The sequence below is a fragment of the Streptomyces sp. NPDC042336 genome, assembly GCF_055581985.1.
In genome coordinates this window covers 437223-548643 of sequence record NZ_JBVJEA010000002.1, presented here as the reverse complement: position 1 = coordinate 548643, position 111421 = coordinate 437223, and the positions used below count along the sequence as shown (strand labels likewise).

Here is a 111421-nt window from a genome sequence, read left to right as displayed (position 1 = left end):
ACGGCGCTCACATGCGACTTCACCGTCTCGGTGCCGACCACCAGCCGGGCGGCGATCTCCGCGTTCGACAGCCCGCGCGCCATCAGCCGCAGCACCTCGCCCTCCCGCTCGGTCAGCCGGGCGCGTTCCAACTCGGCGCGGGCCGCGCGGTTGTGGGCGCCGTCGCCGTACTCGGCGGCCAGTCGCCGCACCGAGGCGGGGAACAGCAGGGACTCGCCCTCGGCGATCAGCCGTACCGCGTGCACGATCTCGGCCGGGCGGGCGCGCTTGAGCAGGAACCCGTCGGCGCCCGCGCGCAACGCCTCGTACACGTACTCGTCGTTCTCGAAGGTCGTCACCACGAGGATCCTGGGCGGGTCGGCCACCGTCCGCAGCAACGCGCGGGTGGCCTCGATGCCGTCCAGCAACGGCATACGGACGTCCATGGCGACCACGTCCGGCCGCGTCTGCCGCACCAGCGGAATGACCGCCGCCCCGTCGGCCGCCTCGCCGACCACCTCGATGTCCGGCTGCGCTTCCAGCACCGCCCGCAGCCCGGCGCGCACCAGCGGTTCGTCGTCGACGAGGAGCACTCTGACCGGCATCCGGCCAGCCTAGATCAGCCCGGCGGCAGCTCGACGCGCACCTTCCACTCACCGGCGCCGTCCGGCCCCGCGTGCGCCCGGCCGCCCAGCAGCGCGGCCCGCTCGCGTATGCCGCGCAGCCCCGCGCCGCGCCCCGGCGCGGCTCTCGCGTCCCGCAGCGGATTGCGCACGTCCAGGGTGAGCACCCCGTCCGCCACCTCGACGCGGACCCGCGTCGGCACGGCACCCGCGTGCCGCAGCACGTTGGTCAGCGACTCCTGCAGGATGCGGTAGCCCTCGCGGGAGACGTGGCCCGGCAGCGTCTCCAGCGGGCCCGCGACCTCGGCGTCGACCTTCGCCCCCGAGGCCCGGGCGGACTCCAGGAGGCGGTCGGCGTCCGCGAGCGTCGGTCTGCCGCTCGCCGGCCGCTCCGACTCCCGCAGCACACCGAGCACTCGCTCCAGATCCTCCAGGGCCGCCCTGCCGGTCTCCTCGATGGCGGTCAGGGCCCGGTCGGTGAACTCCGCGCTGTTCGCCGCCCGAGCGGCCCCCGCCTGGACGACGGCGACGGTCAGCGCGTGGCCGATGGAGTCGTGCAATTCGCGCGCGATGCGGTTGCGTTCCAGGAGTTGCTCGGTGCGTTCCTCCAGGGCGGAGAGCCGTTCGGCGGCGGACGGTCCCAGCAGGCGGCGGGCGAGCCGGGTGATCAGCTCCCCGGAGCCGACGACGACCGCGGCGAGCAGCAGGACCGGCAGCGGCGCGAGCGGGCCGTACCACCAGTGGTCGCCCGCGAGGCGGACGTACGAACCGTCCCCCTGCCGCCCGCCCCGTGCCACGTGCACCAGGTCGACGGCCAGGACGGGCAGCTGCACCGTGAGCATCGCGACGCAGGAGCCGATGAGCAGGCGGGCCTCCAGCCACAGGACCGTTCGTCCGCGGTCGGCCCAGGTCGCGGACGGCGCGACGACGATGTCCGTGCTCGCGTCGTCCGGGCGGTGGCCGGTCAGCAGCAGTCTGGCCTGCACACCCTCGACCACCCGCATCCCGGGCACCAGCCCGGCGGCCGCCAGCGGCACCACCGACACGAACGCCCACGCCTCGTCGACGAAGATCCACATGGCCGGCCACACCACGGCCATGAACAGGTGCAGCCATCGTGTGTACGTCACCGCCCGGCCGAACGGACGCAGCATGCGGAGCATCCGCTCATCCTCCCAGCCGCCACCGGCACCGGACCTCCCCCGCACGGGGGAGCCGGTCTCCACCGGCGGGGGAGGCCCCGCCCCGTCCCGACCGGCAGGCTGCTGCCATGACCAGCATCGACGTCCAGAACCTCACCAAGGAGTACGGCACCCGACGAGCCGTCGACGACCTCACCTTCACCGTGCGCCCCGGCCGCGTCACCGGCTTCCTCGGCCCCAACGGCGCCGGCAAGTCCACCACCATGCGGCTCGTCCTCGGCCTGGACCGGCCCACCTCCGGTACCGCGACCGTCGGCGGACGCGCCTACCCCACCCTGCACGAGCCGCTGCGCCACGTCGGTGCCCTGCTCGACGCGGACGCCGCCCACGGTTCGCGCACCGCCAGGAACCACCTGCGAGTCCTGGCGGCGAGCAACCGCGTCCCCGCGCGGCGGGTCGACGAGGTGCTGGAGGAGACCGGCATCGCGGCCGTGGCCCGCCGCCGGGTGAGGACGTACTCCCTGGGCATGCGCCAGCGGCTGGGCATCGCCGCCGCGCTGCTGGGCGATCCCGAAGTGGTGATGCTGGACGAGCCGTCCAACGGGCTGGATCCCGAGGGCATCATCTGGATCCGCGAACTGCTGCGCGGGCTCGCGGCCGAGGGACGCACGGTCCTGGTCTCCAGCCACCTGATGAACGAGACCGCGTCCTTCGCCGACCACCTCGTCGTCCTCGGCCGGGGCCGTCTGCTCGCCGACACGCCGATGCGGGAGTTCATCGACGCGCGCGTGCGGCCACGGGTCCGCGTGCGGACGTCGGACGCGACCGCTCTGCAAGCCGCGCTCGCCCGGCACGGGCACGACGCCGAGGAACACGACGACGGCCACTGGACCGTGCACCACGCGCGTGTGGACGACATCGGCCGGATCGTGTCCGGCGCGGGCGTGCCCGTCCTCGAACTGGCCGCGGACGAGGGCACGCTGGAGCAGGCCTACCTCGATCTGACCGCCGTCGAGACCGAGTTCACCGCACGGCCCCAGGAGGCCTGACCATGAACCTCACGCCCGTCCTCCGCGCGGAGGCGCTCAAGGTGCTCACCCTGCGTTCGCTGTGCGGCACGCTGCTGGGCCTGTTCGCCGCCACCACGGCGTTCTCCGCGCTGGCCGGGGTGTCCGACACCTCCGACCCGGACTTCGACCCGCTGTTCATGGCCCTGTCCGGGGTCATGCCGGGCCAGATCGCGGCCGTCGCCTTCGGCGCCGTCGTCGTCTCCAGCGAGTACCAGGGCAACGGGATCCGGCTCACCCTGACCGCCGTGCCGCGGCGCGGGCGGTGGTTCGCGGCGAAGCTGGCGGTCGTCGCCGTACCGGTCCTCGCGGTGGGTCTGGTCACGGCACTCGCCGCCCTGCTCGCCGCACGTGCGGGCCTTGGCGCGGCGGCGGACGGGCTCACCCTCGGCCAGCAGGTCCGCGGCGTCGTGGGCTGCGGTGTCTACCTCATGCTCATGGCCCTGTTCGCGGCCGGGCTCACCACCCTGTTCCGCAGCGGCGTGGCCACCCTGTCCACCCTGGTCCCGCTCATCCTCGTCGTCTCCTTCGTGATCGGTGACGCGGCGGGCACCGCCGCCGACTTCCTGCCGGACAGGGCAGGGCAGATCGCTCTCTACCGGACGTACGACGGGACCCTGGGGCCCTGGACGGGGCTCGAGGTGACCGCGCTGTGGGCGGCGGTCGCGCTCCTCGCCGGGTTCTGGCGGCTGCGCCGCCGTGACGCCTGACCCCGGACGGGCGCGGGGCTCGCTGACGCCCCGCCAATTGTCAGTGGCGGCGGGTTTACTGGACACATGAACATCGCGCGGCACCTCGCCCTCTTCGACGAGCTGTGCTTCCGGCCCTTCCCGGCGGAGCACGGCCCGTCGGACGAGGGCACCGCGGCTCCCGGGTACTTCACGGTGGTGCTGGAGGGCAGCCACGGCCTGGGCGGCCGGGACCCGGGGGAGCGGGCGGCGACGGTCGAGCAGTACGAGAAGGACAGGGACGCTCTCTACGAGCGACTGGCCCGGCGCTGGGGCGAGACGGACCCGTACAACCTGCAGACGGTCCTGCTGCGGACCGAGCGGGAGGAGATACCCGAGCCGTGGGCCGCCCTGAGCGCCCGTGCACGGGTGGCACATCTCTGGGAGGCCGAGGGCACCGGCCGCTGGGTCGCGGTGGCCGTCGCCGACCGCGACGAGACGGACGAGGTGCGGCTGCTGGCGGTGGTCACGCAGGAGGCACCACCATGACCGTCCCGCCTACGCCTGCGAGGGTGCCTCCGCCGCGACCCGCAGCCGGGCGAACTCCTCCGCCATCGTCTGCGCCGTCCAGTGCGCGTTGAGCCCGCTCGGGTTGGGCAGCACCCACACCCGGGTACTGCCGAACATCCGCTCCTGCGGCCCCACTCGTGCCTTCCGCTCGTCGAACGCGGTCCGGTACGCGGTGACACCGACCACGGCCAGCCAGCGGGGACGCAGCCGCGCCACCTTCGCGACCAGCAGCCGACCGCCCTCCCGGTACTCCTCGGCGGTCAACTCGTCCGCCCGCGCGCTGGCCCGCGCCACGACGTTCGTGATGCCGAGCCCGTACGAGGGCAACTCATCCTGCTCCGACGGCTTCAGCAGCCGCGGTGTGAACCCGGACAAGTGCAGGACGGGCCAGAAGCGGTTGCCGGGACGGGCGAAGTGGTGGCCCGTCGCCGCCGACAGCAGGCCCGGGTTGATGCCGCAGAACAGCACGCGGAGGCCGTCCCCGACGACGTCCGGCAGCAGACGGTCGCGGGCGGCCTCCAGCTCGGCCCGGGTGAAGCGGCTCAGAGGATGGCTCCGGGGGTGTAGCCCGCGGCCCCCGGGTACCGCTTGACGATCTCCTCGATCCGGCCGACGACGACACCGACCTGGTCGGCCGCGGCGCCGGTGAAGGAGAGCTTGTCGGCCATCAGGGCGTCCAGGGCGGCACGGTCCAGCGGAATGCGGTCGTCGGCGGCCAGCTTGTCCAGCAGCTCGTTGCGCTCGGCACCCTGCTCGCGCATGGCCAGCGCGGAGGCGACCGCGTTCTCCTTGATGGCCTCGTGCGCGACCTCGCGGCCGACACCGGCGCGCACCGCGCCCATCAGCACCTTGGTGGTGGCCAGGAAGGGGAGGTAGCGGTCCAGCTCCCGGGCCACGACGGCCGGGAAGGCACCGAACTCGTCGAGCACGGTCAGGAAGGTCTCCAGCAGCCCGTCGAGGGCGAAGAACGCGTCCGGCAGCGCGACCCGGCGCACCACCGAGCAGGACACGTCGCCCTCGTTCCACTGGTCTCCCGCCAGCTCGCCGGTCATCGAGGCGTAGCCGCGCAGGATCACCATCAGGCCGTTGACGCGCTCGCAGGAGCGGGTGTTCATCTTGTGCGGCATCGCGGACGAGCCGACCTGGCCCGGCTTGAAGCCCTCGGTGACCAGCTCGTGCCCGGCCATCAGCCGGATCGTCTTGGCCAGCGAGGACGGCGCCGCCGCCAGCTGCACCAGCGCGGTGACGACCTCGTAGTCCAGGGAGCGCGGGTAGACCTGGCCGACCGAGGTGAAGGCCTGCGAGAAGCCGAGGTGCCCGGCGATCCGCTGCTCCAGCTCCGCGAGCTTGCCGGCGTCGCCGCCGAGCAGGTCCAGCATGTCCTGGGCGGTGCCGACCGGGCCCTTGATGCCGCGCAGCGGATAGCGGCCGAGCAGCTCCTCCACCCGGCCGTGGGCGACCAGCAGCTCGTCGGCGGCGGTGGCGAACCGCTTGCCCAGCGTCGTGGCCTGCGCGGCCACGTTGTGCGAGCGGCCGGCCATCACCAGCTCGGCGTACTCGCCCGCCAACTTGCCCAGGCGGGCGAGGACGGCCACCGAACGGTCGCGGATCAGCTCCAGCGACAGCCGGATCTGCAGCTGCTCGACGTTCTCCGTGAGGTCACGGGAGGTCATGCCCTTGTGCACGTGCTCGTGCCCGGCGAGATCGTTGAACTCCTCGATCCTCGCCTTCACGTCGTGCCGCGTGACCTTCTCGCGCTCGGCGACGGAGGCCAGGTCGACCTGGTCGAGGACGCGCTCGTAGTCGGCGATAGCGGCGTCGGGCACCTCGATGCCCAGGTCCTTCTGGGCCCGCAGCACGGCGAGCCAGAGCTGCCGCTCCAGCTTCACCTTCTGCTCGGGCGACCAGAGCGTGGCGAGCTCGGCGGAGGCGTAGCGTCCGGCGAGGACGTTCGGGATGCGGGGCTTGGCGGGAGCGGAAGTCACGTGGACGGATTCTACTGGCGATTCGTGCAGGTCGGCGCCGCGGGGCGGTTCGTCGGAACCTACGAAGGGCGCCAGGGGCCGGGGATCAACGCGCCGGGTCCTCGTAGGGGAGCAGGTCCGGGCGCTTGGGCGGCAGGCCGTCCCCGGACGAGCGGCCGGTCAGCCGGCGGCCTATCCAGGGCAGCAGGTGCTGCCGGGCGAACCGGACGTCCGCGGTCCTGCGCGCCGTCCAGCCCGGCGGCGGTGTCGCCGGGACCGGCGCGTGCCACTCGGGATCCTCGGGTTCGTGACCCAGCGACTGCCACACCGCCTCCGCGACCCGGCGGTGGCCCTCGGCGGTCAGGTGCAGCCGGTCCACGTCCCACATCCGGGGATCGGCCAGCGACCGGGCGGAGTACAGGTCGACGACCACGGCGCCGTGCAGCTTCGCGAGGTCGTCGATGACGGCGAACAGCGCCTCCATGCGCGGCCGGAACCGTTCGAGCACCGGGCCCTGGCGGCCCGGACTGCGCATCAGTACCAGCTGCTCGCAGTGCGGGGCCAGCCGTTCCACCGCCTGCGTGAGCAGGTCCCGCACCCGTGCCATGTCGCACTTGGGCCGCAGCGTGTCGTTGAGCCCCCCGACCAGCGTGATCACGTCGGCGCCCATGGCCGCGGCCACGTCCACCTGCTCGTCGACAATCTGTCCGATCAGCTTTCCGCGCACCGCCAGGTTGGCGTAGCGGAAGCCGGGGGAGCGGGCCGCCATCCGGGCGGCGAGGAGGTCGGCCCAGCCCCGGTAGGAGCCGTCGGGCAGCCGGTCCGACATGCCTTCGGTGAAGGAGTCGCCGACGGCGACCAGGCTGGTGTACGTGGGGTTCGTCTGCATGGCGACGGAAATGATATCGCCCGCACATACCCGCCGGTCGGTCGCCCTTCTCGGCTCCGGCCCCCTCGGCTCCGCTCCCACGACTTGGGCACGTCGGCTCGGGGCGCGGCGGGCTCACGCCCGCTGCCCGAACAGCTCCCGCAGCACGTCCTCCATGGTCACCAGACCCGCCAGCCGTCCGTCGGAGCCGAGTACCGCCGCCAGGTGCGTACGGCTGCGCCGCATGGCGGTGAGTACGTCGTCCAGCGGGGTGCGCTCGCGCACGCGGGCGATGGGGCGCATGTCCCGCAGGCGGAACGGCAGGTCCCGCGGCGAGGCGTCCAGGGCGTCCTTCACGTGCAGGTAGCCGACGATCCGCCGCCCGTCGTCCACCACGGGGAACCGGGAGAACCCCGACCGCGCCGACAGCCGCTCCAGCTGCTCCGGGGTGATGCCCACGCGCGCGTGGACGACCCGTTCCAGCGGCAGCACCACGTCCCGCACCGGGCGGCGGCCCAGCTCCAGGGCGTCGTACAGCCGCTCCCTGGCCCGGTCGTCGATCAGCCCCGCCTCACCGGCGTCCTTGACGATCTCCGCCAGCTCCGCGTCCGTGAACGTCGCCGCCACCTCGTCCTTGGCCTCGACCCTGAGCAGCTTGAGCAGCCCGTTGGCGAAGGCGTTGACCGTGAAGATCACCGGACGCAGGGCCCGGGACAGCGCCACCAGCGGCGGCCCGAGGACCAGCGCGCTGCGCACCGGCTCGGCCAGGGCGATGTTCTTCGGCACCATCTCGCCGAGCAGCATGTGCAGATACGTCGCCAGCGCGAGGGCGATCACGAAGGACACCGCGTGCCCGGCGCCCGACGGCACGCCCACCGCGTGGAACACCGGCTCCAGCAGATGCGCGATGGCCGGTTCCGCGACCACGCCGAGGACCAGCGTGCACAGCGTGATGCCCAGCTGCGCCGCCGCCATCAGCGCCGACACGTGCTCCAGTCCCCACAGCACGCGCGCGGCCCGGGCGTCGCCCTCCTCGGCGTACGGTTCCACCTGGCTGCGGCGCACGGAGATCAGCGCGAACTCGGCGGCCACGAAGAACGCGTTGACGACCAGGGTCGCCAGACCGATCAGCAGCTGTACGGCGGTCACCGGCCGGCCTCCCCTTCGTCCTTGTCTGCTTCGAAACCGGCCGCGTCGCCCGTGTCGTCGTCCAGAGGGGCGTGCATCAGCACCCGGGCCGCCCTGCGCCCCGTGGCGTCCACGACGTCCAGCCGCCAGCCGGCGACATCGAGGCTGTCGCCGACGGCGGGGATGTGCCCGAGACCGGCCGCGACCAGCCCCGCGACCGTCTCGTAGGGGCCCTCGGGCACCCGCAGCCCCAGCCGCTCCAGCCGGTCCACGCGCGCCGAGCCGTCGGCCCAGTACAGCGCGTGCCCCTCCTCGTCCGTGCCGGCCGGGTCGAGATCGGGGGTCTCGTGCGGGTCGTGCTCGTCCCGCACCTGGCCGACCACCTCCTCGACGATGTCCTCCAGCGTGGCCACGCCCGCCGTCCCCCCGTACTCGTCGATCACCACGGCCATCGTGCGCCGCCCGGAGAGCCGGTCCAGGAGCCGGTCCACGGTCAGTGACTCGGGGACGAGCAGCGGCTCGCGCATCAGGTCGGCCACCGGCATCCCGGGCCGCCGCTCGGCGGGCACCGCCAGGACGTCCTTGACGTGCGCCGTCCCGACCACGGCGTCGAGGCTGTCCTGGTAGACCGGGAACCGGGACAGTCCTGTCGCCCGCGTCGCGTTCGCCACGTCCTCGCACGTCGCCCGGGCGTCGAGGGCCACGACCTGGACGCGCGGGGTCATCACCTGCTGCGCCGTCAGGTCGGCCAGGTTCAGGGTGCGCACGAACAGCTCGGCGGTGTCGGCCTCCAGCGCGCCCTCCTTGGCGGAGTGCCGGGCGAGCGCCGCGAGCTCCTGCGGCCCGCGTGCGGACGCCAGCTCCTCGGCGGGCTCCACACCGAAGCGGCGCACGACGCGGTTGGCGGTGTTGTTCAGATGGGTGATGAAGGGCCGGAAGGCGGAGCTGAACCAGCGCTGCGGGCCGCCCACCCGCTTGGCCACGGCCAGCGGCGAGGAGATCGCCCAGTTCTTCGGCACCAGCTCACCGACGATCATGAGGAACACCGTCGACAGGGCCGTGCCCAGCACCAGCGCCAGTGAGGAAGCCGTCGAACGCGACACCCCCAGGCCCTCCAGCGGCCCCGCGATCAGCGCCGCGACCGACGGCTCGGCGAGCATGCCGACCACCAGGTTGGTGACCGTGATGCCGAGCTGCGCGCCGGAGAGCTGGAAGGTCAGGTTCCGGACGCCCTTGAGGGCGCTCGCCGCACCCCGCTCACCCCGCGCCGCGGCCCGCTCCAGTTCACCCCGTTCGACGGTGGTCAGCGAGAACTCGGCCGCGACGAAGGCGCCGCACGCGAGCGAGAGCAGGATCGCCACCAGCAGCAGGAGCACTTCGGTCATCGGGTCACCTCGGATCCATGATCGGCCAGGACCCGGAGGTTCGCCCGATGTTCAAGCCTTCAACCTTTCGTCCCGCGGTCGCTCAGCCGGTGAGGTGCTTCACCCAGCGCCGCCACTGCTCCTGCGGCTCGTACCCGGCGGCCCGCCAGGCATGCTGGGCCCGCTCGTTGCGCACCAGCACCATCGCGTCCCCGCGGCGCCCGCCGAGCCGGACGAACCGCTCGTCGGCGGCGGTGAGCAGGGCCGTCCCGATGCCCCGGCGCCGGTGGTCCGGGTGCACCGCCAGCCGGTAGAGATGGCAGCGCCAGCCGTCGAAGCCCGCGATCACCGTGCCCACCAGCTCCCCGTCGCGCTCGGCCAGCAGCAGTGCCTCCGGATCGCACGCCACCAGCCGCTCCACGCCCTCCCGGTCGTCGCTGATGCTCGTCCCCTCGGCGGCCGTCTTCCAGAAGGCCAGCACGGCGTCCAGGTCCTCGGGCCCGGCGGGCCGTATGCGCAGATCAGTCATGCCGCGATCCCACCACGCGCGCCGGGCCCCCGTGCGGTGATTCCGGCATGCGGACCGGCAGGGCGCGCGCGGGGCTCACTCCTCGCGCAGGACCCGCATCACCGGCGCGAAGGCCTCCATGAACGGCTCCAGCACCGTCAGGTAGGTGAAGCCGTACCGCTCGCGCTGCGCCCGCACCTGCGCGGTGATCTGCTCCAGGGTCCCGGCCAGGAGGATGGGCAGTTCCAGCACCTGCTCCGCGGTGAGGTGGGGGATGCGCTCCAGGTAGGGGCGGACGGCGGACTCACGGTCCTGCGTGACGGCGACCATCTGGACGAGCAGGTTCAGCTCCGCGGGTTCCTCGCGGCCGGCGGCAAGCTCCCGGTACCGGGCGACGCGCTCGTCGAGCTCCTCGGCGGTGATCGGCGCGAGCCGTCCCGTCGTGCTTCCCGGCACGGTGCGTCCGCCGGTGAACGCGGCGATGTCGGCGTGCCCGGCGGTCAGCTCCAGCATCCGGTCGCCGTTCGCGCCGATCAGCAGCGGAACCCCGGGCCGCTGCACGGGCCGGGGCAGGTACTCCTCGTCGCCCAGCAGCCGCTCCAGCTCCTCGACGGTGCGCCGCAGGTGGTCCACCCGCTCGCCCGGTGAGCCGAAGGCCAGTCCGGCGGTGTCGTGCTCCGCGCGTACGTAGCCGGTGCCGAGCCCGAGTTCCAGACGTCCGCCGGTCAGGGCGTCGGTGGTCGCCACCTCCCGGGCCAGCAGCGCGGGGTTCCAGAAGCCCGCGTTGAGCACGAAGGTGCCCAGCCGGGGCCGTTCGGTGGCCCGGGCCGCGGCGACCAGGGCCGGGAACGGCGCCGGCATGCCGAGGTGGTCCGGCACCAGGATCACGTCGTACCCGAGCTCCTCGGCCCGCCGGCACTTGGCGTCCCACCCGTCGGCGGGAGCGGCGCTCATCAGGTTGACGCCGAAGCGGAAGGGGCGCGGCATGAACTCTCCTCACACACAAGGGGCTTCCCGTCGCGGTGAGTCAACCACTCCCGGACTCGGGGCCGGAAGACGACGGCCGGCCTTGCCGCCGCTAGCGTCCCGGCGCTAGCTTCAAGGTATGGCGAAGACCCGGAAGGCCCAGCTGAACGTGCGGGTGGACGAGGGCACCGCCCGGGCTGCCCGGGAGAAGGCCCTGGCCCGGGGGCTGAGCGTGAACCGCTACATCGAGGAGCTGGTCCGGCAGGACACCGGCGAGGCCGGCCACACCTTCGTGGAGGCCGCCGCCGACTTCATGCGGCAGTACGAGAAGGTGTTCGCCGAGGAGATCGGCGAGGGCCGTCGCTGAGCCGTCGCGCACCTAGCGGATGAACGACCTCACCATCGATCTCGCCTGGCTCCTGATGCTCGCCGAGCAGCGCACTCCCGGTGATCCGCAGGTCACCGACTGGGGCGCGCTCGTCGCCGCCGTGGCCCGCCACCGGGCCGAGATATTCGGCACGCCCGTCTACGACACCCCGCACGCCCGGGCCGCCGCGCTGCTCCAGCTGCTGATCCACGTCCCGGCGCTGGAGCGCTCCAACGCGCTCTTCGCCTCCGCGGTCGCCTACGCCTATCTGGTCGCCAGTGGTGTGGAGGTCGCCACCACGCCCGAGCGGGTGCGGGACCTCGCGCTGCTGGTGAAGAAGGGCGAGGCGTCGGTCGAGGAGATCGCGGAGGAACTGCGCGCCTGGAACGGGTGACCGCGCCGCGGCTCAGGACGGGCGCCAGGCCGTGCCCAGGACGCAGTACGAACTCGGCAGCGCCGGCCCGTTCTCCGGCATCATCACCTGACGGTAGGGACCGAGCGCGAACCCCGCCTCCCGCAGCGCGGCCACCGGTTCGCGGGAGAGGTGGCAGCCGCCGGACAGAGGAGGCCAGAGCGTCCGGTCCAGCGCGCGCTGGGCGAAGGTCATCGCCCGTCCGCCGCCCCGGCCGTGCTCGAAGAACCGCACCTGCCCGCCCGGCCGCAGGACCCGCCGCAGCTCCGCGAGCGCCCGCGGCACGTCCCGGACGCTGCACAGCACCAGCGAGACCACGGCCGCGTCGAAGGCCTCGCTCTTGACCGGCAGGGCCTCCGCCGCGCCCGGCGCCACGTCCACCGGCACCTCGGCGCGCATTGCCGCCTCCACCGCCAACTGCCGCAGTACGCGCTCCGGTTCGATGGCCACGACCTCGGAGACGGTGCCCGGATAGTGCGAGAAGTTCAGCCCGTTGCCCGCACCCACCTCGATGACCCGCCCGGACAGCCCGGCGAGCAGCCGTTCGCGGACGCGGGCCATGCCCATCCGGGTCTCGGCGCTCACACTGAACCGGGCGTAGTAGCGGGCGAACAGCGGATGGTGCACGGCGTCGCGCGGCACCCCGCGGGCACGGTCGGATCGCAGCGGCATGGGACCTCCCTCACGAGGCGGCGCCTCACCGCGATTCTCCCCCGGCCCGCCGCTTCGCACCCACCGCACGGCCGACTCCACCGGAGGCCTCCTGATGTGTCCCGGCGACAGGGGCGGGAGCCCGAGACGGCCGCGCTCACGGGCGAACGCGTCCGCGCCCCGGCCGTCGGCGGGGTCGGCGAGGGGGAACCGCGTTCCGGGCAGCGGGGCAGGAGCCGAAACCCGCCCCGGTCAGGGTGCCTCCCGGCTGCGGAACGCGTCCGCGTCCCAGGTGCCGTCCAGCGGCGGCGCCAGCCAGTGGGGCGCCGTCGAGCGGAAGGCGGCCGGGGAGAGGGCCCCCGCTCCGGCGGGCACGGCGCCGAGGAGGGGGGCGCCGGACACGTCCGGGAGGTCCGCCAGGTTGCAGCGGGCGGCGAGGTCCGGGGCCTGGGGCCAGCTGCCGATCACCAGCCCCGGCAGCTCCAGTCCCCGGGACCGCAGCTCGCGCGCCGTCAGCTCCGTGGTGTTCAGCGTGCCGAGCCCCGCCGACGTCACCACCAGCACCGGTGCGCCCAGGAGACCGGCGACGTCCGCCAGCGTTCCGCCGGAGGCATCGAAGCGTACGAGGAGTCCGCCCGCGCCCTCGACCAGGACCAGATCGTGCTCGGTGGCCAGCTTGGCCGCCGCCTCGGCGACCTCGCCGGGGCGCACCGGTGCCCGCCCGGCCCGGCGCGCGGCCGTGCCCGGCGCCAGCGGTTCGGGGAACCTCGCCACCTCGGCGGCCGTCACGTCACCCGCGAGCCGCGCCACCTCCTGGGCGTCCCCGGCCTCGTCCGGCCCCACGCCGGTCTGCGCCGCCTTCAGCACGGCCACCGACCGGCCGCCCGCCAGGGCCGCCGCGGCGACGGCGGCGGTCACGACCGTCTTGCCGACCTCCGTGCCCGTGCCCGTGATCACCAGTACCGGCATGTCATCCCTCCCGTGCCGCCGCGCACACCGCGCGGGCGATGCGTGCCACGTCCGTGTCGCCCGTGACGTAGGGCGGCATGGTGTAGACCAGATCGCGGAACGGGCGCAGCCACACGCCCTCGCGCACCGCCGCCTCCGTCGCCGCCCGCATGTCGACGGCGTGGTCGAGCTGCACCACGCCGATCGCGCCGAGCACCCGTACGTCGCGCACACCGGGCAGCTCGGCGGCGGGCGCGAGCCCCTCGGCCAGGCCCGTCTCGATCCGCTTGACCTCCGCGCGCCAGTCCTGGCCGAGCAGCAGCCCGATCGACGCGCACGCCACGGCCGCCGCCAGCGGATTGCCCATGAACGTGGGCCCGTGGGCCAGCACCGGCACCTCGCCCCGCGAGATGCCCTCGGCCACCCGCGCGGTGCACAGCGTGGCCGCCATCGTCAGATAACCGCCGGTCAGCGCCTTGCCCACACACATCACGTCCGGCGTCACCGCCGCGTGCTCCGCCGCGAACAAGGCGCCCGTGCGCCCGAACCCGGTGGCGATCTCGTCGAACACCAGCAGCACGCCCTGCGCGTCGCACGCCTCGCGCAGCACGCGCAGATAGGCGGGGGAGTGGAAGCGCATCCCGCCCGCGCCCTGCACCACCGGCTCGACGATCACCGCGGCCAGATCGTCGGCGTGCCGCTCGATCAGCGACCGCAGGTGGTCGGCGTACGCCTCCTCGTACTCCGACGGCGGGGCGTCCGCGAAGACCTGGCGCGGCAGGACGCCCGACCACAGCTCGTGCATTCCGCCCTCCGGGTCGCACACCGACATGGGCTGCCAGGTGTCGCCGTGGTAGCCGCCGCGCCAGGTGAGCAGACGGCGCTTGCCGGGGCGGCCGAGCGAACGCCAGTACTGCAGACACATCTTCACGGCGACCTCGACCGACACCGACCCGGAGTCGGCAAGGAACACGTGCTCCAGGCCCTCGGGCGACATGTCGACAAGGAGCTTCGCCAGGCGCACGGCGGGCTCGTGGGTGAGCCCGCCGAACATCACGTGGCTCATCCGCCCCAACTGCTCGCGCGCGGCCTCGTTCAGCACCGGGTGGTTGTAGCCGTGGATCGCCGACCACCAGGACGACATCCCGTCGACCAGCTCCCCGGAGCCGTCGGCCGGCCGCAGCCGGACCCCGCTCGCCGACTCCACGACGAGCGGGTCCTGCCGGCCGGGCACGGGCCCGTACGGGTGCCATACGTGCCGCCGGTCCAGCGCCAGCAGCTCGGCGACGTTCAACGCGGGCTCAGGCATTGGGCGCGAGGTCCGTCCCGGCGCCGCGGCGGCGCACCGCCACCAGGTCCGTGCGGGGCTCCTCGGCGGGGCGCGGCGTCGTCGGCGCGGCGGCGGCCGCGGGGGCGCACACCCCGCCGCCCGCGTGCGAGCCGCAGCCGCCGTCGCCCGCGTGCGAGCCGCAGCCGCCGCCGTCCCCGTGCGAGCCGTAGCCGCCGCCCCGGGCGGCCGCGCGGTGCTCCGGCAGGGTGACCTCCCCGGCGCCCTCCACCTCGAAGCCGGCGTCCGCGATCATCTCCAGGTCGGCGTGGCCCGCCTGGCCCTCGCTGGTGAGGTAGTCGCCGAGGAAGATCGAGTTGGCCAGGTGCAGGGCGAGCGGCTGCATCGTGCGCAGGTGCACCTCGCGCCCGCCCGCGATGCGCACCTCGACGTCCGGGCAGACGAACCGCGTCATCGCCAGGATGCGCAGGCACCGCTGCGGCGTGAGGTGCCACTCCGTAGCCAGCGGCGTGCCCTCCATCGGGATCAGGAAGTTGACCGGCACCGAGTCCGGGTCCAGCTCGCGCAGCGAGAAGACCACGTCGACCAGGTCCTCGTCGCTCTCGCCCATGCCCGCGATGAGACCCGAGCAGGCGGACAGCCCGGCCGCGTGCGCCTTGTTCACCGTGTCCACCCGGTCGGCGTACGTGTGCGTGGTCGTGATGTCCCCGTACGTCGACTCGGAGGTGTTGAGGTTGTGGTTGTAGGCGTCGGCTCCGGCCTCCCGCAGGCGCTCCGCCTGGCCGTCCGAGAGCAGCCCCAGGCAGGCGCACACCTCGACCGACTCGTTCTGCTCCTTGATGGCCTTGATGGTGTCCGAGACCCGGTCCACGTCCCGGTCGGTCGGACCGCGTCCGCTGGCCACCAGGCACACCCGCTTGGCGCCCCCGGACACCCCCGCCGCGGCGGCCGCGGAGGCCTGGTCGGGCTTGAGCCAGGTGTACTTGAGGATCTCCGCCTTGGAGCCCAGTCGCTGCGAGCAGTAGGAGCAGTCCTCGGGGCACAGTCCCGACTTGAGGTTGACGAGGTAGTTGAGTTTCACCCGCCGGCCGAACCAGTGGCGGCGCACCTTTCCGGCCGCGGCCACCACGTCGAGCACGTCGTCGTCGGAAGTGGCGAGGACGGCGAGCGCCTCCTCGCGGGTCGGCGGCTCGCGCCGAAGCCCCTTGTCCACCAGCGTGTTCAGCAGGTCCATGAGAGCCGATCCTGTCCTAAGGGGCCGTTCGAGGCCAAGGAGACTTCGCACAACACTGACAGATCGACGTGTGGGTATTGCCACACCTCGCGGGGGTGTCCGGACCGCTAATGTCTGTTCATTGCCTACAAAACCCCGGAGGACCGCCCCATGGCGTTCGGCTGGATCGAGGAGCAGGACCGGGCGCGCCGCGAGGCCGGCCTCGTACGGGTGCTGCGCCCCCGTCCGGCGGCGTCGGAGCTGCTGGACCTGGCGAGCAACGACTACCTGGGACTGGCCCGGCACCCGGCGGTCGTCGAAGGGGCGGTCGCGGCCGCCCGGACCTGGGGCGGCGGCGCGACCGGCTCCCGGCTGGTGACCGGCACGACCACGCTGCACGCCGAACTCGAGCGCGAACTGGCCGAGTTCTGCGGATTCGAGGCCGCGCTCGTCTTCTCCTCCGGCTACGCGGCCAACCTCGCCGCGGTCACCGCGCTGGCCCCGCACGGCAGCCTCGTCGTCTCCGACGCGGGCAACCACGCCTCTCTGATCGACGGTTGCCGGCTCGCTCGCGGCACCACCCAGGTCGTGGGGCACGCCGATCCGGACGCCGTGCGCAAGGCACTGGCGACGCACGACGGACCCGCCGTGGCCGTCTCCGACACGGTCTTCTCGGTCGACGGCGACGCCGCGCCGCTGGCCGCACTCGCCGACGCGTGCCGGGCGCACGGGGCCGGACTGGTCGTCGACGACGCCCACGGTCTCGGCGTCCTCGGCGAGGGCGGCCGGGGCGCCCCGCAGGGCGCGGGCCTGGCGGGACGGGACGACGTCGTCGTGACCGTCACGCTGTCCAAGTCGCTCGGTGCCCAGGGAGGCGCCGTGCTGGGCCCCGCCCGGGTGATCGACCACCTGGTCAACGCGGCCCGTACGTTCATCTTCGACACGGGACTCGCCCCCGCCGCGGCGGGGGCGGCCCTGGCGGCGCTCAGGCTGCTCGGCCGTGAGCCGGAGCGTGCCGCGCGGGCCCGCGCCGTCGCGGCCGAACTGCACGCGCGCCTGACCGCCGCGGGTCTGGACGCGGTACGTCCGGACGCCGCGGTCGTCTCGGTGCGCGCATCCTCCCCGGAGGGGGCCGTGCGGTGGGCGGCCGACTGCCGGGCGGCCGGCCTGTCCGTGGGCTGCTTCCGCCCTCCTTCGGTGCCCGACGGCATCTCACGGCTCAGGCTGACCGCACGTGGGGACCTCTCCGGGGAACAGATCGAACGCGCTGTACGGGTGATCGGCGACACGCGGCCATGAGTCGGCGGGACACGGCCGTGCGCCGTCCGCAGTCCGGCGGGGTCAGTCGCGGTGGACGCCGGCGGTGAACGCCGTCCAGCTCCCGGGGGAGAAGAGCAGGGCGGGTCCGGCCGGGTTCTTGGAGTCGCGCACGGCGAGCAGCCCGGCCCAGGGACCGGCCGACGGACGGGCCGTCTCCACACAGTTGTTCGCGCCGGTGCTGTAACTGCTGCGCAGCCACCGCACACCGGTCATATCGGTGCTGACAGGGATGTTCCGGGGACGTTCGGACAGGGAGCCTGACATGGTGCCTCCTTACGCGCCTGCCGCGGTCGCGGCGATGAAGTCCAACGAGTCCTCGGGCGAAAGGGCATGGATCAGAAGGGCGTTGAAGGCCTCGGTATAGGCCTCTAGGTCTTCTTTCCGTTCGAGGTGCAAGCTACTCGTCAAGTGGTCGAGAACAACCACGTCCAGATCAGAAGTGCTCGAAAAGGAGAAGATTACGAAAGGGCCGGTGACACCGATGTGCGCCCCGGCGGCAAACGGCAGGACCTGGAGGCGGACGTGCGGGAGCCGCGCGGCCTCGACCAGCCGGGCCAGTTGACGGGCCATCACCCCCGGACCGCCCACCTCCCGGCGCAGCACGGCCTCGTCCAGGACCGCGCTCAGCTCCAGGGGCGGCTCGCCGCGCAGCACGTCCTGGCGGGCCAGCCGGACCTCCACCAGCGTGTCCAGCCGTTCCGCCGGCATGCCGTCCACCGCGGCCCGCGTCACCGCGCGGGCGTACTCCGGTGTCTGGAGCAGGCCGGGCACCACCGTGGTCTCCAGTGTGCGCATCGCGCTGGCCTGCGACTCCAGGCTGATGAAGTCGCGGTAGGTCGGTGGCAGCACCCCGCGGTACGCGTGCCACCAGTGGTGGCGTCCCCCCGCGTCCTCGGAGCGCGCCAGCATCACCAGCAGTCCCCGCAGCTGCTCGTCGTCCACGCCGTAGACGTCCAGCAGTAACCGCACGTCGGCCGGTTTCACCCCGCTCGTCCCCGTCTCGATCCGGCTGACCTTCGACTGGTGCCAGCCCACGAGCCGGGCCGCCTCGCCGCTGGTGATGCCCGCCGACGTGCGCAGGGCGCGCAGTTCCGCGCCCAGCTTGCGGCGGCGCACCACGGGACCGTGCTGCATGGGCCAACTCCCTTACTCCTTGTGCGCCGCCCGAATACGCTCTGCCGTCGCAGAGTTCACCGCTTCGAGCGACAGATATATGCATATCTTGGTGGATCGCCGCCCTTCACGGGTCCGGTGATGGCAGTCTGGCGACGAAGCACCAGTCCGGGACCGTACTCGAACCATCCCGCTCCGTGTCGGGCCTGCGGTCCCGTGAGAAAGGGACGACATCGCCATGGCAGACCATCTGGAAGCATCCGTCACTCTGCCGAGCGATCCCGCCTCGGTGGCCGCCGCGCGGACCTATGCGGTCGGCACCCTGGCGGAATGGGGGCTGCCGGGAGATGCCGACCTGGCCGAGACCGTGCGGCTCATCGTCTCCGAACTGGCGACCAACGCGGTCCAGCACACGTTCGGGCAGTCGCCCACCTTCACGGTGGACCTCGTTCTCGATCGCGACGAGCGGCTGCGTCTGGGTGTCACCGACAGCCATCCGCGCTTCCCCAAGCGGCTGCCCGCCGCCGTCCAGCAGGACAACGGGCGGGGCATGGTGATCATTCGCTGGCTGACCGCCGAGTGCGGCGGCAGGCTGAGGGTCCGGCCCACGCGCGAGGGCGGCAAGACCGTCTCCATCGAACTGCCCTGGACGCCCCCCGGCGGGCCGGCGGCACCCGCGGGAGTGACGGCGGGGCAGAACGCCGTCACTCCCGCGGGCGGGCTACTTGACCCGGCCGTACCAGACGCTTGAGGTCCAGATCTTCTGCAGCCGCACCACGTCCCCGGTCTTCGGAGCGTGCCAGAGCCTGCCCTTCCCGGCGTAGATGCCTACGTGGTAGACGCTCCGGCCGGAGTGGAAGAACACGAGGTCGCCGACCTTGCGGCTGTGGGCCGAGATGTGGCGGGTCTTGTTGTACTGCTGCGCCGCGGTGCGCGGGAGCTTCTTGCCGGCCTTCTTGAACGAGTACAGCGTCAGGCCGGAACAGTCGAACCGGTGGGGGCCGGTGGCGCCCCAGCGGTACGGGGATCCTTTCTTGGAAGCCGCGATGGTGAGGGCTTTCGTCGCATGGCTCGCCGCGGCCGCCTCGGAGGCGACACCGGGGACCACGACGGAGCCGCCCACGGCGGCGAGGGTGAGGGCCGAGGCCGTACCGGCACGAGCCATCAGGGACGGGACACGATTGAGCGCGGACATGCGCAACCCTTCGTCAGCCGCCTGTGAAGGATGACCTGTCGGATTCGGGCTGGCGAAGTTGCCCGGCCGCAGCGTGCGGCTTCACCCCAAGGACCGCTCGGTTTGGCACCTCTCACGGAGGCGGCCGTCCCGGCGACCCGTCGTGCTCGGGTCCTCCACTCCTGCCGATCCACTTCCTGTCGACCTGGCGTCCGGACGGCGGCAGGACTCGGCGTCCGCCCGGACCGCCCCGCCGCTGCGGCGGGGGCTTGTCGTCAGTCACGGATCTTGTCCCGCCCACGGGGAAAATCCCAACGGAACGCGTCCTTTGTGTTGTTACGTCCCACTCGCCCGTTCGGGTCGCCACCCCGTGTTCGAAGTGCCGCCGAGCGCGGTGACGGGCCCGGGACCAGCGGCGGAGCGGGAGTTCGCACCCGCGGGGCGCGGGGCGCCGCAACTTCGACCGGTCACGAAACGGAGGTGTCCCTACGCCGAAAGGGGGTACGCCGTTTGGTCCGTTTCGGCCAGGCGTCGGGCCGGCCCCGACCCCCTCAACTCCCGGAGTGCGGCGGAAGGCCGACCCGCGCGGTCCGGCGCTCGCCGTCCAGCACCCGCAGCGCCCGGGCCAGGGTCGCGGCGTGCAGCTCCGTCTCGCCGCGCCGGTGCATCAGCGCCAGCGCGTCACGCAGCGCCGCCGCCTTGCCGACCAGCGCCTGGGCGGCCCGCAGGCCGCCGTAGGTGTCGCCGACGCGCCCGGGGTTGATGCGCCCGAGCAGGTCGACGACGTCCAGATAGCGGTCGATGACCTCGGCCTCGGCGCGGGTCAGGGCGGGCAGCGGGGGCAACTCGGGTGGCAGCACGGGCGGATCACCTCGCGCCGGGCGAGGCGGGCGGGGTCCTGCGGCCGGGCACGATCCGGTCCACCAGGCCGTACTCCAGCGCCTGCCGGGCGTCGAGGACCGTCTCCCGCTCGATGTCCGCGTGCACCTGCTCGCGACCGCGGCCCGTGTGCCGTACGAGGATCTCCTCCAGGAGGGCGCGGACGCGGACCAGTTCGCCGGCGTGGACGGCCAGGTCGCTCGCCTGCCCCTCCACCGGTTCGGTGAGCGCCGGCTGGTGGATCACCACCCGGGCGCCCGGCAGGACCGCGCGCTTGCCGGGGGTGCCCGCCGCGAGCAGCACCGCGGCGGACGAACCGGCCTGCCCGAGGCAGGTCGTCGCCACGTCGCAGGCGACGTAGCGCATCGTGTCGTAGATCGCCGTCATGGCGGTGAAGGAGCCGCCGGGCGAGTTGACGTAGAGCTCGATGTCCCGGTCCGGTGCCTGGTGCTCCAGGTACATGAACTGTGCCGTCACGTCGTTCGCGGAGGTCTCGTCGATCGGTGTCCCGAGGAAGACGATCCGCTCCTGGAGCAGCTTGGAGTACGGGTCCGACGTCCGGGCCCCGGAACTCGTGCGTTCGGTGAACTCGGGCAGGACACGGCGGGCGGACGGTCGGATCATGACGAACCCCTCCTCGTGGCAAAAAACCGTCTTCGGCGGCACTGGCTCTGTTGAAAATGTACAGGACGTACATTCCCCGGGAGTGGATTCCGGCGAAACCGTAAGCTGGGGTCATGGCCTACGAGATTCCGGTGACGCAAGCCAGGGCTGAGCTGGCCGACCTGATCAACCGGGTGGTGTACGGCGGCGAGCGCGTCGTCGTGACGCGGCACGGCAAGCCTCTCGTCGCCCTCGTCTCCGCCTCCGACCTGCAGCGGCTGGAGGAGGCCCAGGAGTCCCCGGACGGTCAGGTGATCACCTCGGTCGCCGCGGTCCACGACCCGGCCGCCGCGGCGCCTCGCGAGCACCACCGCTTCGGCATCGCCGCGGAACACCGGGGGTCGGACCCGTCCTAGGGGTGCCGGGGGGCCGGGGGGCGGACCCGTCCTGGGGATGCCGTGCGTCCGGGCGCGGGCATGCGGGAGGGCGCCGGCGGCATCGGTAATCAATCGGTCAAAACCGGGTGACGTGGTCGTAACACTCTAGCCCTAGTCTGCACCCCGATCCACCTGCGGTTTTCCACACACCGGTAGGTGAATTCCGGCCTGCACCCGTGTGTTACATCTAGAGCCGCCGCGGTGGCCGCGGCAGCCGGACCGTCCGGTCCCGGCGTCATGCCCTGTGAGGTGGTAAATGCAACTGACCCCGCACGAGCAGGAGAGACTGCTCATCCATGTGGCGGCGGACGTGGCGGAGAAGCGCCGCGCACGAGGCGTCAAGCTCAATCACCCCGAGGTCGTCGCGCTGATCAGCGCGCACATCCTCGAAGGCGCCCGGGACGGGCGCAGCGTCGGCGAACTCATGGCCTCCGGACGCAAGCTGATCCAGCGCGACGAGGTCATGGAGGGCATCCCCGAGATGATCCACGACGTGCAGGTCGAAGCCACCTTCCCCGACGGCACCAAGCTGGTCACCGTCCACGAACCGATCGTCTGACGGGGGCGTCGGTCGTGATCCCCGGAGAGATCTTCTTCGCCGACGAGCCGGTCGCCTTCAACGAAGGACGCGAAGCCACCCGCCTGACCGTGCTCAACACCGCCGACCGGCCCGTCCAGGTCGGTTCCCACTACCACTTCGCCGAGGCCAACCCCGGCCTCGAGTTCGACCGCGCCGCGGCGCACGGCAGGCGGCTGGACATCGCCGCCGGCACCGCCGTCCGGTTCGAGCCCGGCATCCCCGTCGACGTACGGCTGATCCCCCTCGCGGGCGCCCGTGTCGTCGTCGGTCTGCGCGGCGCGACCGGAGGTGCCCTCGATGCCTGAACTGTCCCGCACCGCCTACGCCGACCTGTTCGGCCCGACCACCGGCGACCGCGTCCGCCTCGCCGACACCGACCTCCTCGTCGAGATCGAGGAGGACCGCTCCGGCGGCCCCGGCCGCTCCGGCGACGAAGCCGTCTTCGGCGGCGGCAAGGTGCTGCGCGAGTCCATGGGGCAGTCCCGCACCACCCGCGCCGAAGGCGCACCCGACACCGTGATCACCGGGGTCCTGATCATCGACCACTGGGGCGTCGTCAAGGCCGACGTCGGCATCCGCGACGGACGGATCACCGGCATCGGCAAGGCCGGCAACCCCGACACCATGGACGGCGTCCACCCCGACCTGGTCATCGGCCCCGACACGGAGATCATCGCGGGCAACGGCAAGATCGTCACCGCGGGCGGCATCGACACCCACGTCCACTTCATCGCGCCCGGCGCCGTCGACGAGGCCCTGGCGTCCGGCATCACCACCCTCATCGGCGGCGGCACGGGCCCGGCCGAGGGCAGCAAGGCGACCACCGTCACGCCCGGCGCCTGGCACCTCGCGCGGATGTTCGCCGCCCTGGAGTCGAGCCCCGTCAACATCGGCTTCCTCGGCAAGGGCAGCACCATGTCGAAGGAGTCCATGCGCGACCAACTGCGCGCCGGTGTCCTCGGCTTCAAGATCCACGAGGACTGGGGAGCGACCCCCGCCGTCATCTCCGCCTGCCTGGACGTGTGCGAGGAGTCCGGAGTCCAGCTCGCCGTCCACTCCGACACCCTCAACGAGGCCGGTTTCGTCGGCGACACCTTCGACGCGGTCGCGGGCCGCACCCTGCACGCCTTCCACGTGGAGGGCGCCGGCGGCGGCCACGCACCCGACATGATCACGGCGGTGTCGCTGCCCAACATGCTGCCGGCGTCCACCAATCCGACCCGGCCGCACACCGTCAACACCGTCGAGGAGCACCTCGACATGTTGATGGTCTGCCACCACCTCAACCCGGCCGTCCCCGAGGACCTCGCCTTCGCCGAGTCCCGGATCCGGCCCAGCACCATCGCGGCCGAGGACATCCTGCACGACATGGGCGCGATCTCCATCATGTCGTCGGACGCCCAGGCCATGGGCCGCATCGGCGAGGTGATCCTGCGGACCTGGCAGACCGCGCACGTGATGAAGCTGAGGCGCGGCTTCCTGCCCGGCGACACCCGGGCCGACAACCTGCGCGCCCGTCGCTATGTCGCCAAGTACACCATCAACCCCGCCGTCGCCCAGGGCATCGAGCACGAGGTCGGTTCCGTCGAGACCGGCAAGCTCGCCGACCTGGTGCTCTGGGACCCACGCTTCTTCGGCGTGAAGCCGCAGCTCGTGATCAAGGGCGGCCAGATCGCCTACGCGCAGGTGGGCGACGCGAACGCCTCCATCCCCACGCCGCAGCCGGTCCTGCCGCGCCCGATGTTCGGGGCGCTGGGGACGGCCCCCGCCGCCAACTCGGTCAACTTCGTCTCCGAGCAGGCCGTCGAGGACGGTCTGCCGGAACGGCTCGGGCTCGGGCGGGACTTCGTGCCCATCCGCTCCACACGCGGCCGGACCAAGGCCGACATGCGGCAGAACGACGCGCTGCCCCGTGTGGAGGTGGCCGCGGACTCCTTCGCGGTGACCATCGACGGCGAACTCGTCGAACCCGCCCCCGTCGCCGAACTGCCGCTGGCCCAGCGGTACTTCCTCTTCTGAGCGCCGAGATGAGCCGCGCCGCACTGCTCGTCCTCGCGGACGGCCGCTTTCCCGCCGGAGGGCATGCCCACTCCGGCGGGGCGGAGGCCGCCGTCCGGGCGGGACGTATCACGGATGCCGCGAGCCTGGAGGCGTTCTGCCGGGGGCGGCTGCACACCAGCGGAGTCGTCGCGGCGTGCGTCGCGGCGGCCGCCGCCCTCGGTGCCGACCCGGGGGAGCTCGACCGGGCCGCCGACGCCCGCACTGCGTCGCCCGCCCTGCGGGTGACGGCGCGCAGACTCGGACGGCAGCTGATGCGGGCCGCACGGGCGACCTGGCCGAGCCCTGAACTCGACGCCCTGGCCGCGTCGTTCCCCAAGGGGGCCCATCAGCCCGTCGTGCTGGGACTGGCCGCGCGTGCAGCCGCTCTCGGGGCGCTCGACGCGGCGTACTGCTCCCTCTACGAGGGGGTGAGCGGGCCCGCTACGGCCGTCGTGCGGCTGCTCGGCCTCGACCCGTTCGACGCGACCGGGGTACTGGCGCGGCTCGCGGGTGACCTGGACCGGGTGGCGCAGGACGCCGTGGAGGTGGCGGAGCGGGTGATGACCGACGGAGTCGGTGTACTGCCCGCCCGGTCCGCGCCGTTGCTGGAGATCGGGGCGGAGGCCCATGCCGCTTGGGCGGTGCGGTTGTTCGCCTCGTAGGCGGGTTCGCCCCCGCCACCCCTCCCCGTCCCGAACCCAGGGGCTCAGCCCCCTTCGGCCCCGCCGGGGGCTGTGCCGCCCTGGTCCCCCCTGTCGGCCTGAACGGCCTCGTCCTCAAGCGCCGGACGGGCCGGAAGGCCGGCCCCAACTTCGACAGGAGCCGTTCATGCATCTCGGCCATCACCACGAATCCCCCGCCGCCGTCTCCGCCGATGCCCGTCGGCCCGACGGGAGTCGCCGTGCGCTGCGGATCGGGCTCGGCGGGCCCGTCGGGTCGGGGAAGACCGCCACCGTCGCCGCGCTGTGCCGGGCGCTGCGGGCGGAGTTGTCCCTCGCCGTGGTGACCAACGACATCTACACCCGCGAGGACGCCGAGTTCCTGCTCCGGGAGGCGGTGCTGCCGCCCGAGCGGATCACCGCCGTGGAGACCGGCGCCTGCCCGCACACCGCCATCAGGGACGACATCTCCGCCAACCTGGAGGCCGTCGAGGACCTGGAGGACGAGGTCGGCCCGCTCGATCTGGTCCTGGTGGAGTCCGGTGGGGACAACCTCACCGCCACCTTCTCCCGGGGACTCGTCGACGCGCAGGTGTTCGTGATCGACGTGGCGGGCGGCGACGACATCCCGCGCAAGGGCGGGCCCGGTGTCGCCACCGCCGACCTGCTGATCGTCAACAAGACCGACCTCGCGCCGTACGTCGGCTCCGACCTCGCGCGCATGGCCGCCGACGCCAAGGCGGCGCGTGGCGAACTGCCGGTCGTCCTCCAGTCGCTGCGCGGCGAGGACGGGGTCCGGGAGGTCGCCGACTGGGTGCGGGAGCGGATCGCCGCGTGGACCGCGTGACCACCACCGCGGGCGGCGTCCGGGCGAGCGCCCGCGTCCTCGCCCGCGGTGACGGGCGCGGCGGCACCGTGCTGCCGGTGCTGGAGGGCGAGGGGCCGCTTGCCGTGCGGAGGACGAGGGGGAGCGGTGGCGAGGCCCGGGTGATGCTGGTCGGCGCGATGAGCGGGCCCCTCGGCGGCGACCACTTCACGGTGGCGGCCCACGTGGAGAGCGGTGCCCGCCTGAGGGTCGGCTCGGCCGCCGCCACCCTCGCGCTGCCGGGACAGGACAAGGCCGGGGCCCGCTACGACGTCCGGCTCACCGTCGACGACGACGCCGAGCTGAGCTGGCTGCCGGAGCAGCTGATCTCCGCCGGGGGCAGCGACCTGAGCGTCACCACCCGTGTCGACCTCGCCGCCGGGGCGCGGCTGCTGCTGCGCGAGGAGCAGGTGCTCGGGCGGGCCGGGGAGGAACCCGGGTCCCTCACCAGCCGTCTGACCGTACGCATCGACGGGCGGTGCGTCCTCGACCAGGAGCTGGCCTGCGGTCCCGGGGCGCCGGGCGGCTGGGACGGGCCCGCCGGGCTGGCGGGACACCGTGCGGTCGGCCAGCTGGTCGTCGTACGGCCCGGGTTCGCCACCGAGCCACCGGCGGCGCGCGCCTTCGAGGAGGGCGCGGCCGTCCTGCCGCTCGCCGGACCCGCCGCGCTGGTGACCGCCGTGGCACCGGACGCGCTACGGCTGCGGCGGCTGCTGGACGGCGCGCTGGCCTCGCTGGACTGAGGTTTCCGCCGACGCGCCGACCGGGCGGGTCCGCCGATCGAACGCCTTTCTCCGTTTATCGGATTGGCAAAGAAGTGGCACTGGCTCTGTTCTCAGGAATCCCACAGCCGCGAGGATCCCCGTACTTGTCGCGAACACGTACGGGGAGGGTCACTTGAGGAAGAGCAGCATGCGGCGGAGGACGACCGCGTTCGGCACGGCCGGAGCGCTGGTCACCGCCACGCTGATAGCCGGCGCCGTCTCGGCGCCCGCCGCGAGCGCCGCACCGGCCGACGGCGCAGGGCACGCGCGGGGCTGGGACAAGGAGGCCCGCGGTGCCGCCATCGCCGCCGCCCGCGCCTCCCGGGCCGGTGTCGACTGGCAGGACTGCGCCGCCGACTGGAACCTGCCGAAGCCCATCCAGTGCGGCTACGTCACGGTGCCGCTGGACTACGCCAAGCCGTTCGGCAAGCAGATCAAGCTCGCCGTCGACCGCATCGGCAACACCGGGGGCAAGGGCGAGCGCCAGGGCGCGCTCGTCTACAACCCCGGCGGTCCCGGCGGCTCCGGCCTGCGCTTCCCGGCCCGCGTCACGAGCAAGAGCGCGGTGTGGGCCAAGACGGCCAAGGCCTACGACTTCGTCGGCTTCGACCCGCGCGGCGTGGGCCACTCCGCGCCCATCTCCTGCGCCGACCCGCAGGAGTTCGTCAAGGCGCCCAAGGCCGACCCCGTGCCCGGCTCCGAGGCGGACAAGCTGGCCCAGCGCAAGCTCGCCCGCGAGTACGCCGAGGGCTGCCTCGAACGCAGCGGCGAGATGCTGCCGCACATGACCACGCCGAACACCGCGCGCGACCTCGACGTCATCCGCGCCGCGCTCGGCGAGCGGAAGCTCAACTACCTCGGCGTCTCCTACGGCACCTACCTCGGCGCGGTCTACGGCACCCTCTTCCCGGACCACGTGCGCCGCATGGTCGTCGACAGCGTCGTCAACCCGTCCCGCGACAAGATCTGGTACCAGGCCAACCTGGACCAGGACGTCGCCTTCGAGGGCCGCTGGAAGGACTGGCAGGACTGGGTCGCCGCGAACGACGCCACCTATCACCTCGGTGACACCCGCGCCGAGGTCCAGGACCAGTGGCTGAAGCTGCGCGCCACCGCCGCGAAGCAGCCGCTGGGCGGAGTCGTCGGACCGGCCGAGCTGATCTCCTTCTTCCAGAGCGCCCCGTACTACGACTCCGCCTGGGCACCGACCGCCGAGATCTTCGGCAAGTACGTCGCCGGTGACACCCAGGCCCTCGTCGACGCGGCGGCCCCCGACCTGTCCGACACCGCGGGCAACGCCTCCGCGGAGAACGGCAACGCCGTCTACACGGCCGTCGAGTGCACCGACGCGAAGTGGCCCACCGACTGGAACACCTGGGACCGGGACAACACCCGGCTGCACCGCGACCACCCGTTCATGACCTGGGCCAACGCCTGGATGAACCTGCCCTGCGCGACCTGGCCGGTCAAGCAGCAGACCCCGCTGAACGCCAAGACCGGCAAGGGACTTCCGCCGGTGCTGATCGTCCAGTCCGAGCGCGACGCGGCCACCCCGTACGAGGGCGCCGTCGAACTGCACCGGCGGTTCGAGGGCTCCCGCCTCGTCACCGAGCGGGACGCCGGCTCGCACGGCGTCACCGGACTGGTCAACCCGTGCGTCAACGACCGGGTCGACGCCTACCTGCTCACCGGCACACTGGACAGCCGCGACGTGACCTGCGCACCGCACGCCACGCCCAAGCCGTAATCCGGCGGCGGGCACGCAGGGAGGGGGCGACCGGTCCGGCCGGTCGCCCCCTTCCCGGCGTTCCGCTACCGTCCCCCGGCCCAGGCGTCCTCCGCCGCGTAGTCGAAGAGGTCGCCGTACGCCTGGAACATCTTCGGGTACGCCTCCCGCCAGTCCCGCCCCGCCAGCCGCTCCTCGATGAAGGCCACCGTCTCCGGCAGGGTGTCGGCGTACCGGGCCACCGGGCGGTAGCCCAACTCCTCCCGCGCCGCGCTCATGTCGCACACCACCGGCACGGGCACGCTCCACGGGGTGTCGCCGACGCCGTCCACCGGCGGGCCGTCCATCAGCACGTCCCGCGTCTCGACGCCCATCACCGCGTCGATCGCCGCCGCGATCTGAGCCACCGTCGGGGCGTCCGGGTCCACGGCGTTCAGGACGCGGGTGCCCGGCCGCGGGGCTGCCAGCCGGATCAGCTCGGCGATGTTGCGCACGCCCGCCGGGTGGAAGCGGCTCGCACCGCCGTACGCGAGCACGCGCCGGCGCCTGCCGTCCAGGTTGCGCTTGACGAAGTACAGCTCGCGCGGAGTGCGGCAGTACGGGCCGTGGATCGCGCCCGCCCGCAGCACCGTCACCGGCAACAGGTCGCCCGCCGCGAGGAGTTCCCGCTCCAGCGCCGCCTTGCCGGTGCTGTACGAGCCGTCGCCCGGGCGGACGGTGCGCTGCGTCTCCGGGATCGGCACCGGGTACTCGGGGAAGCCGTCGGGCTCGGTCTGCGTGTCGAAGTTGCGGCCCCTGTCGTCCTCGTAGACCGAGACGCTGGAGATCACCACCGCCGAGCCGACCCGCCCGGCCAGCGACACCAACTGCCGCGCCTCCCGCTCCCCGTAGGCCACCATGTCCACCAGGACGTCGCAGCCCTCGCCCACCGCCGCCGACAGCGCGGCGTCGTCCTCCCGGTCGGCCCGCGCCACCCGTACGTCCCCCGGCCACCGCGCGTCCCGGTCGCCGCCGCGCGAGACGGCCGTCACCTCCCAGCCGTCCCGGGCCAGCGCGTCGACCGCCGCCCGTCCGATCTGTCCCGTCGCCCCGATCACCACTGCACGTGTCATACGGCGACGGTAGGCGCACCACCGGCGCCCGGCCACGCCCTTCTGCCGACGGCAGACGACGGAACCCGCCCGGGGCCTGTCGGACAGGCCCTAGCGGTGCGGCAGCCGGGGGAACCTCCGGCCCTGGGCCGCCCGCTCGGCCTCCTCGGCCTTCACGTCCGCCGCGTACCGGTCGACGTACTCCTGACCGGAGAGGGCGAGGACCGCGTAGACGATCTCGTCGGTGACGGCGCGCAGCACGGCCTTCTCGCCCTCCATGCCCGCGTAGCGGGAGAAGTCGAGGGGTTCGCCGAAGCGGATGACCACCGGGTGCAGCCGCGGGATCTTCCGGCCCGGCGGCTGCGCCTCGAAGGTGCCGATCATCGCGCAGGGCACGACCGGCACCCCGGCCCTGAGCGCCATCACCGCGACGCCGACCTTGCCCTTGTACAGCCGGCCGTCGTGCGAGCGGGTGCCCTCCGGATAGATGCCGAGCAACTCGCCCCTGCCCAGCACGCCGAGCCCCTCGCGGATCGCGGCCTGCCCCGCCTCCTTGCCGGAGCGGTCCACCGGGATCTGCCCCGCGCTGCGGAAGAAGAACGCGGTCAGCCTGCCCTTGAGGCCGGGACCGGTGAAGTACTCCGCCTTGGCGAGGAAGGTGATGCGGCGCTTGAGCACCGCGGGCATGAGGAAGTGGTCCGAGAAGGAGAGGTGGTTGCCCGCGACGATGGCCGCCCCCGACCCGGGTACATGGTCCAGGCCCTCGATCCGGGGGCGGAAGACGACCCTCAGCAGGGGGCCCAGCAGTACGTACTTGAGCACGTAGTAGAACACGGTGTCTCTCCCAGTTCTCCGGGCTCTCGGCCGGTCGTCCGCGACCGGTGATCGATCGTAGCCCGACCGCGCCGAAACCGGACGGGGCCGGTTCGGCCGCTCTTCGGTCAACTCGATTGACGCGGCCTGCCGCCTCCTCTGTGCTGTCCGGTAGCGGAAGGCGCGAAGCCCGGGTGGCGCACGGCCCGCGGCGGGGGCGCGACCCGGGGGAGGGCGGATGACCGGTGGACGGGCACGGGCCGGCGGACCGGATCGGGCGGCCGGGCCGGAAGGGGCGGCCGGGGCCCCGTGGGCGGAGTTCGGGCGGCAGTTGCGCTCCCTGCGCAGGGCGGCCGGGCTCACCCAGTTGCAACTCGGCCTGCGGGTGGGCTACCACCACTCCGCCGTGAGCAAGCTCGAGGCGGGCCTGCGCGAGCCGCCCGTGGGGCTGGTGCGGCGCCTCGACGCGGTGCTGGAGACGGGCGGAGAGCTGGCCGCGATCGTCGCCGCGCCGCGCGAGGTGCCGGGCCGGCCGGGCCGCTTCCCGGCCGACCCGGCGCTGTTCGCGCCGCTGCCCGGCGCGGACGCCCCCGCCGCGCCGGGCGCGCCGGACGCCCGGATGTGGCCCGCGCGGCTGCCCGCCGAGGGGCTGGCGTGCCCGCTGCACGGCACCGCGGGATGCGCGGTGCCCGATCCCGGTGAGTTACCGGCGCTGCTCGGCGGTCCGGGTCCGGCGGGCGGTCCGGCCCCGGCGTGGGGCATCGGAGCCGGAGCGCCGGTCGCCGAGGCGGAGCTGCTGCACGGCCTCACCGCCGTCCTGGCCTGTCTGATCCGCGAGGCGTTCCGGCACGAGGGCCGCGTGACGGCCGTCGAGGGACTGCTGCGGGCCCTGGCCCGCTGGGCCGGCGAGGTCAACTCCGCCGGGCGGCTGCCGTACGGGCAGTTGCGGCTCGGCGCGCAGTACGCCCAGGTCGCCGGCCGGCTGCGGATGGAGCGCGGGCAGATCGGCGTGGCGATGGCCTGGTTCGGCCACGGACTGCGCTGGGCGGACGCCGTCCAGGACACCTCGGCCCGCGCGACCCTGCTCAGCGACATGTGCACCCTGGTCCGGCTCGACGGGGACCCCTCCCTGATGCTCGGCTACGCCCGGGGCATCGGCGCGGTGGACGCCGGACGCCGGTGGATGGCCACCCTGTCCGACCTCTACCAGGCGCGCGGCCACGCCCTGTCGGGCGACGCGGCGGCGTGCCGGCGCCACATCTCCCTGGCCCGGCGGGGGTTCGCCCGCCTCGGCCCGCAGGACCGCCTGGAGGCACCCTGGATGGCCGGGGCCGAGGGCGCGATGCGGGTCGACTCGGCGATCGGCGGCGCCCTGCGCGACCTCGCCGTGGCGACCGGGGACCGGGCGGCGGCCCGGCGTGCGGTGGACGCCACCGCACGCTCGCGCGCGCAGGTGCCGCCACAGATGCGGGGCGCCCGGCTGCTGCTCACCCTGCGCCTGGCGGACAGCTGGGCGTGCGCCGGCGATCCCGGCGCCGCCGTCGCCCTCGCCTCGGAGGTCCTGCCGGAGGCGGTGCGCTCGCGCGAGTCGATGGTCACCGCCGAACTGCGCGGCCTGCACAGCAGGCTCACCGGGCAGTGGGCCGACCTGCCGGAGGTCAGGGCGTACCGGGAGCGGCTGCTGGACGCGGGGGAGTGAGAAGCGGGGCCGCGCTGCCACGGGTGAGGGCCCGCTCCCGGGCCACACCCACTTGCCGGATTTTGCCAGGACCGTACCGCGCCCGCGGAGCCGTTGATTCCGGTGCGCCGGGGTGTGAGGGTTCCGCCAGCCCGCGACCTGACATGCAAATGACACCCCGATGGACGCGCCCCCGCACCCCAGGGTGCGCGTCCGGCACGTCACGGCCCGGGCCGGCCCGCAAGGAGCCCCCCACTCTCACAAGGAGCCACGATGCTCAGACAGACCGCGGTGGCCGGGACAGTCCTGGCCATGACACTCGCAGGGGTGGTGGTACCGACCTCCCTCGCCTCGGCCTCGGAGCGGTCCGCGCCCTCCGCGGCGCCGCCCACCCCCGTCGAGAGGGCCGTCGCCGCGGCCGACCGGGCCGTACACAGCGGCCTGGACGCCCTCGTCGCCGGCGGCCCCGACGAGCAGTACGACCGCCACCAGGTCATCCCCTGGGGCAAGGACCTGTTCTCCGTCGCCTACGAGCGCACCTACAACGGTCTGCCGGTGGTCGGCGGCGACGCCGTCGTCCTCGCCGACGGCAAGGGCGGGGTCCGCGCCGTCCGGTCCGCCACCGAGGCGGCGATCGCCGTACCCACCAAGGCCCGGATCAAGGCCGAGCAGGCGGTGAGGACCAGCCGGGAGCGGCTCGCGAAGGTCGACGAGGTCGACTCCAAGCGGCTGGTGGTCCGGGTCGAGGACGACGTCCAGACCCTCGCCTGGGAGACCGTGCTCGTCGGCACGACCAAGGAACACGTGCCCAGCAGGCTGCACGTCTTCGTGGACGCCCGCACGGGCAAGGTCGTCGACAGCTACGACGACGTGAAGGCCGGCACCGGCCACAGCGAGTGGAACGGCCCCGACCCGCTGACCATCGACACCTCCCGCTCCGGCAGCCAGTACGCCCTGCGCGACACCACCCGGCCCGGACTGCAGTGCTCGGACTACAACGGCGGCCTCTTCACCGGACCGGACGACGACTGGGGCACCGGCAACGCCTCCAGCAAGGAAACCGGCTGCGTCGACGTCATGTACGCGGCGCAGAAGGAGTCGGACATGCTCCGCGACTGGCTCGGGCGCAACGGCCACAACGGCAACGGCGGCAGCTGGCCGGTCCTCGTCGGCCTCAACCAGCTCAACGCCTACTGGGACGGCTCACGGGTCACCATCGGCCACAACAGCGCCGGCAAGTGGATCGCCGGCATGGACGTGGTGGGCCACGAGTTCGGCCACGGACTGGACAGCAACACCCCCGGCGGCGCCAACCACGAGAGCGGCCTCGGCGAGGCCACCGGCGACATCATGGGCGCCCTCACCGAGGCCTACGCGAACCAGCCGGCCCCCTACGACACCCCCGACTACACCGTCGGCGAGGAGATCGACCTCCAGGGCCGCGGCCCCATCCGCAACATGTACAACCCGCGGCTGGTCAACAACGACCCCACCTGCTACTCCGCCTCCATCCCGAACACCGAGGAGCACGCGGCCGCAGGGCCCATGAACCACTGGTTCTACCTCCTCGCCGAGGGCTCCGCCCCCGGTGGCGGCAAGCCCTCCAGCCCCACCTGCGACGGCAGCCAGGTGACCGGCATCGGCATCCAGAACGCCGGAAAGATCTTCTACGGCGGGATGCTGCTCAAGACCAGCGGCATGACCTACAAGCGCTACCGCACCGCCACCCTCACCGCGGCCAAGAACCTGGACGCGTCCTGCGGCCTGTTCGACGCCACCAAGGCGGCCTGGAACGCGATCGACATCCCCGCCCAGAGCGGCGAGCCGACCTGCACCCGGCAGGAGACCGACTTCTCGCTGGCCCTGAGTCCGGCGAGCGGCAACGTCGAGGCCGGATCCGCGGTCAACGCCACGGTCAACACCACCACCGTCACCGGCAGCGCCCAGCAGGTGTCCCTGACGGCCACCGGCACCCCGCCCGGCGTGAGCGTCACCTTCAGCCCCTCGACCGTGACCTCCGGCTCCAGCTCGGCCCTGCGGATCTCCACCACCGCCGGCACCGCCGCGGGCACCTACTCGATCACGGTCAAGGGCACGGCGGGCAGCAAGAGCCACACCGCCCAGTACACCCTCACCGTCGGCGGCGGCACCGACCCGGGCACGCCGCCCGACATCGACGTCGCCCAAGTCCAGGCCCACCTCGCGCAGTTCGGCTCGATCGCCGGGCAGAACGGCGGCAACCGCCGGTCCACCGGCCCCGGGTACGACGCCTCACTCGCCTACGTGAAGGGCAAGCTCCAGGCGGCCGGCTACACCGTCACCGAGCAGACCTGCACCTCCGGCTGCTCCGCCGGCGCGGGCAACAACCTGGTCGCCGAGTGGCCCAAGGGCGACGCGAACAGCGTCTACATGTTCGGCGCCCACCTCGACGGCGTCTCGGCCGGCCCCGGCATCAACGACAACGGTTCCGGTTCGGCCGCGCTCCTTCAGACGGCGCTCACCCTGGCCGGACAGAACCCGACCATGAAGAACCGCGTCCGCTTCGCCTGGTGGACCGACGAGGAGCAGGGCCTGAACGGCTCCGACTTCTACGCCCGCACCCTGTCCTCCACCGAGCGCGCCAAGATCAAGGCGTACTACAACTTCGACATGGTCGCCTCCGTCAACGGCGGCTACTTCATCAACAACCTGACCTCCTCGGCCTCCGCCCCGATGCGGGAGTACTGGACCTCCCTCGGCCTCGCCCCGCAGGAGAACGTCGAGGGCCAGGGCCGCTCCGACGACTACTCGTTCCAGCAGGTCGGCATCCCCACCTCCGGCTACGCCACCGGCGCATCGGCGACCAAGTCGGCCACGGAGGCCGCCAAGTGGGGCGGCACCGCGGGCCGGTCCTACGACCCGTGCTACCACTCCGCCTGCGACACCACCGCCAACATCGGCGCCACCGCGCTGAACCGCAGCGCCGACGGCATCGCGTACACGATCTGGAAGACCGCCGTCGGCGACGCCCCGAACCCGCAGGACGACTTCTCGATCTCCGCCGACCCGTCCTCGGGCACGGTCGCCCCGGGCGACTTTGCGACGGTCACCGTGAAGACCGCCACGACCAGCGGTGACGCGCAGAACGTGCGACTGTCGGCGGCCGGCGCGCCGACCGGTGTGAGCGTGGGCTTCAGCCCGGACTCGGTCACCTCCGGCCAGTCCTCGACCGCCACGGTCCAGGTCGCCGCCGGCACGGCCCCCGGCACCTACACCCTGACCCTCACGGGCACGGGCACCGTCACGCACACCACCACGTACACCCTCACCGTGCCCGGTGACGGCGGCGGCGAGACCACCTGGCAGCTGGGAGCCACCTACGCGGCCGGTGACGTGGTGAGCTACGGCGGCGTCAGCTACCGGTGCATCCAGGGCCACACCGCCTACCCCGGCTGGGAGCCGCCGAACGTCCCCGCCCTGTGGCAGCGCCTGTGACGCCACCGATCATCCCTTCGGAAAGCGCCTGACACGCCGACGGGCGGTGGGGTTCGCACCGAACCCCACCGCCCGTGGCGTGCGCTCACGACGTTCCCGTCAGGGCTTCGCCGTCAGAACTTCGGCGTCGGCGCCTGCGCCTCGACGATCTCCGCGGCCTCCTCCTCGGTCCCCACCGACGGCGGGGAGCCCGCCAACGGCTTCTGGGCCGTCTCCTTCATGCAGGCCACGGCCACGACACCGATCAGGGCCGCCGCCATCGAGTAGTAGGCGGGCATCATGTCGGAGCCCGTCACACTGATCAGCGCGGTGATCACCAGCGGTGTGGTGCCGCCGAAGAGGGACGCCGACAGGTTGTAGCCGACCGACAGGGACCCGTACCGGACGTTGGTCGGGAACATCGCCGGGAGCGCCGCCGACATCGTGCCCAGCAGGCAGACCAGCGACAGGCCGAGCATCAGCATGCCGCCCGAGACCGCGAGCAGGGAGCCGTCCCGCACCAGCACGAAGGCCGGGGCGGACAGCACGAAGAACCCGATCATGCCGGTCATCAGGACGGGCTTGCGGCCGAAGTGGTCGGACAGCCGGCCGACCTGGTTGATGATCAGCATCAGCAGCACCATCGTCGCCACCAGGATCATCAGACCGTGGCTCTCGCTGTAGTCCAGCTCGTCCGACAGATACGTCGGCATGTACGACAGCAGCATGTAGTCGGTGATGTTGTACGCGCCGACCAGCGCGATGCACAGCACCAGCGACCGCCAGTGGGTGCGAAAGATCTTGGCGAGGTCGCCCCGCGCGGTGGTCTCCACCGCGTTCGCCGCCTCGGAGATGTGGACGCTGGAGTCCTCCAACTTCAGGAAGGCGGGCGTGTCGTCCAGCCTCAGCCGCAGATAGATGCCCACGATGCCGAGCGGGGCCGCGACCAGGAAGGGGATCCGCCAGCCCCAGGCGTCCATCGTGTCGCTGCCCAGCCCCGCCGTCAGCGCGGTGACGAGACTCGCGGCACCGGTGTACCCGGCCAGCGTCCCCAGCTCCAGGAAGCTGCCGAAGAAACCGCGCCGCTTGTCCGGCGCGTACTCGGCGATGAAGGTGGACGCGCCGCCGTACTCGCCGCCGGTGGAGAAGCCCTGGAGCAGGCGGAACAGGATCAGCAGCAGCGGCGACCAGAAGCCGATCGCGTCGTAACTGGGGATGAACCCGATGGCGGCCGTGCCGATCGCCATGAGGATCATCGTCAGCGCCAGCACCTTCTTGCGGCCGATCTTGTCGCCCATCGGGCCGAAGACCATGCCGCCGATCGGCCGCACCAGGAACGCCACGGCGAACGTGGCGAACGAGGAGAGCAGCTGCGCGGTGTCGCTCCCGGAGGGGAAGAACACCCGGCCGATGGTGCCCGCCAGATAGGCGTAGATGCCGAAGTCGAACCACTCCATGGCATTGCCGAGAGAGGCCGCCTTGACGGCTCGCTTGACGGCGGCCTCGTCCGTGACGGTGATGTCCGACCGGCGCAGTCGGGGGTTCTTCCGGCGCTTGATCGCCCGGAACAGGGCGGGGTGGCGGCGGACCGCCGCGGCGTCGGTCTCCGGTCCGTTCTCGGTGGGGGACGTGGCGGCCTCCCTTTCCACGCGCAGACACTCCGGACGGAGCCCTGCTCGGTCGTACGTCTTTCAGCTCGTACCCGTTCCCCCGATCATGCTGGGTATGGTCGTGACTTCGGTCATGTGGTTGCGCCGATGAGGTGAGCGGCCGGTGAGTACGCTTCGCACATGCGTATCTCCGTCTCCTCCGACATGGACGAACCCGTGGCCCGGCTCCTCGTCGAGGAACTGCGCGCACGCGGCCACGAGGTGCGCGCGCACGGCGCGCTGAGCCCCGGGGCGGACCCGCGGTGGGCCGCCTGTTCCGAGCAGGCGGCCCGCGAGGTCGCCGAGGGGCGGGCCGACCAGGCCGTGGTGTGCTGCTGGACCGGCACCGGCGCGTCCATCGCCGCCAACAAGGTGCCGGGCGTCCGCGCGGCCCTGTGCGCCGACGCGTACACCGCCGACGGGGCCCGCCGCTGGAACGACGCCAACGTGCTCGCGATCGGCCTGCGGCTGACGTCCGGGCCCCTGCTGCGGGAGATCCTCGACGCCTGGTTCGCGGCCGGACCCAGCGAGGACGCCGAGGACCGGGACAACGTCGCGCACGTCGAGCGGCTCGACCGGGGCCGAGCCGCTCGGTGAACCCCGGCGGGCGGGTCAGGAGGAGGTCAGGACCTTCTCCAGCGTCCCCAGGGCGCCCGTCAGCTCCTCGGCCGTCACGGTCAGCGGCGGCGCCAGGCGGATCGTCGAGCCGTGGGTGTCCTTGACGAGGATGCCCTCGCGCATCAGCCGCTCACTGATCTCGCGTCCGCTGCCCAGCGCCGGGTCCACGTCCACGCCCGCCCACAGCCCCCGCGCCCGGAAGCCGACGACGCCCCTGCCGATCAGGGCGGCAAGGCCCTCGCGCAGCACCACGCCCAGCTCGGCCGCCCGGCGCTGGAACTCGCCGGTCTCCAGCAGCTCCACCACCGCCGTGCCCACCGCGGCGGCCAGCGGATTGCCGCCGAACGTCGAACCGTGCTCGCCCGGGTGCAGCACACCCAGCACGTCACGCCGGCCGACCACCGCCGACACCGGGACGATGCCGCCGCCCAGCGCCTTGCCGAGCAGTACCACGTCCGGCACCACCGACTCGTGCTCGACGGCCAGGGTGTGCCCCGTGCGGCCCAGACCCGACTGGATCTCGTCCGCGACGAACAGACACCCCTTGCGCCGGGTCAGCTCCCGCACCCCGGCCAGATAGCCGTCGTCCGGGATCAGCACGCCCGCCTCGCCCTGGATCGGCTCGATCAGCACGGCCGCCGTCGTCTCGTCGACCGCCGCCTCCAACGCCGCCAGGTCGTTGTACGGGACGATCCGGAAGCCGGGGGTGAAGGGGCCGAAGCCGGAGCGGGCCGTCTCGTCGGTGGAGAAGCTCACGATCGTCGTCGTACGGCCGTGGAAGTTGTCCGCCGCCACCACGATCGTCGCCCGGTCGGCCGGGACGCCCTTGACGTCGTAGGCCCACTTGCGGGCCACCTTGATGCCGCTCTCCACCGCCTCCGCGCCGGTGTTCATGGGCAGCACCATGTCCGTGCCGGTCAGCGCGGCCAGCTTCTCGGCGAAGCCGGCCAGCCGGTCGTTGTGGAAGGCGCGCGAGGTGAGCGTGAGGCGGTCCAGCTGCCGGTGGGCGGCCTCGACCAGCGCCGGGTGGCGATGGCCGAAGTTGAGCGCCGAGTACCCGGCCAGCATGTCCAGGTAGCGGCGGCCCTCCACGTCCTCGACCCAGGCGCCCTCGGCGCGGGCCACCACGACGGGCAGCGGGTGGTAGTTGTGCGCGAGGACGGGCTCCTCCGCGCGGATCAGTTCCTCGGAACCGCGGTCGGTGCGGGCGGGTGCGGTCATGAGCGGATCTCCCGGATCTCCTGGGTGCAGCACTTGATGCCGCCACCGGCCTTGTGGAACTCGGACAGGTCGACGGGTACGGGCACGTAGCCGAGACCGGCGAGCCGGTCGGCCAGCTCCCGGGCCTCGGGGGCGATGAACACGTGCCGCCCGTCGGACACGGAGTTGAGCCCGAACGCCATCGCGTCCTCGCGGGTGGCGATCACCGCGTCCGGGTAGAGCCGCTCCAGCACCTCGCGGCTGCCGGGCGAGAAGGCGCCGGGATAGTAGGCGATGTTCCCGCCGTCCGCGTCCGACCCCTCCTCCAGCACGAACAACGCCGTGTCCAAGTGGTAGAAGTACGGGTCGACCAGGGTCAGCGAGATCACCGGCACGCCGAAGAACTCCTGCACCTCGCGGTGGGCCGAAGGGGTGGTGCGGAACCCCGTGCCGGCCAGGATCCAGCGGCCGGCCGGGACCAGGTCGCCCTCTCCCTCGCAGACCGACTCGGGATGGTGGACCTCGAAGCCCTCCGTCTTGAACCACGCCTCGAAGGGCACGGACTCGGGACGCCGCTCCGGCGCGTGGAAGAGGGAGCCGAACACCCGGCCCTCGACCACGACCGCGCAGTTCGCGGCGAAGACCATGTCGGGCAGGCCGGGGACCGGGGCGACGGTGTCCACGGTGTGGCCGTGGCCACGGTAGGTGTCGACCAGCGCCTGCCACTGGTCGAGCGCGCGGATGACGTCGACCGGTCGGTCGGTGCTCATCCACGGGTTGATCGCGTACTGCACGGCGAAGTGTCTGGGTTCGCAGACCAGGAAGCGCCGCCGGCACGGCACACGGGACTCGGTCACAGAGGGGTACCTCCGCTTTTCACGGTGTGTGACGGGGTGTTGACACCACGGTAGGAAGTGACGCCCGAGCCCGACAAGCGATGAAAGCTGCGTGTTCCCGCCGGATCGCTGCGTTGTTCGCCTGGTCAGCGCATGTCTGCTGCGCCGTCCGGAGCGAGCAGGGCCGCTCCCGCCTCCGGACTGTCCGGGATCAGGTGGGACAGCACCATCACACTGATCGTCTTCCGGATGAACGGCTCCGCACGGATCCGCTCCAGCACCTCCTCGAAGTGCTCCACGTCCCGCGCCCGCACGTGCAGCAGCGCGTCCGCGCCGCCCGTCACCGTCATCGCCGCGGTGATCTCCGGGTAGCCCCGCACCACCTCCGCCAGCCGCCGCGGCGGCGCCGCCCCCTCGCAGTACACCTCCACGTACGCCTCCGTGCGCCACCCCAGCGCGGAGGGGCGCACCGTCGCCGTGAAACCGGTGATCACGTCGGTCTCGCGCAGCCGGTCCACCCGGCGCTTGACCGCCGTCGAGGAGAGTCCGATCTCCGCGCCGATCTCGGCGAAGGACGTCCTGGCGTTTTCCATCAGGGCGGTGACGATCTTCCGGTCGAGTTCGTCGAAGGAAGCGGGCCTGCTGTTCATGCGGGCACTGTATCCAGCGGATACGTCCACGCCGGGCCCGTGTGCAGGCGTACGGATTGCTCTTACACTCCAGCCTCATGCTGCGCGCCCTGGCTGTCGACGACGAACGTCCCACGCTCGAGGAACTCGTGTACCTGCTGAACGCCGATCCCCGGATCGGCGCGGCGGAGGGCGCGAGCGACGCGACCGAGGCGCTGCGCCGCATCAACCGGGCCCTGGAGTCGGGCCCCGGCGGCCCCGACGCCATCGACGTGGTCTTCCTCGACATCCAGATGCCGGGCCTCGACGGGCTGGACCTGGCCCGGCTGCTCACCGGCTTCGCGCGGCCTCCGCTGGTCGTGTTCGTCACCGCGCACGAGGACTTCGCCGTCCAGGCCTTCGACCTGGAGGCCGTCGACTACGTCCTCAAACCCGTGCGCCGGGAGCGGCTGGCCGAGGCGGTGCGCCGCGCCGTCGAGCAACGTGGCGCGTCGCTCCCCTCGCCGCGGATACCCGTGCACGAACCCGACCCCGACCACATCACCGTGGAACTCGGCGGTGTAGCCCGCTTCGTCCCCGTGGACGACATCACCCACGTCGAGGCCCAGGGCGACTACGCCCGCCTGCACACCGACAAGGGCAGCCACCTCGTCCGCATCCCCCTGGCCACCCTGGAGGAGCGCTGGCGTGCGCGCGGCTTCGTCCGCATCCACCGCCGCCACCTCGTCGCCCTGCGCCACATCGGCGAACTCCGCCTGGACGCCGGCTCCGTCAGCGTCCTGGTCGGCACCGAGGAGCTCCAGGTCAGCCGGCGCCACGCCCGGGAGCTGCGGGACCTGCTCATGCGGAGGCCGTGAGCCGTGCCCCAGGATCCCGCCGAGCGGCGCGTCACCGTCACCGGCCCGCCCCGGCACACCCACGCCCGGCTGCGCTCGCGCGGGCGTTACCCCCACGCCTCCGGCCACTACCGCCCGCGCACCGAGATCGACGAGCAGACCACCCTCGGTCACACCTACGTCCGTTCCCTCATGCGCAGCCAGCTGCGGGCCGGCCTCACCGCCCTCGCGGTCCTCGGCCTCCTCGTCGGACCGCTGCCCCTGCTCTTCGCGGCGCTGCCCGACGCACGCGGCCTGGAGTGGGCCGTCCTCGGCTTCGGCCTGTACGCCCCCCTGGTCCTCCTCGCCCGCTGGTACGTGCGCCGCGCCGAGCGCAACGAACGCGACTTCGTGCGGCTCGTCGAGGACCGGTGACCATGCCGGACGAGGCCGTGAAGGCGCCATGAACTCCAGCTACGCCATACCCGCCGTCGCCCTCGTCGTCGTGGCCACCGTCCTCGTCGGCGCCTTCGGCCTGCGCATCTCCCGCACCACCTCCGACTTCTACGTCGCCTCCCGCACCGTCGGCCCCCGCCTCAACGCCGCCGCCATCAGCGGCGAGTACCTCTCCGCCGCGTCCTTCCTCGGCATCGCGGGACTGGTCCTGGTCCAGGGCCCCGACATGCTCTGGTACCCGGTCGGCTACACCGCCGGATACCTCGTCCTGCTGCTCTTCGTCGCGGCCCCGCTGCGCCGCTCGGGCGCCTACACGCTGCCCGACTTCGCCGAGGCCCGGCTCGCCTCCCAGGGAGTGCGGCGGCTCGCGGGGGCCTTCGTCGTCGGGGTCGGCTGGCTGTACCTGCTGCCCCAGCTCCAGGGCGCCGGGCTGACGCTGAGCGTGCTGAGCGGGGCGCCCGACTGGCTGGGCGGGGTGATCGTCGCCGTCGTGGTCGCCGCCATCGTCGCCGCCGGAGGCATGCGCAGCATCACCTTCGTGCAGGCCTTCCAGTTCTGGCTCAAACTCACCGCCCTGCTCGTCCCCGCCTTCTTCCTGGTGCTGGCCTGGCAGGCCGACGGCGCCCCCGGCCGCCCCTTCGACGAACCCGCCACCTTCCGCGAGCAGCGCTCCGTGCGGGTCGACGACAGCCTCACCCTCAAACTGGAGGAGCCGCTGACCGTCACCGTCGACGGCACCGTGGACGGCCGCGCCCACGACGGCGAGCGCGTCGCCCTGCCCGTCGGCACCCACCGCATCGAGGGCGGCGCCCGCCTCACCTTCGCCGCGGACACCCCAGTCCCCGCCGCCGGACAGGGCGCCGACGACGCCCTGTCCCCGTCCCGGGCCGAGAGCCGCACGGAACGCCCGCTGTACGCCACGTACGGCCTGATCCTGGCCACGTTCCTGGGCACCATGGGCCTGCCGCACGTCGTGGTCCGCTTCTACACCAGCCCGCACGGCGTCGCCGCCCGCCGCACCACCGTCGCCGTGCTCGGCCTGATCGGCGCCTTCTACCTGCTGCCGCCCCTCTACGGCGCCCTCGGCCGCCTCTACGCCCCCGAGCTGACCCTCACCGGGGACGCCGACGCCGCGGTCCTGCTGCTGCCCGACCGGGTGATCGGGGGAGTGGGCGGCGACCTGCTCGGCGCGCTGGTAGCGGGCGGGGCCTTCGCCGCGTTCCTGTCCACCGCGTCGGGGCTCACCATGGCCGTGGCCGGCGTCCTCACCCAGGACGTGCTGCCGTCCCGCGCCGTGCCGCACTTCCGGCTCGGCACCCTGCTCGCCATGGCCGTGCCGCTGGCGGCGAGCGCGCTGGTCGGCGGGCTGCCGGTGGCCGACGCCGTCGGGCTCGCCTTCGCCGTCTCCGCCTCCTCCTTCTGCCCGCTGCTCGTCCTCGGCATCTGGTGGCGGCGGCTGACCCCGCCCGGCGCGGCCGCCGGGATGCTGGTGGGCGGCGGCTCGGCCCTGCTCGCCGTCGCCGCCACCATGGGCGGCTTCCCGGGCGGCGGCGGATCGCTGCACGCGCTGCTGGCCTGGCCCGCCCTGTGGTCGGTGCCGCTGGGCTTCCTCACCATGGTGCTGGTCTCCCTGGCCACCCCCGGCCGGGTGCCGGCCGGGACGGCGGCGATCCTGGCCCGCTTCCACCTGCCGGAGGAGCTGGGCACGGAGGAACTGCCCACGGACGCGTTACGCACGGACGGGCTGCCCGAGGACCGGTTGCCCACGGGCGGTCCGGCGGCGGGCCACCCGCGCAAGCAGGCGACGCGATGAGCGGCTCCCTGGGCGGTTTCCTGGCGGGCCTGGCCGTCGCCCTGCTGCCCCTGCTGGCCGCCGGTTTCTGGCTCGGGCGGCGCACGGCCCGGCCGCAGCACCTGGGCGGCCTCGGCACCCCGGTCGAGCACGCCACCTTCCAGACGCTGCACACCGCCTCCCTGGCCACGCCCCCGCTGCGGGCGGGCCTGACCGAGGAGACCGCCGGGAAGTCGGCCCGCAAGCTGCGCTCCCTGCTGGGCACGGACGCGCTGTGCCTGACCGACCTCAAGGAGGTACTGGTCTGGGACGGCGTGGGCACCCATCACCGCGCCGAGATCATGGAACGACTCGCCGGACCGCTGGAGACCGGCCGCGGCGAGGCATTCCGGCTCACCTGCGACACCCCGGACTGCACGGTGCGCTGGGCCGTCGTCGCCCCTCTCACCGTCGACGACCGGGTGCACGGCGCCCTCGTCGCCTGCGCGCCCCGCGAGTCCGCCGTCCTGGTCCGGGCCGCCGGGGAGGTGGCCCGCTGGGTCTCCGTCCAGCTGGAGCTCGCCGACCTCGACCAGTCCCGCACCCGGCTCATCGAGGCCGAGATCAAGGCGCTGCGGGCCCAGATCTCCCCGCACTTCATCTTCAACTCGCTCGCGGTGATCGCGTCCTTCGTGCGCACCGACCCCGAACGCGCCCGCGAGCTGCTCCTGGAGTTCGCCGACTTCACCCGCTACTCGTTCCGCAGGCACGGCGACTTCACCACCCTCGCCGACGAGCTGCACGCCATCGACCACTACCTGGCGCTGGTGCGGGCCCGCTTCGGCGACCGCCTCGCCGTCACCCTCCAGGTCGCCCCCGAGGTGCTGCCGGTCGCGCTGCCCTTCCTCTGCCTCCAGCCGCTCGTCGAGAACGCCGTCAAGCACGGTCTGGAGGGCAAGGCCGACCGCTGCTGTATCCAGATCACCGCCCAGGACGCGGGCGCCGAGGCCCTGGTCGTCATCGAGGACGACGGCGCGGGCATGGACCCGGAGCTGCTGCGCCGCATCCTCGCGCGCGAGGTGAGCCCCTCGGGCGGCATCGGGCTGTCCAACGTCGACGACCGCCTCCGCCAGGTCTACGGAGACGACCACGGCCTCGTCATCGAGACGGCCGTCGGCGCGGGCATGAAGATCACGGTCCGGCTGCCGAAGTACCAGCCGGGCGTGCACTCGGCGGGCCGGCTCGGCCGCGAGTGAGCGGAGCGCCCCGCGCGGGGCTCAGGCGCTGCGCGTGGCCACCAGCCCCAGGGTGATCAGACCGAGCACGACCCAGCCGAACCACAGCCAGCCGTTGCTCCCGAGCGCCACCGTGTACGCCGTCACCGCGACGAGGCCGCCGATGGTGAGCGCCCCCATCGTCTTCGTCGAACTGTCCGTGGAACCGGGCATCGCAACACCCTCCTCATGGTTCGCTCCCCCCTATGGTGCCCCGGTTCCGGCTCCGGAGGGGTGCGGACGACGAGATGCGTGCCCGGTTGCGCTCAGCCGCCGCGTGTGTTCAGCGAGGCCAGGTAGGCGTTGTACGCCGCGAGCTCCTTGTCGCCGTCGCGGTCGGCTGCCCGGTCGCTGCGCCGGGCCTGCCGCTCCTCCGACGCGTACCACTGGAAGAGCAGCGCGAGCAGCACCAGCACGGACGGAACCTCGCTGAAGGCCCAGGCGATGCCACCGGCCGCGTTCTGGTCGGAGAGCGCGTCGATGCCGAGCGAGGCGGGCGGGTTCTCGAACGTGCCGACCATCGGGGAGGAGGCCATCATCAGCGCGATGCCGAAGAACGCGTGGAACGGCATGCCCGCGAACAGCTCCAGCATCCGCATCAGGTAGCCCGGCCGGTGCGGGCCCGGGTCCACGCCCATGATCGGCCAGAAGAACACCACACCGACGGCGAGGAAGTGCACCATCATCGCGATGTGCCCGGCCTGGGAGCCCATCAGGGTGTCGAAGAGGGGCGTGAAGTACAGCGCGTACAGGCTCGCGATGAACAGCGGGATGGTGAACGCCGGGTGCGTGATGATCCGCATGTAGCGGCTGTGCAGCAGCATCAGCAGCAGCTCGCGGGGACCCTTGCGGCCGCGGCCCGCCGGGGGCAGCGCGCGCAGGGCGAGCGTGATCGGGGCGCCGAGCAGCAGCAGGATCGGCGACACCATGCTGATCACCATGTGCTGGACCATGTGCACGCTGAACATGACCATGCCGTAGTCGTTCAGCTTGGTGCACATCATCAGGGCGACGCTCAGCACACCGGCCACGTAGGCCACGGTCCGGCCGACGGGCCACTTGTCACCGCGCCGCACCAGACGGACGACGCCCCAGCCGTACAGCGCCAGTCCCAGGAGGCAGGCGATCAGGAAGAAGGGATCCGCCGACCAGGCCAGACCCCGCCCCAGCGTGAACGGCGGCAGATCCATCGTCATGCCGTGCCCGCTGTGATCCATCCGCCCGCTCCTGTTTCGTGGGGGTTGAGCGCGGTTGAACGCCGCTTGTCCGGAGCAAGCGTAGAACCGCCCCCGGCGGCATTCTTCACCGGGGGCGGTGGAGCGCCCCGTCAGGGGCGCGGGGAACCGCGCGCACGACCACGGACTACCCGCGGACGGAGTACTGAATCGACCTCAAAGAACGCATTCGGCTTCCGCGTACCGCGCATCCGGCACCGTCTTCAGGGACTCCACCGCCTCGGCGAGCGACACCATCTCGATGTCCGTCCCCCGCAGCGCCGTCATCTTCCCGAACTCCCCGCGGTGCACCGCCTCCACGGCATGCCACCCGAACCGCGTCGCCAGCACCCGGTCGTACGCCGTCGGCGTCCCGCCGCGCTGGACGTGCCCGAGTATCACCGGCCGGGCCTCCTTGCCGAGCCGTTCCTCCAGCTCGATGGAGAGCTGGCGGGCGATCCCGGCGAAGCGCTCGTGGCCGTAGACGTCCTTGCCGCCCTCGTCGAAGTCCATGGTGCCGGTCTTCGGCTTGGCACCCTCCGCGGCCACCACGATCGCGAACCGCTTGCCCGCGGAGAAGCGCTCCCCGACCTTCGCGGCCAGCTCGTCGATGTCGAAGGGCCGCTCCGGGACGACGACGGCGTGCGCGCCGGCCGCCATGCCCGAGTGCAGCGCGATCCAGCCGGTGTGCCGGCCCATGACCTCGACGATCAGCACCCGCTGGTGCGACTCGGCGGTGGTCTTCAGCCGGTCCAGGGCCTCGGTGGCGACGGTCACGGCGGTGTCGAAGCCGAACGTGACGTCGGTGACCGCTATGTCGTTGTCGATGGTCTTCGGCACGCCCACGATCGGCAGGCCGTTGTCGGACAGCAGCCGGGCCGCCTTCAGCGTGCCCTCGCCGCCGATCGGGATGATCGCGTCGAGACCCAGCTCCTCGACATGGCCGCGGGCGCGTTCCACGCCGTCCCTCAGGTGCTCGGGACGGACCCGGGAGGAGCCGAGGATGGTGCCGCCGCGCGCCAGGATGCCGCTGACCGCGTCGAGGTCGAGCTTGAGGTAGTCGCACTCCAGGAGGCCCTTCCAGCCGTCCCGGAAACCGATGACCTCGTCGCCGTGGTCGACGACGGCACGGTGCACGACGGACCGGATGACGGCGTTCAGGCCGGGGCAGTCGCCGCCGGACGTGAGGACACCAATGCGCATAGCCCGAAATACCTTCTCAACGTGGCACGGGTCCGGACCGCGCTGTCCGGCTCGATCCCCGCCACCCTAGCGGTACGAGGGGGCGGCGCCGAACCACGCGTCCGCCTACTGGACGCACCCGCTCACCTGTGCGGATGCGCCATCAGACGGGCTGTCGGGGGTCACGCAGGCTGCTGCGCAACTGTACTCACGCAGGCTGCTGCGCAACTGTACTCACGCAGGCTGCTGCGCAGCCGCGATGCGCTCGTTCCGGAGAGCCTCGTACCACCGGTCGTCGGTCGGCGGCAGCGCGTTCACGTCGAGGGCCAGCTTGAGCAGCAGGTCCGCGATCAGCGGGTTGCGCGCCAGCACCGGGCCGTGCATGTACGTGCCGAAGACCGTGTCGTTGTACGCGCCCTCCGTGCCGTCCCCCGTGCCGTTGCCGTTGCCGAAGCGGACCTGGGCGAGCGGGCGGGCGCCCGGCCCGACGTGGGTGACGCCCTGGTGGTTCTCGAACCCGGTCAGCGGCGGCAGGCCGAGGCGCGGGTCGATGTCGCCGAGCACGTCGCCGACGCACCGCGCGCCCTCGCCGCGGGTGGAGACCACGTCGAGCAGGCCGAGGCCCGGCTCGCGCTGGCCGAGGTCGTTGATGAACTCGTGGCCCAGGATCTGGTAGCCGGCGCAGACCGAGAACACGATCGCGCCGTTCTCCACCGCCCGGTACAGGCCGCCGTCGCGGCGCAGCCGCTCGGCCGCGAGCCGCTGCGGCCGGTCCTCGCCGCCGCCGATGAGGTAGATGTCGCCGGAGGTCGGGATCGGCTGGTCGCTGCGCACGTCGAGCCGGGCCACGTCGAGGCCGCGCTGGCGGGCCCGGCGCTCCACGACGAGGGCGTTGCCCTGGTCGCCGTAGGTGCTGAGCAGGTCCGGGTAGATCCAGACGATCCGCAGTTGGTTGTCGCTCACGAAAATCCCCTGAAGTCTCGCGGTCAGTTGCCGACGCGGCGGCGCAGGTCCTGGAAGGCGGTGTAGTTCGCGATGACCTCGATGCGTCCCGGCGGGCACAGCTGCACCGCCTGGTCGAGGTCCTCGCACACCTGGAACTGCTGGTTCGCGACCTCCAGACGCACCGCGAGGTCCAGCTTCCGGTCGCCGACCACGCAGATCGGGTGGCCGGACAGCCGGGTGTAGTCCACGTCCCACAGCCAGGAGGTGTCGGTGCCGTCGGCGCCGCGCGCGTTCACCGAGAGGATCACCGGGGCCGGCGGCGGGTCGATGAGGGAGAAGGTCTCCAGCCAGCCCGCCGGGTTCTTGGCGAGCAGCAGGCGCAGGTCCCGGCCCTGGAACTGGACCACGTCGTAGCGCCCGGCGACCGCCTGCACCTGGTACATGCGCTCCAGGGCGACCTGCGGCGGCACCCCGAAGACGGCGGCGACGGCGGCCGAGGAGGCGGCGTTCGCCTTGTTGGCGCGGCCCGGTAGCTGGAGGTGGATCGGCCAGGCGGAGCCGTGCGGATCGAGGACGTGGTCGCCGGACAGGGCCCAGCTCGCCGTGGGACGGCGGAAACCGCACTCGCCGCAGAACCAGTCGTCGCCGGGGCGCTGCATCACACCGCCGCAGGACGGGCAGGACCAGGCGTCGTCCTTCCACATCTGCCCCGCGGCGACCCAGATCACGTTGGGGGAGGAGGAGGCGGCCCACACCACCAGCGGGTCGTCGGCGTTGGCGACGACCACGGCCTTCGAGCCGGCCAGGCCCTCGCGCCAGTTCTCGGCGAGCATCCGGGTCTCGGCGGCGCGGTCCAGCTGGTCGCGGGAGAGGTTCAGCAGCGCGATGCACTTCGGGTCGGTGGCCTGGGCGACGCCCACGAGGTACTTCTCGTCGACCTCGATGACGCCGTAACGGGCCTCCGCGCCGCCCGCGAGCGCCGAGGTGATGCCGGCCGGCATGTTGGCGCCGAGGGCGTTGGAGACGACCGGACCGGCCGCCTTGAGGGCCTCGGCGATGAGCCGGGTGGTGGTCGTCTTGCCGTTGGTCGCCGAGACCAGGGTCACGTCCAGGTGCTGGGCGAGCCGGTGCAGGAGGTCGGGGTCGAGTTTCAGCGCGACCCGGCCGCCGATCACCGAACCGCTGCCGCGCCCCGCGGCGCGCGACGCCGCCGCGACCGCCTTGCCCGCGGTCACGGCGATCTTGGCCCGCGGCGTGAGCGGGTCCGAGTTGCCTGCCATCAGTTCTCGATCCTCCTTGCCGTACGCGCCGCGCCTGAAGCCTGTGAAGCCTGACGGCCACGTGGTGTGGACCTCAGCCTATCGAGATCCATTCGCACTCCCGAATCGCGGCACCGGCCACCGGTTCCGGCGGTGGGCGCGCGCCGCCGGGGGACACAGGGACCTTACTCTGGCCGCCATGCGACACGGCTCCATCCCGGGCGCCCACGGGCGCGTCCGTCCCCTCGGCCTCCTCGGCGACCCCGTCCTGCACGCCCGCTGCGCGGAGGTGACGGACTTCGGTCCCCAACTCGCGGCGCTCGTGGAGGACTTGTTCGCGACCATGTACGCCGCCCACGGCGTGGGCCTGGCCGCCAACCAGATCGGCGAGGCGCTGCGCGTCTTCGTGTACGACTGCCCGGACGACGAGGACGAGCGGCACCTCGGGCACGTGGTGAACCCCCGGCTGGTGGAGACCGGCGGGGTGGTGGTGCGGGGCCCGGAGGGCTGTCTGTCGCTGCCGGGTCTGGAGGCGGGGACCGAGCGGCACGACGAGGCGGTGGTGACGGGCTTCACGCTCACCGGTGAGCCGGTCACCGTGCGCGGGACGGGCTTCTTCGCCCGGTGCCTCCAGCACGAGTGCGACCACCTGGAGGGGCGGGTCTACGCCGATCGCCTGACCGGCCGGCGCCACCGGAAGCTGATGCGCCAGGTGGCGCGGGCGTCCTGGCACCGCTGAGCGGCCGCCGCCGGCGACGACGCCCGGGGAGGGCAGTGGTCCGGGCCGTCAGAAGCCCGGGCCGCCCGCCTTGTCGCCGGCCTCGGCGAGGCGGCCCCACAGCAGGTCGGCCAGGGTGCGCACCAACTCCTCCCGGGGGCAGGGCCGTTCGCCCAGCCACCAGTCCCCGGCGGCGTGCATCATGCCGACGATCCCGTGGCCCCACACCCGAGCCAGCTGCTGGGTGCCCGGTCCGACGTCGAGGCGCTCCTCGATGACCTGGGCCAGTTCCTCGCCCATGCGGCGCAGCAGCGGCGCCGAGTGCTTGCCGACGTCGAAGCCCTGCTCCGACTGGTCGCCCGGGCTGCCGGCGCTCTCCGCCGGATGCATCAGGAAGCGGTACACCTGCGGGCGTGCCTCGATGGCCGCCAGGTAGGTGTCCAGGGTGGCCTCGACGCGCTGCCGCCGCTCCGCCGGAGCGTCCAGGGCGGCCCGCAGGGAGGCGAGGAGGGCGTCCGTGTGCCGGACGGCGAGGGCGGCGTAGAGTCCGCCCTTGTCGCCGAAGTGGCGGTAGAGGATCGGCTTGGTGATGCCCGCCTCGGCGGCGATGGCGTTCATCGAGGCGTGCGGACCGTCGCGCAGCACCACCCGGTCGGCGGCCTCGAGCAGCTCGCGCCGTCTGCGGTCGGCGGACGTCTGCTGATCGGGCCGCTGTGTGGTGTTCATGTGCTCTCCCCACCCGTGCTGTTTCGGTGACGCCTGCGCAAACTAACACTCACGGGACGAGGGCCATCGAACGGGAGGGCGAGGGTGCCCCGGGAGTTGACTTTTCTTACCCGTGGGTAACACACTCGGTGTTACCGCAAGTAACATGCACGGGCGTCACTGGAGGGGACATGGCCGAGTTCACCATGGAGCTGAGCGACGAACAGAAGGAGGTCCGGGACTGGCTGCACGGCTTCGCGGCCGACGTCATCCGCCCCGCGGCCGCCGAATGGGACGAGCGCGAGGAGACTCCCTGGCCGGTCATCCAGGAGGCGGCCAAGGTCGGCATCTACTCCCTGGACTTCTACGCCCAGCAGTACTTCGACCCCACCGGCCTCGGCATCCCCATGGCGATGGAGGAGCTGTTCTGGGGCGACGCGGGCATCGCCCTGTCGATCGTCGGCACCGGCCTTGCCGCCGTCGGCGTCCTCGCCAACGGCACCGAGGAGCAGATCGGCACCTGGATCCCGCAGATGTACGGCGACGCCAACGACGTCAAGGTCGCCGCCTTCTGCTCCTCCGAGCCCGACGCGGGCTCCGACGTGGCGTCCATGCGCACCCGTGCCGTCTACGACGAGGCCAAGGACGAGTGGGTCCTCAACGGCACCAAGACCTGGGCGACCAACGGCGGTATCGCCAACGTCCACGTCGTCGTCGCGGTCGTCGACCCGGACCTGGGCTCCAAGGGCCACGCCTCCTTCATCGTCCCGCCGAACACGCCGGGGCTGTCCCAGGGCCAGAAGTTCAAGAAGCACGGCATCCGCGCCTCGCACACCGCCGAGGTCGTGCTCGACGGCGTGCGCGTGCCCGGCTCCTGCCTGCTCGGCGGCAAGGAGAAGCTGGACGCCCGCCTCGCCCGCGCCCGGGAGAAGGCCAAGAAGGGCGGCGAGCGCGTGAAGAACGCGGCGATGGCCACCTTCGAGGCGTCCCGCCCGGCGGTCGGCGCGATGGCGGTCGGCACGGCGCGTGCGGCGTACGAGGTGGCGCTGGAGTACGCGCAGACCCGGGAGCAGTTCGGACGCCCCATCATCGACAACCAGGGCGTCGCCTTCCAGCTCGCCGACATGCGGACGTCCATCGACGCGGCCCGGCTGCTGGTGTGGCGGGCCTCGTGGATGGCGATCAACGGCAAGCCGTTCACGGCGGCCGAGGGCTCGATGTCCAAGCTGTTCGCGAGCGAGACCGCGAAGAAGGTGACCGCCCAGGCGGTCCAGATCCTGGGCGGCAACGGCTACACGCGGGAGTACCCGGTGGAGCGGATGCACCGGGACTCCGCGATCTACACGATCTTCGAGGGGACGAGTGAGATCCAGCGGCTGGTGATCGCGCGGACGCTTGCCGGGATGCCGATTCGGTAGCGCCGTCGGGGCGGGGGTGCGATGCGGGCCTGCCGTCCGCCGTGGCTGGTCGCGCAGTTCCCCTCGCCCCTGGGTGTCTCACCTGTGCCTGAGCGGGGTCAGCTGCTGGATGTCGTACTTGGCTCTGAGGGCCTCGATCGCCTCGTGGTCCGGTGGGCCTCCGTCGCCGAGGATCTCCAGCAGCTCCTCGAAGTAGCGCTCGTGGTCCGGGGGCGGGCTGGCCTGGAAGAACATCTTGGCCGGCTCGCCAGTCGGGTTGGCGAAGGCGTGCGGGCAGCCGGGGGGCACGACGATGACCGTGCCCGGGGTGGCGCGCACCACCCGGTTGCCCGAACTCGACTCCCACTTCTGCCAGCTGTCCGGCGTACGGACCCTCGGCTCGAAGGCGAGCACGTCCAGCTCGCCCTCGAGCACGTAGAACAGCTCCTCGCTGCGGGTGTGCACATGGGCTCCGACGTCGAACCCAGGAGGCACGATCACCTCGAAGGTCGACGCCATGCGCGAGTGCGAACCGGTCACCTTGAAGGTCACGTGCTGGGCCGGCGCCTGCACCACCCTGCCCTGACCCGGCGGCACAAGAAGGCCCTCGGCCGCCGCCACCAGGCCGCTCACCAGGTCACCGGCAGGGCCTCGGGCCCGCGGATCAGCGCACCCTTCTTGAAGGGCACGTCCTCGGGCGCCACCGCGAGCTTCAGCCCCGGCACCCGGTCCAGGACCGCGTCGACGAGCAGCTCCGACTCCAGCCGGGCCAGCATGCCGCCGGGGCAGTAGTGCGGGCCGAAGCCGAAGGACACGTGCGGGTTGGGGGAGCGGTCGAAGTCGATGGTGTCCGGGTCGGGGAAGACCTCCGGGTCGCGGTTGGCGGCCAGGTAGGACACGTAGACCGCGTCTCCCGCGCGGATCCGCACGCCCCTGATGTCCACATCCTCCAGGGCGATCCGGGACAGGCCCACGGCGTTGCGGTGGGGAATCCAGCGCAGCAGCTCGTCGATGGCCCGGGGGCGCATCTCCGGCTCGGAGCGCAGGCGTTCGGCGAGCTCCGGACGGCTCAGCAGCAGGTGGAACATCTGCCCGCTGTTGTTGGTGACCGCCTCGCCGCCGATCTGGAGCAGGACCGCCAGCCCGACGGCCTCCGTCAGCGTGATCTCGTCCCGCCCCACGGCGGCACCCAGCAGTGAGGTGACGTCCTCGCCGGTGCTGTCCGAGCGGAGCCCGATGAGATCCGAGAAGTAGGCGTTCATCTCGTTCTTGGCCCGTTCGCTGACCTCGGCGCCGTGCGAGGAGGACAGGATCAGCTGGGTCCAGGTGTGCATGGCGTGCCGGTCGGCGGCCGGAACGCCCATCAGCTCGCAGATCACCGCGATCGGGAAGGGACTCAGCACCGCCTCGGTGAGGTCGGCGGGCGGACCGGCCCTCAGCATGGCGTCGACCAGCTCGTCCAGCATGCCGCGGGACCGCTCGCGCACGCGCTCCACACCCCGCGCGGTGAAGGCCGCTGCCACCGAGCGGCGCAGCCGGGTGTGATCGGGCGGGTCCAGGAAGCCGACCGCGCCGCGCGCCGGGATGAAGTGCGGGGCCAGCCGGGTGACCTGCCGGTCCATGACGGCCTCGCGGCCGAACCGGGGGTCGTTGGTGACCAGGCGGACGTCGTCGTGGCGGGTCACCAGCCAGGCCCAGCCCTCGCCATTGGGCAGCGAGATCCGGGTGACGGGGCCCTCGCGCATCAACTCGGTCAGCACCGGGTCGAAATCGCTGCCGGGCAGGTCGACGGCCGGCCAGTCCCGGACGGGCGGCACGGGCCGGGACATCGTCTCTTCGCTCACGGCTGCCTCACACTCCGCGTCACACCCCGGGGCTCACCCCGGGTCATGTCCTGCCGCACGCTCCGTCGCGCGTCGGCCGTCTGCCAGCAGCCCAGCGACATCTCGGCGGTGATGCCGGGGCCGAAACCGGCCAGCAGCCCGCGCGCCCCGTCGGCGACGCCGCCCTCGTCGAACAGCCGGCGCAGCGCGTCCAGGACGACGGCGCTGGCGATGTTGCCGTACTCGGTGAGCGTCGCCCGGCTGAACCGGAAGGCGTGCGGCTCCACTTGGAGGAAGGTGCTGAGGTCGTCGAGGATCCGGGGGCCGCCCGCGTGCACGATGTAGAAGTCCAGGTCGGAGGCGTCCCAACCGTGCTCGCCCGCCAGGTCCTTGAGCGCCGGTGCGAGCGGCTCCATGGTGGCCGGCACCCGCTTGTCCAGCAGGAAGTGGAAACCGGTCGCCTTGACGTCGTACATGATCCACTCTTCGGTCTTGGGGATCAGGTACGAGCCGTTGCGCTCCAGGTGCACTCCGGTGCCGCCCTGGCCGCGGACCACCGCGGCGGCGATGCCGTCGCCGAAGAGGCCGTTGCAGAGCAGGGAACCCACACCGAGGTCGGTGGGCTGGTAGCACAGCGAGCAGAACTCGCAGGCCACGATGAGCGCGTTGGCCTCGGGGTAGGCGGTGCAGAAGTCGTGGGCCCGGTTGATCGCCGCGCCGCCGGCCGCACAGCCCAGCTGAGCGATGGGTATCTGGCGCGTGGTGCTGTCGAAGCCCATCTCGTTGATCATCCACGCCGTGAGCGAGGGCATCATGAAGCCCGTGCACGAGACGTAGATGATCACGTCGATGTCGGTGGTGAGCAGGTCCGCGTCGTCCAGGGCCCGCTGGACGACGGCCGGGACGCGGGACTTGGCCTCCCGCTCGTAGACCTTGTTGCGGTCCTCGAAGCCGGGGTGCTCCAGCGTCTCCTCGATGGGCTGCACGATGTGCCGGGTGCGGACCCCGGTGTTCTCTATCAACCGGAGCGCGAGCGGCAGTTGCGGATGGTCGCTGTGACGCCGGCGCGCCAGCTCCAGCGTCTCCTCCATCGTGATCACGTGCTCCGGGACGGACACCGAGGGTCTGCACAAAGTCGCCATGAACCGTGCCTGCTTTCGCCTCGCGGAAGGCTTGCGGCCCCCCGGCCGGAAAGTGGTGCACCTTCTCAGGGGTGCCCGTCCACGATCACTCACCGGTGCGATGATCTCTCGCCGGGTTACTCCGTTTCGGGGACGGCGGGACCGCGGGACAGCGGGACGGCAGGCAGGGACGTCAGGAGGAACGGCCGCTGCTGTGGGCGATGCACGCCACGTCGATCCGGTCGGCGAGCTTGGCCAGCTCGATGGTGAGGGCCGCGACGGTGTCCTCGTCCAGGCTCCCCTCGCCGGTCTCCACCAACCGCAGCCACCGTCCGCCGACCGTGCGCAGCAGCTTGCTCACGTCGGACGCGGCGACCTGGAGCGTGCCGCGGTCGTCGACGATCAGAGGCAGGGTCACTTCGCGGTTCACAATGGGGATCGTAGTCGCGGAAGGCTCACGCTCCGTGCCATACGGTGGTGATGTTGCAGAACTCGCGGATTCCGTGCCCGGACAGCTCACGCCCGTACCCCGACCGCTTGACCCCGCCGAACGGGAAGGCCGGGTGGGAGGCCGTCATCCCGTTGACGTACACGCCGCCCGCCTCCAGGTCCCGGACGAAGCGGTCCACGTCCGCGTCGTCGCGCGTCCACACGTTCGAACTGAGTCCGAAGTCGGTGTCGTTGGCGATCAGCACCGCCTCGTCCAGGTCGGCCGCCCGGTAGAGCGTGGCGACCGGGCCGAAGGCCTCCTCGCGGTGGATGCGCAGCTCGCGGGTGACGTCCGCCAGGACGGTCGGCGGGTAGTACCAGCCCGGCCCGTCCGGGCGTTCGCCGCCGCACAGCACCGTCGCGCCGCCGCGCACCGCGTCGTCGACCAGCTCCACCAGGTCGTTCAGCCCCTGCTCGCTGGAGAGCGGGCCGACGTCGGTCCCCTCGTCCATCGGATCGCCGACCTTCAGCGCCCGCATCCCCTCGGTGAAGCGCTCGGCGAAGGCGTCGTACACGTCCGTGTGCACGATGAACCGCTTGGCGGCGATGCACGACTGGCCGGCGTTCTGCGTGCGCGCGGTCACCGCCACCTCGGCGGCCCGCTCGACGTCGGCGGACGGCATGACGACGAACGGGTCGCTGCCGCCCAGCTCCAGCACGGTCTTCTTGATCATCTCCCCGGCGGTGGAGGCCACCGCGCGGCCCGCGGGCTCGCTGCCGGTGAGGGTGGCGGCCCGCACCCGCTCGTCGCGCAGGATGTCGTCGACCTGGGCGGAACCGATGAGCAGGGTCTGGAAGCAGCCCTCGGGGAAGCCCGCCCGGTGGAACAGGTCCTCCAGGTACAGGGCGGTCTGCGGCACGTTCGAGGCGTGCTTGAGCAGCCCGACGTTGCCCGCCATCAGCGCGGGCGCCGCGAACCTGATCACCTGCCAGAGCGGGAAGTTCCACGGCATCACCGCGAGCACCGGGCCGAGCGGCCGGTAGCGGACCAGCGCCCGGGAGGCACCGGAGTCCTTCACGTCGGCCTCGGCGGGCTCCTCGTCGGCCAGCAGTTCCGCCGCGTGGTCGGCGTACCAGCGCATCGCCTTGGCGCACTTGGCCGCCTCGGCGCGGGCCTGCTTCACCGGCTTGCCCATCTCCGTGGTGATGACCTTCCCGATCTCCTTCTGATCGGCCTCCAGGAGGTCGGCGGCCCGGCGCATCAGCCCGGCCCGCTCGTAGAACCCCGTGGTCCGGTAGGTGCGGAAGGTGGCCTCCGCGAGCTCGATCCGGCGCTCGATCTCCTCCTCGCCCATGGCCTCGTACGTCCTGAGCGTCTCGCCGTTCGCCGGGTTCACCGTCGCGATGGGCATGGCCGACCTCCCTGGGTGCGTTCGTGCTCCGACCTTGGCGCGCGGCCCGGGGTGCCGCAACGCGGACGGGTCGCGTCGTTCCTCGTGGCGTCTTGTCAGTGCGAGTGCTCAGCCAGCCGGTCGAGAAACGCGGACTGCGCCTTCACGATCACCTCGCGGGCCCGGTCCAGCCCGAACCACGCCACCCGGTCCAGCTCGGGGAACTCCTCGGTCCGCCCCGATCTCGGCGGCCACTCCATGCGGAAGGTGCCGGGGACGACCGTGGCCGGATCGAGGTCGGCCGCCACGGCCCAGACCGTGACGACCTTCCCGCCCGCCTGCCGCACCTCGCCGAGCGGGACCGTCTCGCCCCCGGGCGGAGGCAGCCCCAGCTCCTCCTCGAACTCGCGCCGGGCCGCCTCCCACGCGGGCTCCGCCGGGTCGTACTCGCCCTTGGGGACCGTCCACGCGCCCGTGTCCCGGCGCACGTAGAAGGGGCCGCCCATGTGGCCGAGGAGCACCTCCAGCTCCCCGCCCGGCCCGCGCCGGTGCAGCAGCAGGCCCGCGCTGCGCCTCACGGGGCCACCCCGGGGTGGGCGGCGAGCAGGGTGTCCACGGTGTCCGCGTCCTCGGGGCGCTTGTCCTCGCGGTAGCGGACCACGCGGGCGAAGCGGAGGGTGACGCCGGCCGGATAGCGGGTGGAGCGCTGCAGGCCGTCGTAGGCGATCTCGACGACGAGTTCGGGCCGTACGGTCACGCCCCAGCCGTGCTCCTCGACGGCCAGCTCCCTCAGGCGCCCGGTCTGCCAGGCCAGCAGGGCGTCGGTCATGCCCTTGAAGGTCTTGCCGAGCATCGCGAAGGAGCCGTCGGCGGTGCGGGCGCCCAGGTGCAGGTTGGAGAGCTTGCCGGTGCGGCGGCCGTGGCCCCACTCGGCGGCCAGCACCACCAGGTCGAGCGTGTGGACGGGCTTGACCTTCAGCCAGGACGCGCCGCGCCGTCCCGCGCTGTACGTGGCGTCGAGCCCCTTGACGACGACGCCCTCGTGCCCGCGCTCCAGGGTCCGGGCGAGGAACTCCTCCGCCTCCCCGGTGTCCTCGGGGCCCGGCACCAGCGTGCGCCGTACCCGCAGGGGCTCGGGGACCAGCCGGGCCAGCTCCGCGTGCCGTTCGGTCAGCGGCAGGTCGAGCAGGTCGCGGCCGTCGACGGACAGCGCGTCGAAGAACACCGCCGAGACGGGGACCGCCCGCGCCGCCGTGGCCACGTCGGTACGGGAGCCCACCCGTCCGGCGGTCTCCTGGAAGGAGCGGGGACGCCCGTCCGCGTCCAGCGAGATGGCCTCGCCGTCCAGGATGAACCGCTCGCCCGGCAGCGCCAGGGCCGCCTCGGTGACCTCGGGGAGCCGGTCGGTGATGTCGTCCAGGGTGCGGGTGTAGACCCGTACGGTGCCGCCGTCCCGGTGCACCTGGACGCGGATGCCGTCCAGCTTCTCCTCCACGGCCGCGGCGCCCAGCTTGCCGACCGCCTCGGCGACCGAGGACGCGCTGTGCGCCAGCATCGGCAGCACGGGCCGGCCGACGGTGAGCCGGAACCGGTCCAGGGCGCCGGGACCGTCCGCCAGCAGGGCCTGCGCCACCGTCTGGAGCGAACCCGCGAGCATCACCGCGCGCCGTACGTCCGCCGGGGGAGCGTCCGTCGCCGCGGCCAGGCCCTCGACGGCGGCCGCGTCCAGGGCGCCCTGGCGGACCTCCCCGGTGAGCAGCCCGGTCAGGAAGCGCTGCTCGTCCTCCGTGGCCGCGCCCATCAGCTCGCCGACCAGCCGGGCCCGCTCGGCCTGCGAACCGGCGCCGGAGACCGCGCCGAGCCGGGTGAGCCGGGCGTCCACGTCCCGCACGGTCAGCGCCGGGGTATCGGCCGGCGGGACCGGGCGGCTCAGCACCTTCCAGCCGACGCCGATCCGGCCCTGCGGGAGCCGTCCGGCCAGATACGGGATGACGACCGGCACGTCTGCCGCCTCCGCCTCGCGGAACAGCTCCGCGAGCAGGACGGTCTTGCGGGACCGCGCCGACGTGGCGGCGACCTCCCGGGACACCTGGGCCAACCGGGCAAGCAGCATGCAGTCATGGTGCACCGGGGAAGGCTGGCGCACACCCCGCGGCTCCCGCGCGATCCCGCCGGCGCCGCGTCACCGGCGTCGCGCCACCGGCGTGCGCCCTCTCCGGGTGCCCGGGGCGGCCCTCACCCGGCGATGGCCGCGTCCAGCCCCGACATGATCAGGTCGCCGACGATCGCCGCCGCGGCACGGTAGCCGCCGCTCGCCGCGTGGACGACCTGCTCGCCGAAGCCCATCGCGTTGCCGGCCGTCCACACGCCCGGCACGCTGGTCCGGCCCGTCGGGTCCACCACGGGGTAGGCGCCGAACGGCGTCTCCTGCAACTCCGCCCCCAGCCGCTCCATCAGACCGGTCTGCGGGACCGCCTTCGGGGCGACGAACACCACCGTGCGGTCGTGCGCCGTGCCGTCCGCCAGCCGCACCCCGGTGAGCCGGTCGTCCTCGACCCGCAGGGCGGCGACCTCGCCGGGCACCACCTTGACCCCGGCCGCGGCCAGCCGCCGCAGGTCGTCGTCGGACAGTTCCCGCTCGGCGACCGTGTGCAGGAAGAGCGTCACGTCGTCCGACCAGCCGGACACCATGAGGGCCTGGTGCACGCTCAGCGGGCTGGTGGCCAGGACGCCGAAGCGTTCGTCCCGCACCTCCCAGCCGTGGCAGAACGGGCAGTGCAGCACGTCCCGGCCGTACCGCTCGGCGACCCCGGGCACGGCCGGCAGCTCGTCCCTGAGCCCGGTGGTGACGATCAGCCGGCGGGCGCGCACGGTCCGTCCGCCGGCCAGCCGTACCGCGAAGTCCTCGTCCCGACAGACGTCCACGGCGCGGTCGCGGACCAGCTCCACTCCGTAGCGCGCGATCTCCTCCCGGCCCAGCGCCAGGAACTCGGCCGGGGACATGCCGTCCCGGGTCAGGTAGCCCTGCATGTGGTCCGAGGGCGCGTTGCGCGGCTCACCGGCGTCGACCACCAGGGTGCGCAGCCGCGAGCGGCCCAGGACCAGCGCGGCGGACAGCCCCGCCGCGCCGCCGCCGACCACCACCACGTCGTACGTGCCGGTCAGGTCCCCGTCCTGGGTGACGTCCTTGTTCTGGGTCATGGTGACCACCTCCACCCCGAAGGTCGCGCAGCACCACGGGATTGACAAACGGGTTTGCCGGAACTGCAATAAACGCATGACGACCGCAGACGATGTCCTCGCCGGTGTCGGGCCGAGGCTCCGCCAGGTGCGCAAGGAACGCGAGGTGACCCTGGCGGCGCTGTCCGAGTCGACCGGCATCTCGGTGAGCACGCTGTCGCGGCTGGAGTCGGGCCTGCGCAAGCCGAGCCTCGAACTGCTGCTGCCGATCGCCCAGGTCCACCAGGTGCCGCTGGACGAGCTGGTCGGCGCCCCGCGGGTCGACGACCCCCGGGTGCGCGCCGAGCCCATCGTGCGACACGGCCGCACCCACTGGCCGCTCACCCGCCAGGCGGGCGGCCTCCAGGCGTTCAAGGTGCTCCAGCCGCAGCGCAGTGAGGAGCCGGACCCGCGCACCCACGAGGGGTACGAGTGGATCTACGTGCTCTCCGGCCGGCTGCGGCTCGTGCTGGGCGAGCACGACGTGGTGCTGTCGGCGGGGGAGGCCGCCGAGTTCGACACCCGGGTGCCGCACTGGTTCGGGTCGACGGGGGAGGGGCCGGCCGAGTTCCTCAGCCTCTTCGGCCCGCAGGGCGAGCGGATGCACGTACGGGCGCGGCCCAGCCGTTCCTGAAGGCCGTGACGCACGACTGCGCGAAAGCTGTTCCCCGAAGGGCAAGCGACCGCTTAGTATGCGAAGGACCCGGTCGGACGACGCAGTCGGTGGAGGCCCCGCATGCAGGCATGGCAGGTGCACGAGAACGGCGAGCCGGGCGAGGTGATGCGCCTCGCGGACGTGTCGCCGCCGACGCCGGGGGAGGGCCAGGTCCTGCTGAGGGTCCGGGCCGCGAACATCAACTTCCCGGACGCCCTGCTGTGCCGGGGCCAGTACCAGGTCCGGCCGCCGCTGCCGTTCACGCCGGGCGTGGAGATCTGCGGCGAGACCGAGGACGGGCGCCGCGTCATCGCCAACCCGGCGCTGCCGCACGGGGGCTTCGCCGAGTACGCCGTCGCGGACGCCCGTGCCCTGCTGCCCGCGCCGGACGCCCTGGACGACGCCGAGGCCGCCGCCCTGCACATCGGCTACCAGACCGGCTGGTTCGGCCTGCACCGCCAGGCCCGGCTGGAAGCCGGCGAGACCCTGCTCGTGCACGCCGCCGCGGGCGGTGTCGGGAGCGCCGCCGTGCAGCTGGGCAAGGCGGCCGGTGCCACCGTCGTCGGCGTGGTGGGCGGCCCGGAGAAGGCGGCCGTCGCCCGCGAGCTGGGCTGCGACGCGGTCGTCGACCGGCACGCCGAGGACGTCGTCGCCGCCGTGAAGGAGGCCACCGGCGGCCGGGGCGCCGACGTGATCTACGACCCCGTCGGCGGTGAGGCCTACGCCCAGTCCGCCAAGGCCGTCGCCTTCGAGGGCCGGATCGTCGTCGTCGGCTTCGCGAGCGGCACGATCCCGAGCCCCGCCCTCAACCACGCGCTGGTGAAGAACTACGCGATCCTCGGCCTGCACTGGGGCCTGTACAACACCAAGAACCCCGAGCTGGTCCGGCACTGCCACGAACAGCTCACCGAGCTGGCCGCGCGGGGCGCGATCAAGCCGTTGGTGAGCGAGCGGGTACCGCTCGACGGGGCCGCGGCCGCCGTGCAGCGGGTGGCCGAGGGCAAGACGACCGGCCGGGTGGCCGTCGTACCGGAGAAGTTCGAGAAGGGAACCGCCGCATGACCGACGCAGCGGAACTGCGCCGCCGTACAAGCGAGTTGCTCGCCGCGCACCCACCGGCCGCCACGGACCGCCTGGACTTCCTCCGGGCGCGCTTCGACGCCGGACTCGCCTGGGCGCACTACCCGGAAGGGCTCGGCGGCCTCGGTGCCCCGCGCTCCCTCCAGGCCGTCGTCGACGCCGAGTTGGCGGCCGCCGGTGCCCCCGACAACGACCCCCGGCGCATCGGCATCGGCCTGGGCATGGCCGCCCCGACCATCCTCCAGTACGGCACCGAGGAGCAGAAGCGCCGGCTGCTGCGCCCGCTGTGGACCGGCGAGGAGGTCTGGTGCCAGCTCTTCAGCGAGCCGGGCGCCGGGTCCGACCTGGCCGCGCTCGGCACCCGGGCGGTCCGCGACGGCGAGAACTGGGTGGTCAACGGGCAGAAGGTGTGGACCTCCAGCGCACACCTCGCGCGCTGGGCCATCCTGATCGCCCGCACAGACCCGGACGTGCCCAAGCACCGGGGCATCACCTACTTCGTGTGCGACATGACCGATCCCGGTGTCGAGGTGCGGCCGCTGCGCCAGATCACCGGCGAGGCCGAGTTCAACGAGGTGTTCCTCACCGACGTCCGCATCCCCGACTCCCACCGCCTCGGCGAGATCGGCGACGGCTGGCGGGTCGCGCAGACCACATTGAACAACGAACGCGTCGCCATCGGCGGCACGCCGATCCCCCGCGAGGGCGGCATGATCGGCAAGATCGCCGCGACTTGGCGCGAGCGCCCCGAACTGCGCACCCACGACCTGCACCAGCGGCTGCTCGGCCTGTGGGTCGAGGCCGAGGTCGCCCGCCTCACCGGCGTGCGCCTGCGCCAGCAACTGGCGGCCGGCCAGCCCGGCCCGGAGGGCGCCGGCATGAAGCTGAACTTCGCGCGGCTCAACCAGGAGATCAGCGGCCTGGAGGTCGAACTCCTCGGCGAGGAGGGCCTGCTCTACGACGACTGGACCATGCGCCGCCCCGAGCTGGTCGACTTCACCGGCCGCGACGCCGGATACCGCTACCTGCGCTCCAAGGGCAACAGCATCGAGGGCGGGACCAGCGAGGTCCTGCTGAACATCGTCGCCGAACGCGTCCTCGGCCTGCCCGCCGAGCCCCGCACCGACAAGGACGTCGCATGGAAGGACCTCGCCCGATGAGCGCACAGCAGGAACCCGCTCTGCTCCTGACGGAGGAGGAAGAGGCGCTGCGGGCCGCCGTCCGGGACCTGCTCACCGACCACTGCGACCCGGCGGGCGTCATCACCCGCACCGAGTCGGCCGCCCCGCACGACGTGTCGCTGTGGAAGGCCCTCGCCGACTCGATGGGCCTCGCGGGCCTGCTGATCCCGGAGGAACTGGGCGGGCAGGGTGCCACCCACCGCGAAGCTGCCGTGGTCCTGGAGGAGCTGGGCCGGGCGGTCGCACCGGTGCCGTACCTGACGAGCGCCGTCGTCGCCACCGAGGCGATGCTGGCCTGCGGGGCCGACGACCTGCTCGGCGAGCTGGCGTCCGCCACGACCGTCGCCGCGCTCGCGGTCGGACTGCACGTCGCGCCGGGCGGCACCGTCTCGCGGGTGCGTCTCGAAGCGGGCGCGTTGCACGGGGAGTTGACCGGCATCGCCGACGCCTCCCTCGCCGACGTGCTGCTCGTGCCCGCCGACGACGGGGGCCTGTACGCGGTCGGCGCCGCCGACGTGACCGTCACTCCCCAGGTGTCGCTCGACGCCACCCGGCCACTGGCGCGGGTGGCCCTCGCCGGTGCCCCCGGGCGCCGCCTCGGGGACGCGGAACCCGCCGTGCGCCGGGCCCTCACGGCCGGTGCCGGGCTGCTCGCCTCCGAGCAACTGGGTCTCGCCGACTGGCTGCTGACCGAGACGGTCCGCTACCTCAAGGAACGCAAGCAGTTCAACCGACAGGTCGGCGGCTTCCAGGCGCTCAAGCATCGGCTCGCCCGGCTGTGGCTGGAGGTGGCCGGTCTGCGCGCCGCCGCCCGGAACGCGGCCGACGCCCTGGCGACCGGTGCGGACACCGACGTGGCGGTGGCCGTGGCCCAGGCGTACGCGGCCCAGGTCGCCGTCCACGCCGCCGAGGAGGCGCTGCAGCTGCACGGCGGCATCGGCATGACGTGGGAACACCCGGTCCACCTGTACCTCAAGCGGGCCAAGGCGGACTCGATCGCCTACGGCGCGGCGGGCACCCACCGCGCGGCGCTGGCCGAACTGGTCGGCCTGCGGGCTCCCTGACGTACCGCCCCGCACGCGGGTGCGTCGGGTCCGTACCGCCCCGGTGAGGTGGACGACCGAGGTGAACGACCGGCGGCGGTCCGGCCAACTCCCCGCACGGCTCTGCTCCCTGAGGCCGACGGGACCCCATACTCACAGGCGTCCCGTACGGCACCTCCAGGGAGGCAGAGCATGGCCCTCACCACCCGACGCAGAGCCCTCACCACCCTCGGCGCCGCCCTCGCGGGCGCGGTCGCCCTGCCCGCCGGCACCGCGCTGGCGTCCGAAGGCAGGCACGGACCGCGCCCGCTGTGGCGTGCGCACGCCCACAACGACTACGAGCACCCCCGCCCCCTCCTCGACGCCCTCGACCACCGCTTCGGCAGCGTCGAGGCCGACATCTACCTGGTCGGCGGCCAACTCCTGGTCGCCCACGACCCCGAGGATCTCGACCCGTCCCGCACCCTGGAGTCGCTCTACCTCGACCCGCTCGCCGCCCGCGTCCGTGCGGGCCACGGCCGGGTCTACCGGCGGGACCGCCGCTCCCTGCAACTCCTGATCGACATCAAGACCGAGGGCGAGGCGACGTACCTCGAACTCGACCGCCGGCTGCGCCGCTACCAGCACCTGTTCACCTCCTGCGCCCACGGACGGGTGTTTCCCGGCGCGGTCACCGCGGTGGTCTCCGGCGACCGGGCCGCCCGCGCGCCCATGGCGGCCCAGCGCACCCGCCGGGCCTTCTACGACGGCCGCCTCACCGACCTCGGCACCACCGCACCGGCCTCCTTCGTCCCGCTGATCAGCGACAACTGGTCGCTCAACTTCACCTGGCAGGGCGTGGGGGCCTTCCCCGCCGCCGAGCGGCGCAGACTGCGGGACATCGTGGGCGCGGCCCACGCCCGCGGGCAGCGGGTGCGCTTCTGGGCCACGCCCGACGTGGCGGGGCCCGCGCGGGACGCCGTGTGGGCCGAACTGCTCGCCGCCGGTGTCGACCATCTCAACACCGACGACCTCGCGGGCCTCGAGGCGTTCCTCGACGCCCACCCGGACGCGTAGGGCAGCGCCGGAACACCACTCGTTCGGAGGACAGGTCAGCCGCACGGACGAACCCTCCGCTACGCCACACTTACGGCCGAACGCCGCGAAGTGGACGTGGCGGAGGAGGTTGACGATGGCCGTTTCCATCTCTGTGGTGCTCTTGCTGTCCATCCTGGCGGTGCTCTTCCTGCGCAACGGCGGGCTGAAGGTCTCGCACGCACTGGTGTGCCTGCTGCTCGGCTTCTACCTGGCGAGCACGAGCATCGCCCCGACCATCAACAGCGGACTGACCGCGACGGCGGACATCGTGGGCAGCCTCAGACCGTAGGGCGGTGCCTCCGCGGCCTCGGTGGCTCTAGACGTCGATCACGTGGGAGCGGATGAGGAAGCGCACCCCCTCGGGCGCCTCCAGCGAGAAGCCGCTTCCCCGGCCCGGGACGACGTCCACGATCAGCCGGGTGTGACGCCACGTCTCGTACTGGCTGCGCGACATCCAGAACTCCACCGGCTCCTCCATGCCGTCGACGGCCAGTTCGCCGAGCAGGACGTCCGAGGCGCCGGTGCGGAACTCGCCGGCCGGGTAGCACATGGGGGCGCTGCCGTCGCAGCAGCCGCCGGACTGGTGGAACATCAGCGGGCCGTGCGCCTCGCGGAGCCGCCGCAGCAGTACGGACGCCTCGGCGGTCAGCTCGACGCGCGGGGTCTCCTCGTAGGTGTCGCCTGTGTCGCCCATGCCGTGCATGCCATCACGGCGAAGGTTGCGAGTGCGTTGCGCGGGGCCGGTGGCGGCACCCGGCCATTACCTCTTTTGACATACCTATCTCTTCATATCTATTGTTCCGGGGTGACCGACTCCAGCACCCCTCGCCGGGACATCGACCGCGTGGCCTCCGGGCTCGCGGCGTGCCTTCCCGCGCTGCACCGGGCGCTGGACCGACAGGTCACCGCCCGGTACCCGCACCCCAAGCCTCCCGAGGGGCAGCTCGCCCTGCTGCGGTTCGTCGCGCAGCACGAGGGCGCCACGGTGCGCGAGGCCGCCGAGGCCCTGCTGATGAAGCCGAACAACGTCAGCGCCCTGGTCTCCCAGCTCACCGAGCAGGGCGACTTGGAGCGCCGGCGGGACAGCTCCGACAAGCGGATCGCCCACCTCCACCTCACGGCCACGGCCCGTGAGCGGATCTCCGAGGTGCGGGAACTGGAGACCGCGTTCATCCGCCACGCCCTGACCTCCCTCACCGAGGGCCAGCAGGGCGCGCTCGGCTCCGCCCTGGACGCCCTCGACGCGTTGGCGCGGCACCTCCACCCCGGCGCCCGCTGACACACCCGCCCGCCCTCCGGGCGCGCCGTTCCCTTCCCCGCACCACCCCTGAATCCGGAAGAGAAGACTCCGCCATGCCCTCCACGTCCGTGGATCACTCCGCCCTGCCCGCGGCCGGGACCGACTCGGCCCCACGGCCGGCCGGCCGCCTGCGGTCCAACCCGTGGCTGACCCTCCTCGCCGTCGCGTTCGGCCTGTTCATGGTCCAGCTCGACGGGTCCGTCGTCGCCATCGCCAACCCCGAGATCGGCAGCGACCTGCACGCGTCCACCGCCCAACTCCAGTGGGTGACCAACTCCTACCTGCTCGCCCTCGCCGCCACCCTCATCCTGGGCGGCAAGCTCGGCGACCGCTTCGGCCGCCGCACCTACTACCTGGTGGGTGTCGCCGGCTTCACCCTCGCCTCCGTGGCCATCGGCCTGTCCGGTTCGATCGAGGGCGTCGTCGCCTTCCGCGCCCTCCAGGGCGCCTTCGGCGGACTGCTCATGCCCAACACCCTCGGACTGCTCCGCTCCGTCTTCCCGCCGAAGAAGTTCGGCATGGCCGTGGGCATCTGGGCCATGGTCTCCGCCGTCGCGACGGCCCTCGGGCCCATCGTCGGCGGCCTCCTCGTGGAGCACGTCGACTGGGAGTCGGTGTTCTACATCAACGCCCCCATCGGGGTCGCCGCCATCGTCTTCGGTGCGCTCGTCCTCCCGGAGAGCCGCAACGCCGCGGGCCGCGAGCGCTTCGACATACCCGGCCTCGTCCTGCTCGCCCTCGGTCTGCTGGCCGTCGTCTTCGGCGTGGTCAAGGGCGAGACCTGGGGCTGGACCTCCGCCGGCACCCTCGGCGCCGTCGCCGCCGGCCTGGTCCTCCTGGTCGTGTTCGGCCGGTACGAGACCCGCGTGGAGCACCCGCTGCTGCCGATGCGCCTGTTCCGCAGCCGCGCGCTGACCATCGGCGCGGTCATCACCGCGCTGAACTTCTTCGTGATGCTCGGCGTGATCTTCTTCGTCATGCTGTACCTGCAGAACGTGCGCGGCTTCACGCCGGTCGAGGCGGGCGTGCGGACGCTCCCGCTCAGCCTCGCCTCGCTGGTCGCCTCGCCGCTGGGCGCGGCCCTGACCCAGCGCTTCGGGCCCCGGCTGACCATGCCGGTGGGCATGCTGCTCCAGGCGGCCTCGTGCTTCGGCATGCTCACCTGGCAGACCGACTCCGCCTACGCCACGATGTGGCCGCCGTTCATCGCGCTCGGCCTCGGCGTCGGCATGGTGATGTCCGCCTCCTCCGACGCCATCGTGGGCAACGCCCCCGTCCGGGACGGCGGGGTGGCGGGAGGTCTCCAGGCGACGACGCTGCAGATCGGCGGCGCGCTCGGAACCTCCGTGCTGGTCTCCCTGATCAGCGCCAAGGTGGGCAGCACCCTCACCGGTGAGCTGACTGGCGCGGGCGTGCCCCCGGCCGTGGCCCACGGTCTCCAGGAGGCCGGGGACGCCGTGGCGATGGGCGTGGCGCCCGTCTCCGGCGACATGCCGGCCGGGCTGCGGGCCGCCGTGGTGGAGGGCAGCGGGCAGGCGTTCATGAACGGCGTCCACATGGCCGTGGTCGTCACGGGCGCCCTCTGCGTGCTCGGCGCGGTCGTCGCCGCGGCCGGGCTCAGGCCTCCCCGGCCGCGGCGCGCGGAAGCACCGTGACCCGGCGGAAGTTGCATCCCTGGGACGCCGAGAGACCGGCGGTCCCCGAAGGGTTGGCGGCCAGGTCGGTCGGGGGCCGGGACTGATGGGCCTTGAGCGCGATGCTCACCAGGCTCAGCAGCAGGTCGACGTCCGCGTCGCAGTCCAGGTGCACGGTCACCCAACGGGAGCCCGGCACCAGATGGATGGCGGTGGAGCCGCCCAGGTCGTACTGGAAGCGCTGGATGGCCCGGTGGGTCAGGTGGAGGTCCACGTCACGGTCCGAGTGGAAGTGGACGATCTCGTCGCGGACGGAGCACAGTGCCCGTCCGGTTCCGCAACTGGCCGGGCCCGCCGAGAGGTCGGGCCAGGCTTGCAGCCGCTCGAAGGCGCGCTGGGCCGGAGTCATGGCCCTATCGTCGCCCGATCACCGCGTCGCAACCAGAGGTTGAGCGATTTGTAACCGGCACGTGAGGTCGGCGGGAGCCCTGAGGGGTCCCGCCGACCGTGTCCCGGCACGTGTCGGGCGTGCGTCAGTAAGCCAGAGTGTCAGGGCCTCAGAGGCTCAGAGGCTCAGGGAGTCACACAGCCGATCGAGTCGGCCGGGAAGTCATTGCCCGTCGACGTGGCGGTGAAGCCGAAGGTCACGCTCCCGTCCGGTGGGATGACGCGGTTGTGGTCCACGTTCCGGACCTTGACCGTACCGTCGGAGCCGCTGGACAGTGATCCGTTCCACACCCCGCCGAGCGTGGTCCCGCTGCCCGGCCGCCACTGCACGGCCCAGCCGTTCAGCGGCTCGGTGCCGTGGTTCATCACCTCGACCGAGCCCTGGAAGCCACCGCTCCAGGAGTTCTCCACGGAGTACACGGCCATGCAGGAACCGGTGTGCGTGGGCGGGGTGGTCGGGTCCGTCGGGGTCGGCGTGGGCTCCGGGTCGGGCGTGCTGCCGGAACCGCGGATGCCGGTGACCTCGCCGTTGCCGCCGTCGAAGACGACGTCCGAGCAGGAGAAGAAGTTCTCCTGGCTGTCCGAGCGCACCCACTGCATGAAGATCAGCGCGTCACCCGAGCGGCCGGACGGCAGCGCGAGATCCCAGGAGTAGTGGCCTCCGTCGGTGCCCGGCGAGCCCTGCTGGGGCGGGTTGGTCACCGTCTGGATCAGCTCCAGGTCGTCCCAGCCCAGCTCGGACGTGGGCGACCAGCCCGGCTTGGTCAGGTACACCCGGAAGTCACCCGGGTGGGCCGCCCAGTTGCTGTACTGCACCGGGATCGTCGCCCCCGACGTCAGGTGCGTGCGGGGCCAGTCCGAGCGGGCGGCGTTGTAGGCGGAGAAGTCGTACGGGGAACGGTCGCCGGCGCTGCACAGGGTGCCGTCCGGCACGTAACCGGCGCCGCGGCCGCCCGCGTTGGAGTCGAGGACGGCGAACCAGTTGTACAGGGCCGTCGCACCGCTCTGGTCGAGCGCGGCCTGACAGGCCGGGTTCGTCGGGTCGAGGGCGCCGGTGCCGGTCTTGGCGTCCAGCTGGCACAGGTAGGTGCGGGAGCCGGGCATCATCGCCACGCCGTGCGCCTCGGCCCGCCCCTGCCCGAGCAGGAGGGTCACACCGAGCGAGCCGAGCAGGGTGGCCAGTACCGCCGCCAGGGAAAGGAGTCTGGTGCGTCGAACCATAGGGGTCTCCTGGTTCCGGTCCGTAGGTGAGCTGGTTGGTGATCGGTCCATGACAAGATCGGGGATGGAGCCCCCGCCCGTCCGGGGCGGGCGCTTCGCCGGACGGGCGGGGAGGCGGTGGGGGGGGGCGGGTCAGGCGGTGGTGCAGGCGGTGTCGCCGAGACGGAAGTCGGCCGGCTCGGCGAACGCTCCGGCGTAGGTGCCCTGGAAGCCGAACGACAGGCTGCCGCCGGGTGCGATCCGGGCGTTGTGGCTCGCGTCGGTCGCCGTGACGGCGCCCGTGGACGGAGCCACGGACGCGTTCCAGGCATTGGTGATCCGCTGGCCCGAGGGCAGGGTGAAGGCGAGCCGCCAGCCGTCGACGGGAGCCGTACCGGTGTTGGTGACGGTGACGTCCGCGGTGAAGCCGTCCCGCCAGACGTTGGTGCCGTACGACACCGCGCACGCCGAAGCGTCACCGGGATCGGGGCCGGGGTCCGTGCCGCCCGGGGTGCCGCCGGTCTCGACGGTGGAGGAGAAGGAGTTCACGGCCAGTCCGGCGCCGTTCTGCCAGGGCTCGAACCCGGCCTGAACGCTCGTCAGGTACCAGTCGTCCTCGGCGAGTCCGCGGGCCACGGTCGCCCGGACGAAGTCCATGACGTCGAAGCTCCAGCCGGTGATCGCCGACGGTGCCACGAACGACAGCACGTCGTTGGAGCCGTTGCTGCCGCTCCAGACCTCCCAGGCCCGTCCGCCGACCGTGGCCGTGCCCACCGGCGAACCGATGGGCTGGATCGGGCCCACCCGGTTGAACCAGATCATGATCTCGGTCCGGTTGACGCCGTCGGTCCGGGCGGTCGGGTCCAGCCAGATGTCGTACGAGGCGTTGTAGACGGCGCCGTCGACGAAGCCGTACGAGATGCTGGACGGCGCCTCGGAGACGGTGTCGAGCCGGGCGGGGAGGTTGGTGCCCGGCGAACAGGTCGTGTAGTGGCAGCCGTTGAAGACCGACGGGTACGACTTGGGTGCCCCGTTGGTCGGCACCGAGCCGTCGGCCTGCGCGAGCCGGAATCCGGTGTCGGTGGCGGTGACGCACTGGGGGGCGCTGGAACCCCAGCGGTTGTTCTGGACGACGTACCGTCCCTGGATCGTCGTCGTCCCGAAGGGTTCGCAGAGGGTGGTGTCCGCCTGGGCCGGTGCCGCGGCGGTCACCAGGGACGCGACGAGGGCGAAGGTCGCCAGGGCCGCGCCCAGGGCGCCTAAGAGACCGCGGGGGGCGCGGACTTGGGGCCGTAGCGTTCGCATGGGGCCTCTCCGGGTGGGGTGGGGGGAAGGAGGGGCCGGTGCGGGAGCGCTCCCAACTCCCCACTGATGGGAGCGCTCCCACTTACCGGTTGATGGGGACTGTAGAAGCGGTTCATGTTCCTGACAAGACTGTGCGCGCCAGAGTTGTCGAACGATTCTCGAAGGCGCAGGTGGGAGAGGCCCCGCCGGGAGCGCTCCCGCCAGGCCGCGTCGCTCAGGCGGAGTCCCGGAGCACCAGTTCCGTACGGAGGATGACGTGCCGCCAGGCGGCGGCGGGGTCCTCCATCTCCTCCCGCAGCAGTCGCACCATCGTGCGGCCGATCTCCTTCAGCGGCTGGCGGACCGTCGTCAGCGGCGGGTCCGTGGGACGGGCCGGGTGGAAGTCGTCGAAGCCGATCACGGCGACGTCCTGAGGCACCCGCCGGCCCGCCGCGCGCAGCGCGTTGAGCGCCCCGGCGGCCAGCGTGTCCGAGGCGGCGAAGACCGCGTCCAGATCCGGGTGCCGGGCGAGCAACTCGGTCGTCGCCCGCTGCCCGCTCTCCTCGGTGAAGTCGCCCCCCTCGACGACCAGCGACGCCCCGGCCACCACGCCCGCCGTCTCCAGGGCCTCCCGGTACCCGCGCAGGCGGCACTGGGCGACGTACATGTCGAGCGGTCCGCTGATCGCCCCGATCGTGCGGCGGCCGGCGTCCAGCAGGTGCGTGACCGCGCCGCGCGCACCGCCCGCGTTGTCGGCGTCGACGTAGGTGACGCTCTCCTCGCCGGAACGCCGCCCCAGCATCACGGTGGGCAGTCCCGCCTTGGCGAGCATGTCCGGCAGCGGGTCCTCGGCGTGCACGGACATGAGCAGCACCCCGTCGACCCGGCCGCCGCGCGCGTACTCCACGAAGCGCTGCCGCTCGGTGTCCGTGCGGACCAGGGTGAGCAGCAGCTGCAACGGGGTGTCGGTGAGGGCGTCGCCGACGGCCTGGACGATCTCGCTGAAGAACGGCTCTCCGAACAGCCGCCAGTCGGGCTCCGTCATCACCAGCGCCACGGCGTCGGCACGGTGCCCCGCCAGGGAACGGGCAGCGAGGTTCGGCACGTACCCCAGCTCGGCGATGGCCTGCTGCACGGCGCGGCGTGTCGAGTCCCGCACGCCGGTCGCGTTGTTGATCACCCTCGAGACGGTGCCCCGGCCCACGCCTGCGAGGGCGGCCACCTCCTCCAGCGTCGGCGTACCCGGACGCTGCCTGCCCATGTCGGCCCGCCTTCCCCACGAGATCATCCGATACTACGGCGAGCCGCCCGGACTCGGCGGGCCGATCGTGCGGGTGCGGCCGGCCGAGCGGTCCGTTCCCGGTGACCGCCGGAACGGCGGGGTCGCCGAGGCACGCCGGGCCGGGCGGACCCGCGCCCCGGGCGGCGGCGCACAGGGCACGGTCGGCCGCCTCCGTGCAGACGGCCGCCGGGGACGGCGCGTGGTGCCGTACGCCGATGAGGAAGGGCACCCCCGGGTCCGGTGGGCGCGGAGACCGCCTCGTCCGCGGACAGGAGTGAGGCGGCGGTGGGGGAGAGGGAGCCGGGGGAGGACGGGGAGCGGGACCCGGTGCTCAGCCCTCCAGGACCGTGCGCAGGTCCCACAGGGTGCGCCAGGTGGCGGAACCCTGCTCGGCGCGCCGCCGGACCGGGCCGTCCCAGTACCCGCGCAGCCGTGCCGCGTCGGCGGGGTCGTCCTTGCGGACCACGCCGAGGAGATGCCCCGGCAGCAGGCCCAGCACGTCGCGGTCCCCGGGGAAGTACGCCGCGGCCAGCCCCAGCGCGCCCGCGACCGACACCGCCTCCGCGGTGCTCATGACCGTGGAGGGGCGCTCGACCTCCCAGCCCTCCGCCGACCGGCCCTCGCGCAGGTCGCGGAAGGCGACGACCAGTGCCTCCAGGACCGCCTCGTCGACCTCGAAGGGGGCGCCCGCCCGTTCGACCGAGGCCCGTGCCTGGTTGCGGACCAGGGCCGTCTCGGCGTCCAGGTCCGGGATGGGGCCGACGGTCTCGAAGTTGAAGCGGCGCTTGAGGGCGGCGGACATCTCGGACACGCCCTTGTCGCGCAGGTTGGCGGTGGCGATGAGGTTGAAGCCGGGGGCGGCGTGTGCCAGGGCGTCCTCGGTGCCCGAGAGTTCGGGAACGGCGATGCGCCGCTCGGAGAGCAGGGAGACCAGGGCGTCCTGCACCTCCGGCAGACAGCGGGTCACCTCCTCGACGCGGGCGATGCCGCCCCGGGCCATCGCGGTCAGGACCGGGGAGGGCACCAGCGCGGTCCGGCTGGGACCCTGGGCGAGCAGCAGGGCGTAGTTCCAGCCGTACTTGAGCTGGTCCTCGGTCGTCCCCGCCGTGCCCTGCACCACCAGGCCGCTGGTGCCGCACACGGCCGCCGAAAGCAACTCGGACAGCAGGGACTTGGCGGTGCCGGGCTCGCCGACGAGCAGCAGTCCGCGCTCCCCGGCGAGCGTGACGACGCACCGTTCGACCAGCGCCCGGTCGCCCACGAACTTGCCCTCCACCACCAGCCGGCGCGGTACGCCCCCGGGCGCCTCGGCTTCCTCGGGCAGCTTCAGGGCGCGGCCGGCGCTGCCCATGACGAAGGTGACCACGGCGCGGGGCGTGAGCCGCCAGGCGGGCGGGCGCGGACCGTCGTCGTAGGCGGCGAGGAAGGCCAGTTCTACGGCGTACCGGTCCTCGGGCGGCACGATCTGACGGGCGGTGCCGGGGGAGAGGGTGGTGGTCATCGACGGATCTTCCGGTGGGGACGGGCAGCGGTCACAGAGCACGCGGTTCACGGCACGAATCTGCCGGAGCGCGGTTCCGCTACGGCTTCCGCCGCTCCACGGGCGGGGTGACGAAGCGGGTGACCGTGCCGGCGGTCCGGACCGGGCGCGGGATCGTCCGCGAGCTTGGCCGGCATCCGCTTCAGCCTTCGTCCTGCGGCGTTGCGGCAGACCACCTGCCCGTCGTCCCGGGCGACCTCGTGGTCCCCGGCTGTCACCCACCCCATGAGTGCCTCCCCGCACCGCGGTGATCAAGTGCTGCCGACTCTAGGCGAGCCCACTGACAACGCCGTGGGCGCCGGGGACCGAGCGCCGAGGACGGGCTGCGGAGAGGGCGCCGGGCCCCGGCCCCGGTCAGTCGTCCAGGCGGACCGGCATCAGCAGCGAGAACGTGCCCTCGTCGTCCGTCCGGCGGATCGCCAGCGGTGCCGTGGGGGCGGCGCCGAACTCCAGCACGAGCCGGTCCCGGTCCGCGGCGGCGAGCGCGTCCAGCAGGAACCCGCGGTCGACGCCGACCCTGTCCCCGTGCCCCTGCCCGTCGCCGTCCCCGCTCCTGCCCCCGTGCCCGTCGCCGTCCCCGCAGACGGTCACCGTGCCGTCGTCGACCGTCGTCAGCACGCTCACGTCCCGCGCGGACCTGCCGGGCTCGCGCTCCTCGGTCACCCGGACGGGACCGGTCTCCAGCGCCTGCCGGAGCGCGGGCACGTCGACGACGACCCGCCGCCCGGGCGGCAGCTGGACGAGACGGCGGTAGTCGGGGAAGTCGTGGGCCAGACGCTGCCCCGACGCCTGGCGCTCGCCCGTCTCCAGCGTCACGCGGTCGCCCTCCACGGCGAAGCGGGCGGGCTCGTCGTCCGTCAGCAGCGCGCGCATCGCGTCGACCAGCGGTGCGGGCACGATGACGTGCTCGCGCGACTCCCCGTGTCGCACGGCATCCGTGCGCGCGACGGCCATCCGGTACCGGTCGGTGGCCACGACGTGGAGCGCGTCGCCCTCGACCTCGAACAGGACCCCGCCGAGCATCGGCAGGTCGGGGTCCTTGCCGACGGCGAACCGGACGGCGTCGAGTGCCGCCGCCAGTGCGGAGGCGGGAAGGGACAGGTGGACGGTGCCGGAACGAGGCGAGGTGGTCATGGGATCCTCCCGGTGATCGAGTAGGGCTCGGAGCGTGGAGAACTCGCCGCGGGCCTCGGCCAGCCCCCGTTCGAGACGGCGCAGGTGCGCCTGGAGAAGCCTTCGCACCAGGTCCGCGTCCGCGCCGGACCAGCCGGCCAGGACCAGCCGGATGTCCGCCAGCGGCATGCCGGCCCGCCGCAGCCGGGACAGCAACCTGGCCTCGTCGAGCTGCTCGGGGCCGTACCAGCGGTAGCCACTGGCGGGATCGACCCAGGCGGGGACCAGCACGCCGGCACGGTCGTAGAACCGCAGGGCGCTCACGCCCAGTCCGCTGTCGCGGGCCATCTCACCGATGCTGCGCATCTCGCTCTCCACGTCCCGAACTCTGAGCCCTTGACCAGGTCGAGGGTCAATCACGCGATGATTCCCGCGGTGGCCGGACGGCCGGCCGTCCGGCACGGCCCGTCCGTCTGTCATCCTTGCGCCGTGCAGAAGCCCAGCGCCGTCACCCCCGACGCCCCCGCGCCGATACGGCTGCCGCTCCTCACCCAGGAGTGGCTCGACCTCGCCTTCGTCCACTGGGCCGTCGAGCCCGCCGCCGTGGCGGGACTGATGCCGCGCGGCACCGTCCCCGACACGCACGACGGGCTCACGTACGTCGGGCTCGTCGCCTTCCGCATGCACCGGGTCGGCTGGTTCCGGCTGCCCGGAGTCCCCTACCTCGGCTCGTTCCCGGAGACGAACGTGCGTCTGTACAGCGTGGACGCGCACGGGCGGCGCGGGGTGGTCTTCCGGTCGATGGACGCCTCGCGGCTGGTACCGGTGCTGATGGGGCGGTTCGGCTTCCGGCTGCCCTACCTGTGGTCCCGCATGACCGTCCGCTCCGTGGGCGACACACTGACGTACACCAGCTCACGCCGCTGGCCGGGATCGCGCGGCGCCCACAGCCGCATCACCCTGCGGACCGGCGAACGCATCCACGAGCCCACGCCCCTGGAGCACTTCCTCACCGCCCGCTGGGGCATGCACAACAGGTTCTCCGGCGGGGCGGCGTACCTGCCCAACCACCATCCCCGCTGGCCCCTGCACCGGGCCCGGCTCCTCTCGTGCGACGAGGACCTGGTCGCGAGTGCCGGGATACCGGCCCCGACAGCCGACCCGGTCAGCGTCCTCTACTCACCCGGAGTCCCGGTCCGCCTCGGCCGCCCCGCCCTGTACGGCGTCCGCGTGGGCCCGTAGCACGCCGCGGACCCACATCGCACTCACCGTCGGGACGAACCGACCACACACCCGCGGCCGGCGCGCAGCTCCAGCTCTTCGGCCGCGAAGCGGGCACGGAAGCCGCGGTCGTGCGAGACCGCGACCACCGCCCCCGGGTACGCCGCGAGCGCTGTCTGGAGGTCCTCGACCAGGTCGAGGGCGATGTGGTTGGTCGGTTCGTCCAGGACGAGGAGGTCCGCGGGCCGGGTCACCAGGGTCGCGATCTGCAGCCGCCGCTGCTGTCCCTTGGACAGCGCGGCGACCGGCACCCGCAGGTCCTCCTCGCGGAACAGGCCCAGGGACAGGAGTTGTCCGGCGTACTCGTCCGGCAGCCCGGGCCGCCCGGCGGCGAAAGCGGCCAGCAGCGGCAGGCGCGTGGTGTGCACGGACAGTTCCTGGGGGAGGTAGCCGATCCGGCCGGGGCGGCGCGCGGTGCCCGCGTCGGGACGCAGATCGCCTGCGAGGACGCGAAGCAGCGTCGTCTTGCCGGCGCCGTTCTCTCCCGTGACCAGGAGCCGCGCTGCGGGCTCGATCGTCAGGAGTCCGTCCAGGTGCAGCCGTTCTCCGACCCGTACGTGGTCGAGTTCGGCGAGCGTGTCCAGGGGCGGGGCGCCGTCGACCGGCGACAACGGGGTCGTGAACCGGAGCGGTTCCGGCGGCGCCGTCACGGGGTTGCGGCGCAGCTGGGCCAGGCGCTCCCGCACGGAGCGCACCTGGCCGCCCAGCTTCGCCTCGCTGGAGCGGCGGTGCTTGCCGAAGCCCTGCTTCGGGTCGCGACCGGTGCCGGCGAGCCGCCTGCCCGCGGCCTCCAGCAGTTCCTCCACGCGGTGCACCTCCTCGACCCAGTCCGCGTACCGCTGCTCCGCTCCGCGCCGGGCGGCGGTCTTCGCGGCGCGGTAGCCGGTCCAGCCGTCGCCGTACCGGTGCACGGTGCGCTCGTCCCGGTCGACCTCGAGGATCGTGGTGGCGAGGCGCTCCAGGAAGCCGCGGTCGTGGGTGACCGCGACGACGGTGCCGCGGTGTGCGCGCAGGTGCTCCTCCAGCCAGCGCACGGCCGCCCCGTCGAGGTGGTTCGTAGGCTCGTCCAGGAGCAGCAGCTCGGGGGCGGCGGCCAGGACACCGGCGAGTGCGAGCCGCGACTGCTCGCCGCCGGACAATGAGCCGAGCAGGCGGTCACGCGTGATCCGGGCGAGCCCGAGTCCATGCATGGCGGCATCCACCCGGGCGTCCGCCTCGTATCCACCGCGTTCCTCGTAGGCGGTCAGCAGCGCGCCGTACGAGGCGAGTTCCTCGTCCGAGGCGTCGGCGAGGGACTCCTCCGCGGCACGGAGCCTTCGCTCCATGCCGCGCAGCTCGGACAGGGCGAGGTCGACGGCGTCCTGCACGGTGGAGTCCGCATCGAGGTCCAGCGTCTGAGCGAGGTGTCCGGTGCCGCCGGGGAAGCGCACGGTGATCTCCCCGGTCTCCGGGGTCTCGGCCGCGGCCAGCAGCCGCAGCAGGGTGGACTTGCCGGAACCGTTCTCACCGACGACGGCGACCTTCTCGCCCGGCCGGACGGTGAAGGAGACCTGGTCGAGGATGGTCCGGGTGCCGTAGGACTTGGTGACGGACTTCACGGACAACTGCGCGACAGCGGCGGAGCCGTTGGCAGGCAGGTTCGTACGGGCGCGATCGCGCATGGGCTTTCCCTGGGCATACGAAGGGTCTACGGGCAGCAGAAACGGCCGTATCGGCCGTGCCCGGACTCAGACGAAGAAGAAAAGGAAACCCATGACAGCACCATAGCAAGACGAACCGTCTCGCCTCAATCCCTGCGTGATCCGAAGTCCGCGGCCCGCCGCGCACGATCTCGGTGAACGGCTGGGTGGCCGGGGCGCGGACCGGGGGGCGGGGTGCGGGGTGCGGACCGGGGAGGCGGACCGGGAGGGGGGTCGTCTCAGGGGGTGGTGAGCGGCTCCGCCCGGTGCCGACGCTCGCCGTGTCGCCGGCGATCCGGATGCGCCAGAGGCGTTCGGGTTGGACCGGCTCCCACGCCGGGCTTCAGCCGAGTTGCTCGGCCAGGCCGACGATGACGCCCTCGGGCCCGCGGACGTAGCAGAGCCGGTAGCTGTCCTCGTACTGTGCCAACTCGCCGACGAGTTCGGCGCCGTGCCCGCGCAGGCGGGCCACGGTGTCCTCGATGTCGTCGACGGCGAACATGACGCGATGCGTGCCCAGGACGTTGTGCGGCTGATTGCGCGGCCCGGCACTGATCGCCGCGGGGCTGCGGTACTTCGCCAGCTCGAGTCGGCTGTGACCGTCCGGGGTCCGGAGCATCGCGATGTCGCAGCGGACGCCCTCGAGTCCGGTGCACTGGTCGGCGACGAGACCTCCCACTTCCGCCCGGCCCTCCAACTCCATACCGAGTTCCTCGAAGAACGCGACGGCGCCATCCATGTCCTCGACCACGATGCCGACGTTGTCCATCCGCTGAATCGCCATGTTGGCTTCTCCTTCTTTCTCGTGCCGCTGTGGGCGCTGGTACCTCTGGGACGCAGCCGGTGGCGCCTTCTCGACATCCTCGGTCACGACCGGCCCGTGGGTCGGGAGCGCGGAGCCGTCGGCAGAGTTCGCCGTCTCCGTATAGAAGACAGGTGGGAGACTCCTCGTCCCGCCAGCAGGTCCTTGCTTTCCTAAGTCGGACAGATTTATCCAGGTCAAATCCAAGGCGAACGCAGGGAGACGTCGTGACTGATGGTGTGTCTGATGTTTCTCTCCCGGTGACCATTGACGGCCCGACCGGTGCGGTGTTTAAGTGACGCATCCCGATCGGAGACAGTGTCCTCTTATAGGAGACAGCGCAGTGGTCACTCAGATCCTCACCTCGTCGCTCAAGACGCTGGAGGTCCTCGCCGCCCTGGCCGACGAGCCGCAGGGTGTGGGTGTCTCCGAGCTCGCGCGTCGTACCGGCGGTAACCGGGGCTATGTGCACCGGCAGTTGGTGACGCTGTGCGCCGGCGGCTGGGCCGAGCAGGCGGAGGACGGGACCTACCGGCTCAGCCTCCGCGTCTCCAGGCTCTCCGACGCCGCGTTCGCCCAGGCCGGGCTCGGCCACCGGGCCACCGCGGCGATGGAGGAACTGGCCGCCCTGGTCGACGAGACGGTGTCCCTGGCCGTCCTCGACGGCGACTCCGCCCGGATAGTGCAGCGGGTCGAAGTGGACCGGCTGCTGCGCGTCGACTCCAGGATCGAGGCACGGATGCCGATCTCCGACACGGCCTCCGGCCGGGTGCTCACCGCATGGGCGCTGCCGCACGATCTGGCGGCGCTGCGGGACGCGGGGGTACCCACCGCCCGCGACGAGGAACTGGAGCACATTCGGCACCTCGGCTACGCGATCTCGCTGCCGAACCGGCTGGAACCGACGGTCGCCGTGGCGGCCCCGGTCTTCGACGCCAGACGCCGGGTGATGGCCGCCCTGTCCGTGGTCGGCCCGATGGTCCGCTTCGACGCCGAGGCCGCGGCGGGCGACGCCATGGCCTGCGCTGCCCGCGTCACCAAGATCGTCTCCGGGAGCAGGTGACCGCCGCCGTCCGAATCCCCGCCACCGGGTCCTGACCCGGACTCCGTCCGCAGTCTGCCCCCCACCCGCACCGTGCCGGCCCTCGTCCGTCCGGACACGGTCCCACGCGGCATCCAGGCGCCGCCGCCCCTGACCGGGGCGTGCCCCGCCACCCCGGCGCACCACCTCGCGGCCGGCCCGCACCCCCTGTCGGCGTCGCCCCGTTCACACCCTCCGCGTACCCGGCTCCGGGCTGTCCTCTGCCCTGTTGCCCGCCCGCACCCGCCCTGCCGCCCCGCACACGCCGGATCGCCGGCTCCACCGGCGACGGCCGCCGCTCGCCCGCGGCGGCACCCCACCGCGTGACCCGTACGAAAGGAACCATCCGTGGCACCACAGCCCAGCCCGGCCGGGCCCACCGGCCGGCCGGCCGCCGAGCTCATGACCCCGACCGCGCTCTCCTCCCTTCAGGCCGGGCGCCTCTCGTCGGCCCGTTCCCTGGTCAACCGGATGCTGCGCGAGGACTGGCGCGTCGAGCGGCGCTCGCTGACCGTCGAGGCGGACGGCAGCGGCGAGGCCGTCTACCGCATCCACACGGCGGACCGGGTGATGGACTTCGTCGCCTTCGCCTTCCCGCCCTCGTCCCAGGAGCGCACCCTGCGCATCTTCGACCTGGGCTGGGACATGATGGGCGCCCTCCTCGACGGACCCGCCACGGCCGAGGACATCGAGCACACCCGCAACGAGATGCCGCGCCTCTACCACGGCCGGGCCACGGCGCACACACTCACCTGGTGCCGCGCCAACCGTTCGCTGCGCGTCTTCGAGCACGTCGTGGAGGCACTGGCCGCAGGCCGGCAACCCGACACCGTCGCCCTCGCCCGCGTCGGCTACCTCATGCGCAACATCGGTCTCGACGGAAACGGCACCTTCGGCACGCGGGCGTTCGTGGCGTACGGCGAGGACCACCCGCTGGCGGTGCCGTACCACGCGCAGTTGCTGTCCGCCTACATGATGCGCGAGCTGAGCGCGGACCTGGTCGATGCACTGGCCGCCCGCCGTTCGGACACCGCGGTGGCCCTCGATCCGCAGGTCCGCCGCTTCCTCGGCGTCGGCAACAGCTCCGCGCTCGGACTGGTCCTCTGGGTCGGCAACCACCCGGTGCTGGTGGACCGCTGGATCTCGCTGCGCGAGCAGGCCCTGTGCCATGCCCGCGGCCTCGGAGCGGCGCCCGGCAGCGCCGTCGGGGACGCACTGGTCGCCCTGCTGGAGCGGGCCGCGCTGTACCACAGCGAAGACGTCAACGAGTACACCTGCTTCACCCCCGCCGAGCGGATCGTCGCCGACCTGCGCCGCGTACTCGCCGCGATCCCCCAGCGCGCCGCGGCGGCCGGGGCGGACGGCCGGGTGCCGACGGTGGCCGAGCTGGTCGACGGCGTCGAGGGCGTCTGCGACGAGGCCGCCGAGGTGGTCAACTCCGTGCTCACCGAACTCGACCCCGGGGAGTCGGACCGGCTCGCGGCGGAACTCACCGTCGACGAAACGTTTCGCCGGGACGGTTCGACGGCCGTCGGAGAGCTTCGCGCGCTGCTCGCCGAGCAGTACGCCTGGGCCCTCGCCGTCGACCGGACCGCACCGGGCGCGGTCGCCAACACCTGGTACAAGTCCCGGTCCGCCGAGGAGCCCCGGTGCGGCGCCACCTCCGAACTGCCCGAGGGCACCGTCGACCTCACCGTGGACGTGCCCGGCATGGTCCAGCACCTCGACGGCGTACTCGCCGCCGAGGACCCGGCGCTGCCCGTCGGACGCCTGCTCGCACGCCGTCCCGAGCTGCGGGGAGCCGTCGAACGCCTCCAGTCCCTCGCCGGGCACGCGTACGCCGTCCCGCACGCCAACATCCGCGACGCCGCCTTCGTGCCCGCGCGGATCATCCGCTTGGCCAACGCGGCCCTCTACGGCCTGGAACGCACCAAGGACTACCTGGGACGCGACCTGCGGGGCGTGATCTTCCAGGGCGCGCCCACCGCGGCCGACCTGGGCGCCGGCGCCGCGGGCCCGTGGTTCTGGCCGGCCGTACCGCGCCCCGCCGACACCCTCGCCCTCGAAGCCCCCGTACCCGCCCCCTCGAACGGAGCCGCCCGATGACCTCCGCCACGCTCACCAGCGCCCCCGGGAGCGACGGCACCGTCGACCGCCTGGGCCGCACCCGGCAGAACGCCTCCGACGCCGAGACCCTCCGGCTGTCACTGCGCGAACTGCGGCTGATCAGCGAGCGGCTGCTCCAGGCCCAGGGCCTCGCCCTCGGCGCCGTACCCGCCGTGCGCGACCTGGTGCTGCACGCCCAGGCAGCCGGACTGCCCGCCCTCCAGTTCCTCTCCGAGGGGCTGAGCGCCGCCGACCGCGCCGGCTCCGGCCGGGTGGAGATCGCGGCCGAGGCCCCGGGCGCGCTCGTGGTCGACTGCATGGGCCAGAGCGCCCTCGTCGTCGCCCCCGCGCTGCTCGACCTGCTCCAGGCCGAACCCGGGGAGCGGGTCACCCTGTGGGCGGGGCGCGTCGAGCACCCCGGCCTCGCCGCCGTACTGGAGCACCAGGGCACCGACCGCGGCGTGGTCCTCACCGTGACGCCCGCCCCCTCGGCCGACGCACCGGCCGCCGGTCTGCCCCCGGTGCCCGACGGCCTGGCCGGGGACGGCGTACTCCTCGTCATGGAACGCCGGGCGCCCGAACTGCCCGACGACCCCGAGCTGCTGCGCCTGCTGCCGCTCGTCGGCTCGCTGCCCGCCGCCCGCGCGGCACGCACCGGGGTGGAGACCTCCGCGGTCCTGTGGTGGTCGCTGTTCGAGGACTCCGCACGCGCGCTGTCCACCGAGTCGGTCACCTCCCTCAAGCACGCCGGCGCGACCGCCGTCGACGAGAACGGCGTGATCGAACCCGATCTCACCGACGACGTGGACTTCGTCGGCGGCACGGCCAAGAAGGAGCAGGAGCAGCGATGAACATCGACGGACTCGAGTGCGGCGTCTTCAACCGGACGGTCTTCGAGGAACTGCGCACCGGGGGCGTGGACTGCGTGACGAACACCATCGCGTTCTGGGAGAACGCGGCGGAGACCATGCAGGCCCTCGCCGACTGGTACGGCATGGAACGCGACAACGCCGACCTCGTACGGATCGCGTACTCCACGGCCGACATCGAGGCGGCGGCCGCCGAAGGCCGTACCGCCGTCCTCATGGGGACCCAGAACGCCTCCCCGATCGAGGACCGGCTCGACTACATCGAGCTGTTCGCGCGCATGGGCCTGCGGGTCATGCAGCTCACCTACAACATCCAGAACACCCTGGGCGCGAGCTGCTACGAGACCACCGACGCGGGCCTGACCCGCTTCGGCCGCAACGCCGTCCAGGAGATGAACCGCTGCGGCATCGTCGTCGACTGCTCCCACGTGGGCGACCGGACCTCCTACGACGCCATCCACGCCTCGGCCGTTCCGGTGGCGATCAACCACGCCAATCCGCGCGAGTTCTTCGACCACGCCCGCAACAAGCGGCCCGAGGTCATCGACGCGCTCGCCGAGCGCGGCGGGGTGCTCGGCCTGACGATGTACCCGAACATCGCCGGCGAGTGGTGCGAGACCGTCGAGAGCTGGTGCGAGCTAGTCGCCCGCACCGTGGAGCGGATCGGTGTCGACCACGTCGGCGTCGGGTCCGACCTCGGGCGCTTCCTCACCGAGGAGCACATGGTGGAGATGCGCAAGGGGCACTGGACGCGCGGCCCCGAGTACGGGGCGGGCAAGCCGGGGCAGTCGCCGGTCGTGCCGGACCCGGAGTGGTTCGAGACGGCGGCCCAGTTCGGCAACATCCCCGCCGGGCTGGCCAAGGCCGGCTTCTCCGACGCCGAGATCGAGAAGCTGTGCGGCGGCAACTGGCTGCGCCTGTACCGGCAGACCATCGACGTGGACCTGCAGGGCGGCCGGGTGGCCGTACCCGTGACCGCCTAGACGCGCGCGGGCCCGGCGGGGGAGACCCCCCGGGCCCGCGGACCGGCCGCTCCGGTACCGCACCCGCCGCCCGCCGTACGCACCCGGCGCCTGCCCCGCCCCGGACGCCACCAGGAGTGACTTCCCCCGACTCCTCCCTGCCCGTCTCTCCGAGTGGAGACCCCCGATGCCCCACCGCCCCCCGCCGCCCGAGTCCCGGCGGCGTACCCTCGCCGCCCTCGTCCTGGCCTCCGTCCTGACGGCTTCGCTCACCTCCTGCGCGACCGCCGGAGTGTCCGCCGAGGCGGCACGCCACACGCTGGTCGTCGACACGGCGTTCAACGCCAAGTCCATCGACCCGGCGCGCGTCTACCAGCCGACCGACTACCTCGTCGACCATGCCCTGTACGAGACGCTGACCACCTATCGCGGCAAGGACCTGCGCACACCCGTACCCGGTCTGGCCACGTCGTGGTCCAACTCGCGGGACGGGCAGTCCTGGACGTTCGACCTCCGCGAGGACGCCCGCTTCTCCGACGGCAGCCCCGTGGAGGCGAGCGACGTCGTCTTCTCCTTCGACCGGCTGCGCCACGTCGAGGCCAGCCCGGCCTACCTGATGGCCGGGATCACCGTCGAGGCCGAGGACGCGCGGACCGTCGTCCTCACCACCGAGTCACCCCGCGCCGACGTGCCCGCGATGCTCGCCACCCCCCAGTTCGGAGTGGTCAACGCCGACGCGGTGCGCGCGCACGGCGGCACCGACGCGAAGGACGCGGTCACCGAGGACAAGGCCGAGACCTGGCTGAACACCCAGTCCGCGGGCTCGGGGCCGTACCGGCTGAAGAGCTACAGCAACTCCTCGCAGATCGTCCTGGAGGCCAACCCGGAGTACGCCGGTGACGCACCGGCGTATCCCCGGGTGATCATCAGGAACGTGCCGTCCGCGCAGCAGCAGTTGCTCGGGGTGCAGTCCGGCGACTCGCAGATCGCCCTCGACATCTCGGCGCTGCAGACCAAGGGCCTGCACGGTGGCGACCTCGTGGTCGACGACAGCCGGGCGGCCGAGGTGCTCTACCTCGCGGTCAGCCGCGCGAAGAACCTCCCCACCGCCTCCGCCGACGTGCAGAAGGCGATCCGGCTCGGCATCGACTACGAGGGCCTCGTCGAGATCGCCGGCCCCGGTTCCACCCAGGCCACCGGCATCCTGCCGACCGTGTTCACCGGAGGCCTCGGCAAGGCGGACGCCGCCGAGTACGACCCCGGGGCGGCCCGTGCCCTCGTCGAGAAGGCCGAGAGGGAACAGGGCCTGAAGAAGATCGAGCTGACCCTCGACTACGCCAGTGACTACCACCGGCTGGCCGGCCTCGACTACGGCGTACTGGCCCAGCGCATCCAGAGCGACCTGGGGAAGATCGGCATCACGGTCACGCTCCGGCCCTCGCCGACGTCGACCTCCCTGCAGCGGTACGTGGACGGTGAGACGCAACTCGCCCTGTGGTCCTACCCGCCGGACTACCTCGACCCGCAGAACGTCCTCGGCTTCGCGCCCGGCGACTTCCTCTCCAAGCGGGTGCACTGGCCCGCGAAGGACGCCCCCGGACTCGGCGCCCTCACCAAGGCGGCGTACGGCTCGGTCGACGAGCAGGACCGGCGCACCGCCTACACGGCGTGGAACCGTGCGATGAACGAGGACGGCCCCTTCGTCCCGCTGCTGGAGCCGAACTTCGTCACCGTCGCCTCGTCCGAGGTCACGGGACTGGTCCGCAACCCGCTCTACTACCTCGACCTGGCCGCGCTCGGCCGCTCGGAGGGGTGACCCATGACCGAGACCGCCCCCGGCCCCGCCCTCGCCGGACCGGCCCCCGCACCGGCGGGCCCGCCGGCCCCCGCGCAGGGCACCCGCCGCGGCCGCCGCAGGATGCCGCCCCTGCTGGCGTACGCACTGCGCCGCGTCGCCTCCTCGGTGCTGATCGTCTTCGGCGTCACCCTGGTGACCTTCCTGCTCAGCTCCGTCGTCCCGGCGGACCCGGCCACCGCCAACCTCGGCCAGCGCGCCCTGGACGACCCCGAGATCGTCGCCCGCTACCGCGCCGAGCAGGGACTCGACCGGTCGTTGCCGGTGCAGTACGCCTCCTACCTCGGCAACCTCCTCACCGGGGACCTGGGCACCTCGCAGCAGACCCAGCGCCCGGTCCTGGACGACCTCGCCGAAAAGCTCCCCGCCACCCTCGAACTGGTCGTCGTCGCCACCGTGATGGCCCTGGTCGTCGGTGTGCTGTTCGGTGTGCTCGCCGCGAAGGGGCGCGGCGGACGCCTCGACCGGATCTCCCGCACCCTGTCGCTCACCGGGGTCTCCCTGCCGACCTTCTGGATCGGCATGGTCGCCGCCGTGCTCTTCGTCAAGAACCTCGGCATCCTGCCCGGCTCCGGGCGGCTCGCCCCCGCCCTGGACCCACCGGACCAGATCACCGGCTTCTACACGGCCGACGCCCTCCTGGCAGGCGACCTGGACGCCTTCGAGTCGGCAGCGGCCCATCTCGTCCTGCCCGCCTCGGTCCTGGCCCTGTCCGTCGTCGGCATGGTGCTGCGCTTCACCCGCAGCGCGGTGCTGGAGGCGCTGTCGTCCGACTTCGTCAAGGCCGGACGCGCCAAGGGGCTGCGGGGGCGCGGCGTCCTGTGGGGCTACGCGGTGCGCTCGGCGTCCGGCCAGCTGATCACCGCCACCACCCTCTCCTTCAGCCTGCTGCTCGCCGCGACCGTCTACATCGAGCAGCAGTTCTCCTGGAACGGCATCGGCCAGTACGCCTTCCGCAGCTCGACCAACCTCGACCTGCCCGCCGTGATGGGCGTGTCCATCCTCATCGCCCTGGTCTTCGTCGTGGTCAACCTGGTCGCCGACCTGCTGTACGCCGCCTTCGACCCGAGGATCCGCCTCTCATGACCGCTACCTCCACCCCGGTCACCGCACCGGGCCGCCGCACGGGACGGGCGGCCGGCGCCTGGCGCTGGGCACGGCGCAACCCCGCACAAGGCGTCGCCGTCGGCGTGCTCCTCCTGTGGGCGGTCGTCATCGTCCTCGCCCCGGTACTGGCACCGTACGACCCGCTGGACCAGAGCGCCGTGCCCCTGGAGAGCGCCTCGTCGGCACACTGGCTGGGCACCGACCCCGCCGGCCGCGACGTACTCTCCCGTGTCCTGTACGGCGCCAGGCTCTCCGTACCGGTGGGCCTGCTGCTCATCACGGTGACCGCCGTGATCGGCACGGTCGTCGGTCTCGTCGCGGGCTTCTTCGGCGGCTGGGTCGACGAGGTCCTGATGCGCGTCACCGACGTCGTCTTCGCCTTCCCGGTCATCATCCTCGCCATGGCGGTGGCCGCCTCGCTCGGCCCGTCCCTGCCCAACTCCGTGCTCGCGGGCGCCCTCGTCTGGTGGCCCGGATACGCACGCACCGTGCGCTCCGCCGTGCTCTTGCTGCGCGAGACGGACTACGTGCACGCCAACCGGCTCGCCGGGGTCGGTTCGGTCCGCTCCATCCTCGTGGACCTGGTCCCCGGCATCGCCGGTTCCCTCCTCGTCCTGGCCATGCTCGACGTCGGCGGTGCGATCCTGCTGCTCGCCGGGCTGTCCTTCCTCGGGCTCGGCGCCAGGCCGCCCGCCGCCGAGTGGGGATCGATGATCTCCGAGGCGTCGCAGTACTTCAACCAGTGGTGGCTCGCGGTCGTCCCCGGGCTCGCCATCGTCACGGTCGTGGTCGCCTTCAACGTCCTCGGCGACGCCCTGCGCGACCGGCTCGACCCCAAGCTCTCGACGGCTGGAGAACGATGATGAGTGGGGACCGGACCCCCGACGCGCGCACCCCGCTGGACACCCGCGCGGGTACGGGCACGGCACGCACCGGTACGACGGGAGCCGGTACGGCCGTCGAGCCTCTGCTGAGCGTGCGGGACCTGACGGTCACCCTGCCCAGGGCCGGGCGCGACGTCCGGCTCCTCGACGGGGTCGGCCTCGAGGTCCGCCCCGGCGAGGTGCTGGGCATCGCCGGGGAATCGGGCAGCGGCAAGACCGTGACCGGCATGACCCTGGTCGGCCTCGGACCCGACCGGGCCACCGTCACCGGGTCGGTCCGCTTCGACGGCCGGGAGCTGGTCGGACTCCACGACAAGGAGTGGGGCCAGGTACGCGGACGGGACATCGCGGTCGTCTTCCAGGACCCCTCCTCCGCCCTGCACCCGATGCTCACCGTCGGCCGGCAGCTCACCGACCACGTCCGCCGCCACCAGGGCGTCAGCCGCAAGCAGGCGGCCGCCCGCGCGGCCGAACTGCTCGACCTGGTGCGGATCCCCGGCGGGGCCTCGGCCGCCGCCCGCTACCCGCACCAGTTCTCCGGCGGCATGCGCCAGCGCATCGCCATCGCCTCCGCCCTGGCCTGCGGACCGCGCCTGCTCATCGCCGACGAGCCGACCACCGCCCTCGACGTCACCGTCCAGGCCGGAATCGTCGAACTCCTCGACGAACTGCGGCGCGAGACGGACATGGCCGTCGTCATGGTCACCCACGACCTCGGCGTCCTGTCCTCCGTCGCCGACCGGATCGCCGTCTTCTACTCCGGCCGCGTCATCGAGACCGGCACCGTCTCAGAAGTCATCGGTGCACCACAACACCCGTACACACGCGGCCTGTTGCAGGCCCTGCCGCACGCCTCGCTCGGCGAGCGCTCCGCCGTCGGGCACGCCGTGCCGCTGCGCCCCATACCCGGTTCGGCCCCCGCCGCCGACGCTCCGGTGCCCGGCTGCCCCTTCCACCCCCGCTGCTCGTCGGCGGTCGACGGCTGCGACCGCACCCGTCCGGTGCCGGTCGCCATCGGCCCCGCCCGTACGGCCGCCTGCCTACTCGCCGAGCCCGGCGTCGTCCGCCCCGCCGACGCCCCACCGACACCCGGCCTCCTCCCCGCGGCCGACACCCTCGTCAGGAGGAAGGCATGAGCGTGCCCGCAGGCCACCCGACCGCACCGCTGCTCCGCGTCGAGGACGTGGTCGTCGAATACCCGCGCAAGGGGCTGCCCCCGATGCGTGCCCTGGCCGGCGTCGGCCTGGAGATCATGCCCGGCGAAGTCGTGGGCATCGTCGGGGAGTCCGGCTGCGGCAAGTCCACCCTGGCCCGGGCCATCACCGGTCTCGCACCGGTACGGGCGGGCGCCGTCGCCTTCGACGGCACGCCGGTCGGGACCATGGGACGCCGGCGCCGCGCCGCCGGCCTGCTGCCGCTGCAGATGGTGTTCCAGGACCCGAACGCCTCGCTCAACCCCCGGCGCACCATCGGCGCGCAGATCCAGGAAGTCGTGGCCGCCCGCGAGCGCGCGCAGGGCACCGGGCGCGGGCGACGCGACCCGGAGACCGCACGCGAGGCCGCCGAGGCGCTGCGGCGGGTCGGCCTTCCGGACACAGCGGCGGACAAGTACCCGCACGAGTTCTCCGGCGGGCAGCGGCAGCGGGCCGCGATCGCCCGGGCGCTCGCCTCCCGTCCGAAGATGATCGTCGCGGACGAGCCGGTGTCGGCCCTCGACGCCTCCGCGCAGGCGGCGGTGGCGAACCTCCTGCGCGACCTGTCGCGGGAGGAGGGCATCGCGCTCGCGTTCATCTCGCACGACCTGGCGGTGGTCGGCGCGCTCGCCGACCGGGTGGTCGTCATGTACCTCGGCCGTGTCGTCGAGACGGGCACCGTCGAACAGATCTTCAACGCGCCGCGGCACCCCTACACCCAGGCCCTGCTGGCCGCCGTACCCGTACCGGACGGCACCGGATCCCGCCCGCGGGCGCTGACCGGCGAGGTACCCGACCCGGGCAGCCCCCCGCCCGGCTGCCGCTTCCACCCGCGCTGCCCGCTGTCCGTCGACCGCTGCCGCACCGACGAGCCCGTTCTGCTGGGGATGCCGGGCACGACGGTGGACTCCGGGGTGGCCTGCTGGGTCGCGCAGGCGCAGGCACCGGCGGCGGTCTGAGAGCGCGACGCCCCACCTAGGGCCCGCACGCCCGTGCGGGCCCTAGGTGGCCACGCGGGACGGGCGGGCTCTAGAAGAAGCCCAGCTTCTTCGGCGAGTACGACACCAGGAGGTTCTTGGTCTGCTGGTAGTGCTCCAGCATCATCTTGTGGTTCTCCCGGCCGATGCCCGACTGCTTGTAGCCGCCGAAGGCCGCGTGCGCGGAGTTTGAAGTAACTCCGTATGACAGGCAGGGCGGTGAACAGGCAAGATGACAGACAGTGAGTGGTTGGAACTTTGGGTGAGGCAGGCTCCAGCCCTGTCGGGGGAGTCCCTGGACAACATCCACGAGATTCTGACCGCTGAGGAGGACGAGTGACCAGGGTCGTCAAAAACCTGTCCGTCCCGAGGACGGATGAGTCCGACAGGTCTCTGAAGATCATCATGGAGACAGGGAAGTCTCAGTCCGAGGCAACCAGGTGGGCGCTCAAGATGATGGCCAACATCCTGGAGTACGGGTGGATCGCTGGCTACGAGGACCGCGGTACGGTTCCTCAGATGCGAGTGCAGTACAGGAAGAAGGATAGGCATGTTTCTTGATGACGATACGTACACCACCCTGGAGTACCTGGAGGGTGTAGAGGACGCAGAGTTCGTCAAGGTCCATAACCGCTCCGTCACCCTCCTTCAGTACCTCATGGCAGCCGGCTACGTAGAAGGCTCTGGCCCAGGTCGGATGAAGATCACGGATCTTGGACGGACAGCCTTGAAAGAGCACCGAGCAGCAGAGAAGGAGAACTAATGACCGAGCCCCAGAAGGTTGAGTGCCAGGAAGGCTGTGGCACAGTCCTGGAGTACCCCAAGACCATGTGTCCCGCTTGCAAGCACAAGCTAGGTCTCTGAGACCCAAGAACAAGGCCCCTCCTTCGGGAGGGGCTTTCTGCTGCCCAGACACAGAAGAGGACCCCTGGTCCTCCGCTACCGGCACGGGCCGGCAACCCAGACGAGGAGTCCAGGGGTCTGACCGAGAGGCTACCTGACGGCTAGTCTGCTGGCATGGAATCTGAGGCACCAACCATGCCGGACAAGGTCAAGCCCCACACCAACATCTATGAGCTGTTGGCCAAGCTGGAAGGCAAGGTAGCGATGTGGGAGAGGGTGGCACGAGACGCCAAGGAGCGTGCCGAGGACTTCGAACGTGCTGCCCAACAGGTAAGGGAAGGCGCCACGGTCGTAACCGTGGGCCGTACTACTTACACCCTGGTTGACGAATCTGGTGACGTAGACCACACAGAGGGCTAGCATCTTGTCTGGAGGTCTGGCAACGGACCAGACCCTGACAGTGTGTGAGGCCAACTGAAAATGACAGCCAGCGGACAACGCTTCTGCGTTGAGAAGGTCGCTGCATCCGAGCCCATTCCGGTGCCGGGGCAGCCTCCTGTGACGATCAAAACGCCCCTACCAGCCGGATGGGTTTCGTTCTGTTCGAGGGCAGATCAAGACAACGCCCCTCGGTGGTACGCAACATCCCCCTACAACGTGGCGAAGCTCCAAGAGCGGTACGGAGATGCCGCGGCTGAGCTGGTCCCCACCGTTTGCACGGTGACCTGGCACGGCTTACATGCAGCCGTGGCCGAGCAGATCAGCATCAGGAACTCCCTGACTCAAGGCCAGGGGTGACCAAAGACGAGTCCACGGCCTTTTGGATGGCCTGGGGCTCATACCTGGAGCACGTCCAGCCTCATGGAGGCCAACCCTGTGCCGGCTGTCTTGAGGGCAGCCACCCCAGAGAGGGGTGTGAGGAGGGTCAGAGGCTCTGGGACTACTACCAGAGCCTGAAGAGGCCCGGAGTGACAGCAGCCTGACAACCAAATAGGCAGGGCCCCCAGGTCGCCAAACTACCTGGGGGCCTTTCCACGTCCTAACGGGGGAATTAGTACGTGGAAATACCAGGCTAGCACAAGATCTCTATTCCAGGGCTACATAATTAATTCATTCTGTCCCATCCGACCCTTCGGGGGGTCGGTACCACACTTCTTTCATTCATTGTGCCGGACTTTGGGGGCCCGGCACTACCTCTGTCGCCCCGCCTCCCCCGGCGGGGCTCTAGGGTCTCCCCAAGATCACTAAGGGGGTATATTCCAAACCCCTTACAATATATATGTCGGTGTCACTACGCGGTGGTTGGTGACAGAATCCCTGAAACTGAGACCCGAATCACACACTTGAGGGCACTTCTTTCATTCATTTTGGGTCTACATGGCGGGGGAGAGGCCCCTTAGGGCCGAGAAAGGGCCTGAGAGGCTCTCAGAGGGCTCAAAAAGGGGTCTGGAGGGACTTGGGCGAGGATAGGGCTGTTAGGCCGTTAGAGGGGCCCTGAAGGCTTCATTACCCGTACGCGATCGAAGGAGGGTGCCCCCGGCGGGTCCGTTGTGTATGTACAAACGCATTACCCCGGGTGTGCGCACAGCAATGCAAATGAATGAATAAAGGCGGGCAGGCGTGGCGTAATAGCATGCCGGCATTCAATACATGCCGGCATTGAATGTCCATGTTCATTCGTTCAATGGGCATTCGGACGGGGTGAGCAGAGGGCATGCCTGGAGGCATGCAGGGGCACAGCTCGCTCCCTGGGCCCTGCCTCAGGCAGGGGCAGTCCACCTTGCCTGGTGTCCTCATGAGGGCCTACTAGGCCCCTCTATGCCTATGACCTTGTGGGTTGTGCATGTCCATGTGCTGTGGTACACGCGTGCGCGCATACGCGCGTATGTAGAGGTAGGCCCCTGCATACAGGGACTGACTACTGCGCTCCCTCCACCGCGGACCATGAATGAATGAAAGAAGTCTGGGAGCCCAGGTTGACATGCGACATGGATGCCCCTAGTCTCGTAGTTGTCAGCAGGGAGACCGGCTGACAGGGCCCGGAAGGGAAGCACTCGACAGGGTGCCAGCCAAGGAAGCCTCAGTACATTGACAACTCAACAGTGAAACCGCCTAAGAACGTGAACGGCGTAGAGGGTAGGGAAGCTACAGCCCATAGAGCGGGGACCGGGCAAATACCGGTCGAACGTACGGGCAAGTCGAAGACCGGGCACGGCCAGCAATGGCCATGACAGTGAGACGCGAAAGCGTCACCGGATAAGTGGTAGCGAAACGTTGACGGAAGACGAAAAGGCTGAGGCCGAAGTAGGGAAACCCTAGAAAGCCAGATACGGACTGGACTGACGTCCTAGACTCTACGCCGTTCGCTCATCGGTAGGGATGGCCAGCATGACAACACTCTGGTACGAGGTAGTAGGTGTGCCCACTCTTTATTCGGACACCCAACCTACGGAAGTCAAGAACCTGTGTGAGGGAATGGTTTGGGTGAGTAAGGATGGCTCCCCTAAAGGTGTCATCACAGACCAGCCTAGGCCGAACCCCTACCTCCGCGGGCACATGCTGTTCAACGTGTCCAACAGCGAGGGAGTCACGGAAGCCAACCTTGGGGAGAATGTTGTTCTCTTGGTTGGCATACCGTTCTAGGTAAGAAGCATCGGGCGCACGTTCGAGACGTGCGCCCTCTTGTTTCCACTCAGGTTGAAATGCGACATTAGGAGTATCGATGTTTTACGTGCAGTACAAGGATGACCAGGGCAATGTCTTCCGTCCTGAGTTCACGGATGAACTCGAAGCAGCACAGATGCTGTCCTCGGTTCGTCTGTACTCGAACTTGACGCTGATCGGCCACAACGTGGACCAGAGCAAGTTCGAGCCGAAGGCCAAGCAGAGCAGCACCATCCCCAGCAACGTGGTGCGTTGCGTGGTGGACCAGGGCCCTATCAAGGCCAGCACGGATAGCCACCCCCATCAGTGTGCCGACTGCGGTCGGTCGGTGTTCGTGTTCGACGGACTCTTGAGGCTCGGATACCACTGGGAAAGCCAGGACGGATACCTGGTCTACGTAGAGACCACCGACTAGCAGACAAGGACAGACCAATGATCATGTGGGTTATCTCCGCGGTCATGGCCGTGGTGTTCGGTCTCGGTATCGGTGGCATGGTCACGGCCCCTGCCGTGGGGATGACTCACCGGGCCCCGGACATGACGGATTCACAGGAGTGGGACGCGTTCCACGCTGAGGCGTACCAGGAGCACAGCGACGCATTCACGGCTCTCTACAAGGGCTATGAGACCCATTGGAGCAAGAACGGCAGGCTGATGATGCGTGCCGGCAACAGCGGCCCCTACAAGTTCGTTAGGAAGGCAGCATGAGCACCGACACGGCACGGAAGTCCGGCACCACCAATCCCGTGCTGATCACAGCACGGCTCATGCACGATCCCTACGATGAGTTCGCATGGTGCCAGGGTTGGCGCTTTGCGCTCTGTGACTACCTCACCTCTGTGTGGGGTGAATACGTCCCTGACTTCAGACAGGGTGCGTCCGGCCCGGAGGAAGACGCCCACGAGTACCGGGAACTCACGGAGATTCAGCCGTCCCCGAATGAGTGCTGGTACGCACTCCGCATCCTTGACCGCTACCGGGCATGGCTAGGGCTTGCTGGCAAGGACTCCTAGGGGCATATATTTTTTGCCCACCAGTTGAAATGCGACATGAGAGGCAGTCAAGTATGAGCGTCACACTGGACAAGGCGTCAGACAAGTCCCCCTACGGAGGGCACAACTCCCGAACCTCCTACACGAAGAATGCGGACGGATCGGTTCCTGAGTGGGTGTTGGCTCAGATCAGGTACGACAACGGCGCACGAGTCTCCGCGGAATGGGCGTACTACCTCAGGAACAACGACCTGCGGGAACTGCGGGAGTTCTACCGGCACGCCTGATCTGAGTCGGTGAGGTGAATAGAGGGTGCCGGCACGTCCGGCACCCGTATTGACCCTATCGGCGCAGACGAAAGGCAAGAACATGGCAACAGAGTTCCACGTGTTCCATGTACAGGGGGACCACCTGTCCGGACCTCACAGGACAAGGGAAACGGCGGAGCGCAAGGCAGAGGAATTCCGTAAGGATTGTCCCTGCAAGGATCACGGACCCGATGACCAAGAGCAGTGCGGGAATGACGACATGTTCCCGCATGGTGTGTCAGTGAGTACGTCCGTTGATGGCTACTGGTCTAACGATCCGGAGTACTGACGAAATGGAGCGAATGAACATGACCAGTGAATACGAGGGGCAGACACTTCCTCTTGAGCACGTCAGTTATCCGCACCACTACGGACACCTGTACGGCTGTCCCGGATGTGAGGCTGAATGCGGGTGTGACAACGTCGGCATCCTTTTGGGTGAGACGACGGAATGCATCTTCTGTGCATCACTGAATGAAGGAGTCTGAAATGCGCTACATCACCACTGCTCTGGTGTCCATCATCCTTTCCGCGGGTATCTCCGTGGGTGTCACTCACTCGGTGATGCAGGAAGACAAGCGACAGACAGTCGAGCGAGTCACGGTGGACGCGTTCAACGACGGATATGCAGAGGGTGTCTGCGAACCCTTGCAGTTGACTCCTGAGGGGCGTGCCGCCTACCGAGACCTGGTGTCGGACACGACGGACGACGGACGTACCCGCTCCGCGGGAGACCAGTTGGGCTACATCGTTCAGGGGTGCCTCAACTGGACCAAGCAGTAAACCAGGGCAACACCAGTCGTCAGCATCGCTGATGCTGACTAGGCGGGACCGAGGGAACACACCCTCGGTCCCTTTTCTATGCCCAGAAAGGCAAGCGCATGAGCAACCGACACGGCGTCCACTACTCCTCCTACGTCACGGCTGAGGGAATGCGCTGCATTCCCTTTTGTGGGAACGAGGTAACGCACTGGGCGTGCTCCGAGTTCCGCGGGGACAAGCACCACTCCTGCCAGCTTCGGTGCGAGCAGCACCGACAGGAGAATGAGCCCCACACCACGTACAACCCCGTCAAGCGCTAGTCCCTAGGGATTGGGTTTCGGGTGCCGGCAAGTCCGGCCCCGTTGCCGAGTCGCTAGGAACCACTTAGCGCACAGGGCGTGTCTCACAGGCTCGCCACTAGGGAGGTAAGGCAGTGACGTTCGTCGTTCTGTTCAACCTGAACACACGCGAGGAATTCAGGTACGAGGTACCCACACGGGAGGCACAAGCCTTGGTCGACCTAGCAGCCACCAGATGGATTGATTGGGGAGTGAAGGATGCATCCTCAGACGTCCTCGTTCCCTCAGTGCTGTGGGTGGGGGAGGTCAAGTGAACATCAACGACCTAATTCGTCTCCTGGAATCCATGCCCGAATCCATGCGTGACATGGAGGTTCATCTGTTCTCTACGGACGATGGACAGACCTACCGGATTCGGACCGACGTTTCGCAGGGCAACATCAATCGTGGTGCCCTCAAACTCTATGTGCAGGAGGTAGTCCGGTGAGCGACTGGATTCAGGGCGGGTATGACGGACTCTTCTATCTGGGAGAGAAAGGCACCGACGAATACTGCGGGTACGTCGTTCGTACGTCAGATGATCCGGAAACGGAAGTCTGGTACGGCTACGCCTACATCTCTGGTGAACACGTGTGGGTCCTGGAAGGCAGTAAGGAAGGCACCATGGCCGTTCTGGAAAGGATGACCAAATGAGCCTGATGAAGCGGTACGCAGAGGACAAGGAAACTCTCGGGATGAGGGCAGCAATGATTGCCTGGAACCCCAATCCGGAAGAGCGGGTGACACTGCTTGACGAACTGTTTGGGGACTGTGCAAAGTCATCCGAGATCTACCACTCACCAGCGGAAGTCACGGCATTGTTCGTCCACCACGTAGCCGAGAGCTACACCGCAGCATTCATGCAGCAGAAGGAGGCAGTGTGACTGTCTACGTAATCACAAAGGGGCATGACGACACGTTTGTGTCGGTGTGGGAAACAAGAGAATCCGCGGAGCGGGAAACTGCAAGGCTGAGTCAGGTAAACCCAAAACAGTGGTACGAGTGGTATGAGGAGCATGTAAACAACTGAGCCTCTCGTGTTCGTGCGCAGTCCCCCTCCTAACCGCGGGGGACTGTTCGCGTTCATGGTTGGTCAGTCAATGGAGGATCAATGGCACGAGTAGTGAGAGTAGTCGAACAAGTCATAGAGAACGCATGCGACGGGTGTTACCGCAAGGACGGATCGGCTACTGAGTCCGTAGTTGAGTTCACCCTTGCCGGCAAGACCTGGTTCCTGTGCAAGGAGCATGAGGACAAGTTGGCGCAGCAGATGATCAGCGTTCTTGGGGACCCAGAGGAGGGGCAGTGAGCCTGGAAGCATTCGAGAACATGAAATATGGGCCCATCGGTGATGCCGTTCTGGAGGCAGACCCCTATACCGAAGCGGACCCTGTGGGTGTCTACGCTTCAATCCTGGCTCTGTGGTCCAGTGCCATCGGTGGTCATGTAAGTCTGTGGAAAGGACGCCCTGTCGTCGTCTGGACAGTGCTTGCTGGTGAGTCTGCCATTGGCCGTAAGGGCACTGCCCTCCGTGTTGCCCGCGGCATGCTTCAGCCTTCTATCGGTACGTTCCTGGAAGAACGTACCGCGGGGGGTGTGTCGTCCGGTCCGTCCTTGACTCAGGTTCTGTACGAGCAGCAGGAACGGACAGAGGGAAGCGAAGGGGGGCCGGACACACGAGTGATCACCATTGATGAGGAGTGGTCAGAGAACCTGAAACGGCAGAATAGGTGCCCTACGTTCGCTTCCAAGCTCCGGAATTGCTGGGATGGAGCGACTATCAGGCACACCACGACTAAGGTGTCTATGGTCGTTCCTGATCCCCGGTTGGGTTTCCACTCCCACATCACACCGGGGGAGTGGACTGACTACATCAAGCCGCGGGATGCAAGGGGAGGCAGCTACAACCGATTGCTTCCCGTGCTGATCCATCGATCCAAGATCCTGCCTTACAACAACCGAGAGCTTTACCCAGAGATCGCAGGATTGGCCGAAGCCTACGATTGGGCCCGTAGCCGTCCCCGTGTTATGACACTGGACCCCGCGTCCGGTGAGCGCTTTGACGAACTCCGCGTTCAGTTCGAGTTGAAGCAGGAGGAGACACCCAAACACCTTTCCTGCTATGTCGAACGGACCCCTGAACAAATCCTGAGGGTTGCCGCGGTACTTACCGCGACAGAGCGTCAGACAGTCATCAGCCGTAAGGCTATCGATGCTGCCTGGGCATTTGTTCAGTACTCGACTCAGAGCGTAGGGAAGTTGGTCCGGGAGGACACAAAGGTGTCTGGCAGGGCAGTCAAGACACTGCCTGAGATGATCCGTGAGGCTCTTACTCAGTTCGAAGGGAAGTTGCCTCACTCTGTACTCCTGCGGAAGTTGGCCAACCGGGCAACGGCAGACAGCATTCGTACTGCGCTTGCCGGCATGCCGGATATCCGTGTGGTCACCGGGGTTACCTCCGGGCGGGGTCGACCCGGTGTTGAGTACCGGTGGGCAAACACTGAGGCCATTCCCGCGGAAACAGAGCAGGAGCAAGAGACTGCCCCTGAGCCCACTCCACTGACACTCACCATCCCTGAACCGCGTCAGGAGACGCGGACTCTGGACAACCCCGAGACGCAAGAACTCATGCTGTCTGAGGGTTGGCTATGAGCCCGGGAAGCATGCCGGCACACAAGCCTTTGCGAGTAATCCAGGGCCGTTATGCGGCCCTGGTCCGTAAGTGGTCATCCGGCCAATGGCAGTACGAGGAAAGGAAGTCAGCATGCCCGGTAGATTCAGTGTCTCAGGAGTAGGCGTAATCCTCGGTTCCATGTTCTTTGTGTGGTGGGCACTGTTCGTCATGGCCTACGTCACGGACTCCAACACACTCTGGTTCCTGGTCAAGTGGAGTCCGTGTCTACTCATCCCCTGGGGGGTGATAGACGTCTGGAGACACCGAAAGCGGTAGAAACGCAAAAGAGCCCCCTGCCGAAAGGCAGGGGGCTTTCTTGTGTTTGGGGACCTGTCTCCAGGGCCCCGGTCTCACTCTCTCAGGGACTCCGCAGAGTCCCCGTGTGGTCAGTCTCCACTGACCACAGACTAGGGGGGCGTGCCGGCAAGCTAGCGACGTACGCAGGCTTAAGCTCCTACTCGCCGTAGGCCCCATCAACAAAGGCACGGAGGGTCTTGGCATTCTCGACTCGCTGAGCAACCTCACCCGCGGCAAGCGCAGTAGCGGAGAGGGACACTGCCCACTCCCAGGGAAGGGTACTGAGCACCGACACAGCAACAGGAGCAGCCGCAGCAACGACCGCGGACAGACGTACAGCATGGCGGAGCAGACGTTCTTTCATTCGTTCACGTCCCATCGATAGACCCTGCCCCTGCCCTTTCTGGGCAGGGGCTTTCTCATACCCAAATACGAATGAATGAATTCGGGGAGGCTAGTTCATTCATTCACAACAGGAAAGCAGGGGAGTGCTAGAGGAAAGGCGAAAGGGAATGGGCGAATAGAGGGGGCCGGCCAGGAGGGGAAGCGAGACCCCTCAAATGCTTTCGGCCCGAAGGGATTTAAGTATCCAGATTTGTAAACTTGCTCAGAAATTTGAATGTTTTCAAATTCACCCATTTCCCGAAAAGAGAACTGCAACTCGCGCGCGGGGGCGCCTGAGCGCCTGCCTGCACACGTACACACCCGCGGGCGCCCGACCCCTCGAACTCGGTCAGCCCTTCGGCACCTTCAGCCGGTCCCAGCTCGACTTGCCGGGGAAGCCATCGGCATCGCTGCCCCTGTAACCAAGCTTGAGCTGCCACTTCCGGTAGCTCTTCCGGTCAGCCTCGGTCCACTGAGCACCAGGACCCGAGGAGTATGCGGAACAGCCCTCGGCCACCAGACGCTTGCCCATGCGTGTGACCAGGGAAGACTTGGGGTGCTTCCTGAAGTAGGCAGTACCGGGGAAGGGCTCGTAGGAGACCGGAGCAGGCTTCGACGCCGAAGGCAGCTTGCCCAGGAGCTTCTTCAGGGAAGTCTCACCAGGCACACCATCAGCGTCACTGCCCTTGTACCCAAGGGACTCCTGGAAGTCTGCATAGTTCTTGGTGTCCGCATCACTCCAGTCAGGCCCAGGACCAGACTTGTAGTGCTTGCCAAAGCCCTTGCTGACCAGGGCCTTACCCACAGCAGTCACGTGAGAGCCGTGGGCTCCATAGCCGTACTCCAGGCCGTTGATCGTGACCTTGCGCCTGGCTACACCAGAGCCCTCCGAGGAACCACCGGAGGGCTTACCGCCGGCACGACGCACGATCTCAGGGAGCTGTGCAATGATCTTTGAACCAGGGCAGGAAGGATGGCTCCCCCAAGAGGAGCCCCCCATTGCGTGCCAGCCAAGACCTCTGTCACCCGGGCCCGAGGCAACCTTGAGGGGCACGTCGTAGACCTCATGAGCCCAGCGGAGGACATCCGCGCACCGGTCGAGCTGGGCCTCAGTCAGCTTGTCTCCACCCTGGCCCTCGTTCTCAACAGACAGCCAGTCGGAGTTGCCGTTGGCCTGAGCCCAAGCCTTGTCCTTCGTGTCAACCCACTGATAGAGCTGACCAGACTTGCCGGTACCGAAGTGGCTGGACGCCCGAGCCTTAGGGTTGCGGAACCAAGAGTCCGTGCCGGCCAGAGTGCCCGCCATGATGTGGATAACAACACCGCGGACAGAGTCCTGCCCGCCCTTGGTGTGGTTACCAGATATAGGCTTCCAAGTTGCGCCACTGAATCTAGCCATTAGGGCCTCCCAGTCTGAAGCTGTTCAAGCTTCTGCGGGTCGATTGCGGAGAGAAGAGTGATCAGAACCTGGGTCTTGTCTTCAAGGTCAGACAGCTTGCCCTTCACTTCTTCCAGCTCTTCAATAAGTCTGTCGGCTCTCGCCTTGTGTGCTTCCGCCTCTTCCTTCCAGATGCGCGAGGCATTGGTGCGTATGGAGGCGATGATGAGGGAGACTGCGCCGGCTACACCAGCCAAGGCCCCTCCATAGTTGAGGATTTCGAGCATGGTCAGGACCCCTCCCCTAGGCATCCTCGTAGTGACTCGCGTGAGGATGGACAAAACAAAGGAGGGCTCCGAAGAGCCCTCCCGTGACAAGGTTTAGCTGTTCTAGCCAATCGCAGCCCAGTAAGAGGGTCCTGCAAGGTTGTTGGCAGGGTTGATCGTGGCAGGGAGGGCGGTAAGACCCGTCCCGTTGGTGGCAAAGCGGAACGTGCTCGCAGTGAGGCCAACGTTCAGAATGCTGGTGGAACCAGAGATTGCAGTTGTCCGCGGCATAGCGGGCAGAGTTCCTGCATTGAAGACCCATGCCACCCAGTAGGTTCCGGGCTCCAGGGTCATGGCAGGGATGTCAGTGGACTTGAGTCCAATGGCAGGGACCAGGGAACCCACATCGACACTGGCCAGACGAGTTCCAGCAGAGCTGTACAGACCGACGAAGTTGGCTCCCGTAGTCGGAGTGGCTCCACTATTGCTCAGGTGCCAGTAAATCTTGCTGACAGTCGTCTTGGTGGGGAGGTAGACCGCGGACAGGAACATCGTTCCGCCCACAGCAGCAAGGCTGCTGATCGCATTCTCAGGGCTGTAGGCCCACGCCTTCAGGTTGTGGTCAGAAGGGTGGGGCTGTCCAAGGGCTCGCCCAGTAGCAACAAGGTCAGTCACCTGGACAGGACCAACCTGAGCAGCGATCGGCTTACGATCCTCTGCGTAGTTGTTGCCCACAACGCCAGAGGTGTTCGGCCCGATGGTGACTCGGGTATTGGTGCCGTCATCCCGGAGAGTCCCCAGGAGACCGTGAAGGTAGGCGCCTGTGTACTGCACGTCTCGTGCCCCAGAGATGGAGACACCGTAGTCAGGACTGGTGTTGGCCGTGCCTCCGTCGTCAGAGCCGACGTAGTTCTGATGACCAACAACGACGACAGGAGCCTGATTACTCAGCCTGAGGCCGGCATAGCCGCCCCCGCCAAGACCCCCATTACGGCCATCCCGACGAGTCATCAGACCCTGAATAAGGAAGGCTCCATTGCCACTGGCGTCCACTCGGACGCCATCCCAGCCATTCCGGTCAGTGGAGCACCCCGTCATCGTCATAGAACCACTACCAGGCCAGTTGCCCCAACCACCAGTCAGCCAGAAGCCGTAGTTGCCACACCACTCAGCACGTGAGTGGGTGACGATGGTGTTGGCACAGTTGGTCAGCTTGAATCCGGTTGACCAGCAACCAATGACCTGGCAATCCTCAAGGGTCAGGTCCGTGTTGCCCTCGAACACCATGCCGTTCACATGGCAGTTGTCCACCATGACGGAGTGAAGGCGCCAGGAGTAAGGCCACGTGGTACCAACAGACGCGGTCACGATGCCGTTGTTCGGCATCTGACGGAAACAAACGTCCCGCAGAACAACGTTCTGCACGTTGCCCCGGGAGTAAAGTCCGTCAAGACCTCCCGTAGGCACCTTGGAACCATCGAACATGAGATTCGTGATTCGCTGTTCACCGTTGATGGCTGGGTGATCCCCGTCGTCCTCACCAATGATGGTGACCATGGCACCCGTGGTGAAGGTCGGAGCAGCCTGTATGTAGCAGGGCCACTCGTCTCCCACCATTCCCGGACCGTTCATCAGGTTGGAGTGTGACCCCAGAAGGGTCACACCACGGGGGAGGTCAAGAGGCTGGGAGATCTTGTAGATGCCCTTGGGGAAGTAGACCACTCCACCGTAACCCGCGCCATCAATGGCGTTCTGAATGGCCTGCCAGTCGTCAGCAACACCATCGCCTACAGCTCCGTAGGAAGCAGACTTGACGTTGAGCCAGTCAACAGAGCCTCCTCCCTCTCCAAGGGAGGAGGGGAGCTGAGCAGGCAGCACCTTGCCAGTAGGCCCAAGGGTTGCAATGCCGTTGGCAGCACCCTTCTGGGCATTGACCTCAGCAAGGGCACCGGCCTTGGAGCCGTGCGGATCAGCCGCGGTGACGTGCGTCGCTAGGTCAGTGGCTGTGTTGACCGGAGTCATGGCCACCCGGCCGGCTCCGAAGTCGACATAGAGAAGTGTGGTCCCGTCAGGACCGTAGAAGTGAGGGACCATACCCTCTGCATTTGAAGTAAGCGTCATCATGGGCTGGTTGGCAAAGTCCAGGAGGTCAGTTACCTGGAGAGCCTCAGCCCCCGGACCATCCCACACTGTGCCTTCGGCACCAGGTGCACGGGAACCATCGGTGTTCTCTGCAACATCTGCGGCTGTACCGCCAAAAAGGTTTCTAGACATTCAGTGAAGGCCCTTCGAATTCGCCAGTCTCATAGACTCCAGAGATCAACAGCGTTGACTTGCCGGGAATAGTTGTCAGCACGTTCAGACCTTCGTCAAGCGTGCTGGTTGCCGGGTAGTACAGGTAGAGGTAGTTGGAGCCAGTGGAAGAGGTCTTGGCCACGATGTCCACGAAGTTTGGAAGTCCGTTCCTGGACTCAGGGTTGTCAATCACCCCGTGAAGGATCGTAGGAATCGTGTTGGCAGGAACCGAAGGGAGAGTGACAACCACGGCTGCCGAGGACTTCACCTCGGTGGACGAGGTGTTCCGGATCTGCATGGAGAATGCGACTGTTCCCGGGGCAATGATTCGCCAGTAGCACTCACGGTTAGCCGTCGGAGGCTTGTTAGACACAGTCAGGATGTCCGGGACGTACTTCTTCCGGGCGCTCAGGCTTCGGGTGACCATGTCCCCCTTGGAGCCCCTGAACCCCTCCTCCATGCCCCCCGTGTTGTTGATGTCCATATCCAGCGTGAAGGTGCCTACAGGCTCAGAAGAGGAAACGTGGCGACGATTCCAGGGAGCTACAGCCATGTCCCGGGTTCGGTAACGCCTACGGTCCCCCAGCGTAAGAGTCTGATTGCTCGTCGGAACCTCAATAGCCCAGAGGGGCATCTCCCAGATGCCCCCAAGAACCCTTTGCGGCTCAGGTTCACGGGGAACAACGGAGGGCTGTCCTTCAACCCGCTTGATGTTGACTGCGCCAGTAGCCATGTCGGCTCGAATAACCACTAGATCAACTCGACGCTGAGAGGTCGAGTTGTTGGTAGGAGCAGGGATCGTAAGAGGAGCATCAAGGGTGTAGTAGAAGCCTCCGACAAAGGCTGATCCTGGCTGGATTACCAGGTTGGACCCAGAAATGGAGCAGTAGAACGGGAGACCCGCATTGGTGTCTCCCTGAACAAGTTGATGGTCCACCACATCAGGGGCCCAGAGGTGAGACATGTCCTGCCACTGGGAAACGGAGACAAGCTTGCCTCCACCGCCGGCACTGTCTGCTGCAAACGGGTAGCTAGTTTCTGCCATTTCACATCCTCGCTTCCAGTTTGCGCAGCTTCCTACGCAGATCGAATACGGTCTGATACAGGTTCAAGGGATCGCCACTGCCCTGGTCACCGATCTTCGGAGACACAGAGAGGGCGTTTCCTCCGTCATCTACGGTGATGTTGACTTCCCGGACCATGTCCTTATAGGTGACCCCGTTGACCTCAACAGAGACAACGTCTCCAACGAAGTAGTCACGGCCGAACATGATCTGCTCGGTGTCTATGGGATAGATCTGGAAGTTGCCGGACTTCTCGCCCTCCTTGAGGACTTCATCCGCGGCCTGCTCAATGACTTCCAGGTAGTAGGACACTACAGTGGCCTTGGCGGCATTGATCTGGGTAATCAGGTCTGACTTGGCTTCGTTCAGAGCCGTATTGGCTGCCGACAGGCGAGCATTAGCAGCCGCCTTCTCTGCGTCGGTCTGAGCAGCATCAAGCTGAGCCTGGGCCGCATCCCTCTCGTCTACTGCACTCTGGTAGTCCCGTCGTGCCCGGAAGAGGTCTGAAGTCCACTCCGTGCCGTCTGGGTTCTGTCCGAGGTCATCGAAGCCGTCCGCATCCTTCTTGACCACCAGAGCGGGATTGCCATTGGTATCCGTCTTGAGGGGGATGTCCCTGCGGTCTACGAACTGTTCGATCTGGAGATTCCACTCAGTCTCTGAAGCAGAGTCGATCTTCTGCCAGATGTAGCGTTCCTTGCCCTCGCCCTGGCAGGCGACAATGACCCGAGTGACCTTTGGGGCACTGAGGGTCCAGATGTACTCCCTCAGGTTTCCCAGCTCGGGGGAGAACCGAATTTTCCCTGAGAGGTCTCGGGGCTGGTACGTCCTGAACTCAATGGACTTGCTGTTGGGGTTGTAGATGAACCGCCAACCGGTCTTCTTGTCCGCGGACCACTCAGCGAACTTCTCCCCGATCACGTCGTAGCGAAGAGAGTCCGACTTTGTTGACCCAAACCCAGTAGGGGAGGTGCCTGTATCAACGCCGGCTACCTGTCGGTTGGCCAGGGCACCAGAGCCCAGAGACCTTCGGACCTCGTCCCACATAAGGACGTTGGCCTGCTTCTTCACGTTCCGAACGTCATTGGGGGAAGAGTACTGCTGCGACACAGGAAGGCTCGGCTCTGGGAAAGCGAGCCTCTCATAGGCCAGTTTGTTGTCTGTCTTCCCACCGACAAAGATGGAACCCTGGGAAGAATGCTGTTGGACAGTCCAGTAAGTCTGGAAGTCCTCAATCTGACCAGTCAGGATGGGGGTCTGTACCCCATCCTGGTAGATGGCCACCCCTCCACCTTGCTGAAGGAGTTCAGCCTGAGGGGTTCCCGCCTTGACCAGGAGCTTCCATGAGCCCTGGTCATTGAACTGAACCACCATGTCCAGTTGAATCCAAGTATCAATGACACCGACACGGTTCAGGTCTCTGTCCCGTACCTCAATTCTGTAGGCCACATCAGTACCCCTCATATCTGGGCTGGAAGATCAGCCGGACTTTCGCATTGGAAGACCCCGGAACGATGTCCACCAAGCACACGGACTCTCCTTCGGGGAGAGACCAGAGCTGGGGACTGTCGTCCAGCAGGGGCCAGTAGTTCGTGTTGAGGTTGTCTCTCAGGGACTTGAAGCCTGGACGTGTGTCGACAGTGAGGACTCGGCCGGCAGGGACAATGTCCGTCCCTGACCCATCTGCGGTAACACCGAAGGAGGACTTCCCGTCAGGGTGTGTGAACTTGAAGCCCTTGATGGGCCCCGTCAACTCCCAACGAGGCCAGGCCTCTACATCGCCAATGTTGTCTACGACGACTTCGGAGCCGGCCACGATGCCGGCGTTGAGATGCAGAGGGAAGAACGAGGTGGGATGAAGGAAAGGCTCTCCTGTGCCGAAGGCCCACTCAGCCACCTGGACATCGTCACCGTAGAACCAGGGGTCATAAGCGGTGAACTGGAGACCGAACTTCTTCCAGGTGAACCCTGACTGGTCCTCAGTCTCGCTGCCTTCCATACCGCCCTTGTAGTAACACTTGAGGTACCGCGGTACAGCATCGCCTTCGATGAACTTGAGGACACAGAACCCCTTCTTGGGGTTCAGGGCAGAGACGAGCTTTCGCTTCAGCTCCCGGATAGTCTTCCTGTCAATGCCGTGCAGGAAGATAGGAATCATGATCTCTCTGGACACCGCTCTGGCGTCCCGGAAGATTCCGCCATCCAAGTTCGGACTGTCGTCCGCGTGCAGTTCAAAAGGAGGCGCATCCAACCCCGTGGCGCCGGGCATCATGACGATGCCCGGCCAACGAGAGTCACGGAAGTTGGTGAGGGCTATTTCTTCACCCTCACCGTTCTTCCCTGTGATGGATACGTATGTCCTCCCCCAGTGCACCTTCTGAGGAGGCTGAGGCCCTGTCGGCACAGGGACTGTAGGGGGCCTCCGTAGCACCGGAATTGGCATACGGTCACCTCATTTCTAGAGCCTGTCTCCATACATGGAGTCGTACCACTGGAATGCCCGCATAACGGCTTGCGGAGTGTTCTCCGCCTTGGCCTCCTGAACCGTGAGGTACACGGGTCGGGCACCGGTCATCATTGAAGAGGTCTCCTCATTGCTGTAGACCCTCTGACCCCCTCTGCCGAAGTCCACCAACTCCGGGCCCCTCTCGCCCACCAGAGCGAGACCAGGAGACGCAGAGAGCGTCCCAGTCCAGTAGCCCTTGACTCCTGAAAGAGCCTGGCGCCACTTGGAGCCATAGCGAGTGGTGGCATAGTTGAGGCCTGCGTAGATACTTGCCATGGGGTCCGTGATACCGCGGGAGCGGTACGGGCCGGCATACGCGTTGAAGGTGGAAGGAATGGTCTGCATCAGACCCTGGGAGGGCTGACCCATCTTGGCGTTGGAGTCCCACAAGTTGATGGCCTTGGGGTTACCACCAGACTCCACCTGGATACGGTGGAGGACCAACGGGATATCAGACATAGGAAGACCGAGCTGAGCAAGAGCCATCTTGACCTGAGGAGTCCAGCGGGAGACAGCGTCCCCCACACCGGGAATTCCCATCGTGATGTCTGCTGCCCCAGATACGTCAGGACGCTCAACGTCCAGCTTGTCTCCACTGAAATCGAAGAGCCCTTCCAAATTCGGAAGAGCCTCCTTGGCTGTAGCGTAGGTATCCTTGATAACCTGGGAGGCATAGTCCTTGGGGGACTGCCAGATTTCTCGGATACCCTTGACCATTCCAGTCAGCGAGTCGTACTCGGACATCACCAGGTCCCAGACACCTCCTACAGCGTCTTCTACGGTGCCTATAGGGTCCGTAACAAGGGCCTTGCCCATGTCCCAAATTCCCTTGCCTGAATCCCAGAGTCCTCCGAAGAAGTCACCGATCATGTCAGTGATGGCATCAGGAGAGAACAGGTGCTTGAGGAACCTTCCCCCTCGTTGGAGGATATTTCCTTCGCCCTTCCACACGTCATCCCAGAAGAGAGAACCTGCGGTAGGAGCCAGGGCGCCTCCAACGAGACCAACGACTTGACCCAAACCCGTGGGAAGCTTCTTAAGGAAGCCCCACGAATCCTGGGTGATGAAGTCGTAGATGCCCTTGAACTTGTTTGAGAGGTCCGAACCAACAACGCCCGCAGCATGAGTACCAGTCCGGATAACGCCCTTCTGAGGACTTCCACCGATACCCCTGGAGGAGCTGTCCATTGCCATCGTGGCGCCGGCTGCTGCAACGTCATTGCCTACGTTGAAGTTCCTGGACAACTGGATAAGCTTGTCCAGACCCAGTGACTCAATAACGCCACCGCTGGCAAACCGCTGGGTCATGGCCTTGCGAATGCCAGAAGCACCTTGCGTCATAGCAATGGCGTTCATCTGGTTCACATACTGAGGGCCTACAGCAGCAGTCCACTCGGGGCGCATGACCGACTCTCCACCAGAAAGGTCAAGCTGACCTCCCGTGGGGGAGAAGAAGCGGTGAACGTCTCTACCAGGGGTGTATCCGGTTAGGACACCACCAGTAGCCTTTCCCTTCTTCTTCTTGCTTCCGGAGGAGTTGTTTCCTCCCCCACTACCTCCCCCAGGGGAGATGTTTCCGATGTCTTCCAGGTGGCCAAGGAGCGTGTTGGCCTTGTTGCCAGCGTCCTCCAGTGCGTCCTTGAGATCCTTGACGTGTCCGGTGACATCGCCTAGCTTGCGGTTGTTCAGATTCACCACCCGGCCAGTGAGGCCGGACTTATTGGTACCCACCAGGGTGTTAACTTCGTTCACCTTGGTTTTGAGGGTCCCGAATTCACCTCGAAGGGCGCCGAGCTTGGCGGCGTTGAGGTTGGAGACAGAGGTACGAGCCTCGTTTACCTTGGCCTTGAGCTTCTGAGCCTCTTCCGTAGTCTTGTTGAACTCGGCTCGGAGGCTGTCAAGCTTCCGTCGGTTGAGAGCACCCACAGCAGAAGAGGTGTCAGTGACCTCGTTCTTCAGGTCAGTGACAGATCCATGGGCCCCGTCGACAGTGACCTTCAGCTCTACGAGCTTCTTGCCGTTGAGGTCGGTCAGCGAGGATGAGACACCCTTCACCTTCTGGTCCAGGTCCCGGACCTTGTCCGTCAGTCCAGTGAACTCCCCACTGATCTGACCAAGGCCCTGGCGGTTCAGTTCGTTGGTGCTGGTCGTGACGTTGGTGACCTGAGTACGGGCGTTCTGAGCAGCAGAGCCCAGACTTCCCCCGCCCCCAGCTCCTCCACCGGAGCCGGCAAACTGGGTGACCAACTGACTGATGGAAGTCGAGTTGACATCCCGGATCTGCCGTTGCAGATCCCTCATGCCTTCTTCGGTCTGCCTGATGGCGTCCTCGGTGTCACGGATCTGCTGAGCAAGCTGGTTGCGTCCAGAGTCGTTGCCGGTGATCCGGTCCCGAGCACGGGCCACCGGCCCGCGGGTGTCCCCGCCTCGAAGCTCCGTACGCCGGTCTCGGTAGCCCTCACGGAAGCCGTCACCACGACGAGCGGAGGCAATCCCAGAGCCAACCTGACGAGCACCACGGGTAGCTCCTCGAACAGCCCGAGCAGCACCACTCACAGGAGCCATAGCGGCTCCGAAGATCTTGGTCACCTTCCCAAGAACCTTGGTGGCAAGGCCAAGTGCCAGAACGAAGGGAGCAACCGCAATAGCCAGCTTGGCCATCTCAGCCAAGCCATCCTTGATTTCAGGATGCTGATCGAGCCAGTCAGAGAAACTCTGAATCTGCTCAACGAAGGTTCCCAGAGCCTCGAAGGAAGTCTCAAGGAGCTTGATAACATTGCCCTTCTGACCGGACATCAGCTCCTGAACCTGCTGAAGGAGTCCACCTTCATAGGTGTACTCACCAGTCTCAGTGAGTTCCCCCTTCTCATCCCTTCTCATTACCGGGACTCGCTTGCCCATGATGGACTCGCCAAGCTTGGTGTACTTGTACTCACCAGTCTTGGGGTCCTCAGAGGCAAACAGGCTGCCCAAGTTGAATTGGGCCTGTTCCTTCATCTGGGAGATTCGGCCACTGATCGTGGCTGAGGTCATCTTCTCGCCGTAGCCAGCCGAACCACCGGTACGAGAGCTGTCCGGATTAACGATAGGAAGACCCGACTTGGGGTCGATCTTCCTCTTCCCGTTCTTGTCCAGCTCGAAGTATGAGGGGTCCCAGTGCTGGAGAAGGTTGTCCACCATGTCTCGACCGGAGATGCCGCCACCCTTGGCGACGGGAGTACCCACCTGCTTCCAGAACGCGCCAGCGTTCTCATAACCGAACATGTGGGCCAGCTCACCAGCAGGAATACCAGTTGCTGAAACAAGCTGGTTGATGTTCCTCGTCGGAGCCTTGTCAAGGTCCATGATGCGGTCAATGGCGTACATAGCCCGCTGGAACATATTCGGGTCCAGGTTGCCAGCCTGAGCCATGGAGTCACCCACGGCCATAATGATGTCCGTGGTCTTACTGGCTGCCTTGTTGGCTGCCTTAGTCTTCGTGCTCTTGTTGTACCACTCGTCGTCATTACCAGCGATGGAGCGAATAAGCTTCATCTGGTATTCGTGCATCGTGTCGATGCTGAACGGAGTAGCAATTGCGTACTGCTGAATGGCGTTCATCTGAGCAGCGGACTGCTTCTTGTCAACTCCAGCAGCGGAGAGACCCATCTGCCCAAGGATTCGCATGTCCGCGGACTTCACACCGATGGTGGTGAGCATTGCCGAGACGGCTCCAAGGGGAGCCAGGAGAGCGGTGCCGACCAGCCGGCCAGTCTCAGTGATGTTGGTTCCGAGGCGCTCGATCGCCTCGCCCTGTCGCCTCCAGGAGGTACGGAGGTCAGTCAGGCTCCGACCAACAGACCTGGTGTGGTCCTGCATCTGCCGGCGGTACTGAAGGAGCTGGGTACGCAGTGACTGAGCCTGAGTACGGTGGGCGTCAAGCTGACTGCGCAGTGAGGCAATCTGGGCCTGGCGCTGCTCGGTCAGGGTCTGACGAAGCTCAGCCCGCTGTTCCCTCTGGGACTGACGGAAGGCCGCGGCCTCTTCACGGGCAGCCCTCTGAGCTGCCCGGGTCCTGTCCTGAGCGAACTGCTGGTAGGAACGGAGAGCTGTTCTCTCCCGGACAGCAGCGTCCTTGAGAGCCTGAGCCTCTGCCTTCTCCCTGGCCTTGATCTGGGCCAGGCGCTGCTTCTCAGCAGTGGACCATGCCTTGGCCGTGGTCTTGGCTGCCGTCTCCTCCTGCTTGACCGTGTCCCTGAGAGCCCTACGGGTCTCAGCAGAGGTGGCCTCCAGGAGCTTCCTCTTCTTCTTCTCCAGCTCAGTAGCCTCACGGAAGCGCTTCCCCGCTTCCTTCCCGTACTCCTTGGTGATCTCCTGCTCAATGCGCTTGAGCACCTTCTTGGAGTCAAGGGCAGACTTCTGTATCTCCTTCTGAGCCTTGTCAGCAGCAGCCTTGGCCTTCTTGGGGATCGTGGCTACCTGACTGGTCACACCCTCGGAGAAGGTCTTGCCTGCGGCCTTGCCGGCCGCACCCATCTGCTTCTCAAGCTGAGCCCTGGTCTCTCGGAGCTGCTTCTGATTGATCTTCGGGAAGACATCGATGTAGCCGCTTCCGACCTTGATGGGACCCCTTCCGCTTCCAGCCGTGGCCATACGACCTCCTACGAATTGAATCTCTGGAAGAACGCAGCCACTTCAGGGCCAGAAGCGAACTCCTCGGTGGGCTTTTCAGGAACGACCTCGGGTTGACCAGGTCGGGGAATGGGCTGAGGCTCAGGAATGGGCTCAGCATCCTCAGCAGAGTTGGCTTGGATGAAGAGCCAGTTAGACACCGCGGCCTCATCAGAGATACGGGCCAAGGTGTATTGCTCAAGAGTCCACTCAGCGGACTCGTCCAGAGCCATGAGAAGAGTTGAGCGACCAGGCTTCATCATCAGAGACCTGATGTAAGAGCCGATCTTTCGGAAGGACAGCCGTCCGCGCCAGAGGTCATTGAGATCCTCTTGGAAGAACTCCTTGAGATCTGCTTCAAGAGGCTCATAGAACTCTTGCAGTACGCGAACGGTGCGGATCAGTTTCCCTCGTCCTCATCTCCCACCTGACCAGAAGCCTTCAGGACCAGGTCTGCAAACTCACCGAACTGACGGATAGTCGGGCGGGACTTGCGGAACTCAACCCACTGATCCGGACCCACGATCTCAGAGACAATCTCGTACTCCGTCTCCGCGTAGGCAACCTCCATCGGAATGTCCAGCGGATCAGCCGGCACCGTGTAGGTAAAGCCCTTGTACTCGAACGAGGCAGTCTTAGGAGCCTCGTCCTCGGTCTTCTCGTCGTGCGTCGCCTCTGCCTGCTTGGCAGCCAGGGCGGAAGTCTTGGAAGTAGTCGTCTTTCGAGCAGCAGCAGGCATGAGTGTCTCCAGTGGGTATTACGAGTGAGTGAGAGTGAGTGCCGGGGTTTCATGTCT

The 111421-nt window shown here is 69.9% G+C and carries 109 protein-coding genes, 3 pseudogenes and 1 riboswitch (1 of these 113 running past the window's edge); of the genes and pseudogenes, 54 read left to right on the top strand and 58 right to left on the bottom strand.

Features of this window, described 5'->3' with window-relative positions; translation table 11 throughout:
* Window positions 1–584, bottom strand: the 5' portion of a protein-coding gene (locus ACZ6IM_RS07705; protein ID WP_052839004.1) for a response regulator transcription factor. The gene continues 79 nt to the left of window position 1, outside the view; 584 of the gene's 663 nt are visible here — the first part of the coding sequence; it begins with the start codon at window positions 582–584; its stop codon lies off the left edge, out of view.
* Between the two features lie 14 nt (window positions 585–598).
* Window positions 599–1765, bottom strand: coding sequence for a sensor histidine kinase (locus ACZ6IM_RS07700; protein ID WP_052839005.1), 1167 nt, complete (start codon window positions 1763–1765; stop codon window positions 599–601).
* Window positions 1766–1872: 107 nt separating this feature from the next.
* Between ACZ6IM_RS07700 and ACZ6IM_RS07695 the strand changes: the two genes are divergently transcribed.
* The 3 genes from ACZ6IM_RS07695 (at window position 1873) to ACZ6IM_RS07685 (ending at window position 4028) form a co-directional block, all read left to right on the top strand.
* Window positions 1873–2793: an ABC transporter ATP-binding protein gene (locus tag ACZ6IM_RS07695; protein WP_052839006.1), complete on the top strand. Its 921-nt coding sequence runs from the start codon at window positions 1873–1875 to the stop codon at window positions 2791–2793.
* 2 nt (window positions 2794–2795) lie between these two features.
* The gene (locus tag ACZ6IM_RS07690) at window positions 2796–3521 is read left to right on the top strand and encodes an ABC transporter permease (RefSeq protein ID WP_469554883.1); all 726 of its coding nucleotides are present in this window, start codon (window positions 2796–2798) and stop codon (window positions 3519–3521) included.
* Between the two features lie 66 nt (window positions 3522–3587).
* Window positions 3588–4028 carry a hypothetical protein gene (locus tag ACZ6IM_RS07685; RefSeq protein WP_469554880.1) on the top strand — a complete coding sequence of 147 codons (441 nt, stop codon included), beginning with the start codon at window positions 3588–3590 and terminating at the stop codon, window positions 4026–4028.
* A 9-nt stretch (window positions 4029–4037) separates the two neighbouring features.
* On the opposite strand, the gene mug is transcribed toward ACZ6IM_RS07685, so the two are convergent.
* From mug to ACZ6IM_RS07650, 7 genes and pseudogenes are all read right to left on the bottom strand, one after another.
* A complete protein-coding gene (gene mug, locus ACZ6IM_RS07680; protein WP_469555262.1) occupies window positions 4038–4547 on the bottom strand; it encodes a G/U mismatch-specific DNA glycosylase in 510 nt (169 codons plus the stop codon).
* A gap of 44 nt (window positions 4548–4591) precedes the next feature.
* Window positions 4592–6034 carry an adenylosuccinate lyase gene (gene purB, locus ACZ6IM_RS07675; RefSeq protein ID WP_469554877.1) on the bottom strand — a complete coding sequence of 481 codons (1443 nt, stop codon included), beginning with the start codon at window positions 6032–6034 and terminating at the stop codon, window positions 4592–4594.
* Between the two features lie 85 nt (window positions 6035–6119).
* Window positions 6120–6902 (bottom strand): SGNH/GDSL hydrolase family protein, encoded by a 783-nt coding sequence (locus ACZ6IM_RS07670; protein WP_052839011.1) that lies wholly within the window; start codon window positions 6900–6902, stop codon window positions 6120–6122.
* A 114-nt stretch (window positions 6903–7016) separates the two neighbouring features.
* On the bottom strand, window positions 7017–8030 hold the full coding sequence (locus ACZ6IM_RS07665) for a hemolysin family protein (RefSeq protein WP_052839012.1): 1014 nt from the start codon (window positions 8028–8030) through the stop codon (window positions 7017–7019).
* Window positions 8027–9394, bottom strand: coding sequence for a hemolysin family protein (locus ACZ6IM_RS07660; RefSeq protein WP_052839013.1), 1368 nt, complete (start codon window positions 9392–9394; stop codon window positions 8027–8029). The genes ACZ6IM_RS07665 and ACZ6IM_RS07660 overlap by 4 nt, the downstream gene beginning before the upstream one ends.
* Window positions 9395–9476: 82 nt before the next feature.
* Window positions 9477–9932: pseudogene (locus ACZ6IM_RS07655) on the bottom strand (GNAT family N-acetyltransferase); the annotation flags it as partial.
* Window positions 9933–9977: 45 nt separating this feature from the next.
* Window positions 9978–10868: an LLM class F420-dependent oxidoreductase gene (locus ACZ6IM_RS07650; protein ID WP_052839015.1), complete on the bottom strand. Its 891-nt coding sequence runs from the start codon at window positions 10866–10868 to the stop codon at window positions 9978–9980.
* Between the two features lie 118 nt (window positions 10869–10986).
* Between ACZ6IM_RS07650 and ACZ6IM_RS07645 the strand changes: the two genes are divergently transcribed.
* Both ACZ6IM_RS07645 and ACZ6IM_RS07640 read left to right on the top strand, forming a co-directional pair.
* On the top strand, window positions 10987–11214 hold the full coding sequence (locus tag ACZ6IM_RS07645) for a toxin-antitoxin system antitoxin component (RefSeq protein WP_052839016.1): 228 nt from the start codon (window positions 10987–10989) through the stop codon (window positions 11212–11214).
* 19 nt (window positions 11215–11233) lie between these two features.
* Complete coding sequence (locus ACZ6IM_RS07640; RefSeq protein WP_052839017.1) at window positions 11234–11608, top strand: hypothetical protein; 375 nt, start codon at window positions 11234–11236, stop codon at window positions 11606–11608.
* Between the two features lie 12 nt (window positions 11609–11620).
* Here ACZ6IM_RS07640 and ACZ6IM_RS07635 read toward each other — a convergent pair whose 3' ends face one another.
* From ACZ6IM_RS07635 to bioB, 4 genes are all read right to left on the bottom strand, one after another.
* Window positions 11621–12298, bottom strand: a complete 678-nt coding sequence (locus ACZ6IM_RS07635; protein ID WP_052839018.1) for a class I SAM-dependent methyltransferase — start codon at window positions 12296–12298, stop codon at window positions 11621–11623.
* A gap of 231 nt (window positions 12299–12529) precedes the next feature.
* Window positions 12530–13246, bottom strand: a complete 717-nt coding sequence (bioD, locus tag ACZ6IM_RS07630; RefSeq protein WP_052839019.1) for a dethiobiotin synthase — start codon at window positions 13244–13246, stop codon at window positions 12530–12532.
* A gap of 1 nt (window position 13247) precedes the next feature.
* Window positions 13248–14534, bottom strand: a complete 1287-nt coding sequence (locus ACZ6IM_RS07625; protein WP_469554870.1) for an adenosylmethionine--8-amino-7-oxononanoate transaminase — start codon at window positions 14532–14534, stop codon at window positions 13248–13250.
* The gene (gene bioB, locus ACZ6IM_RS07620) at window positions 14527–15747 is read right to left on the bottom strand and encodes a biotin synthase BioB (RefSeq protein WP_469554867.1); all 1221 of its coding nucleotides are present in this window, start codon (window positions 15745–15747) and stop codon (window positions 14527–14529) included. The genes ACZ6IM_RS07625 and bioB overlap by 8 nt, the downstream gene beginning before the upstream one ends.
* A 150-nt stretch (window positions 15748–15897) precedes the next feature.
* Between bioB and ACZ6IM_RS07615 the strand changes: the two genes are divergently transcribed.
* Complete coding sequence (locus ACZ6IM_RS07615; protein ID WP_469554864.1) at window positions 15898–17025, top strand: 8-amino-7-oxononanoate synthase; 1128 nt, start codon at window positions 15898–15900, stop codon at window positions 17023–17025.
* A gap of 42 nt (window positions 17026–17067) precedes the next feature.
* Here the strand turns inward: ACZ6IM_RS07615 and ACZ6IM_RS07610 are convergent, their stop codons facing one another.
* Both ACZ6IM_RS07610 and ACZ6IM_RS07605 read right to left on the bottom strand, forming a co-directional pair.
* Window positions 17068–17310, bottom strand: coding sequence for a DUF397 domain-containing protein (locus ACZ6IM_RS07610; protein WP_052839023.1), 243 nt, complete (start codon window positions 17308–17310; stop codon window positions 17068–17070).
* A gap of 9 nt (window positions 17311–17319) precedes the next feature.
* Window positions 17320–18180 (bottom strand): helix-turn-helix domain-containing protein, encoded by an 861-nt coding sequence (locus ACZ6IM_RS07605; protein ID WP_052839024.1) that lies wholly within the window; start codon window positions 18178–18180, stop codon window positions 17320–17322.
* Between the two features lie 217 nt (window positions 18181–18397).
* Here ACZ6IM_RS07605 and ACZ6IM_RS07600 point away from each other — a divergent pair, with 217 nt between their 5' ends.
* Window positions 18398–18910 (top strand): ATP-binding protein, encoded by a 513-nt coding sequence (locus ACZ6IM_RS07600; protein WP_052839025.1) that lies wholly within the window; start codon window positions 18398–18400, stop codon window positions 18908–18910.
* Here ACZ6IM_RS07600 and ACZ6IM_RS07595 read toward each other — a convergent pair.
* The 3 genes from ACZ6IM_RS07595 to ACZ6IM_RS07585 all read right to left on the bottom strand — a co-directional run bounded on the left by ACZ6IM_RS07595 (window position 18881) and on the right by ACZ6IM_RS07585 (window position 20836).
* The gene (locus ACZ6IM_RS07595) at window positions 18881–19354 is read right to left on the bottom strand and encodes a C40 family peptidase (protein WP_052839026.1); all 474 of its coding nucleotides are present in this window, start codon (window positions 19352–19354) and stop codon (window positions 18881–18883) included. The two genes, ACZ6IM_RS07600 and ACZ6IM_RS07595, sit on opposite strands and share 30 nt — an antisense overlap.
* Before the next feature lie 3 nt (window positions 19355–19357).
* Window positions 19358–19499, bottom strand: a riboswitch (cyclic di-AMP (ydaO/yuaA leader).
* 385 nt (window positions 19500–19884) lie between these two features.
* A complete protein-coding gene (locus tag ACZ6IM_RS07590; RefSeq protein WP_052839027.1) occupies window positions 19885–20193 on the bottom strand; it encodes a hypothetical protein in 309 nt (102 codons plus the stop codon).
* A gap of 7 nt (window positions 20194–20200) precedes the next feature.
* On the bottom strand, window positions 20201–20836 hold the full coding sequence (locus ACZ6IM_RS07585; protein WP_052839028.1) for an ATP-dependent Clp protease proteolytic subunit: 636 nt from the start codon (window positions 20834–20836) through the stop codon (window positions 20201–20203).
* A 113-nt stretch (window positions 20837–20949) separates the two neighbouring features.
* On the opposite strand from ACZ6IM_RS07585, the gene ACZ6IM_RS07580 reads away from it, so the two are divergent.
* The 8 genes from ACZ6IM_RS07580 to ACZ6IM_RS07545 all read left to right on the top strand — a co-directional run bounded on the left by ACZ6IM_RS07580 (window position 20950) and on the right by ACZ6IM_RS07545 (window position 27907).
* On the top strand, window positions 20950–21231 hold the full coding sequence (locus ACZ6IM_RS07580) for a type II toxin-antitoxin system Phd/YefM family antitoxin (protein WP_469554857.1): 282 nt from the start codon (window positions 20950–20952) through the stop codon (window positions 21229–21231).
* A 277-nt stretch (window positions 21232–21508) separates the two neighbouring features.
* Window positions 21509–21811, top strand: a complete 303-nt coding sequence (locus tag ACZ6IM_RS07575; RefSeq protein WP_052839030.1) for an urease subunit gamma — start codon at window positions 21509–21511, stop codon at window positions 21809–21811.
* A 14-nt stretch (window positions 21812–21825) separates the two neighbouring features.
* Complete coding sequence (locus ACZ6IM_RS07570) at window positions 21826–22137, top strand: urease subunit beta (protein WP_052839031.1); 312 nt, start codon at window positions 21826–21828, stop codon at window positions 22135–22137.
* Window positions 22130–23851: an urease subunit alpha gene (locus ACZ6IM_RS07565; protein ID WP_469554853.1), complete on the top strand. Its 1722-nt coding sequence runs from the start codon at window positions 22130–22132 to the stop codon at window positions 23849–23851. Before ACZ6IM_RS07570 ends, ACZ6IM_RS07565 begins: the two co-directional genes overlap by 8 nt.
* An 8-nt stretch (window positions 23852–23859) precedes the next feature.
* Window positions 23860–24534 carry an urease accessory protein UreF gene (locus ACZ6IM_RS07560; protein ID WP_469554851.1) on the top strand — a complete coding sequence of 225 codons (675 nt, stop codon included), beginning with the start codon at window positions 23860–23862 and terminating at the stop codon, window positions 24532–24534.
* A gap of 166 nt (window positions 24535–24700) precedes the next feature.
* Window positions 24701–25378, top strand: coding sequence for an urease accessory protein UreG (gene ureG, locus ACZ6IM_RS07555; protein WP_052839034.1), 678 nt, complete (start codon window positions 24701–24703; stop codon window positions 25376–25378).
* Window positions 25375–26139, top strand: coding sequence for an urease accessory protein UreD (locus ACZ6IM_RS07550; protein ID WP_052839081.1), 765 nt, complete (start codon window positions 25375–25377; stop codon window positions 26137–26139). The genes ureG and ACZ6IM_RS07550 overlap by 4 nt, the downstream gene beginning before the upstream one ends.
* Window positions 26140–26293: 154 nt before the next feature.
* Window positions 26294–27907, top strand: coding sequence for an alpha/beta hydrolase (locus ACZ6IM_RS07545; protein WP_469554847.1), 1614 nt, complete (start codon window positions 26294–26296; stop codon window positions 27905–27907).
* A 65-nt stretch (window positions 27908–27972) separates the two neighbouring features.
* On the opposite strand, the gene ACZ6IM_RS07540 is transcribed toward ACZ6IM_RS07545, so the two are convergent.
* Both ACZ6IM_RS07540 and ACZ6IM_RS07535 read right to left on the bottom strand, forming a co-directional pair.
* Window positions 27973–28998: an NAD-dependent epimerase/dehydratase family protein gene (locus ACZ6IM_RS07540; protein ID WP_469554844.1), complete on the bottom strand. Its 1026-nt coding sequence runs from the start codon at window positions 28996–28998 to the stop codon at window positions 27973–27975.
* Between the two features lie 90 nt (window positions 28999–29088).
* Complete coding sequence (locus ACZ6IM_RS07535; RefSeq protein WP_469554841.1) at window positions 29089–29811, bottom strand: lysophospholipid acyltransferase family protein; 723 nt, start codon at window positions 29809–29811, stop codon at window positions 29089–29091.
* 217 nt (window positions 29812–30028) lie between these two features.
* Here ACZ6IM_RS07535 and ACZ6IM_RS07530 point away from each other — a divergent pair, with 217 nt between their 5' ends.
* Window positions 30029–31489 carry a helix-turn-helix domain-containing protein gene (locus tag ACZ6IM_RS07530; RefSeq protein WP_469554839.1) on the top strand — a complete coding sequence of 487 codons (1461 nt, stop codon included), beginning with the start codon at window positions 30029–30031 and terminating at the stop codon, window positions 31487–31489.
* Between the two features lie 252 nt (window positions 31490–31741).
* Entirely contained in the window at window positions 31742–34942 is a 3201-nt protein-coding gene (locus tag ACZ6IM_RS07525; protein WP_469554835.1) for a M28 family peptidase, read from the top strand.
* A gap of 113 nt (window positions 34943–35055) precedes the next feature.
* On the opposite strand, the gene ACZ6IM_RS07520 is transcribed toward ACZ6IM_RS07525, so the two are convergent.
* Window positions 35056–36570 carry an MFS transporter gene (locus ACZ6IM_RS07520; RefSeq protein WP_469554833.1) on the bottom strand — a complete coding sequence of 505 codons (1515 nt, stop codon included), beginning with the start codon at window positions 36568–36570 and terminating at the stop codon, window positions 35056–35058.
* 141 nt (window positions 36571–36711) lie between these two features.
* Between ACZ6IM_RS07520 and ACZ6IM_RS07515 the strand changes: the two genes are divergently transcribed.
* Window positions 36712–37167, top strand: coding sequence for an RpiB/LacA/LacB family sugar-phosphate isomerase (locus tag ACZ6IM_RS07515; RefSeq protein WP_052839041.1), 456 nt, complete (start codon window positions 36712–36714; stop codon window positions 37165–37167).
* 15 nt (window positions 37168–37182) lie between these two features.
* Here ACZ6IM_RS07515 and rocD read toward each other — a convergent pair whose 3' ends face one another.
* The 3 genes from rocD to ACZ6IM_RS07500 all read right to left on the bottom strand — a co-directional run bounded on the left by rocD (window position 37183) and on the right by ACZ6IM_RS07500 (window position 39874).
* Entirely contained in the window at window positions 37183–38409 is a 1227-nt protein-coding gene (gene rocD / locus ACZ6IM_RS07510; RefSeq protein WP_469554830.1) for an ornithine--oxo-acid transaminase, read from the bottom strand.
* Window positions 38406–39245 carry a dimethylargininase gene (gene ddaH / locus ACZ6IM_RS07505; RefSeq protein ID WP_052839043.1) on the bottom strand — a complete coding sequence of 280 codons (840 nt, stop codon included), beginning with the start codon at window positions 39243–39245 and terminating at the stop codon, window positions 38406–38408. The genes rocD and ddaH overlap by 4 nt, the downstream gene beginning before the upstream one ends.
* Before the next feature lie 125 nt (window positions 39246–39370).
* Window positions 39371–39874 carry an Lrp/AsnC family transcriptional regulator gene (locus ACZ6IM_RS07500; protein ID WP_052839044.1) on the bottom strand — a complete coding sequence of 168 codons (504 nt, stop codon included), beginning with the start codon at window positions 39872–39874 and terminating at the stop codon, window positions 39371–39373.
* A gap of 77 nt (window positions 39875–39951) precedes the next feature.
* Here ACZ6IM_RS07500 and ACZ6IM_RS07495 point away from each other — a divergent pair, with 77 nt between their 5' ends.
* The 4 genes from ACZ6IM_RS07495 to ACZ6IM_RS07480 are packed head-to-tail and all read left to right on the top strand — an operon-like array spanning window position 39952 to window position 44151.
* Window positions 39952–40710 (top strand): LytR/AlgR family response regulator transcription factor, encoded by a 759-nt coding sequence (locus ACZ6IM_RS07495; RefSeq protein ID WP_052839045.1) that lies wholly within the window; start codon window positions 39952–39954, stop codon window positions 40708–40710.
* Between the two features lie 3 nt (window positions 40711–40713).
* Window positions 40714–41103 carry a hypothetical protein gene (locus ACZ6IM_RS07490; RefSeq protein ID WP_052839046.1) on the top strand — a complete coding sequence of 130 codons (390 nt, stop codon included), beginning with the start codon at window positions 40714–40716 and terminating at the stop codon, window positions 41101–41103.
* Between the two features lie 28 nt (window positions 41104–41131).
* Window positions 41132–42937 (top strand): sodium/solute symporter, encoded by a 1806-nt coding sequence (locus tag ACZ6IM_RS07485; protein ID WP_469554825.1) that lies wholly within the window; start codon window positions 41132–41134, stop codon window positions 42935–42937.
* An 8-nt stretch (window positions 42938–42945) separates the two neighbouring features.
* Window positions 42946–44151: a sensor histidine kinase gene (locus ACZ6IM_RS07480; RefSeq protein WP_469555259.1), complete on the top strand. Its 1206-nt coding sequence runs from the start codon at window positions 42946–42948 to the stop codon at window positions 44149–44151.
* Window positions 44152–44172: 21 nt separating this feature from the next.
* Here the strand turns inward: ACZ6IM_RS07480 and ACZ6IM_RS07475 are convergent, their stop codons facing one another.
* The 5 genes from ACZ6IM_RS07475 to ACZ6IM_RS07455 all read right to left on the bottom strand — a co-directional run bounded on the left by ACZ6IM_RS07475 (window position 44173) and on the right by ACZ6IM_RS07455 (window position 48790).
* Complete coding sequence (locus tag ACZ6IM_RS07475; protein ID WP_016325678.1) at window positions 44173–44343, bottom strand: hypothetical protein; 171 nt, start codon at window positions 44341–44343, stop codon at window positions 44173–44175.
* A 92-nt stretch (window positions 44344–44435) separates the two neighbouring features.
* On the bottom strand, window positions 44436–45386 hold the full coding sequence (locus tag ACZ6IM_RS07470; protein ID WP_052839048.1) for a cytochrome c oxidase assembly protein: 951 nt from the start codon (window positions 45384–45386) through the stop codon (window positions 44436–44438).
* 174 nt (window positions 45387–45560) lie between these two features.
* Entirely contained in the window at window positions 45561–46586 is a 1026-nt protein-coding gene (locus ACZ6IM_RS07465) for a 6-phosphofructokinase (RefSeq protein WP_052839049.1), read from the bottom strand.
* 213 nt (window positions 46587–46799) lie between these two features.
* The gene (locus ACZ6IM_RS07460; protein ID WP_052839050.1) at window positions 46800–47528 is read right to left on the bottom strand and encodes a type 1 glutamine amidotransferase; all 729 of its coding nucleotides are present in this window, start codon (window positions 47526–47528) and stop codon (window positions 46800–46802) included.
* A gap of 23 nt (window positions 47529–47551) precedes the next feature.
* Window positions 47552–48790: a Mur ligase family protein gene (locus ACZ6IM_RS07455; RefSeq protein WP_052839051.1), complete on the bottom strand. Its 1239-nt coding sequence runs from the start codon at window positions 48788–48790 to the stop codon at window positions 47552–47554.
* 178 nt (window positions 48791–48968) lie between these two features.
* Here ACZ6IM_RS07455 and def point away from each other — a divergent pair, with 178 nt between their 5' ends.
* Entirely contained in the window at window positions 48969–49508 is a 540-nt protein-coding gene (def, locus tag ACZ6IM_RS07450; RefSeq protein ID WP_052839052.1) for a peptide deformylase, read from the top strand.
* Between the two features lie 48 nt (window positions 49509–49556).
* Here the strand turns inward: def and ACZ6IM_RS07445 are convergent, their stop codons facing one another.
* Window positions 49557–50213, bottom strand: coding sequence for a TetR/AcrR family transcriptional regulator (locus ACZ6IM_RS07445; RefSeq protein ID WP_052839053.1), 657 nt, complete (start codon window positions 50211–50213; stop codon window positions 49557–49559).
* Window positions 50214–50383: 170 nt separating this feature from the next.
* On the opposite strand from ACZ6IM_RS07445, the gene ACZ6IM_RS07440 reads away from it, so the two are divergent.
* Window positions 50384–51610 (top strand): acyl-CoA dehydrogenase family protein, encoded by a 1227-nt coding sequence (locus tag ACZ6IM_RS07440; RefSeq protein ID WP_052839054.1) that lies wholly within the window; start codon window positions 50384–50386, stop codon window positions 51608–51610.
* Window positions 51611–51688: 78 nt separating this feature from the next.
* Here the strand turns inward: ACZ6IM_RS07440 and ACZ6IM_RS07435 are convergent, their stop codons facing one another.
* The 8 genes from ACZ6IM_RS07435 to ACZ6IM_RS07400 form a co-directional block, all read right to left on the bottom strand.
* Window positions 51689–52222, bottom strand: coding sequence for a cupin domain-containing protein (locus ACZ6IM_RS07435; RefSeq protein ID WP_469554818.1), 534 nt, complete (start codon window positions 52220–52222; stop codon window positions 51689–51691).
* Complete coding sequence (locus ACZ6IM_RS07430; RefSeq protein WP_469555256.1) at window positions 52219–53418, bottom strand: cytochrome P450; 1200 nt, start codon at window positions 53416–53418, stop codon at window positions 52219–52221. The genes ACZ6IM_RS07435 and ACZ6IM_RS07430 overlap by 4 nt, the downstream gene beginning before the upstream one ends.
* 11 nt (window positions 53419–53429) lie before the next feature.
* Window positions 53430–54647, bottom strand: a complete 1218-nt coding sequence (locus tag ACZ6IM_RS07425) for a type III polyketide synthase (protein ID WP_469554815.1) — start codon at window positions 54645–54647, stop codon at window positions 53430–53432.
* 79 nt (window positions 54648–54726) lie between these two features.
* The gene (locus ACZ6IM_RS07420) at window positions 54727–54963 is read right to left on the bottom strand and encodes a DUF6213 family protein (RefSeq protein WP_469554812.1); all 237 of its coding nucleotides are present in this window, start codon (window positions 54961–54963) and stop codon (window positions 54727–54729) included.
* A gap of 25 nt (window positions 54964–54988) precedes the next feature.
* On the bottom strand, window positions 54989–56374 hold the full coding sequence (locus ACZ6IM_RS07415; protein ID WP_052839057.1) for an NADP-dependent succinic semialdehyde dehydrogenase: 1386 nt from the start codon (window positions 56372–56374) through the stop codon (window positions 54989–54991).
* A 95-nt stretch (window positions 56375–56469) separates the two neighbouring features.
* Complete coding sequence (locus tag ACZ6IM_RS07410; RefSeq protein WP_052839058.1) at window positions 56470–56931, bottom strand: NUDIX hydrolase; 462 nt, start codon at window positions 56929–56931, stop codon at window positions 56470–56472.
* Complete coding sequence (locus ACZ6IM_RS07405; RefSeq protein WP_469554808.1) at window positions 56928–58466, bottom strand: ATP-dependent DNA ligase; 1539 nt, start codon at window positions 58464–58466, stop codon at window positions 56928–56930. The genes ACZ6IM_RS07410 and ACZ6IM_RS07405 overlap by 4 nt, the downstream gene beginning before the upstream one ends.
* A 122-nt stretch (window positions 58467–58588) precedes the next feature.
* Window positions 58589–59554: an NAD(P)/FAD-dependent oxidoreductase gene (locus ACZ6IM_RS07400; RefSeq protein WP_469554806.1), complete on the bottom strand. Its 966-nt coding sequence runs from the start codon at window positions 59552–59554 to the stop codon at window positions 58589–58591.
* A gap of 76 nt (window positions 59555–59630) precedes the next feature.
* Here ACZ6IM_RS07400 and ACZ6IM_RS07395 point away from each other — a divergent pair, with 76 nt between their 5' ends.
* The 6 genes from ACZ6IM_RS07395 to ACZ6IM_RS07370 all read left to right on the top strand — a co-directional run bounded on the left by ACZ6IM_RS07395 (window position 59631) and on the right by ACZ6IM_RS07370 (window position 64897).
* Window positions 59631–60206: a helix-turn-helix domain-containing protein gene (locus ACZ6IM_RS07395; protein ID WP_469554803.1), complete on the top strand. Its 576-nt coding sequence runs from the start codon at window positions 59631–59633 to the stop codon at window positions 60204–60206.
* A gap of 102 nt (window positions 60207–60308) precedes the next feature.
* Window positions 60309–61289: an NADPH:quinone oxidoreductase family protein gene (locus ACZ6IM_RS07390; protein WP_469554801.1), complete on the top strand. Its 981-nt coding sequence runs from the start codon at window positions 60309–60311 to the stop codon at window positions 61287–61289.
* Window positions 61286–62467, top strand: a complete 1182-nt coding sequence (locus tag ACZ6IM_RS07385; RefSeq protein ID WP_052839062.1) for an acyl-CoA dehydrogenase — start codon at window positions 61286–61288, stop codon at window positions 62465–62467. Before ACZ6IM_RS07390 ends, ACZ6IM_RS07385 begins: the two co-directional genes overlap by 4 nt.
* Window positions 62464–63552, top strand: a complete 1089-nt coding sequence (locus tag ACZ6IM_RS07380; RefSeq protein ID WP_052839063.1) for an acyl-CoA dehydrogenase family protein — start codon at window positions 62464–62466, stop codon at window positions 63550–63552. Before ACZ6IM_RS07385 ends, ACZ6IM_RS07380 begins: the two co-directional genes overlap by 4 nt.
* Before the next feature lie 171 nt (window positions 63553–63723).
* Window positions 63724–64587, top strand: a complete 864-nt coding sequence (locus tag ACZ6IM_RS07375) for a phosphatidylinositol-specific phospholipase C/glycerophosphodiester phosphodiesterase family protein (protein WP_469554797.1) — start codon at window positions 63724–63726, stop codon at window positions 64585–64587.
* Window positions 64588–64702: 115 nt separating this feature from the next.
* On the top strand, window positions 64703–64897 hold the full coding sequence (locus ACZ6IM_RS07370) for a hypothetical protein (RefSeq protein WP_003977636.1): 195 nt from the start codon (window positions 64703–64705) through the stop codon (window positions 64895–64897).
* A 27-nt stretch (window positions 64898–64924) separates the two neighbouring features.
* On the opposite strand, the gene ACZ6IM_RS07365 is transcribed toward ACZ6IM_RS07370, so the two are convergent.
* Window positions 64925–65302 carry a DUF779 domain-containing protein gene (locus ACZ6IM_RS07365; protein WP_052839085.1) on the bottom strand — a complete coding sequence of 126 codons (378 nt, stop codon included), beginning with the start codon at window positions 65300–65302 and terminating at the stop codon, window positions 64925–64927.
* A 111-nt stretch (window positions 65303–65413) separates the two neighbouring features.
* Here ACZ6IM_RS07365 and ACZ6IM_RS07360 point away from each other — a divergent pair, with 111 nt between their 5' ends.
* Together ACZ6IM_RS07360 and ACZ6IM_RS07355 are read left to right on the top strand one after the other, a co-directional pair.
* Entirely contained in the window at window positions 65414–65887 is a 474-nt protein-coding gene (locus ACZ6IM_RS07360) for a MarR family winged helix-turn-helix transcriptional regulator (protein ID WP_052839065.1), read from the top strand.
* Between the two features lie 74 nt (window positions 65888–65961).
* Window positions 65962–67563: an MFS transporter gene (locus tag ACZ6IM_RS07355; protein ID WP_469554795.1), complete on the top strand. Its 1602-nt coding sequence runs from the start codon at window positions 65962–65964 to the stop codon at window positions 67561–67563.
* Here the strand turns inward: ACZ6IM_RS07355 and ACZ6IM_RS07350 are convergent.
* The 7 genes and pseudogenes from ACZ6IM_RS07350 to ACZ6IM_RS07320 form a co-directional block, all read right to left on the bottom strand.
* Entirely contained in the window at window positions 67526–67951 is a 426-nt protein-coding gene (locus ACZ6IM_RS07350; RefSeq protein ID WP_052839067.1) for a luciferase domain-containing protein, read from the bottom strand. The two genes, ACZ6IM_RS07355 and ACZ6IM_RS07350, sit on opposite strands and share 38 nt — an antisense overlap.
* 164 nt (window positions 67952–68115) lie before the next feature.
* Entirely contained in the window at window positions 68116–69210 is a 1095-nt protein-coding gene (locus tag ACZ6IM_RS07345; protein WP_052839068.1) for a lytic polysaccharide monooxygenase, read from the bottom strand.
* Between the two features lie 132 nt (window positions 69211–69342).
* Window positions 69343–70494 carry a glycoside hydrolase family 12 protein gene (locus ACZ6IM_RS07340; protein ID WP_469554790.1) on the bottom strand — a complete coding sequence of 384 codons (1152 nt, stop codon included), beginning with the start codon at window positions 70492–70494 and terminating at the stop codon, window positions 69343–69345.
* Window positions 70495–70708: 214 nt separating this feature from the next.
* The gene (locus ACZ6IM_RS07335) at window positions 70709–71734 is read right to left on the bottom strand and encodes a LacI family DNA-binding transcriptional regulator (RefSeq protein WP_469554787.1); all 1026 of its coding nucleotides are present in this window, start codon (window positions 71732–71734) and stop codon (window positions 70709–70711) included.
* A 352-nt stretch (window positions 71735–72086) separates the two neighbouring features.
* On the bottom strand, window positions 72087–73256 hold the full coding sequence (locus ACZ6IM_RS07330) for an ATP-binding protein (RefSeq protein WP_052842313.1): 1170 nt from the start codon (window positions 73254–73256) through the stop codon (window positions 72087–72089).
* 146 nt (window positions 73257–73402) lie between these two features.
* A pseudogene (locus ACZ6IM_RS07325) lies at window positions 73403–73522 on the bottom strand (DUF4132 domain-containing protein); the annotation flags it as partial.
* Window positions 73523–73649: 127 nt separating this feature from the next.
* On the bottom strand, window positions 73650–74774 hold the full coding sequence (locus ACZ6IM_RS07320; protein ID WP_469554784.1) for a DNA polymerase III subunit beta family protein: 1125 nt from the start codon (window positions 74772–74774) through the stop codon (window positions 73650–73652).
* Between the two features lie 123 nt (window positions 74775–74897).
* Here ACZ6IM_RS07320 and ACZ6IM_RS07315 point away from each other — a divergent pair, with 123 nt between their 5' ends.
* Complete coding sequence (locus tag ACZ6IM_RS07315; protein ID WP_052842357.1) at window positions 74898–75650, top strand: YqjF family protein; 753 nt, start codon at window positions 74898–74900, stop codon at window positions 75648–75650.
* Between the two features lie 23 nt (window positions 75651–75673).
* On the opposite strand, the gene abc-f is transcribed toward ACZ6IM_RS07315, so the two are convergent.
* Together abc-f and ACZ6IM_RS07305 are read right to left on the bottom strand one after the other, a co-directional pair.
* On the bottom strand, window positions 75674–77350 hold the full coding sequence (abc-f, locus tag ACZ6IM_RS07310; protein WP_052842314.1) for a ribosomal protection-like ABC-F family protein: 1677 nt from the start codon (window positions 77348–77350) through the stop codon (window positions 75674–75676).
* A gap of 361 nt (window positions 77351–77711) precedes the next feature.
* Window positions 77712–78152 (bottom strand): VOC family protein, encoded by a 441-nt coding sequence (locus ACZ6IM_RS07305; protein WP_052842315.1) that lies wholly within the window; start codon window positions 78150–78152, stop codon window positions 77712–77714.
* A 361-nt stretch (window positions 78153–78513) separates the two neighbouring features.
* Here ACZ6IM_RS07305 and ACZ6IM_RS07300 point away from each other — a divergent pair, with 361 nt between their 5' ends.
* The 9 genes from ACZ6IM_RS07300 to ACZ6IM_RS07260 all read left to right on the top strand — a co-directional run bounded on the left by ACZ6IM_RS07300 (window position 78514) and on the right by ACZ6IM_RS07260 (window position 89186).
* Window positions 78514–79233, top strand: coding sequence for an IclR family transcriptional regulator (locus ACZ6IM_RS07300; RefSeq protein ID WP_052842316.1), 720 nt, complete (start codon window positions 78514–78516; stop codon window positions 79231–79233).
* Window positions 79234–79599: 366 nt separating this feature from the next.
* Window positions 79600–81357, top strand: coding sequence for a hypothetical protein (locus ACZ6IM_RS07295; RefSeq protein ID WP_469554778.1), 1758 nt, complete (start codon window positions 79600–79602; stop codon window positions 81355–81357).
* On the top strand, window positions 81354–82208 hold the full coding sequence (locus tag ACZ6IM_RS07290) for a hypothetical protein (RefSeq protein ID WP_469554776.1): 855 nt from the start codon (window positions 81354–81356) through the stop codon (window positions 82206–82208). Before ACZ6IM_RS07295 ends, ACZ6IM_RS07290 begins: the two co-directional genes overlap by 4 nt.
* Complete coding sequence (locus tag ACZ6IM_RS07285; protein ID WP_469554773.1) at window positions 82205–83209, top strand: membrane dipeptidase; 1005 nt, start codon at window positions 82205–82207, stop codon at window positions 83207–83209. Before ACZ6IM_RS07290 ends, ACZ6IM_RS07285 begins: the two co-directional genes overlap by 4 nt.
* 166 nt (window positions 83210–83375) lie before the next feature.
* A complete protein-coding gene (locus tag ACZ6IM_RS07280) occupies window positions 83376–85004 on the top strand; it encodes an ABC transporter substrate-binding protein (protein ID WP_052842320.1) in 1629 nt (542 codons plus the stop codon).
* A 3-nt stretch (window positions 85005–85007) separates the two neighbouring features.
* A complete protein-coding gene (locus tag ACZ6IM_RS07275; protein ID WP_469554770.1) occupies window positions 85008–86129 on the top strand; it encodes an ABC transporter permease in 1122 nt (373 codons plus the stop codon).
* Window positions 86126–87013, top strand: coding sequence for an ABC transporter permease (locus ACZ6IM_RS07270; RefSeq protein WP_469554767.1), 888 nt, complete (start codon window positions 86126–86128; stop codon window positions 87011–87013). The genes ACZ6IM_RS07275 and ACZ6IM_RS07270 overlap by 4 nt, the downstream gene beginning before the upstream one ends.
* On the top strand, window positions 87010–88170 hold the full coding sequence (locus ACZ6IM_RS07265; protein ID WP_469554764.1) for an ABC transporter ATP-binding protein: 1161 nt from the start codon (window positions 87010–87012) through the stop codon (window positions 88168–88170). Before ACZ6IM_RS07270 ends, ACZ6IM_RS07265 begins: the two co-directional genes overlap by 4 nt.
* The gene (locus ACZ6IM_RS07260; protein ID WP_469554761.1) at window positions 88167–89186 is read left to right on the top strand and encodes an oligopeptide/dipeptide ABC transporter ATP-binding protein; all 1020 of its coding nucleotides are present in this window, start codon (window positions 88167–88169) and stop codon (window positions 89184–89186) included. The genes ACZ6IM_RS07265 and ACZ6IM_RS07260 overlap by 4 nt, the downstream gene beginning before the upstream one ends.
* Before the next feature lie 70 nt (window positions 89187–89256).
* Here ACZ6IM_RS07260 and ACZ6IM_RS07255 read toward each other — a convergent pair.
* A pseudogene (locus tag ACZ6IM_RS07255) lies at window positions 89257–89388 on the bottom strand (aldehyde dehydrogenase family protein); the annotation flags it as partial.
* 152 nt (window positions 89389–89540) lie between these two features.
* Between ACZ6IM_RS07255 and ACZ6IM_RS07250 the strand changes: the two are divergent.
* From ACZ6IM_RS07250 to ACZ6IM_RS07195, 12 genes are all read left to right on the top strand, one after another.
* On the top strand, window positions 89541–89765 hold the full coding sequence (locus ACZ6IM_RS07250) for a hypothetical protein (RefSeq protein WP_469554758.1): 225 nt from the start codon (window positions 89541–89543) through the stop codon (window positions 89763–89765).
* On the top strand, window positions 89755–89967 hold the full coding sequence (locus ACZ6IM_RS07245; RefSeq protein WP_469554755.1) for a hypothetical protein: 213 nt from the start codon (window positions 89755–89757) through the stop codon (window positions 89965–89967). The genes ACZ6IM_RS07250 and ACZ6IM_RS07245 overlap by 11 nt, the downstream gene beginning before the upstream one ends.
* Window positions 89968–90221: 254 nt before the next feature.
* On the top strand, window positions 90222–90467 hold the full coding sequence (locus ACZ6IM_RS07240; protein ID WP_469554753.1) for a hypothetical protein: 246 nt from the start codon (window positions 90222–90224) through the stop codon (window positions 90465–90467).
* Window positions 90468–92769: 2302 nt separating this feature from the next.
* Window positions 92770–93126, top strand: a complete 357-nt coding sequence (locus ACZ6IM_RS07235; protein WP_469554750.1) for a hypothetical protein — start codon at window positions 92770–92772, stop codon at window positions 93124–93126.
* Window positions 93127–93143: 17 nt separating this feature from the next.
* Window positions 93144–93419 (top strand): hypothetical protein, encoded by a 276-nt coding sequence (locus tag ACZ6IM_RS07230; protein WP_469554747.1) that lies wholly within the window; start codon window positions 93144–93146, stop codon window positions 93417–93419.
* On the top strand, window positions 93416–93724 hold the full coding sequence (locus tag ACZ6IM_RS07225) for a hypothetical protein (RefSeq protein WP_469554744.1): 309 nt from the start codon (window positions 93416–93418) through the stop codon (window positions 93722–93724). Before ACZ6IM_RS07230 ends, ACZ6IM_RS07225 begins: the two co-directional genes overlap by 4 nt.
* Before the next feature lie 776 nt (window positions 93725–94500).
* The gene (locus tag ACZ6IM_RS07220; protein ID WP_469554743.1) at window positions 94501–94794 is read left to right on the top strand and encodes a hypothetical protein; all 294 of its coding nucleotides are present in this window, start codon (window positions 94501–94503) and stop codon (window positions 94792–94794) included.
* Between the two features lie 412 nt (window positions 94795–95206).
* Window positions 95207–95386, top strand: a complete 180-nt coding sequence (locus ACZ6IM_RS07215; protein WP_469554740.1) for a hypothetical protein — start codon at window positions 95207–95209, stop codon at window positions 95384–95386.
* Window positions 95383–95559 (top strand): hypothetical protein, encoded by a 177-nt coding sequence (locus ACZ6IM_RS07210; protein WP_469554738.1) that lies wholly within the window; start codon window positions 95383–95385, stop codon window positions 95557–95559. The genes ACZ6IM_RS07215 and ACZ6IM_RS07210 overlap by 4 nt, the downstream gene beginning before the upstream one ends.
* Entirely contained in the window at window positions 95556–95765 is a 210-nt protein-coding gene (locus ACZ6IM_RS07205) for a hypothetical protein (protein ID WP_469554735.1), read from the top strand. Before ACZ6IM_RS07210 ends, ACZ6IM_RS07205 begins: the two co-directional genes overlap by 4 nt.
* Entirely contained in the window at window positions 95762–95995 is a 234-nt protein-coding gene (locus tag ACZ6IM_RS07200) for a hypothetical protein (RefSeq protein ID WP_469554733.1), read from the top strand. The genes ACZ6IM_RS07205 and ACZ6IM_RS07200 overlap by 4 nt, the downstream gene beginning before the upstream one ends.
* Window positions 95996–96416: 421 nt before the next feature.
* Window positions 96417–97763, top strand: a complete 1347-nt coding sequence (locus ACZ6IM_RS07195; protein WP_469554731.1) for a DUF3987 domain-containing protein — start codon at window positions 96417–96419, stop codon at window positions 97761–97763.
* A gap of 1052 nt (window positions 97764–98815) precedes the next feature.
* On the opposite strand, the gene ACZ6IM_RS07190 is transcribed toward ACZ6IM_RS07195, so the two are convergent.
* From ACZ6IM_RS07190 to ACZ6IM_RS07150, 9 genes are all read right to left on the bottom strand, one after another.
* Window positions 98816–99865, bottom strand: coding sequence for a peptidoglycan-binding protein (locus tag ACZ6IM_RS07190; protein WP_469554728.1), 1050 nt, complete (start codon window positions 99863–99865; stop codon window positions 98816–98818).
* A complete protein-coding gene (locus ACZ6IM_RS07185; protein ID WP_469554725.1) occupies window positions 99865–100131 on the bottom strand; it encodes a hypothetical protein in 267 nt (88 codons plus the stop codon). Before ACZ6IM_RS07185 ends, ACZ6IM_RS07190 begins: the two co-directional genes overlap by 1 nt.
* A gap of 102 nt (window positions 100132–100233) precedes the next feature.
* Window positions 100234–102234 carry a right-handed parallel beta-helix repeat-containing protein gene (locus tag ACZ6IM_RS07180; protein ID WP_469554724.1) on the bottom strand — a complete coding sequence of 667 codons (2001 nt, stop codon included), beginning with the start codon at window positions 102232–102234 and terminating at the stop codon, window positions 100234–100236.
* A gap of 142 nt (window positions 102235–102376) precedes the next feature.
* Window positions 102377–103450 carry a hypothetical protein gene (locus ACZ6IM_RS07175; RefSeq protein ID WP_469554721.1) on the bottom strand — a complete coding sequence of 358 codons (1074 nt, stop codon included), beginning with the start codon at window positions 103448–103450 and terminating at the stop codon, window positions 102377–102379.
* A gap of 1 nt (window position 103451) precedes the next feature.
* Complete coding sequence (locus tag ACZ6IM_RS07170; protein ID WP_469554718.1) at window positions 103452–104918, bottom strand: Gp37-like protein; 1467 nt, start codon at window positions 104916–104918, stop codon at window positions 103452–103454.
* A gap of 1 nt (window position 104919) precedes the next feature.
* Window positions 104920–105873 (bottom strand): phage tail domain-containing protein, encoded by a 954-nt coding sequence (locus ACZ6IM_RS07165; RefSeq protein ID WP_469554716.1) that lies wholly within the window; start codon window positions 105871–105873, stop codon window positions 104920–104922.
* A gap of 54 nt (window positions 105874–105927) precedes the next feature.
* Window positions 105928–110607, bottom strand: coding sequence for a transglycosylase SLT domain-containing protein (locus ACZ6IM_RS07160; RefSeq protein ID WP_469554713.1), 4680 nt, complete (start codon window positions 110605–110607; stop codon window positions 105928–105930).
* 8 nt (window positions 110608–110615) lie between these two features.
* On the bottom strand, window positions 110616–110858 hold the full coding sequence (locus ACZ6IM_RS07155; protein WP_469554712.1) for a hypothetical protein: 243 nt from the start codon (window positions 110856–110858) through the stop codon (window positions 110616–110618).
* Between the two features lie 167 nt (window positions 110859–111025).
* Window positions 111026–111364: a hypothetical protein gene (locus ACZ6IM_RS07150; protein ID WP_469554710.1), complete on the bottom strand. Its 339-nt coding sequence runs from the start codon at window positions 111362–111364 to the stop codon at window positions 111026–111028.
* Between the last annotated feature and the right edge of the window lie 57 nt (window positions 111365–111421).

Bases quoted from the DNA above. Each gene is read 5' to 3' on its own strand.
- ACZ6IM_RS07700 (WP_052839005.1), bottom strand. From the start codon at position 1,765: ATGCTCCGCATGCTGCGTCCGTTCGGCCGGGCGGTGACGTACACACGA.
- ACZ6IM_RS07695 (WP_052839006.1), top strand. From the start codon at position 1,873: ATGACCAGCATCGACGTCCAGAACCTCACCAAGGAGTACGGCACCCGA.
- ACZ6IM_RS07690 (WP_469554883.1), top strand. From the start codon at position 2,796: ATGAACCTCACGCCCGTCCTCCGCGCGGAGGCGCTCAAGGTGCTCACC.
- ACZ6IM_RS07685 (WP_469554880.1), top strand. From the start codon at position 3,588: ATGAACATCGCGCGGCACCTCGCCCTCTTCGACGAGCTGTGCTTCCGG.
- ACZ6IM_RS07670 (WP_052839011.1), bottom strand. From the start codon at position 6,902: ATGCAGACGAACCCCACGTACACCAGCCTGGTCGCCGTCGGCGACTCC.
- ACZ6IM_RS07660 (WP_052839013.1), bottom strand. From the start codon at position 9,394: ATGACCGAAGTGCTCCTGCTGCTGGTGGCGATCCTGCTCTCGCTCGCG.
- ACZ6IM_RS07650 (WP_052839015.1), bottom strand. From the start codon at position 10,868: ATGCCGCGCCCCTTCCGCTTCGGCGTCAACCTGATGAGCGCCGCTCCC.
- ACZ6IM_RS07645 (WP_052839016.1), top strand. From the start codon at position 10,987: ATGGCGAAGACCCGGAAGGCCCAGCTGAACGTGCGGGTGGACGAGGGC.
- ACZ6IM_RS07640 (WP_052839017.1), top strand. From the start codon at position 11,234: ATGAACGACCTCACCATCGATCTCGCCTGGCTCCTGATGCTCGCCGAG.
- ACZ6IM_RS07635 (WP_052839018.1), bottom strand. From the start codon at position 12,298: ATGCCGCTGCGATCCGACCGTGCCCGCGGGGTGCCGCGCGACGCCGTG.
- bioD (WP_052839019.1), bottom strand. From the start codon at position 13,246: ATGCCGGTACTGGTGATCACGGGCACGGGCACGGAGGTCGGCAAGACG.
- ACZ6IM_RS07625 (WP_469554870.1), bottom strand. From the start codon at position 14,534: ATGCCTGAGCCCGCGTTGAACGTCGCCGAGCTGCTGGCGCTGGACCGG.
- bioB (WP_469554867.1), bottom strand. From the start codon at position 15,747: ATGGACCTGCTGAACACGCTGGTGGACAAGGGGCTTCGGCGCGAGCCG.
- ACZ6IM_RS07615 (WP_469554864.1), top strand. From the start codon at position 15,898: ATGGCGTTCGGCTGGATCGAGGAGCAGGACCGGGCGCGCCGCGAGGCC.
- ACZ6IM_RS07610 (WP_052839023.1), bottom strand. From the start codon at position 17,310: ATGTCAGGCTCCCTGTCCGAACGTCCCCGGAACATCCCTGTCAGCACC.
- ACZ6IM_RS07605 (WP_052839024.1), bottom strand. From the start codon at position 18,180: ATGCAGCACGGTCCCGTGGTGCGCCGCCGCAAGCTGGGCGCGGAACTG.
- ACZ6IM_RS07600 (WP_052839025.1), top strand. From the start codon at position 18,398: ATGGCAGACCATCTGGAAGCATCCGTCACTCTGCCGAGCGATCCCGCC.
- ACZ6IM_RS07595 (WP_052839026.1), bottom strand. From the start codon at position 19,354: ATGTCCGCGCTCAATCGTGTCCCGTCCCTGATGGCTCGTGCCGGTACG.
- ACZ6IM_RS07585 (WP_052839028.1), bottom strand. From the start codon at position 20,836: ATGATCCGACCGTCCGCCCGCCGTGTCCTGCCCGAGTTCACCGAACGC.
- ACZ6IM_RS07580 (WP_469554857.1), top strand. From the start codon at position 20,950: ATGGCCTACGAGATTCCGGTGACGCAAGCCAGGGCTGAGCTGGCCGAC.
- ACZ6IM_RS07575 (WP_052839030.1), top strand. From the start codon at position 21,509: ATGCAACTGACCCCGCACGAGCAGGAGAGACTGCTCATCCATGTGGCG.
- ACZ6IM_RS07565 (WP_469554853.1), top strand. From the start codon at position 22,130: ATGCCTGAACTGTCCCGCACCGCCTACGCCGACCTGTTCGGCCCGACC.
- ACZ6IM_RS07560 (WP_469554851.1), top strand. From the start codon at position 23,860: ATGAGCCGCGCCGCACTGCTCGTCCTCGCGGACGGCCGCTTTCCCGCC.
- ureG (WP_052839034.1), top strand. From the start codon at position 24,701: ATGCATCTCGGCCATCACCACGAATCCCCCGCCGCCGTCTCCGCCGAT.
- ACZ6IM_RS07540 (WP_469554844.1), bottom strand. From the start codon at position 28,998: ATGACACGTGCAGTGGTGATCGGGGCGACGGGACAGATCGGACGGGCG.
- ACZ6IM_RS07530 (WP_469554839.1), top strand. From the start codon at position 30,029: ATGACCGGTGGACGGGCACGGGCCGGCGGACCGGATCGGGCGGCCGGG.
- ACZ6IM_RS07525 (WP_469554835.1), top strand. From the start codon at position 31,742: ATGCTCAGACAGACCGCGGTGGCCGGGACAGTCCTGGCCATGACACTC.
- ACZ6IM_RS07515 (WP_052839041.1), top strand. From the start codon at position 36,712: ATGCGTATCTCCGTCTCCTCCGACATGGACGAACCCGTGGCCCGGCTC.
- rocD (WP_469554830.1), bottom strand. From the start codon at position 38,409: ATGACCGCACCCGCCCGCACCGACCGCGGTTCCGAGGAACTGATCCGC.
- ACZ6IM_RS07500 (WP_052839044.1), bottom strand. From the start codon at position 39,874: ATGAACAGCAGGCCCGCTTCCTTCGACGAACTCGACCGGAAGATCGTC.
- ACZ6IM_RS07495 (WP_052839045.1), top strand. From the start codon at position 39,952: ATGCTGCGCGCCCTGGCTGTCGACGACGAACGTCCCACGCTCGAGGAA.
- ACZ6IM_RS07485 (WP_469554825.1), top strand. From the start codon at position 41,132: ATGAACTCCAGCTACGCCATACCCGCCGTCGCCCTCGTCGTCGTGGCC.
- ACZ6IM_RS07475 (WP_016325678.1), bottom strand. From the start codon at position 44,343: ATGCCCGGTTCCACGGACAGTTCGACGAAGACGATGGGGGCGCTCACC.
- ACZ6IM_RS07470 (WP_052839048.1), bottom strand. From the start codon at position 45,386: ATGGATCACAGCGGGCACGGCATGACGATGGATCTGCCGCCGTTCACG.
- ACZ6IM_RS07465 (WP_052839049.1), bottom strand. From the start codon at position 46,586: ATGCGCATTGGTGTCCTCACGTCCGGCGGCGACTGCCCCGGCCTGAAC.
- ACZ6IM_RS07455 (WP_052839051.1), bottom strand. From the start codon at position 48,790: ATGGCAGGCAACTCGGACCCGCTCACGCCGCGGGCCAAGATCGCCGTG.
- def (WP_052839052.1), top strand. From the start codon at position 48,969: ATGCGACACGGCTCCATCCCGGGCGCCCACGGGCGCGTCCGTCCCCTC.
- ACZ6IM_RS07445 (WP_052839053.1), bottom strand. From the start codon at position 50,213: ATGAACACCACACAGCGGCCCGATCAGCAGACGTCCGCCGACCGCAGA.
- ACZ6IM_RS07440 (WP_052839054.1), top strand. From the start codon at position 50,384: ATGGCCGAGTTCACCATGGAGCTGAGCGACGAACAGAAGGAGGTCCGG.
- ACZ6IM_RS07430 (WP_469555256.1), bottom strand. From the start codon at position 53,418: ATGTCCCGGCCCGTGCCGCCCGTCCGGGACTGGCCGGCCGTCGACCTG.
- ACZ6IM_RS07415 (WP_052839057.1), bottom strand. From the start codon at position 56,374: ATGCCCATCGCGACGGTGAACCCGGCGAACGGCGAGACGCTCAGGACG.
- ACZ6IM_RS07405 (WP_469554808.1), bottom strand. From the start codon at position 58,466: ATGCTGCTTGCCCGGTTGGCCCAGGTGTCCCGGGAGGTCGCCGCCACG.
- ACZ6IM_RS07400 (WP_469554806.1), bottom strand. From the start codon at position 59,554: ATGACCCAGAACAAGGACGTCACCCAGGACGGGGACCTGACCGGCACG.
- ACZ6IM_RS07395 (WP_469554803.1), top strand. From the start codon at position 59,631: ATGACGACCGCAGACGATGTCCTCGCCGGTGTCGGGCCGAGGCTCCGC.
- ACZ6IM_RS07390 (WP_469554801.1), top strand. From the start codon at position 60,309: ATGCAGGCATGGCAGGTGCACGAGAACGGCGAGCCGGGCGAGGTGATG.
- ACZ6IM_RS07385 (WP_052839062.1), top strand. From the start codon at position 61,286: ATGACCGACGCAGCGGAACTGCGCCGCCGTACAAGCGAGTTGCTCGCC.
- ACZ6IM_RS07380 (WP_052839063.1), top strand. From the start codon at position 62,464: ATGAGCGCACAGCAGGAACCCGCTCTGCTCCTGACGGAGGAGGAAGAG.
- ACZ6IM_RS07375 (WP_469554797.1), top strand. From the start codon at position 63,724: ATGGCCCTCACCACCCGACGCAGAGCCCTCACCACCCTCGGCGCCGCC.
- ACZ6IM_RS07370 (WP_003977636.1), top strand. From the start codon at position 64,703: ATGGCCGTTTCCATCTCTGTGGTGCTCTTGCTGTCCATCCTGGCGGTG.
- ACZ6IM_RS07365 (WP_052839085.1), bottom strand. From the start codon at position 65,302: ATGGGCGACACAGGCGACACCTACGAGGAGACCCCGCGCGTCGAGCTG.
- ACZ6IM_RS07355 (WP_469554795.1), top strand. From the start codon at position 65,962: ATGCCCTCCACGTCCGTGGATCACTCCGCCCTGCCCGCGGCCGGGACC.
- ACZ6IM_RS07350 (WP_052839067.1), bottom strand. From the start codon at position 67,951: ATGACTCCGGCCCAGCGCGCCTTCGAGCGGCTGCAAGCCTGGCCCGAC.
- ACZ6IM_RS07345 (WP_052839068.1), bottom strand. From the start codon at position 69,210: ATGGTTCGACGCACCAGACTCCTTTCCCTGGCGGCGGTACTGGCCACC.
- ACZ6IM_RS07340 (WP_469554790.1), bottom strand. From the start codon at position 70,494: ATGCGAACGCTACGGCCCCAAGTCCGCGCCCCCCGCGGTCTCTTAGGC.
- ACZ6IM_RS07335 (WP_469554787.1), bottom strand. From the start codon at position 71,734: ATGGGCAGGCAGCGTCCGGGTACGCCGACGCTGGAGGAGGTGGCCGCC.
- ACZ6IM_RS07330 (WP_052842313.1), bottom strand. From the start codon at position 73,256: ATGACCACCACCCTCTCCCCCGGCACCGCCCGTCAGATCGTGCCGCCC.
- ACZ6IM_RS07320 (WP_469554784.1), bottom strand. From the start codon at position 74,774: ATGCGCAGCATCGGTGAGATGGCCCGCGACAGCGGACTGGGCGTGAGC.
- abc-f (WP_052842314.1), bottom strand. From the start codon at position 77,350: ATGCGCGATCGCGCCCGTACGAACCTGCCTGCCAACGGCTCCGCCGCT.
- ACZ6IM_RS07305 (WP_052842315.1), bottom strand. From the start codon at position 78,152: ATGGCGATTCAGCGGATGGACAACGTCGGCATCGTGGTCGAGGACATG.
- ACZ6IM_RS07290 (WP_469554776.1), top strand. From the start codon at position 81,354: ATGACCTCCGCCACGCTCACCAGCGCCCCCGGGAGCGACGGCACCGTC.
- ACZ6IM_RS07285 (WP_469554773.1), top strand. From the start codon at position 82,205: ATGAACATCGACGGACTCGAGTGCGGCGTCTTCAACCGGACGGTCTTC.
- ACZ6IM_RS07280 (WP_052842320.1), top strand. From the start codon at position 83,376: ATGCCCCACCGCCCCCCGCCGCCCGAGTCCCGGCGGCGTACCCTCGCC.
- ACZ6IM_RS07275 (WP_469554770.1), top strand. From the start codon at position 85,008: ATGACCGAGACCGCCCCCGGCCCCGCCCTCGCCGGACCGGCCCCCGCA.
- ACZ6IM_RS07270 (WP_469554767.1), top strand. From the start codon at position 86,126: ATGACCGCTACCTCCACCCCGGTCACCGCACCGGGCCGCCGCACGGGA.
- ACZ6IM_RS07265 (WP_469554764.1), top strand. From the start codon at position 87,010: ATGATGAGTGGGGACCGGACCCCCGACGCGCGCACCCCGCTGGACACC.
- ACZ6IM_RS07260 (WP_469554761.1), top strand. From the start codon at position 88,167: ATGAGCGTGCCCGCAGGCCACCCGACCGCACCGCTGCTCCGCGTCGAG.
- ACZ6IM_RS07245 (WP_469554755.1), top strand. From the start codon at position 89,755: ATGTTTCTTGATGACGATACGTACACCACCCTGGAGTACCTGGAGGGT.
- ACZ6IM_RS07240 (WP_469554753.1), top strand. From the start codon at position 90,222: ATGGAATCTGAGGCACCAACCATGCCGGACAAGGTCAAGCCCCACACC.
- ACZ6IM_RS07235 (WP_469554750.1), top strand. From the start codon at position 92,770: ATGTTTTACGTGCAGTACAAGGATGACCAGGGCAATGTCTTCCGTCCT.
- ACZ6IM_RS07230 (WP_469554747.1), top strand. From the start codon at position 93,144: ATGATCATGTGGGTTATCTCCGCGGTCATGGCCGTGGTGTTCGGTCTC.
- ACZ6IM_RS07225 (WP_469554744.1), top strand. From the start codon at position 93,416: ATGAGCACCGACACGGCACGGAAGTCCGGCACCACCAATCCCGTGCTG.
- ACZ6IM_RS07220 (WP_469554743.1), top strand. From the start codon at position 94,501: ATGCGCTACATCACCACTGCTCTGGTGTCCATCATCCTTTCCGCGGGT.
- ACZ6IM_RS07200 (WP_469554733.1), top strand. From the start codon at position 95,762: ATGAGCCTGATGAAGCGGTACGCAGAGGACAAGGAAACTCTCGGGATG.
- ACZ6IM_RS07190 (WP_469554728.1), bottom strand. From the start codon at position 99,865: ATGGCTAGATTCAGTGGCGCAACTTGGAAGCCTATATCTGGTAACCAC.
- ACZ6IM_RS07185 (WP_469554725.1), bottom strand. From the start codon at position 100,131: ATGCTCGAAATCCTCAACTATGGAGGGGCCTTGGCTGGTGTAGCCGGC.
- ACZ6IM_RS07180 (WP_469554724.1), bottom strand. From the start codon at position 102,234: ATGATGACGCTTACTTCAAATGCAGAGGGTATGGTCCCTCACTTCTAC.
- ACZ6IM_RS07175 (WP_469554721.1), bottom strand. From the start codon at position 103,450: ATGGCAGAAACTAGCTACCCGTTTGCAGCAGACAGTGCCGGCGGTGGA.
- ACZ6IM_RS07160 (WP_469554713.1), bottom strand. From the start codon at position 110,607: ATGGCCACGGCTGGAAGCGGAAGGGGTCCCATCAAGGTCGGAAGCGGC.
- ACZ6IM_RS07155 (WP_469554712.1), bottom strand. From the start codon at position 110,858: ATGGCTCTGGACGAGTCCGCTGAGTGGACTCTTGAGCAATACACCTTG.
- ACZ6IM_RS07150 (WP_469554710.1), bottom strand. From the start codon at position 111,364: ATGCCTGCTGCTGCTCGAAAGACGACTACTTCCAAGACTTCCGCCCTG.